Below are 114,507 nucleotides of genomic sequence, written 5' to 3'. Positions count from 1 at the left end.
CTATGGAGCCCGGACTTTCCTCCCCCCGCTTGCGCGAGCGACGATTGCCTGGCCAACTCCGGCGCGCAGTGTACTGCAAAGCAGCAAATGATTCGAGTAACCCTTGGCTTTTTTTATCATTCATCCATTGTTGCGCTAACTAAGCTATCCAGATTTGCGGGAAAATTCGTTTGACTAAGCAACAACTTGCAATATCTGCTAAAGTGCTGTCCTGATGTTGGGTAACTTATCTTAAACCATGAATAAAGCCTTGATAGGTGAAAGTCACTACACCAAAAGCGTGCGCAATCTGATAAAGAAAGTGCATGACCAATCCCCGATCAAGGATTCCCTGTATGAGCAGGCTGCAGACTATTTCGCAATGCAAAGTGGTCTGAGTGAACAACTGCAAGATTTAAAACAACAGGTGGCCAGCACAAAGGATGCCAGTTCAAGCCGGGGGGAAGCCCGCCACAAAGACGCTCAAGGTAAGCTCAAGCGTTTCAATCAGCACAGCGAAGAAGGCCGGTTACAACGTTATAAAGAGCTTCATCAGGTTTGTGAGCAGATCCTAGATTTAACCGACGCGATCTCTGAGGACGAAAGCGCTCGTAACTTTTCCCGTTTGCTCGGCACCATCTTACTCACGACTCAAACGGAGCATCGCAAGGTCGCACTGTTCAATCAAAAGAGTAAACACTTGTACAAGGCGACGTTGTGCCTGCTGTTGCTGGATGCCATGTTGGCAGACAAGCAGATTAGTAACCCCTACGTGCTAAAGCACTTTGAGAAACGGGTAGTCAACGCCAAGAGTAAAGACGAAGCCAATCAATGTCCTTTCCGGCTTTACGTTAAAGTCCCTTTGCTGATGACAGCGCTACTTCAGGATGTGGGACAAAGCCATCCTGACGTACAGGCTATTCTCAAAGGTCCGGATGGTAGCGAAGATGAATTCCGCACCCTGGATAGAGAAGAGCGCCAGGAGATGCTCAAACTTAGCTATCAGCACACCATTAACTATCTAAAAGATGGTATTGGCTGCGGAAGCTATGTGGGCAACTCCAAGCAAGAACGAGAGCTGTTCAACGAGGCGGAAAAAGACAAGCTTAAGTTCGTTATGACGCTAATTAAGTCATCCCTTGACCCGCGCCAGACAATAGGAAATTTACTCAAGATCCCACAGGTTTATACCTCTGTGGTGCTTTCTACTAAGCTTGGACAAGCCTACGATACCCTCCCCAAGGCCACCCTGGTGTTGGAAAAAGCGGCAGAGAAAGACGCCCTTAACGGTAAAGCGGTGCAAAGCTTCATTCGAGTGGTGGGACATTTTCCTCAGGGTTTTGGCATCACCTATATACCCAAAGACTCTGACCGTCGGGACTTAGACAGATATGAATATGCTATCGTGAATGGCTTATATCCCGAAAACCCGTCCGTTCCCATTTGTCGTTCTGCCACTAAAAACCTAGAGTTTACTGGTCTTGGCCACGATCTTTTGATTGGCGTCGACAACAATCTTTATTACCCACAGGCAAGAAAGAAGCTTGAGGTTATGAGCAAGGAACGCTTACTGGAGATCCTCAGCAAGCTGGTGTCCAATTTTGAGGAGCGCAAAGAACTGGCTCTCATCCCCAACTGCTGGCATCCCTATACCTTTTTTTCCTATGCCAAACACCAGAACTTGTGGAATAAGACCAATCGTTTATCAAACTAAGACGACAATTCCAATCCTAATTGATAAAGCTCATTCTTCTTCAGTTGATAGTGTTTAGCCGTCAAGGCTGCAGCCTTTTTCAGGGGCAATTCCTGCATAAGTAGAGTCAACAGCGATACTGCCTCAGGAGGAATATCCAGATTGGATTGTTCCGCCGGACCAACCATCAGAACAAACTCCCCCTTCTGATGCACGGCATCTTCCCTTAACCAATCCAAAACCTGCGTTGCTGTGCCGCTACAAAAGGTCTCAAAGGTTTTAGTCAGCTCTTTGGCCAGTACTACTGCTGTGCTCTCTCCCAGTTCCTCAACGAGCATTGCCAACGTCTCTTCCACTCTTCGAGGTGCTTCATAAAATACTGTTGTCATTTCAGCGCTTTTCAAACAAGCCAGCGCCTCCCTTCTGGCCACCTGTTTTACCGGTAAAAAACCAGCGAAGGTGAACTTATCAGTAGGTAGCCCCGCCGCACACAATGCGGTAATGGCCGCGCAGGGACCAGGCAGGGGTACCACCTGAATTCCAGCATTTCGACACAAATTTACCAAGGCATAGCCAGGATCACTAATTAGCGGTGTGCCCGCATCACTGATCAAGGCCAGATTCATCCCTTGCTCCAGTCTTGACAAAAGCTGTTCCGCGCGTTGCTTTTCGTTGTGATCATGCAGAGCATAAAGGCGGGTATTGATTTGGTAGTGACTCAGCAACTTTTGACTATGACGGGTATCTTCCGCAGCAATCAAGTCCACCTCGGCTAAAACGTGCAAGGCGCGTTGGCTGATATCTTGAAGGTTTCCGATGGGCGTTGCGACTATATAAAGGCAACCTTTTTGGGTGTCAGAGTGTTGCATGTCAGAGGCCAGATAAATGAGCAAAGGCCTATTCTACCTGCTAGAGGGCGTTTGCATACGTGTGATTTGTATTGAAGCTGAGGTAGAATTGCTCACAACCCTATATAAAGAGTGCAGGATCACTGATGTCTCGCATGCGAACGCTTACATACGGAATTGCTATTACTGTCTTATGTGCTTGTAGCTCCGCACCTAAAGTTCATCAACGTGAAACCCCGCAAGTAAAATCTGATGAGAAACAAATACCTGTGGCATTGACTGCGCAGCAGTATCTGCAACAGGCAAGAATATCTCCGCTAGTAAAACAAAAGCGTCTGCTGCTAGATGCGGCAACGGCTTTCATGCAAGAAGGCGATTGCAACAGCAGTCTGAAACTTCTTAAGCCTCTCCTACCGAGGTTAGAAGAATTTGAACAGCAGGATCAGGCACACCTCCTGCAAGCACGATGCCTTGCCAATCTGGGCCACTGGCAACTTGCTGAGCAGAGTCTTCAGGCTGTCAGTCAACATCTGCAGCTGCTACCCAAGCGATTAGCCTTAAGCGCCGAAATAGCTCAGCAGCAGGGCGACACCCTCACAGCTGCCAATAATCTTGCTGAACTGAGCACTTTGCAACCAGATAAACAAAGTGAGCTGCAGGAAAAAATCTGGCATTTGGTACAGCAAACGCCAGATAAAGCAATCTCGTCTCCTGGCAGTTTTCAGGGACCACTATCCCCCTGGCTACAGTTAGCCAGAATCGCCCGTACCAATAGCGGTGAGGCGTTGTCCAGTCAATTACTCGAGTGGCAGACACGCCATAACCTGCCTTTACCTGCGGATCTGCAACCGCTACTACAATCACCTTCAGTGCAGCCACAACGAATCGCTGTCATCCTCCCCCTATCAGGTCGCCTGGCCAATCAGGGTGAAGCATTGAAGGAAGGGATTTTAGCAGCGTATTTTGCTGATCAAAGTGAACATAAAGCCCAGGTAAGTTTTGTTGACACCCTCTCCCTTAATGAACAAACCTTGGCAAATATGGACCAACAATTCGATTTTGTTATTGGTCCACTGCTTAAGGAAAACCTTGATACTTTGCTACCACAGTTGCCGGATAACTTACCTGTATTAGCACTGAACAGGCCGGACCAACCCGTTAAACAAGCCAGCCGTTACTTTTACTCTCTGGCACCGGAAGACGAGGCAGAGCAACTGGCTGAATTGCTCAGTCAAAAGGGCTATAAATCCCCGTTGGTTGTCAATGCCGACCGCGCGGTGTTTCAACGAATGGCGAGCAGCTTTACTGAAAAGTGGCAAAGCACAGGACGTCCCGCTCCCAAGCAGGTGTCATTTACCGACAACAAGTCCATGCGCAACGCCATGGAGGGACTGTTAGATGTCAGCCATAGCAAACAAAGAATCAAACAAGTAGAGAGATTAGCGAAAGAGGAAGTACATACTTTCGCTCGTAATCGCAGGGACGTGGATGCCATTGTCATCTTTGCCAACGCAGCACAAACAGAATTACTCAACCCCATAATCGAATCCAGTATTAGTCCGTTTGCAGAGATGGTGCCAGTTTATGCATCCTCACGGAGCTTCAGCCAAGAGCTTGGAGGGAACAGTCTGCGTGACCTTCGCCATATGACCTTTGTTGACATGCCGTGGATGTTGCCGGGTGGAGATAGCGTTCTAAAGGAACTCAACAAGCAACTTTGGCCTCAACGCAATGATGGACAAAATCGCCTGTTTGCTATGGGTTACGACGCTTACCGTTTGTTGCCAACGCTTGTGCATATGGCGCAAGTACCACAAATGACCATACAAGGGCTTACCGGTACATTGAGAATGGATGAGCATCATCAACTACGCCGCAGCCTGCCGTTAGGAAAGGTAGAGCAGGAAAAGGTTGTCCGCCTTGCAATGGATTAAGCAACAGCTATCAGGAATACTTGGCCGGGACGCCGAGCAGCGGGCCCGCCACTACCTGGAATCCCAAGGGTTAAAATACATACAAGGCAACTATCGCTGCAAAGCCGGTGAAATTGATTTAATTATGCGGGAAAATCAGGAACTGGTGTTCGTTGAAGTTAAATACCGGACTAAACAAACTCATGGCAATGCTGCTGAATATTTCGATATGCATAAAAGAAGAAAGTTTGAAGCAGCCTTGCAGCATTACCTTTGTGCCAACCAACTAAACCCAGCAAGTATCGCCCACCGAATTGATGTGGTAGCAATAGACGGGCAGCAGATTCAGTGGATTAAGTACGTATGATAGAAAGCATTAAAGCCAACTTCACAGAGAGCATTCAAACTAAAATTGCAGCCATCGAGATATTGCCCGACATGATAGAGCGCGCCACTTACATGATGGTTCAGGCGTTGATTGCCGGCAATAAAATACTATGCTGCGGCAATGGTGGTTCTGCCGGAGATGCTCAGCATTTTGCTTCACAACTACTGAATCGTTATGACCGCGACAGACCGAGTTTACCCGCGTTAGCACTAACCTGTGACAGTGCGACCATCACATCCGTTGCCAACGATTACAGTTATGATGAAATATTTTCCAAGCAAGTAAGGGCCCTGGGGCAAAGTGGCGATATTCTGCTGGCCATTTCAACCAGTGGTAATTCGCGCAATGTCATTATGGCCATGGAAGCGGCCCTGAGCCGTGATATGACTATTATTGCTCTGACAGGCAAGGATGGCGGCGAAATGGCAGGACTGCTTGGCCCAAATGATGTGGAAATTCGCGTGCCCTCCAATAAAACCCCCAGGATACAAGAAGTACACTTATTGGTAATCCATGCCTTGTGCTGTGCAATTGATGACTGCCTGTTCCCCGACCATAGTGGAGAATAAAGATGAAAACGACGACAAAAGGATGCCTGATTGCCACCCTGTTACTGGCGACCAGCCAATTAACCGGATGTGCTGTAGCTATTGTCGGCGCCGGTGTGGGTGCCGCTTCTGTTGCACATGACAGACGTACGGTAGGCACGCAGTTGGATGACGCCACTTTGGAATCTCGCATCGCCAGTAAGCTAAGTACCAATGAGCAGTTAAAAGGCCAGGCCCATATTAATGTTGAGGTATTCAACGGCGTCACACTGCTGGTAGGCCAGGTGCCCAACGAGCAATTAAAACGAGAGGCTCAGCAATTAGCCGAGAGTTTGCCTCAAGTTAATCGCCTGCATAATCAACTACGCCTTGGCAGCCCAACGCCGGCATCTGTGCGCGCCCACGATGTATGGTTAGCCACTAAGGTCAAATCAAACCTGGTTGCCGACAAACGTGTAGACGGTTTGCATATCGAGGTCATCGTCGAGGATTCAGAAGTCTTTCTGATGGGACTGGTGAATGAGCAAGAGGCCAACATTGCAGTGGAGATAGTCAGAAATATTAATGGCGTAACAAAAGTTATAAAGGCGTTTGAGTACTTATAAACTTAACTGTGATGATATTAAACAAAGAGCAATACTAACTCTCGCAAAGAGTAAAAAAGCCACCTTCTTTAGAAGGTGGCTTTTATTTATTGGTAACTAATTACCTACTTAAAACTTCGTTGTGAAACCCACATTGAGTGACTGGCCGTAAATCCAGCGACCAATAGTGCTCCCCTTGCCTCAAGACTCCTAGCTATTATTCGCCTATTCGAGAAAGCATCAATCAGCTTCTCTCTACTTAACCACTTTCAACTGTGGTCGGCCTTTGGCAGGCTGTGGTGGAGGAGTTGGTTCCGGAGGTAAATCGTCCATTCCCTCTTCTTGACTAAAGATTGTGCCAGCGCCATTCTCCCTGGCATAGATTGCCAGCACGGCTTGGAGGGGTACCTCCAGGCGACGAGCGACCCCGCCAAAGCGTGCATCAAAGGTTACGTCTGAATTGCCTAGCTGGAGTTTACCGCAGGCGCTTGGAGAGATGTTCAGAACAATCTGACCATCTCTGACATGCTCTTGAGGCACCAATGTTCCTGGCACTGTGGCATCAACGACCAGATGGGGAGTCAGGTCGTTGTCCACTATCCACTCATAGAACGCCCTAAGCAAATAGGGCTTATTGGGGGCCATGGGTATAGTAGCGTCCATACTTACAACGGATTGTGGATTTCACGTTCCTGATCAGTCAGTGACGCCTTGAATGAGCTACGATCGAAGATCCGATTCATATAGGCTTTCACTTCCTTAGCACCAGCGCCGGACAGTTCAATTCCCAACGCAGGTAGACGCCACAACAATGGAGCCAGGTAACAATCAACCAAGCTAAACTCTTCGCTCATAAAGAACGGATTGTCCGCAAACAATGGCGCTAAGGCTAAAATGTTCTCGCGCAGCTCCTGACGCGCAGCTGCAATATCTCCGGTCCCTTTCAGAATGCCTTCGGCAATGCTGTACCAGTCTTGTTCGATACGATGCATCATCAGTCGGCTTTGCCCACGAGATACCGGGTAAACAGGCATCAGTGGCGGGTGAGGAAAACGCTCGTCCAGATATTCCATAATGATATGCGAACGGTACAACACCAATTCACGGTCGACCAAAGTAGGCAGCGTACCGTAGGGGTTCAAATCAATCAGGTCTTCGGGTTGATTTGCTGGATCTACATAGCAAATCTCTACACCGACACCTTTTTCTGCCAATACTATGCGTACCTGATGACTATAGATGTCTAACGTATCCGAGAATAAAGTCATTATCGAACGTTTGTTCGCGGCTAAGGCCATTCACACTCCTCCAAAAACCAAAAATCGAACGCCAATTTTATTAATAAAATCACAACACGCTGATTTAACTAATAAAATTGGCATCTACCAGAACGTTAAAAAAGGGCAGTGCGATTCACCACACTGCCCTTTTGCGATTATACAGGAATTTGTGCCTAATTAGTGCACATCACGCCAATAATCTTTCTTCAATAAATAAACAAAGACGAATAGCACAAGGATAAACACAATTACCCAGCGGCCAATACTCTCGGCTTCCAGTCTGGCGGGTTCGCCCAGGTAAACCAAGTAGTTAACCAGGTCCAATACCGCTTTGTCGTACTCTTCAGGGCTCAGCATGCCCGTGCCATCAGCCTTAATACCAACATAAACAGACTGCATCTGCCCATCTATCATGCGCTCTTCGTGCTGGTCATAAGGTACCCCTTGCAGCTCTTGCAAAACATGAGGCATGCCTACCTCAGGGAAGACCTTATTGTTGACGCCAAATGGACGACTTGGATCAGCATAGAAGCTTCTTAGGTAGGTATACAGCCAGTCTGCACCTCGCACCCTGGCAACCAAGGTTAAGTCTGGAGGAGGGGCACCAAACCACTTAGCAGCAGATTCCTTAGGAATCGCGCTTTTCATGTAATCACCTACTTTGTCACCAGTTATCTGCAGGTTTTCCTGACCCAGGTCTAGTGGCACACCGATATCCTCAAAAGTGCGCTGATAACGCTGGTATTGAGTTTGGTGGCAGCCCAGGCAGTAGTTCATAAATAACTTTGCACCTGTTTGCAGCGATGCCTTATCTGTGCGGTCAATATGTGCTTTGTCCAGATGCACATCACCGCCGCCAGCAGCCAATACAAGAGATGGCACCAACAGGCCGAATAGAACAACAAGTTTCTTCATTAACCTATCCTCTCTGGCAGTGGCTTAGTTTTCTCGTTCTTACTGTACAACCACAGCAGGCCGAAGAAAGCGAAGTACAGGAAAGTACAAATCTGCGAAGCTGTCACTTTCCAAGGCTCTTGCGGTGTTCCGCCTAAATAACCGAGGAAAATAAAAACGATAGCAAATACGATCAGGTTGTACTTATGGATACCACTACGATAGCGCCAGGACTTCACTTTTCCGCGATCAATCCAAGGCAGCAGAGCTAACATGATGATGGCAGCAAACATGGCAATTACGCCGAACAACTTATCTGGTACGGCTTTCAAAATCGCGTAGAAAGGTGTGAAGTACCATACAGGGAAGATGTGTGCAGGGGTCTTCAGTGGGTTGGCAATTTCAAAGTTAGGTGCTTCCAGGAAGTAACCACCCATCTCAGGCTTAAAGAACAGCACGTAGCAGAATGCCAGCAGGAACACACAGAATGCCACCAGGTCTTTCAAAACAATATGTGGGAAGAAAGGTACCACGTCATCAATGATGTCGTACTTATTGGTATAGTACTCATGCATTTTGAACTTAGTTTTTTCTTCTTCCTTCAGTGAGCCTTTTTTACGCTTCACTTCCACGCCATCAGGGTTGTTGGACCCAACTTCGTGTAAGGCAACAATATGCAAGAAGACCAAAATGACAATCACCAAAGGCAAAGCAATAACATGTAAAGCGAAGAAACGGTTCAGGGTCGCACCTGAAATCACGTAGTCACCCTGGATCCAAACAGTCAGGTCTTCACCAATAACCGGAATGGCACCAAACAACGATACGATAACCTGAGCACCCCAGTAAGACATCTGACCCCAAGGCAATACATAACCCATAAAGGCTTCGGCCATCAGTGCCAGATAGATGAACATACCGAATAACCACAGTAATTCACGTGGCTTCTGGTAGGAACCATAGATCATACCGCGGAACATATGCAGATAAACCACGATAAAGAAAGCCGACGCGCCCGTACTGTGCATGTAGCGGATAATGTAACCGTAATCTACTTCACGCATGATGTATTCAACAGAGGCAAAAGCACGCTCTGCTGACGGCTCAAAGCTCATTGTCAACCAGATACCAGTAACAATCTGGTTTACCAGTACGATGGTGGCCAAAAAGCCAAACACGTACCAGAAGTTCATGTTTTTAGGGGCTGGATATTCCATGGCGTGCATTTTTGCCACACGCATCATGGGAATACGATACTCAATCCAGTCTAATAAATTTTGCCACATATTATGCCGCCCCCTCTTGAGTACCAATCAGGATGTTATTGTCGTCAATATACATATAAGGCGGAACAACCAGGTTCAGTGGAGCCGGAACCCCCGAAAATACGCGGCCTGCCATATCGAACTTGGAACCATGGCATGGACAGAAGAAGCCATCCGGCACGCCCTCTACCTGTTCTTCGAAAGCACCGTCTTTCAGATGCTGAGGAGAACAACCCAAATGAGTACAGATACCTACCAGTACCAAATACTCTTCCTTCAAAGAACGATATTGGTTTTTGGCAAATTCTGGCTGTTGAGGTTCTTCAGAAGCCGGATCTTTCAAAAGATCTTCGTGCTTACCCAGCTCTGCGAGCAGCTCTGGAGTACGGCGAACGATCCAAACCGGTTTACTGCGCCATTCGACACGAAGTAACTGACCTGGTTCAACTTTGCTGATATCCACTTCCACGTCAGCTCCGGCAGCCTTGGCTTTGGCGCTGGGATTCCAGGAAGCGATAAATGGCACAGCGGCACCCGCCACCCCAACGCCGCCTACCACTGAGGTGGCAATCGTCAGGAATCGGCGCCTGCTGTTATCTACTGGCGCATTGCTCATCCACTTTTCTCCAAAGGTTGGATTTAGTGTATTTCCTGACCATTTGTCTTCTTGGATCTGCAAATGTTACAGGAAATTTTCGGGGGTTATATTTTAGCGGGAAATGATAAAAGAAAACCCCTTCAAAACACAAGGAAATGATGGGCAAAACAAGGTATTAGTTGGAGCAAAAATGCAGCAGACAGTATAGAAAAAGAAAAACCCGGCAAAAGCCGGGTTTTTTGTATCTCGATGCGTAAATTAACGCTTGGAGAACTGAGGACGTCTGCGAGCTTTGTGCAAACCGACCTTTTTACGCTCAACTTCACGAGCATCACGAGTCACGAAACCAGCTTTACGCAGGGCCGGACGCAGTGCTTCGTCATATTCCATCAGAGCACGAGTAATACCGTGACGGATAGCGCCAGCTTGACCGCTGATACCACCACCAGTAACGGTGATGTATAGGTCAAACTTGTCAGTCATTTCCAACAGTTCAAGAGGCTGACGTACTACCATGCGAGCAGTTTCACGACCGAAGAATTCTTCGATAGTGCGCTTGTTGATAGTGATGTTACCACTGCCTGGGCGAATAAATACGCGAGCAGTGGAGCTTTTACGACGGCCAGTACCGTAATATTGATTATCTGCCATAACTCAATGCTCCTTAAATATCCAGAACCTGTGGCTGCTGAGCTGCATGTGCATGCTCAGAACCAGCGTAGACCTTCATTTTGCGGAACATCGCACGGCCCAAAGGACCTTTAGGCAACATACCTTTAACCGCTCTTTCGATGATCAGCTCAGGCTTGTGGGCTTGCAGCTTTTCGAAAGTGGTTTCCTTCAGACCACCAACGTAGCCTGTGTAGGAATAGTACATCTTGTCCTTGGTCTTATTACCAGTTACGCGTACTTTATCAGCGTTGATAACCACAATGTAGTCACCTGTGTCCACGTGAGGCGTGTACTCAGGCTTGTGCTTACCGCGCAGACGACGAGCGATTTCAGTCGCCAGACGTCCAAGAGTCTTGTCTGTGGCGTCAACCACGAACCAGTCACGTTTTACCGTCTCTGGCTTAGCAACAAAAGTTTTCATTTTAACTTACCCAAAAGATTCAATTAGTTACTCGCGCTTACCAGCAGTAGTGCTGCCAGTAAGCTGCTAAATCGGTGTATTTGCCCCTTCGAGCAAGCCGATTGTCCCGCCTTCCCAAGGCGGCAGTTGTAACTGGGCAGGGCGCGCATTATACAGAAGTTATTGCAAAAGGCGAGGGTAAATTTTAGGCAAAACGTTGGCCAGAGAGCACTACTGTTAAGGTTTACAGTGAAATTTCTCAGACCACTGGCATCTACTTGGTTATCTACCCTTTTATGGTAGATGTTGCAGGGCCAGATACTCATGGGATTGCATCTCTTTCAGGCGACTCAGACAGCGCTTGAATTCGAAGCTAAGACGCCCTTCAGTATATAAATCTTCGAGCGGTACCGCGGCAGACATAATCAGCTTCACATTACGCTCATAAAACTCATCGACCATGGCAATAAAGCGGCGAGCAATATCATCCACCGACTGCCCCATTTGCTCTACATTGGCTAACAGCACTGTGTGATAACAACGACTGAGCTCCATGTAGTCGGCCTGGCTGCGCGGTCCATCACACAATGCACGAAATTCTATCATCAGCACGCCATCCGCTTCGCGCAAACTCTGGATTTGCCGTCCCTCAACTTCGATAGATAAATTCTGGCGACCTTCTTCTGGCGCAAGTTGCCCAAAATAGGTGTTCAGATTATCAATGGCGGCCTTATCCAGCGGGAAATGATAAATCTCTGCCTGTTCTAGCGCACGTAAACGATAGTCAGTGCCACTATCCACATTTATCACCTGGCAATGCTGCTTAATCAGCGCAATGGCAGGTAAAAAACGCGCCCTTTGCAAACCATTTCGGTACAGTTCATCGGGAACGATATTAGAGGTAGCGACTAATACAATGCCATGACTGAATAACTCCTGCATCAAGGTGCCCAGAATCATCGCATCGGTAATATCTGATACAAAAAACTCATCAAAACAGATGACCTTTGCTTCCTGAGCAAAGCGTTTAGCAACGGTTTTCAGCGGATCAGATTGGCCAGCCAGTCCTTTAAGCTCATGATGCACTTTATGCATAAAACGGTGGAAATGGATGCGCATCTTTTTTTCAAAGGGCAAACATTCAAAAAAGGTGTCAACCAAATAGGTCTTACCCCGGCCCACCCCACCCCAAAAATAAAGACCTTGAATGGATTTTTGCTTGCTCTTGCCCAACATACCTGAGAGCTTGCCAGCCAGGCCACGTTTTGGCTTCACCGCTACTAGCTGGTCATATAATACCTGCAGGTGTCTGACAGCATTCTCCTGCGCCGCATCAGCAAAAAAATCCGGTGATTCCAGATCGCTCTGATATTTTTGCCATGGCGTCATAGATAACATGCTACTCAATCCGTCAATGAAGTCGTTCTATAGGCGCAGTGTTTAACCGCCCTGAACGCTTGAAATAAAATAAACTGGCCGCATAGTTTGCGTAGCGGGTATTATTAAGTAAAGAGTGTTGTTGGCAAAATCTGCCTTGCTTGTCGAATTTTTCAGGCAAGTGGCTCGTTCGCTGGCAGCACAAGGCCGGTACAGCATGTACCTGTTACTATCGATTCGTGTTTAGGAGAAGTTATGGACTGGATTGTAGGGTTACTGTTGCTGGTATGTGGCGGCATTATTGGTTTTTTTGCAGCAAAATTCAGTCAGAAGGCATCTTCAGATACGCAATCTGGCCTGGCCATTGAGCAAGACCTTAAGCGCCTGATGTCAGAGCAAGCCGCCATCCATATCAGCGAAAGCCGTCAGTTATTGGCCACCATTGAACAGCAAAGCCAGTTGCTAAAAGAGCAGTTGGAGAATTACGAGTCTTTGCTTACGCAAACAAGCCATGATCCCGAACAGCCGCAAATGAACTATTTCGGCGAGCAGGCTGCAGCCTACCTGCGTAACCAAAGCCAAGTTCAGCGTCCGGTGAATCAAACTACCGATTATCAGCCTCGTGATTATGCTAAAGCCGGAACCGGATTGTTTAAAGGCACAGCAAAAAGCTCATCGTCTACAGGTGAATAACCTTTTTCGTTGAACTTTATGCCCGCCCACTGTGTCTGTTGATTACTTTTGTCCTTGAATTAGCCTGGAGAAATAACAGCGATGAAAACAGCCTTTGGACGAAACTTCACCAAGGTATTTGCCATCAGTGCGCTGGCCCTGGCCAGCACGTCCTTCACAACCTCTGCCGCCATCCCGTTTTTCGGGGACGATGACAAAGTCCCCTCTCTGGCCCCCATGCTGGAGGATGTCAAGCCCGCGGTCGTTAGCATATCCGTGGCGGGCACTCAGGTTTCACGTCAACGTGTTCCGGAAATGTTTCGTTTCTTCTTTGGTCCTAATGCGCCTGACGAGCAGGTTCAGGAAAGGCCTTTTAGGGGATTGGGATCTGGCGTCATTATTGATGCCGAAAAGGGCTATATCATTACCAACAACCACGTGATTGACCAAGCGGACAAGATCACTGTGACTTTGGTTGACGGTCGTGAACTGGAAGCCAAAAAAATCGGCTCTGACGAGCAAAGTGACATTGCATTGCTGCAGGTAAAAGCCGATAACCTCAAGGCAGTGCCTATCGCAGATTCAGACAAGCTTCGCGTTGGTGATTTTGTTGTCGCCATAGGTAACCCATTCGGGCTGACGCAAACGGTAACATCCGGCATTGTTAGCGCTCTGGGACGTAGCGGTTTGAATATAGAAGGTTATGAAGATTTTATTCAGACCGATGCAGCCATCAACCGTGGTAACTCTGGCGGTGCACTGGTTAATTTGCGTGGTGAGTTGGTTGGCATTAACACCGCTATCTACGGTCCTAACGGCGGAAATGTCGGCATAGGTTTCGCCATACCTTCCAACATGATGAAAAACCTGTCAGACCAACTTAAAGAGTTCGGCGAAGTACGTCGCGGGTTACTTGGTATTATTGGTGGTGATTTAGACTCTGAGCTTGCTAAGGCGATGGATTTAAATGTGCACCAGGGTGCATTTGTACGGGAAGTTAATAGTGGCTCGGCAGCCGAAAAAGGGGGAATTGAGCCCGGCGATATTATCCTTTCTATTGATGGCAAAGATATCCGCAGTTTCACCGAGTTACGTGCTAAGGTTGGTACGCTTGGTGCTGGCACCAAGATTAAGCTGGGCTTATTGCGTGAAGGCAAGCGCAAGAACGTAGAAGTCACGCTAGGGGACTATACCAGTGCCAATGTATCAGCGAGTGAGATTCACCCCGTATTAGAAGGAGCAAACCTGTCGGACGGTAAGTCTGAGGATGGGCTCAGCGGTGTATTGGTATCGGATATTGCCAATCGCTCTCCTGCCGAACGCCTTGGTTTGCAAAATGGCGACGTGATAGTCGGTATTAACCGCCAGCGTATCCAGAGCGTCAGCGAATTACGCAATTACCTGCGGGATAACGAAGGGGTTATCGCATTGAATATAAAACGAGGAAAAGCCTCCTTATATTTGGTTATTCGTTAACACCGCTCGCAGCGCCTAAAAGGCTGCCCAATGGCGGCCTTTTTTATGCATAACAAGACGTTGTATTACTTTATAGCGCCTAAACAGACTGTCATCAGGCACACGACAATGCTATCCTCAGGTCAGTTTTGACTGACCTAACACATTTGTGAAACAGACTAGCTGGCTACATTTCCTAATCAAATCCATCCTACTCGGCATTTTTGTAGCTGGCATACTGCTGTTGCTCCTCCCTGAATTGCGTAATTCAACCTCTCTTTCCCTGGGACTTTTCCAGCGGCAGGGTTTTAGCACCGCCCCATTGAGCTTCAGCAGCGCCATAAACAAAGCAGCCCCAGCTGTAGTGAACATTTACAGCACCAGCTACGACAGCCGTCCATTGTTATATCGTCGTCAACCTGTCGAGCGCACCAGCCTCGGCTCCGGTGTATTAATGACGTCAAACGGACATATTCTCACCTGTTATCACGTTATCAAGGGTTCAGAACGCATCACTGTGGTACTTCAGGATGGGCGCGGATTGGAAGCCATGTTAGTCGGCCAGGACCCACATACCGACCTGGCAGTGTTAAAAGTAAACGACCAGAATCTCCCAGTTATTCCGCAAAGCAGTGAATATGAAACGCAAGTGGGTGATTTGGTGTTAGCCATTGGCAATCCCTATAACCTCGGGCAAACCATCACCCAAGGTATCATTAGTGCCACCGGCCGTGGCGGCTTAAGCAATTACGTCAGTAACGCCAACTATGCCGACTTTATTCAAATGGATGCTGTACTCAACGAAGGAAATTCAGGCGGTGCGCTGGTCGACAGCAATGGCACACTAGTAGGTATTAACAACGCTAATTTTAAGACCTTAGATCGTAACCATAGAGTAAAAGATGTCGCAGGGATATTCTTTGCGGTGCCTTATGCACTGGCCAAACGCGTGATGGATGACATTATCGCCCATGGCAGAGTAATTCGCGGATATCTGGGCATCAGCGGTACAGAATTTCTGGGCGAATCGGGCATTCTTGTCAACGGTGTTGATCCATTAGGACCGGCCGCCAGGGCAGGTATAAAAGTGGGTGATACACTGATTACCATCAACGGTAAACCTATCGAAAGTACTTTTAAAACCCTCGACCAAGTCGCAGAAACGCCACCGGGTTCAACTTTAGATTTCGAACTACTGCGAGGCGAAAGCAGACAACGCCTGAATGTTACCGTCACCATATCGGAGCTGACCAGCAGCTAATAAAAAGCCGCTTAATTAGCGGCTTTTTTAGACCCAAGGATTACTGCACCCGTTGAATCTTGGCTCCTAGACCGCCAAGCTTTACTTCAATCTGCTCATACCCACGGTCAAGATGGTAAATTCGGTCAACCAGTGTCTCACCTTGAGCAACTAAACCAGCAATGACCAAGCTTGCGGATGCGCGTAAGTCAGTTGCCATGACCTGAGCACCTTTTAGTTTGGAGCCGCCACGACATACCGCACTGTTTGCTTCTAAGTCGATACTCGCGCCCATGCGCTGTAATTCAGGCACATGCATAAAACGATTTTCAAAGATGGTTTCAGTCACCACACCAGTGCCCGACGCCACGCAATTGAGAGCCACAAACTGCGCCTGCATATCAGTGGGAAAGCCTGGATGTGGTGCCGTTTTGATATTGACACTTTTGGGCTGCTGCCCCTGCATGTCCAGCTCAATCCAGTCATCGCCATAGGTGACTTTGGCGCCCGCTTCTTTAAGCTTGCTAATCACCGCATCCAGAGTGTCCGGTGCTGCATGCTCACAGCGAACTTTCCCTCCCGTCGCCGCAGCTGCAACCAAAAAGGTGCCGGTTTCTATACGGTCAGGCAATACACTATGATGGCAAGCGTTCAGGCTTTCCACGCCTTGGATGACAATCTTGTCTGTGCCGGCACCACTGACCTTAGCCCCCATACTGTTCAGGCAGTTTGCCAAATCCACAATCTCGGGTTCCCTTGCCGCATTTTCCAGAATGGTTGTCCCCTCGGCCAATACGGCAGCCATCATCAGGTTTTCGGTTGCACCAACACTGACCATATCCATAAAGATATTGGCACCTTGTAAGCGACCATCAACATGCGCCGAAATATAGCCAGACTCCACTTCAATCTTGGCGCCCATCAATTCCAAGCCGCTCAGATGTAAGTTCACGGGACGCGCTCCAATTGCACAGCCACCAGGCAAGGACACTTGGGCGCGTCCAAACCTTGCCAGCAAGGGTCCCAGCACCAGGATCGAAGCGCGCATGGTTTTGACCAGATCGTAGGGAGCAATCAGGTTAGTGATCTCACTGGCATCGATGTTGACCTTATCAGCCTCGACACTCACCCTTGCACCTAGCTGCCCCAACAAAGCCAGGGTGGTTCTAACATCTCTCAATGCTGGCACATTGGTAAAAACACAAGGCTTTTCCGTCAGCAAACCTGCCATCAATAATGGCAGTGCAGCATTTTTAGCACCAGAAATCCTCACGGTTCCATTGAGTGGTCCGTTTCCCTTAATCAACAGCTTATCCATTGCTCACTCCGGCATCAGAAACTTGCGCTCACGCTGCCATTCTTCTGGTGTGAACGCTTTGATAGATAGTGCATGTACAGTGCCATCGGCAATCAACGCAGACAAAGGGGCATAGACCATCTGTTGCTTTTTGACCCGGCTGGCTCCGTCGAATTGAGCGGATACGGCAATAACCTGAAAATGGGAGCCTTCTCCCTTGACGTACAGTTCGTTAAGCTCCAGGGCATCCTTGAGCAACTGTTCGATTTGACTGATTGGCATAAGAAACTTCCAGCCTGTGGCACAGGCTGGTTATTCTAACGGTAAAAGCTTGTCTACGTCGCTGATTTTTGCCAACTTGAGTAAAGTATCTGGCGGATTGGTAAAACGCATTGATACGCCGCGCAGTCTGGCCTCACCAACCAACCTAACCAGCCAGGCCAGCCCAGCCATATCGGATTGCTGCAAATCAGCTAAATCAAGGGTCAGTTGTTTATGCTGCCAAAGCGCGCTTTGTTGAGCTTCCAGATCCATAACATAGTCGAGGGTCAACGAACCCACCAGGCGACAAACGCCCGGTGAGTCAGCGAACTCAATATTCAGTGCACTCATGCACTACCTTCGGCAATCTTCTGCAGGGAAATGGGTTGAGCGTTCTTCTCTTTCATCAGTTTGATTACGGCATCAATACCGTCCTGACGAATGATTCCTTCCAATTCGCTCTGCTTGCTGGACAGCATACTGATACCTTCAGCTACCATGTCGTAAGCTTTCCATTGCTCTGTGTTATTACTCTTACGTACCTTGAAGGCAAGCTTGATATCAGGTCTGCCTTCCTCTTTGACTAACGCACGCACGGTAACGACACGCTCTTCTTCTACCTCACCGCGATTGGGTTCAAACTCAACGGTTTGGTTATCATACTGTGCCATTGCCAAGGCATAGGTGGTTACCAGATAGTCGCGAAAAACCTGCACATATTCAGGAATACGTTCTCTGGGCACGGACTTGAAATGCTTACCTAAGACTTTAAGCGCTGCAAACTTGTAATCAATATAAGGCAGCAGCTCTTGCTCCATGATCTCACGTAAAATTTCAGGATTAGCCTTAATTTCACCCCTCTCTGATTTGATGCGGTCAAAGGTCTTGGTAGCCACCGAGGACAACAACTGATAGGGATCATCCTGATCCTGTGCAAATACCTGGCTTGACAAAACCAGTGTTGCTACGGCAAACCAGCTCATCAGCTTCTTAACTAACATATATACTCTCCACGCAAACTAAAAAAATCTGGGGCTTAATCGTTACCTCGGCTAAACAGGAACTGGCCAATTAAGTCCTCCAGTACCAATGCCGATTTGGTATCTTCGATAAACTGCCCGGGTTTGAGGACATCATCCTCTTCCAGCATAAAACCAGGTTGCAGCCCAATATATTGCTCACCCAAAAGCCCAGAGGTAAGAATAGACACCGAACTGGTGGCCGGAAACTTGTCGAACTCTTTACCTATCACCAAGGTCACCACAGGGCTAAAATCATCTTCATCCAGACTAATGCTGCCCACTCGGCCAACGACCACGCCGCCGACCTTAATTGGTGAGCGCACTTTCAAACCACCGATGTTGTCAAACTTGGCCTTCAGCACATAAGTCTCACCATTGCCACTGATGCCCCTGTCTGCCACCTTCAGGGCCAGCATAATAAGGGCGGCAGCGGCAATAGCGACAAATATCCCAACCAATACTTCAACTTTTCTAGAATTCATTGCCCAATCCCCTGTCAATGCGTACCAAACATCAATGCGGTTAAAACGAAATCCACTCCCAGCACAGCCAGAGAGGAATACACAACAGTCTCAGTTGTCGCCTTGCTGATGCCCTCAGAAGTAGGAACAGAGTCATAGCCTTTGAATACCGCAATCCAAGTTACGATAACTGCAAAGACCAGGCTCTTGATAATGCCGTTACCCACATCTTTCTCAAACTCAACAGACGCTTGCATAACAGACCAGTAGCTACCAGCGTCAACACCTAACCAATCGACCCCAACAACCTGACCACCTAATATGCCTACCGCGCTGAAAATTACTGCCAGCATTGGCATAGCGATAATACCAGCCCATAGCCTCGGGGCGATCACCCGGCGTAATGGATCTACTGCCATCATTTCAAGGCTACTCAACTGCTCGGTGGCCTTCATCAAGCCGATCTCAGCCGTCAGCGCAGAGCCAGCACGACCAGCAAACAATAATGCGGTTACCACAGGCCCCAACTCACGCAGCAGGGACAGCGCCACCATAGGACCCAGGCTTTCTTCAGCCCCGTAATCCACTAGTACCGTATAGCCTTGTAAGGCCATCACCATGCCGATGAATGCACCAGAAACAACAATAATCAATAAAGACTGCACCCCAACGAAATAGATCTGTTTGATCGTCAGGGGAATATTCTTCAACTGAGGTCTGGCAACCAGTGCGCCAAATAACACGTAAGCAGCCCGCCCAACGCCAGCCAAAGTCTCTAATGTAGACCTGCCCAGGCGTGCAAACCATTCCATCAACGTTTCTCCAATAATTGCTGTTCCAAACTTTGGGCTGGAAAATGAAAAGGCACGGGACCATCAGCGCGGCCAAGCAGAAACTGTTGCACCAAAGGCGATTCATGAGTTCGAATCTGTTCTGGGGTCCCTTCCCCTATAATCTTTTTGTCTGCCAGGATGTACACATAATCGGCGATGGACATGACCTCAGTCACATCATGCGTTACCACCACGCTGGTCAAATTTAAGGCGTTATTTAATTCCTTAATTAGCTTAACTAAGACCCCCATGGAAATAGGATCCTGTCCAGCAAAGGGTTCGTCATACATGATAAGTTCAGGATCCAAAGCGATAGCACGGGCCAGCGCTGCTCGCCTGGCCATGCCGCCAGATAATTCACTGGGCATCATATCTGCCGCACCGCGTAACCCTACGGCCTGCAGTTTCATCAACACCAGCAGTCGAATTAAATCCTCAGACAACCTGGTGTGCTCTCGCAGGGGGAAGGCAACATTGTCAAATACCGTCATATCGGTAAACAGTGCGCCACTTTGAAACAGCATGCTCATATGACGTCGCACTTCAAACAAGCGCGACCTGCGCATTTTTGGGATAGACTCGCCCTTGAAGAGTATCTCTCCGCTATCGGGGCGCAACTGACCGCCAATCAGTTTCAATAAGGTGGTTTTCCCAATACCACTGGGGCCCATAATGGCCGTGGTTTTTCCTTTGGCGAGACGCAAAGAAATGTCCTGATAAATTAACCGCTTACCGCGAGAAAACGTCAGGTTGTCTACATTTACCAAGTCTTCCATCTACTCATCCATTCACCGGGCTTCAGGTCCGAACAACCAGAACATGGCGCATTGTAATGTTTTTCATGAAACTGCAACAAAGCTAAAAAGTAATAAGTTGTGTTCTAATTGTTCGAAAATCGTAGAACAACTCATTATTCCACGTTGCATTTGAACGGTCAGATGCAAATTGTAAACGCAAGTGTTTACTTAGGCAATCTATGATTCCCCGGATTAGGAAAATCCCTGGCTTTTTGCGACAATCCCATTACGTGTCGACAGGGACGGAGTTGAACAGTCCGTGATCATTGAGTTTTTACTCTTTCTGGGCGCCCTGATAGCCCTGAGTTGGAGTGCTGAACGCTTTATTTGCGGGGCGTCGGCATTGGCAAAGAATTTTGGACTGCCTCCATTACTCATAGGATTAACTATTGTGGCTATGGGTTCTTCCGCGCCTGAAATTATGGTGTCGGTCAGTGCTGCACTGGCAGGTAGCCGCGACACAGCAGTCGGCAACGCCATTGGTTCTAATATAGCGAATATTGGCTTGGTACTGGGTATTGCAGCCTTGCTCCGGCCGCTGCAAATAGCCTCCACAACGCTGCGTCGGGAAATGCCAATTTTACTCTTGGTATCCTTGCTGGCGGCATATTTACTCTGGGATGGTGTGCTGGGGTATCGGGAAGGCCTGTTGTTATTGCTTCTGTTCTTTTTGGTCATTGGTTTGCTAGCTTGGCTTTCTCTGCGAAGTGATAAAGCTGACCCCCTCAACACAGAGGTGGATAAAGAATTACCGCGATTATCCAGCGCAAAAGCAGTGATATGGCTGCTGGCAGGATCACTGTTACTTCCACTTAGTGCCCATATAATGGTAGATTCCGCCACACATATTGCCAGAACTCTAGGCATCAGTGATTTAGTCATTGGGCTAACCATTGTCGCCATAGGTACCAGCTTGCCCGAGTTAGCAACAAGTGTTGCCGGAATACTCAAGAAAGAAGATGATTTAGCCTTAGGAAACATTCTGGGCTCCAACATTTTTAATATACTGGCGGTTTTATCCATGCCAGGAATGTTGGCCCCGGGTTACATAGATCCTCAGGCCATGCAGCGTGATATGCCAGTAATGTTGGTATTAACCCTGCTACTTGTATTGTTTTGCTTCGCCATAAAAGAACGCCGACGTGTAGAACGCTGGCAAGGCGGATTGCTGCTGGCTTGCTACCTAGCGTATCAAACCAGTCTGTTTCAAACTTAAAACACGCAAAAGTACATTGAATGACAAGCCCAGTTTCGACCCTCTATGGCCACATCGACAACAGCCTGTTCGAGCGCTGCAAAGCTATTTGTTTGCTGGTTTGCGATGTAGACGGAATTTTCTCGGATGGACGAATTTATTTGGGTAACGCCGGCGAAGAGTTAAAAGCGTTTCATACCAGAGACGGTTACGGTGTAAAAGCGCTAATGAATATAGACGTGGAAGTTGCCGTGATTACCGGCCGAAAATCCCGCATTGTCGAAGATAGAATGCGCGCCTTAGGCATCAGACATATCATTCAGGGAGAGGAAAACAAAGGCTTCGCCTTGCAAAATCTGATGACGGAACTTGAATTAACCTCTGAGCAGGTCGCCGCTATGGGAGATGACATGCCGGATGTGAGCATGTTTGAGCTATCCGCTTTGAGCATATCGGTGCCCGATGGTCATCCTTTTGTAAAGCAACAAGCTGACTACATTACGCAGTGTACGGGTGGCTTTGGGGCAGTGCGCGAGGTTTGTGACCTACTCCTGCAGGCCCAGGATAAACTAACCATCAGTCACGGCAGCAGCGTATGAACCGCTTAACCTTAAGTATACTTCTGCTGTTCTTGCTGATTGTGGCCACCAACTACAACTGGTGGCAGGACAGCGAACAACCCCAGACAAACAAACCCAAGGAAGATGTATGGCAGCCGAATTATCAGGCGCGCAATATGCAAACCAACCTGTATAACGAGGAAGGGGTTCTCACTCATAGTATCCATGCTACCGTCATGGAACATTATGAAGCTCTGGGTTTTACCTTGTTTCAACAGCCTCAATACAGCGTGTTTGTGAAGGCTGAAGAGCCCCCTTGGGAAATTACCGCCCAGGAAGGCACCTTATATGAAGACAACCGCATCCAATTGGAAACCAATGTTGAGATCCGCAGTCTCAGTGAAGACGGCATTTTACAAACCATCAATACCAGCTTTATTGAAATCGATCTCAACAACAAGATCATGCATTCAGACCAGCCCGTGACTATTTCAGGCGTCAATTACACCATTCGCGGCAATGGTTTTAGTGCTGATATGAATAACAAACAATTTGAATTACTGGATCACGTAGAGACCATCTATGGCAAAGACAACTAAACTGAACCTGCTGCTGACCGCTCTGCTACTCAGCGCCGCTGCCAATGCCATCAATCAGGACTTCAATGAACCCATCCGCGTGGCCTCTAAATTCCAGTCCGGAGATGGCATCAACAAAATATCCATCTTTCGGGAAGATGTAAAAATCACTCAGGGGTCACTCAGCATTGAAGCGGGTGAAGTGGAAGTAAATGCAGAGCAGGGCAAAGGCCGGGAAATTTTTATCGCCCGCGGTAATCCTGCCGAATATCAGCAAACCATGGCAGATGGTAGTCGCATTCGAGCGTTGGCAAACCATATCGAATACCATGTAGAAAAACGCACACTGACACTTAGCGGAAATGCTGAGCTACATCAAAACAGTAGCAGTGTCAGCGGTGATAAAATCGAATTCAACATGGAGAAAGAGCAGTTGGTTGCGCAAGGTTCAGATGACGGAGATGGTCGCGTAGAGACAATATTCCAGCCTGAACCGAAGAAAAAACCCGTGCAGGAGAAGTAACAGCATGCCCACCTTGAAGGCCTCACATCTGGCCAAAAGCTACAAAAACCGCCAGGTGGTACGTGATGTCAGTTTGCAAGTCAGCGCCGGACAGATAGTTGGTCTACTGGGGCCCAATGGTGCGGGTAAGACAACCTCTTTTTATATGATTGTTGGCTTGGTACCCATGGATAAAGGCCAAATTTTTATCGACGACGAAGAACTCAGTCACGAACCTATGCACGTTCGTGCCCGTCGCGGCATAGGTTATTTACCACAGGAATCATCCATTTTTCGTAAGCTGACGGTATATCAAAACCTGATGGCCATTTTGGAAACACGTAAAGAGCTGAATCAGGAACAACGCGAACAAGAAGCCGATGCCCTGCTGGATGAGTTCAATATTAACCATATCCGGCATAGCACCGGCATGAGCTTATCCGGCGGTGAAAGGCGCAGGGTTGAAATTGCCCGAGCCTTGTCTGCCAATCCTCGCTTTATTTTGTTAGACGAGCCTTTTGCCGGTGTAGATCCTATCTCTGTCAGCGATATTAAAAAAATTATCCACCATCTCAAAGACAGAGGAATCGGCGTTCTGATCACCGACCACAATGTTCGTGAAACCCTGGATGTATGTGAGAAAGCCTATATTGTCAGCCATGGTGAATTAATCGCCGAAGGTAGTGCCGAACAGGTGTTGAATGACAAGCAGGTGAGAGATGTATACCTCGGAGAACAATTCAGGCTATAGTTAAGGCGTATGCCGCAGGGTACCTTGACCTTTGCTAAAACGCCCATATCAATATTTTGAAAGGCCATTGGAACATAATAAGAAGTAGATGAAGCCCGCATTACAACTAAAATTCAGCCAGCAGCTCACGATGACGCCGCAACTGCAACAGGCTATCCGCCTGCTTCAGTTGTCTACGCTGGATCTACAGCAGGAAATCCAGGAGGCCCTGGACTCCAACCCATTGTTGGAAGCGGATGACGGACAGGACTTCTCTGTCGGAGACGCGCAGGATTTAAATAGTCCCGATAATGAATCGCTTTCCAATGGCGAGCATAGCGAGAACCTGGAAGCCGGCGACGCATTGGAAAAGCAGGAACTGCCCGATGAGTTACCCGTAGATACCACCTGGGATGAATACTACAGCGCCTCTTCGGCCCCCGCATCGTCTTCTACAGCCAGTGATGATGATGCCATTTACCAGGGGGAAACCTCTGACAATATTCAGGATCACCTGCTTTGGCAGATGCGTCTGACCCCTTTCAGTGAAACCGATGCTGCCATTGCCATCGCCATCATCGATAGTATTGATGAATCCGGATACCTGACAGTCAGCACTGAAGATATCCTGCAAAGCCTGGATATTGAAGACGAAGAGGTGGAACTGGATGAAGTTGAATGTGTACTGAAGCGCATTCAAATGTTTGATCCGGTTGGAGTAGGCTCGCGCTCAGTGCAGGAATGTCTGCTGGTGCAGTTGCGTCAATTTGCACCGGACACGCCTTGGCTGGAAGAAGCCAAAGCATTGATTAATGAATATAGCGATCTGCTGGCTGCCAAAGATTACCGAACTTTGATGCGCAAGGCGCGTCTTAAAGAAGAAGAATTACGCGAAGCACTGCGGTTACTGCAAACGCTCAATCCACGCCCTGGTAGTGCCATTGTCACCAGCGAACCGGAATACGTTATACCGGACGTATCTGTTGCCAAGAAAAATGGGCGCTGGATGGTAGAGCTGAACCCTGACAGCTTACCTAAGCTGAGTATTAACCAGCAGTATGCCGCCATGAGCCGCAATGCGCGAAATTCCAGCGACAGCCAGTTTATTCGCTCCCACATGCAAGAGGCGAAATGGTTTATCAAGAGTCTGGAAAGCCGCAATGACACCTTACTGAAGGTCGCTAACTGTATTGTTCAGCAGCAACAAGGGTTCTTTGAATACGGCCCGGAAGCCATGAAGCCTATGGTATTGAACGATGTGGCAGAAATGGTAGATATGCATGAGTCCACCATTTCCAGAGTAACCACGCAAAAATATATGCATACGCCACGCGGCATTTATGAGCTGAAATATTTCTTCTCCAGCCACGTAGCAACCGAAAGCGGCGGGGAATGTTCATCTACCGCTATTCGGGCTCTGATTAAGAAACTGGTGGCGGCAGAAAAACCTGCCAAACCACTTAGTGATAGCAAAATTGCGCAGTTGTTAGCCGACCAAGGCATTATGGTTGCCCGGCGAACAATCGCCAAGTACCGGGAATCACTATCGATTCCCCCATCTAACCAACGCAAGAGTCTGCTCTAAGACTCGCCAACAAAAGGAAGAGGCACTATGCAAATCAACCTTACTGGTCATCACGTTGAAATCACCGATTCTCTTCGCGACTACGTTGATAGTAAATTTACTAAGTTGGAGAGACACTTCGATCACATTAATAATGTTCATGTCATTCTGAATGTCGAAAAGCTGAACCAGAAAGCGGAGGCTACATTACATTTGAACGGTACCGAAGTCTTTGCTATTTCCGAACATACTGATATGTATGCTGCCATTGATAGTCTTATCGATAAGCTTGATCGCCAGGTGCTCAAGCATAAGGAAAAGATGAAACGCCATTAGGCCCACTGATGCCATAAACAGGCTTAGCCTGTTTATGGCCACACAGACAAAAAACGCAAAATGGAAATCAAAGACATCCTCACTCCAGACCGCACTGTATGTGCAGTACAAGGCTCCAGCAAAAAACGCATTCTGGAATCCATTAGTGATATTGCCGCCCAACACCTTCCGGACATAGGCCAGGATGCTATTCTGACTAGCCTACTTAACCGGGAAAAGATGGGTAGTACAGGCATTGGTTGTGGTATTGCCATTCCTCACGGACGCCTAGCCGGACTGAGTAATGTGACCGCAATATTGGTTACCAGTCAGCCAGGTGTCGCATTTGAAGCGATAGACAACCAACCGGTCGACATATTTTTCGCTATATTGGTCCCCGAGGACCAGGCACAAGGGCATTTGCAAACCCTGGCCACCATTGCCGCCAAATTGAATGACAAGGAAACGGTAAAAAAACTGCGTCATGCCCAATCAAATCAGGAACTATTTGAGGCTATAGTGTGAAACTCATCATCATCAGTGGTCGTTCCGGCTCAGGGAAATCTATTGTACTCAGAGCGCTGGAAGATCTTGGTTATTACTGTGTAGACAATATTCCCGTTAACCTGCTCCCGACCCTCACCCATACGGTGGTAGACGAATATGATCAGGTAGCCGTTAGTATTGACGTGCGCAATCTGCCCAAGGACCCGGAAGAGCTGGTCGAAATTCTCGACTATCTGCCGTCGACCTGGGAGTTAACCATTCTCTATCTTGACGCCAGTGATGATGTACTGATTAAGCGCTTTAGCGAAACCCGTCGTTTGCACCCCTTGTCCAAGCACAGTAAGTCACTGACAGATGCCATTCAGTCTGAGTCGGTGCTGCTCGGCCCGATAATCGAAAGAGCCGATTTGTATATCGATACCGGTGAACTGTCAGTACATCAACTGGCCGAGCTGGTTCGAGAACGTATTCTGGGCAAGAAAAGCTCGCGCCTGGTGCTGGTATTTGAATCCTTTGGTTTTAAGCATGGCATTCCCAAGGATGCTGATTATGTGTTTGATGCGCGTTTCCTGCCAAATCCCCATTGGGAGCCGGAACTGAAGAATCTCACCGGCTTAGATCCACAGGTTGAAGCTTTTCTGGGTTCTCAGGCCATTGTCACCAAGTTTATCTGGCAGATACAGAACCTGATATCCACTTGGTTACCGCATCTGGAGCGGAATAACCGCAGCTATGTGACTATTGCCATTGGTTGTACCGGTGGCCAGCATCGTTCTGTTTTTGTGGCAGAGAGTCTGGCAAAAACCTTTAGGGCCGTGCATCCGGATGTGCAGATCCGTCACAGAGAGTTATCACGCAAATGAAATTAGAAAAGACCCTGCTGATTCAAAACAAGCTGGGCCTGCACGCCAGAGCAGCTACTCAGCTGGCTAAACTGGCGGTGCAATTCGATGCCCAGGTCACCCTGGTACAAGGCGAAAAGTCCGCCTCAGCCACCAGTGTGCTGGGGCTGATGATGCTGGAAAGCAGTATGGGCAAGGAAGTCGTGGTGATCAGCGAAGGTCAGGATGCACAAGCCGCGCTGTCAGCAGTTGAACAACTCATCCAGCAAAAATTCAACGAAGCGGAATAAGGTTGTTCACTCAGGCCGTTTTCTTCGAATGGGTAATAGCCTGGTTAATCTCAGCCATTTCACTATCAGACAGGTCTCGCCACTGGCCTGGTCTTAAATTCCCCAGCTCAACATTCATAATACGCACGCGTTTCAAACTGACCACCTCATAACCGAGGAACTCGCACATACGTCGAATCTGTCTGTTCAGGCCCTGCGTCAGAATGATACGAAATGAAAAACGCCCGGTGGCTTTGACTTTGCAAGGCTTGGTCACCGTACCCAGAATCGGTACCCCCTGACTCATTTGTCGGGTAAATCGCTCACTGACCGGCTGGTTCACCGTCACCACATACTCTTTTTCGTGTTCGTTGCCTGCCCGCAAGATCTTGTTGACGATATCGCCATCGGTGGTCAGAAAAATCAGCCCTTCAGAGTCTTTGTCCAGACGGCCGATGGGAAAGATGCGCTGCCGATGACGAATAGCATCGACAATATTGCCGCGCACACCGCGCTCTGTGGTGCAGATAACACCGACAGGTTTGTTGTAGGCAATATAAGTGCGATCAGACTTATCCATGGCACTAGCACCGACGCCTTTGCCATCCACCGCAACTTGGTCGCCAGGCATCACCTTGGTGCCTAACTCCGGGATCTGACCATTAATAGTCACCCGTTTTTGCTCAATGAGCTTATCCGCCTCACGACGCGAACAATAGCCAGAATCACTGATAAATTTATTAAGCCTGATGGCGCCGTTTTCGCTCATATATCCTCCAGCGCCCTTGCGCCAGGGAATTTTAATCTATGCGGCAGTGCAGATCACGGTAAAACTGGTTAATCAAGCTGGCATAGCTGTTCGCTGGCAGATCAGAGGCAGGAAACTTGCAGGGCTTTAGCGCTCAGCCGGTGGAATCGAAGCTAATTTTTGGCTAAAGGCCTGCATCTCTTCGATGCAATAACGGCTATGCACAGCATTAGTCGAAGCCGGTTGTTGTGTCAAACTCACTCCGGGGCGATAAGCATTTTTGGGGCGTACCGGCCTTGGCATAAAACCACCTCCACAATTCGGGCAAACATTTTGCAAAACACCCTCAACGCAGTCCCGGCAGAAGGTACATTCGTAACTGCAAATCAGTGCCAGTTGCGAATCAGGAGGCAAGTCGCGGTTGCAACATTCACAATTTGGTCGTAGTTGCAGCATCAGATGCTTCCCTGCTTTTCCACCACCAGGATCCTGGCTTCCCCAACGGGAAAAGCACAGTGCTCGGTTCCTTCATTGGCGAAAAAAATGTCGCCGGCATTTAATATGGCTGAACGCTCCCCTTCCACATCGCGATACTTCATCTCCACCTGACCATCCAACACCACAAAGACTTCCTCACCGTCATTGATATGCCAGCGATAGGGCTTATCCGTCCAATGCAGACGAGTGCTAACCCCCTGCATAGAGGCTATATCTAAAGCCCCCCAGGGACGAGATGCGGTGAAGTCTTTGGCTCGGATGATGCTGGTCATAATGCCTATTTACACAAAGGGGGAGCAATATCCCGGGTTAATGCCTTGATACTGAATGGTTCAGTATCCTTGTCACCAATATCAATGCGCAGTGCATCAATCAGGTTGTAATCACCAGCGCCATTTAAACGCCATAAATTTGTGGCAGTTTTGCTACCGTAATTTTTATCCAGACAAAATGGCTCGGTGTCGCCATGAATAAACAGCATAGGCCTGCCAAACTCAGCGGCAACATCTCGCAGTTGCTTACGGTATGCCTGATAAGGGTCACAATCGCTGGTGCGACTGCGAGAGCATGGTGGTTTGCCTTCAAGCTGGGTGATATCAGCATGGGCGGCAACCACCATATGCGTTACATCATGCGCTTTGGCAACGGTTAGCGCTTCCTGTAACCATAGATGATTGGCCTTGTCCCGCGCCTCAACCTGCTCAAGCGCATAGCTGGGATCATCCAGATAAACCTGCTGTCTGCCGTTAACTGTGCCCAGAATATGCAAAGTCACAAACAGGCTGTTATCCACCAGCCAACGGGCGTTTTCAGGAAAAGCGTCTTGACGGGCCAACTGCCACTCCGGCAATCCTTTGGGCGCTGGCTCGTAAAACAATTCTCTTAACCAGCCTAAGGCCTGATACTCGCTGACCGGCTTGGCATTACTTGGTCTATCGCAGTCCGTCCAGTCATTGTCGCCCGGTGTTAAAAATACCCGTTCGGGCTTCAGACTGTACAAATCATCACGAAGCGCCTTAAGCCCAGCGTGACTGCAAACCGCTTTACTGCCCTGCATATCGCCGCCATGGATGACAAAATCCGCATCGGCACTGACAATGGCTGGCCTGACTATGTTCTTATACACATATTCTTGGGTGTCCGTATAAGGCAAGTCCTGCAACACAATAAAAGTGGGGGACGCCAGAACAGGGCTACAGGCAAGACCAACTGCCAAAATCAAATTGCGCAAAGAACTACTCCATGGAATGCATTGTGGGCTTACCCTACATTCTCGCCGATAATTTTTACAGAAGTAAGAAGCCAGCTAGCCAATTAAATGCTTGTTGCAACAGGCTCATACCTTCAATTTCATTAAGGGTAACATTCTGCCAACAATACTGTCTGAGGGTGTCTCGCCAATCTTTGTCGCGCCCATTTTCACATAGAAAGCTTCAGCATAAGGATCACTGGGGATCATCAACTCAGGACATTGCAATCTTTGCATGCTGGTTTTGACCCATGTCATCAGTTGCTTCCCCACCCCTAGTCCCATTACCTCAGGTAACACAAACATCGCGTCTAACACCCATTGCTGTGCTTTACTGGCGTCCACCAGGGCATAACCAACAATACGCAGGTCTTGCACCGCCACCTGACATAACCAGTCCGGGCTTTGTAATTGTGTAGAGGATACCCGCAATTCAGCAGCAACGGCGGCCATAAAATCTGCAGAATAGGCCCAATGCGCCTTGGCGCGCATAGCAATAGAAGACAGGACGTCAGCATCTGAGGGGTTAGCTTGGCGCAATATAAAGGTCATATTCTCACTTTGCTAGTAAGGTTCACATCAAGTGCTGCAACAACCAATACCACATGGGTAAGGTTATAAAGCTCATGATCAGACCCAACCCCACCAGCGCCGCAACTAATCGCGGTGCCAGGGCTGCACCGATCGCCAGGGCGCCTGCGGATACCATAGGCGGCATGGCGGCTTGAAAGACACTAACCTGCAGCAATAAAGGTTGGGGATGTAAAGGCCAGAGTAGTGCCAGCGCAAACAAGGGCATCAACAACAACTTCACCACTAACGCAAACCCCAGAGGCAAAGCCTCTTTGCCATCCAGACGCAAACGAAACTGGAACCCCACCGCCACCATAATCACCGGCACCAAGGTGGCCGCCAGGCTATCCAATAAGGATTGCATAAGCGAGGGATAAGGCCAGCCCTTCAGCCCCATGGCGGCAATTAAGGCGATAAAGGAGGGAAACAACAATACCCTTTTGGCCATATGTGCAACCGAAGGTGTATCTACATTGGGGTTATACCAGGCACAAATGATGGTGGCATAAGTGGCCAGAGCCAGAAAGGACCCAAGCTGATCATAAATAATGGCGTAAGGCATGGCCTGTTCGCCAAAGAACGCCTCCACCATAGGAAAACCCAGAAACGAGGTATTGCCCAGAGGCAACACCACCAGCAACGCTGCCACCAGATTTTTATCCCAGGAAAACAGACGCCCGGCTAACAACACCACACCTACGACCAACAGTAAAATAGCCCAGGGCAAAACCGCAGGCTGCCATAGGTCAGCAGAGAAACTCATCAATGGAATTTTCTGCATCACCAGAGCCGGTAAGGCGACATACAGCACGTACTGGTTAAGCACCATGCCTGTCTCGGCCGGAAATTGCGGCAGGCGCCGAAGCTGAGTACCGATCAGAATATAGATAAGTACCAGAACAAAGTTTTCCATCCGCTCAGTATCGCCCTCGTTACAACGCTATGTATCTGACTTTATCCCCTTAGCCACAAGAGTGCCATGGCACTTTTGTCGTAAAGCTGACCGCTCATCGCTTAAGGCCTTAAATTGGCTGGCTGCCAACTAAATGGCCTCACTGGCGCCGTCTTACATAAGCAATAAGCATGATGTACCATGCCAGCCGGTCAAATATTCGGATGGCGGTCATGGCCTTTCTTGTTGCAATCACTTTGCTATGGGCGTTTTCATTCAGCCTGATCGGCGTTTATCTGGCTGGTCAGGTTGATCCCTGGTTTTCTGTGCTGATAAGGGTTCTGCTTGCCGCGCTGGTGTTCTTACCCTTCTTAAGCTTTCGCGGCGCTTCTGTCACGACCATCACTCGCCTGATGCTGATTGGCGCTATTCAACTAGGGATAATGTATGGTTTCTATTACCACGCATTTCTTTATCTGACTGTGCCAGAGGTGTTGCTGTTCACTGTGATGACACCGCTCTACGTTACCTTGGTCAACGATCTTCTGGATCAGCGTTTTCGAATCAATTTTTTGCTCTGTGCTTTGGTCGCAACAGCGGGTGCCGCCGCGATCCGCTACGACGGCATAGACAGTGGCTTTATTCGCGGCTTTTTCATCGTACAGGCCGCTAATTTATGTTTTGCCACTGGCCAGGTTTTATATAAGAGAATGGCCAGTCAATTCGAGTTACCCCAACATCAGGTGTTCGGTTGGTTCTTTATCGGTGCCAGTCTGGTTGCCTGCGCCAGTTTTGCCCTATTTGGAAACCTTGAGATGCTGCCTGCCACAGCACAGCAGTGGGTTATCCTGATCTATCTCGGCGTGGTGGCGTCCGGTCTGGGATTCTTTGCTTGGAACAAAGGTGCTACGCAAGTAGATGTCGGCACCCTGGCAATCATGAACAATCTGTTGATCCCAGCAGGCATTCTGGTCAACTTACTGATCTGGAACCGTGAAGCGGATCTGCTGCGTCTGACACTAGGGGGCGCAATTATACTGCTGGCGTTACCGCTGAATCATTGGTTGTTACGACGACAAACATGATAATTGCCCAGGTAATGGGAGTCTGTGACTAGCTGAGCAATATTCCTGCTGACCTTACTCACCACTTACTCTAAACTAACAACAGAAAATCAATAAGTTGTACAAGGGCCTGAGCTAAATTGGAACCAGCATTCGAATCGCAATCCTCATACCAGCAGCTACAGGCCATTAACGATGCCCTGTCCAGCGGCATGTATGTGCATGTGCGTAAAATGCTCCACCATATGCCAGCGCCGGATGTAGCGTTTTTGCTGGAGTCCACCCCGGCCAAAAGCCGCGCGGTATTATGGCAACTGATTGACCCTGAATTTCACGGTGATGTGCTCGAAGAACTGTCGGAAGACGTGCGAAACGGCATTATCCGCCAGATGGTGCCGGAAAAACTCGCCGATGCCCTGGAAGACATGGATACCGACGATCTCGCCGAGCTGTTGCGCGGCCTGCCGGACACCATTTTCCAGCAAGTACTGCATTCCATGGACGAACAGGACAGGGTGCGGGCCGAACAGGCATTGTCTTTCGGCGAAGGTACCGCCGGTTCTATTATGAACACCGACACTATCACCTTGCGCCCGGAAGTGACGGTTGACGTGATTTTGCGTTATCTGCGTCTTAAGGGTGAAGTACCGGAAGATACCGACGCCTTCTATGTGGTCAACCGCCACGACAAACTGATTGGGATAGTGCCGGTCATTCGTTTGCTGACTTCCACCTCGGATATGACGGTGGAAGAGCTGATGGACGAAGACGCGGAAACCATTCCGGTAGACATGCCGGAAAGTGAAGTGGCCAAGCTGTTTGAACGCTATAACTGGATTTCCGCCCCGGTGGTGGACAGTGAAGATCGCCTGCTCGGCCGGATCACCATCGACGATGTGGTCGACATTATCCGTGAAGAAGCGGAACACAGCATGATGAGTATGGCCGGTCTGGACGACGAAGAAGATACCTTCGCACCAGTGATGAAAAGTACCGGACGACGCTCCATCTGGCTGGGGGTAAACCTGGTTACGGCGCTACTGGCAGCGATGGTCAGTGATTTATTTGAGGCCACTTTAAGTCAACTGGCTGTGCTCGCCATCCTTAATACCATAGTGCCCAGCATGGGCGGTGTAGCGGGTAATCAGACCCTGACTTTGGTTATTCGTGGTATGGCCCTTGGTCATGTCAGCCCCAGGAACAGTCGCTGGTTAGTCAGCAAAGAGCTGGCCATCGGCGCGCTCAACGGCGTGATCTGGGCCGTGCTGATTGCCGGGGTGGTAGCCATCTGGAAGCAGGATCTGATGCTTGGCGCTATTATTGCCTTCGCGATGATGGTCAATATGCTGGCAGCTGGATTAGCCGGTGCCACCCTACCGCTGTTAATGAAAAGACTGAAAATCGACCCGGCTTTAGCAGGCTCGGTCATTCTCACCACCATCACAGATGTGGTGGGTATTTTTGCTTTCCTGGGCACTGCAACCCTATTGATGATGCCCTGATATTGATGTTCTTGAGCTGTAGCGGAAGCAACTGAAAATCAAACTATTTTCTTGTAAAGCAAAGTGCTTTGCGGTGTTCTTAGTCTATCCTAAAGAAGCGAATCTTCCCGACACATCACAATGAGATAGACGCATGACAAAAGATCTGTTGATAAAGACTAAAGCCAGTTATTTAGGCGCCTGCCTGCTTATTGCAGCCATTGTCGTTATTTACCTGGTTATGCAGACACTGGCTTTACCCATTATTCAACAGGAAGTTGAAAAGCAAGCCTTAGTTAGGGTTTCAGACAGCGCTGCACAGCTGCGCACAGAACTGACCCAAGGTGCTACCCTTACCCAAAATCTCGCCGCGCTGGCACAACACCTCCCTCTGGAAGAACAGCGTTTTGATAGCCTGATGCCCGTACTTATCAACCAGTTTGGTAACGCCAACATTGCCGGGGGCGGTATCTGGCCTGAACCCAATGCCTTTGACAGCAATCAATCGCGCTACTCATTTTTCTGGGCCAGAGATAACAATGGCAGGCTAGTCAAATCCAATGACTACAATGACCCCACTGGCACCGGCTACCATAATGAGAAGTGGTATCAGGCTGGCAAGCAATTAAGTGCAGGTCAATGTGGCTGGTCGGAAGCCTATGAAGACAGCGCTAGTGGTGTAGCCATGGTCACTTGTACCGTGGCAATACAACGTGCAGGTAAATTCTGGGGCGTAGCCACAGTAGATTTGCGTCTGGCCGGTCTGGCCAATTTATTCCGTGAGCAAAACAAAGCATCTGGTGGTTACCTTTTTCTGCTAGGTATGAACAATCAAGTGATCAGTTTTCCAGACATTCGCAGTGAACGCCTGGATATGCTTAGTCTGGATGCCATCACTAACCGAGATACCAGTTTGCGTCCGTTGCTAATGGCGATTGATCAGGGCAAAAACATTACACCATTGCCAGAGGGGGTTGTAGAAGGCGACAGCAGCCTACTGGCCTTACAATCTTTACCCCAAGAGGGTATGAAGCTCGGCTTGGTATTGCCTAGTCAGGTGGTTCAGGAACCAATAAGCCATTTAAGTTATAGCCTGTACGGTTCGCTATTACCTTTGATTGCACTTTTTGTTGGTGTACTGATGTTCTATGCCAACAAAGTGCTTGGTTGGGTAAATGAAACCACAGACCAAATCAAGCGGCTGATCAGCGGTGGCGCATCAGCCACGTTGCAGATTGATACCCAAGATGAAATTGGCCTGCTTAAACAAGCAGTAAACAACTATGGCGAGCACCTCAATGGCTTGTTGCGCCAAATCGCGGCAGAAGCCGCCGAATCCAAGCAGCGTGCTGAAGAGCTCAGTAAAATGGCTCACGCCCTTAAAGACCGGGCCGAACAGCAGCTTGGCGAAAACAATATGCTGGCAGCGGCCATCAATCAAATGGCCAGCAGCGCGGCGGAAGTGGCCAACAACACCCGCAGTACATCAGGCACGGTGGATGACTCTCAAGGGTTGGTAAAAAGGCGCTTGCAGGATGTGATGGCCAATAATCAGGCCAACGAAGAACTATCTGGGGTATTACAGCAAACCGCCAATATCATTAATCAACTCTCAGGTGATGCTCAGCAAATGGGTGCCGTTTTGGATGTCATCAAAGGTATATCCGAGCAAACCAACCTGCTAGCGCTTAATGCAGCCATTGAAGCAGCCCGGGCTGGCGAACAAGGCCGAGGTTTTGCTGTCGTCGCAGATGAAGTCCGTACCCTTGCGGGACGCTCTCAGTCATCGGCCAATGAAATTGAAAACATGATTGCCCAATTACAAAGCTCTGCCAAACAAGGGGTAGACATTATTCTCAGCTCTCAGTCGTTATCGGAGCAGACCGTTGAGCGCTCCAATAAGGTCATCGCTGGCTTCAATGAGATTGTCGAGGCCTTTGGCGGCATCAGTGACAGCACCACAGAAATTGCCACAGCAGCTAGTGAACAGGCCAAAGTGGCCAGTGAAATTCATCGACTGGCCGAAGGTATCCGCGAGAGCAATGAACTGAACTCCAGAGATGCTACTGCGCTTAGCGAATTGAGCCGCTCTTCATCGGCCCTTTCCAACCGGCTATATGAACTCAGCCATCCCTGACCCGGGCCTTCAGGCCCGGCTAACCGCCAGGGTACCCTGGCGGAAGTAAAACAAACTGATCAGAATTGCACTAATGGGCAGCAACGACAAATAAAACGCCGTCTGCCCACTAAAACTGCCAAATACGAAACCGGTAATTAGCGAACCTGTAGTGCCCCCCAGGGCTGAAAATATCACTATTAAGCCAGTCATACCTGAATGCTGTGATGTTGGCAGAGAGGATAGCATAATTGAATTAATCGCCGGGTATATTGGCGCCATAAACAGCCCGATTAGGGGAAAAACAAAGGCGGCCAGCGGCGCACTGGTCCAACTCATATCAGGCTGAGGTTGTGCCAGGTTAGCCAGGGGCATAGAAACCAAAACAAGTAAGGCCATGGCCACCAGGCAAATATTGAGCAACAGATACCAGTTAATTCGCTGCATCAGTACCCCCGCCCCCAATCGACCAATAGCCAGGCAGGCGGCAAAAATGCTGGTAGCTTGCACACTCATATCTGCCGGTAGGTGCAATACCTGATTGTTAAAGGTCGGTAACCAGGTTCCCAACCCTTGTTCGATAAGCACATATAGAAACGCCGACAAGATAAAGACCAGCACAAGAGGCTTATAGGTCAGCCTAAGCATTGCCAGAAATTCATCTGCGGGTTTACCGCCTTGAGCCGGAACGGGATTAGCAAAAGGAGTACGCCACAGCAGCATCGCATTCAATCCGGCCAGCAATGCCAAACACCAGTAGACCTTTAACCAATCGCTGGAAGTGGGATCTTGCCCATCTATAAAGGCACCAAATAACCAATATCCCGACAGTACACCCAGCATAAAAATACCTTCAATGGTATTCATTACCGAGGCATGTTGCTGCTTGTTATCACTAATTAATCCCACTGTTGAATACAAAGAGACCTTGACCAGACCAAAAGCGCTTCCTACACAAAAAAACAATAGTTTGGTCATCCAAAACTCGGGAATAAGAGGCATGAGCAAGCAACTGCCAGTCACAAGCAAAGTCCCCAGTAACATGGCATTGCGATAACCAAATCGCGGCAGGTAAGCAGCAAACATAAAAGACACCAAGGCGATGGGTAAGTCTTTAAATCCTTCCAAAACACTGGCAGCCTCCTTACTGACGCCATAGCTATTGATTACCTGCAATATCACCGTACCCACACTGTTCAGTAATATGGCAAACAGAAAATAAGTCAGCATCAGTGAATATTTCACCTGAGCTCTGTTCGTGATCATCTGACTCTCCGCATACAGACTATTAGGGCATTTGTCTCTTATATCAAGAGAATCGAGTTTACCTAAATTTAACACAATTGCAATCGATTGCAAAAACAGCTAATCTTGCCGTTATTCAGAGCCCATTACAGAGTTTCAGCCTTATGAATGTATTGCCCCAAAATCTGCTTTTTACACCCCAGCCCTGGCAATTAGAGGCGAATAAGCTGACAGCCGGACAAAGCATGTTGGAAGAAACCCTGTTTGCCCTGGCCAATGGCTACCTTGGTACCCGCGGCACTATGGAAGAAGGAGCAGTTGCCGATCATCAAAGCTGTGAAGGTACTTATCTGAATGGCGTATACCATAGTGAAAAAATTACCTATGGCGAAGTGGCATACGGTTATGCCAGCCACAACCAGAAGATGCAGCAGGTTCCCAACGGCAAAGTGCTAAAGCTTAAGCTGGACGACCAGACAATTAATCTGGCCGATGCCATGGAAGCGACCCGATGGCTGGACTTTCGCACTGCTACCTTGCACAGACAGATGCGCTGGCAAAGTGGCTCTGGTCGGCAACTGAGCGTGAATACCAGCAGATTTGCCTCGCTCACTCACCCTAATCTGCTTTGTTTACGCATGGAGATCCTGGCCGAGAACTTCAGTGGAGATATTGAACTTAGCGCATTGTTGGATGCCGGTTACCGCTTTTCTCCGAATAAAGACGACCCCAGAGTCGGTGTTCTCAGCCTGGATGACAGCTTGGCCCTTTATCAGCAGCACGCAGGTGACAGCGACGCCTGGATGCTGCACCAGGTCAAAGACGGCGAATTCAAGATTGCCTCAGTCAGCATCCTTAACAGCACTGTTGCGCCACGCCATATCAGTCAAATTACCCATGAGAAACAAGTGGGTCAGCATTGGCTATTGCCTCTCAAGCAGGGTGAGTCAGTGATAGTGGAAAAATACATCTGTTACCAGCATAGCAAGGAACTGACATTCGAAACTCTGCTGGATGAAGCGCAACAAAAGGTGCAGGAGGCCAAGAGGTCGGGCTGGGATGCGTTGCATAGTCAGCATCAACAGGCCGCAGACGCGTTCTGGCAGAATGCCGATGTGCAGATAGACGGTGACCCTGCGCTGCAGCAAGGCATCCGGTTCAATCTACTGCACCTGTTTATGTCCATTGGCAAAGATGGTCACAGCAATATGGGTGCCAAAGGCCTGACAGGTCATGGTTATGACGGCCACTACTTCTGGGATACCGAAATCTATATCCTGTCGGTGATGACCGCAACAAACCCCGAATTAGCCAAACGTTGCCTGGAATATCGTTACCGGACGCTGGAGGGCGCACGCCAACGGGCACGCCAAATGTCACACTCGCAAGGCGCCTTGTATCCATGGCGTACCATAGGCGGTGATGAATGCTCGGCATTTTTTCCGGCAGGCACCGCGCAGTATCATATCAATGCCGCCATTGCCCATGCTCTGCGCAGCTATTATGCGGCCACAGCAGACTGGCAATTTATGCAAGAGATGGGCGCTGAAATGCTGTTTGAAACTGCCAGGCTATGGCTCAGTCTGGGTCATTTTAATGCCAGACGGGACGGCCAGTTTTGTATCGATGGCGTAACCGGCCCGGATGAATACACTGCAATCGTCAGCAACAACTTCTACACCAATGCGATGGCTAAGGCGCATCTGCAGTTTGCCGTGCAAATGGCAGCAAAGTTTCGCCACCAGGATTTAACCGCCTACGAGCAGTTGTGCGTCAGGTTAAGTCTGACTGAATCGGAGATATCCATTTGGGAGCAGGCCGCTGAGAAGATGTACCTTCCCTTTGATGAAACCCTGAGAATTCACGCTCAGGATGATAGTTTTTTGGACAAGCAACCTTGGGATTTCGCCAATACCCCGCCGGATAAGTATCCACTGCTGCTGCACTTCCATCCGCTGGTAATCTACCGCCATCAGGTGCTGAAGCAGGCCGATGTGGTATTGGCCATGTATTTGCTGGACGACACTTTTGACCAAGCACAAAAGGCCCGTAATCTGGCCTACTATGAGCCCTTGACCACCCACGACTCCACCCTGTCAAGCTGCATACACAGTATAGAATTTGCCGAAACGGGTGATTATCAGCGCGCTTATGAGTTCTTCCACGACACTGTAAGGATGGATATAGACAACCGCCACGGCAACACCGAATACGGCGTCCATACCGCTTGTATGGCCGGTTCCTGGATGAGCATAGTGCATGGCTTTGCCGGTGTGCGAATGCGACCAGATGGCTTAACGGTTAACCCGCACCTGCCGGATCATTGGCAGGGCTATACCTTTAACCTGCAATATCAGGGCCGGCAAATCCAAATAAAAGTGAGTAAAGACAAAGTTAGTTACTTACTCAAAGACGGCGAAAGTCTAAGTCTTCAGCAAGGCACACAACAAGTACACCTGAACAAAGGGCAATGGCTGAATGTATCGTGGGGCAACTTATGAGCATTTGCGCCTTTATCTTTGATCTTGACGGGGTACTAACCGATACCGCCGAATACCATTATCAAGCCTGGGCTGCCCTCGCCAAGGAGCTGGATGTCGCCTTTGACAGGCAGGATAACGAACAACTCAAGGGCGTTGACCGCATGGGCTCGCTGCAGTTTATTCTGGATAAAGGCGGGTTACAGCTTACCGCTAGCCAAAAACATGCCTTTGCCGATAAAAAAAATCGCCATTACCAGCAATTGATAGAACATATGAGCGAAACAGATTTGTTTGATGGTGTGCATGACTTGTTCGCACAACTCAAACAAGCCGGTATTGCCATAGGTCTGGCCTCAGCCAGTAAAAACGCCGGTATGGTTATCAGCCGGCTGGGTATCAGTCAGGACTTTGATTACGTGGCAGACGCGGCAAAAATCAAGCAAGGTAAACCGCATCCGGAAATATTTCTTACTGTCGCACAGGCTTTGGGCGTAGAACCTGCTCAATGTGTGGGCATAGAGGATTCGCTGGCAGGTCTGCAAAGCATCATTGATGCAGGTATGCAGTCAATAGGCATTGGCGATGCAAAGGTACTCGAGCAAGCTCATTGGATCTATCCGCATATCAAGGACTTGCAACTGGCTACCGTACTTAAACAGGCAGCTAATTAGCCGGGGTCGCAAGGGTCCGGCCCTTCCTTGATTTAGTGCGATTTGCGACTGGACTCCCGGACAATTAATTGCACGTCCAGCACTTGCGAGCGCACTGTTTTACCCGCCAGTTTATTCAGCAGTTTGTTAACCAGTAACTTACCGCCTTCCAGTGTTTGCTGACGTATGGTAGTCAGTGAAGGGTGGCAGAACATAGACAGTGCCACATCGTCAAAACCCACCAACGCAATATCATCAGGAATTTGCTTACCCACATCCATCAGTTTCTTCAATGCGCCCAGCGCAATCACATCACTCACGGCAAATATGCTGTCCACGTCTGCGGGCCCTCTCTCAAGTAAAAGTGTGGCACTGCGATAGCCTGACTCGCTGGTAAAGTCTGTTTCAAAGCTTAGCTTGTCGTCTATCTCAAGGCCCGCCTGCTGTAAGGCTAGGCAATAACCTTGCCAGCGCTGTTCCATTTCACTGTGGCTAATGTCACCAAAAAACGCGATTCGCTTACAGCCTTGGTTAAGCAAATGGTTCACCGCCAGATATGCGCCCATCTTGTTGTCACTGCCAACTGTGCAGTAGTGGCTGTCTGGCAATGCAGCTCCCCATACCACAAAGGAACAATCCTGCTGGGCGAGTCGGTCAATACGGGCATCATGTTCGCCCTGTCCTATCACAATCAGACCGTCTGCACGTTTGGAATCAAAGTAGTAATCCCGCCAGTCATCCGATGCGGTACGCGTGTTCGACAACAGCATATCGTAACCATGGCGGGTCAGTTCATCGGCGATGGCCCCGAGCATATCCAGTAACCAGGGATCGGAAATGCCCTGCTCGGTGCGCTCCTTAAACAATACCACCACAGCAATCACCATGGTTTTTTGAGTACGCAGAGCGCGCGCTTTAGCGTTTATCTTAAAATTATGTTCGCGGGCAACGTCCTGAACGCGGCGACGGGTTTTCTCTGCAATCAGCGGATTATCATTCAGGGCGCGGGATACGGTGGACTCGGAAACGCCAAGGAGTTTGGCAATGTCAGCGATGCTTTTGGCGCGAGTCATGAATCTGCTTCTTTGAGTTGTGCTTAGCCCAAGGTTATCAAATTGCTTCCCCCAGAGAAAAGACAAAGGTGGCCAGTGGCCACCTTTAATTTTCCTAGAAATTGTATCCTATGCTGAGTCGCATCGACCTTGGCATAATATAACGACCGTTAGGTGCTGTGGGGTTACGAGGATCCCCCTCGGTAAGCCCTTCTTTATCCGTCAGGTTATCCACTGACAAGCGCAAGTTCAATTGGTCGGTAATTTCCCAGTAGGCGCCCAAATCTATCTTAGTGTAGCCTTTCAACTCTCCCAGGTTGTCATCACTTATCCAGCGGTCGTCTACTGAAGTTAATGTGCCATACAGGGTTACAAAGTTGCCGCCATCCAATTCAATGTCGTAACTTGGCGTCAGACGCATTTGCCAGCCCGGTTGACGCTGCGATTCATTTCCGACCAGGCTCGCATTACTGCTTTTTGTGATCTCGGTATCCTGGATTGTTGCGTTTAGATTCACGTTCAAACCGAAGTCAAAACTATAGTTGCCATCCAACTCAATCCCCTTAGCTTCGGTAACCGACAAGGTGGCTGGCTGCCCTGGTAAAGCCACTGTGCTGCTCTCTACTTCATTGAAGTAGGCCGTGGCATAAAGACTGTAATTGTCCGACGCCAGCTTATAGCCCAGCTCGTACTGCTTGATATCGAAAATCAGGTCATTACCCCCTTCATATTGGGAATAATTGTCACGAAAATCGTCGAAATACGGCATTTTGCTACCGTCATTTACCCTGGCGAAGATACCGGAGTTATCGGTCAGCATATAATTAGCGCCAGCCGTCCAGGATGTCGTATCTTCATCGTACTGCACCGGCTTGTTAGTGCTGCCGTCCAGGCCTTCATCGACGCTGTAGTCGATTTGATGATTCTCGCGGCGAACACCGAGATCCAAGGTCAAATCATCAGTAGCACTGTACTCCAGGGCGGTGTAGAACGCCCGCGTAGAGCCGTCCCCCGTAGAACTGATATCGTAGTTCCAACCGCAGCTATCTAAGTTATCGTTACAATCTATACCAGTCAGGTTTTCCCCACCAGTCGCTACCACATGGTAAGACTGATTGCCTAAAGACCACCAATCTTTAGCCTCAAAGTTGGAAGTATAGAGACCAAAAGTGACTTTCAGTGCATCCAGTTGTTTGGTCAGCGACAAGTCATTGGTAAAAGACTCTATCTCCTTCAGAACCACCCAGCGGCCAATCTGTTGCACCAATGTATTGCCTGAATACGTTTTGCCGGTCACTGCACCTGAGGCACTTTCACCGTTATCCGCCACAGCAGACAAAGCAACAGGCGCACCGTCTGGTACCAAGCCATAAGTATTGGCATCGCCCTTGGTGTAGTTAAAACGATCAGAAAACTGCCAGCCATCGGCGAACTCCAATTGAATTTTACCGCCAGACACCGAGCCGTCCCAGCCCCGGCCATCGCCAAAATCAAAGGCTTGGCTGGTACCATCTGGACCATATTGAATGCTGGCCTGACGGTTTAGTGTACCAATTTGGGTATATTGGTTGTCTACCCCATCCACCAGCGGGGTAGGCAAATACCAGACACCATGGTCATCTGTGACCCTGGTATAGAAATTCATTTTGCCGTTATCCAGTTCCTTGGTGATATTGATAGTGAACTGGTGGCCCTTCTCGGAATTGAATCCGGCATCGCGGATGCCCGGCGAGCTGGAAACATAACCGCCCACCATATAGTAAAGACCGTCCGAGATAGCACCGCTAACCATGGCATCCACGCGTTGCAGGTCATAATCTGAGGTGGTGTATTTAAATACGCCCTCGGTGACCTCCGAGCCTTCCTTGAGCAGGAAGTTAGTCGTCAACCCTGGCTGTCCATTGGAAATAACCGGGTTGGTACCACCACGTAAAGCTTCCATATATGCCACAGTTTCATCCATACGAAATAACGTGGAATTCTCCAGGAAAGACAATGTCGGTGGTTGAAAGAGCGGTGCACCTTCCATCTGCACAGTCAAAAACGGAGCATCACCTGTACCAGGAAACCCGCGCACAAACACATTGGCCCCGGATACACCACCCGAGCTCTCCGACCAAACCCCCGGCACGGCCTTAAATAAATCGGCAGTACTTTTCGGGGCCAGTTTTTTGATGGCTTCAGCGGAAAGATTGGTGATTGCAAAACTTGCGTCCACCTTACGTACCGCCGTACCTGTGGGCGTACCTGTTACCACAATCTGCTCAAAGTCCTTGGCTTGTTCTTTATCATCCGGTGCTTCCTGTGCCCAGGCGCTTTGCATTGCCGCCGATACGGCAATGGCCAGGATAAGTTTGTTGCTTTTCATTGCTGGTCCCCAGTTATCTTTATGATTTTGCTAACTAATCTTTAATTATCGACGATCAATATCTAGAGAAATATTCCGCCGGTTTGCCACTGTGTTGATTAAGACAGGTTAAAAATAGATCTAATTGCAATCGATTGCAATAACATCGAAATAAAATGTTTTGAAAATGTTAAATTCAATTTAAATGGCGTATGTGGAGAATAAGCTGGTTAACAAACGACTATGCGGTAGTGAGTTCAGGCAATAAAAAACAACATCGTTTTGGAAACGATTGCATAAAACACGGGTTGTATGCTGTCTGGCCAGATAAGCAGCCAGACAGCGCAAAGCCATCAGAAATCAGTCATCAATAGTTTGATCAGACAACCAATTATTGAGCGATTGAATGTCCAGCTTAAGGGTATCTTGCAACTCCTCAACCCAGTCATAAACATTTTGCCACCAGGCCGGATGATCGCCCTGCTGAATTTGATTAGCTATCTTCTGCACCCTGGAAAGCCCAACCGACCCCGCTGCGCCTTTAATTTTGTGAGCCTGAGCGCAGACTTCATCCTTGTCCTTGGCACTTAAGTTGGTCAGCAGGATTTCCATGTATTGCGGAATACTCTGATTAAACACATTAACGCTGGTGCTGAGCATTTCAGCGCCTATGGTATCCACCAGCATCTGTAACATGTCCAAGTCCAGTACAGACTCACTCTTAGCCGGTGTACTTGTCTCGGGTAAACAAGGCAGCTCTGAGGCATCGCAGAACAGCTGGTTGAATACTTCCACCACCCGACTTTTCTTAATGGGTTTAGAAATAACGTCATCCATTCCCTGATCCAAATATTCCTGACGGGTTTTGATCACGTTGGCAGTCAATGCCACCACAGGCGTCCCAACAACAAGTTCCTCCTCATGCATACGGCTGACCACTTCAAAGCCGTTCATGTCTGGCAGTTGAATATCCAGCAGGACCAAGTCGTAATGATTAGCTCTGGCCATATCCAGTGCCTGACGCCCTGTCATCGCCACTTCCACCGTCTGCCCCAGTTTTTCGAGCAAGGCTTTAGCCACAATCACATTCAGCTCAATATCTTCCACCAGTAATATCTTCAAACCAGTAATTTTGAGTTCAGCTAATTGTGCCGGGCGGGTGCTGATAGCTAATGGCAATTCAACGGTAAAACAGGTGCCTTTACCCACCTCACTGGTCACCTTGATATCGCCGTCCATCAGCTCCACCATTTTCTTACAAATGGCCAAACCAATCCCGGTACCGGTGGCGCTCTGGTGGTCTGGGTGTTTAACCTGATAGTACATGGCAAAAATCTTAGGTAATTCTTCCTCAGGGATCCCCACTCCGGTATCCGCGACTTTAAACACCACATTACAGATACCGTTTTTGGGCGCCTCCGCCGACAGGCTAAAGCTCACCGAACCTTGCTGAGTAAACTTCACCGCATTGAATAACAAATTCCACAACACCTGGCGCAGCCTGGTGCCATCTGCTTCAACAAAATCAGGCAAAGGCTCAATCATTTGCGTCTGGAAATTGAGGTTTTTGTCTGCCACCAACAGCTGAATGATGCTGGACAGTTCAGAAAAGAAGTCCTTGAGGCTAACGGTCTTAAGCGCCAACTCCAGCTTATCGCGCCCCAATTTGTCGATGTCGATAATGTCGTTAAAAATATTACCCAGGGTGATGGCACTGGCATATATAGTGCTGACCCAGGCATATTGCTCATCGGTCAGCTTAGTGTCTCTGAGCATACGACTTAAGCCCACTATGCCGTTGAGTGGCGTACGCAATTCGTGGCTGATAGTGGCAATAAAAGCGGTTTTATCGCGGCTGGCCTTTTCCAGCGCCACCTGAGAATGTTTACGCTCGGTGATATCACGACCGAAGGCCAGTAAACCTAAGCGGTTACCTTCTTTGTCAAAAAACGGCACCTTACGCATTTCATAGTAGCGCTTGCTGCCATCGGCAAAGCGCAGCCATAACTCATCGGTAATGCCAACATTGTTCTCCAAGACTTCGTGATCACTGGCCACTACCTGATTAGCCAGATCTTCGTCATACACTTCATGGGGCGTCAGTCCCATCAGCTCGGCTTCGGTTTTGCCTGTCATCTGTTCGGCAACCGTATTACAGCCGGCAAAACGCCCTTCTTCGTTGCGAAAATAAATCAGATCCGGGCTGGCATCGATGATGGAACGCAGCAGTGAGGACAGCCTCAACGCATGCTGTTCTTTCTCCGACTTCTCGTATATCTCCTGCTCCAGCTCAGCAAAGACTTTTTCTCTGTCTTCCTGCGCTTTACGCCGCTCTTCTATCTCGATATTTAACTGGCGAATATTATTTTGTAACTCACGATTCAGCAGCACGTCCTCTTCACGCAAGCTTTCCAACTGTGCCACCACGTCCTTGAGGTTATGACGGCTAATCTCCAACTGTCTGACCAGTTCACTGAAGAAATACAGTACCCAGGGCGCACTTAACAATGTCAGCATAATGGCAGAGGCAAAATCCTCCACATGGACTTCACCTGTCATATATAAACGAATGAAATAAGAGCCGGCGATGGTGAATATCAGGGTCAGTATCACAAATAAAATGCTAATACGCAGGGTGCCGAAACGGTCAACAAATTGCGCGAAACGTATGGCCCAGGATTCATTTTGGCTGGAAGGCGAAGGTTGCATAGGGAAGATTTCCACTGACGACAATTGTCGGCATCCTAGCAAGAGCCAACAACAATGCCCAAGCTGATTTTAACTTGTCCCTGCAAGTACTCTGAAATTGCTACAGTTCGCTAACAACAGATAAACATTTATATTCACATTTGATGAATATTAATTCACCCAAAAACAAATCAACCCTGTCTGCTTTTTATACGATTTTAGTCGTATACAGATATCAGCACATTTGGTTATAAGCTAACAACCAAAGCAGCAAAATGCTCAGAAGCCGACCAGTTCGGAATATTTATCCTAATTTTCCATAAAAATAACCAAATACATTTCGAGCTTATTACTCTTGGGTAATTGATTTGTAGAAGCATTGTGGTATTTTCATTAGCCGCTCTTTATGGGTGCATAAAGATTCGTTATTGGTGCAGGCAGGCTTGAGGTCGGCCAATAACTAAATAGGAATGCGGAAATGGCCATTGGCCAAGAGGCGTCGACGTCGGCTAAAACCGACACGATATGAACCAAGGTAGAAGGGAATAAACTGCCTTGTTCAAACAAGAAAGACTGGTAACCCCAAATAAAAATAGAACCTGTCACAGGTCATCCTAACGACACAGGCGCATGAAATAACGGACCACAAAGAGTCCAGCACATGCCACCCCTGAATAAAAACATCACCCTGCCCAGTCGAACGGTTGAAGGAGTCATGAGTAATGAGACTATATAACCCGAACGATTCTCGGGATAACTGTGGTTTTGGCTTGATTGCCCATACACAAGGGCAACCCAGCCACAGTCTGGTAAAAACCGCTATCCATGCGCTGGATCGTATGCAGCACAGGGGCGGAATTGCCGCAGATGGTAAAACAGGCGACGGGTGTGGTTTGCTGCTGCAAAAACCCGATGCTTTCTTCCGCGCTATCGGCGAGGAAAAAGGCTGGAAGCTGGCCAAGAAATACGGCGTCGGCATGGTATTTCTCAGCCAGGATCCGGTACTGGCCCAGCAAGCTCGCGATATCCTTAATGAAGAGTTGCAAAAAGAAACCCTGGACGTACAGGGCTGGCGCGTGGTGCCAACCAATCCGGCGCTGTTGGGTGAACTGGCTTTAACCGGTCTGCCCCAAATTGAGCAGGTGTTTGTCAATGCCCCGCCAGGCTGGCGGAAGAAAGATGTGGAACGCCGTTTGTTTATGGCGCGTCGCCGTGCTGAAAAACGCATGAGCCATGATCCGGACTTTTACATTGCCTGTCTGTCGAACCTGGTAACTATCTACAAGGGCTTGGTCATGCCCAAAGATCTGCCGAATTTCTATTTGGATTTGGCCGATGAACGCATGCAATCGGCTATCTGTGTTTTCCACCAGCGTTTTTCTACTAATACGCTGCCCAGATGGCCGCTGGCCCAGCCATTTAGATTCCTGGCTCACAATGGCGAAATCAACACGATTCGCGGTAACCGCGAGTGGGCTGAAGCCCGTACCTATAAGTTCCGTACGCCGCTGTTGCCCGATTTACATGACGCGGCCCCTTTTGTGAACTTCGAGGGCTCTGATTCCTCGTCACTGGACAATATGCTGGAGCTATTCCTGGCCGGTGGTATGGATTTATTCCGTGCCATGCGCTTACTGGTGCCACCTGCGTATCAGAACAATGACACCATGGACCCGGACCTCAAGGCATTCTACGAGTTTAACTCCATGCACATGGAGCCTTGGGATGGCCCGGCCGGTATCGTGATGACCAACGGCCGCCACGTGGCTTGTAACCTGGACAGAAACGGCCTGCGTCCGGCCCGCTATGTGATCACCAAAGACGGCCTGATTACCCTGGCCTCTGAAATAGGGATTTGGGATTACCAGCCCGAAGACGTAGTAGAAAAAGGCCGTGTCGGTCCCGGTGAAATGCTGGCGGTGGACACTTACACAGGTAAAGTACTGCATTCCAGCGAGATCGATGAAGATCTGAAAAACCGCCATCCTTATCGTGAATGGCTGGACAAACACATCAGCCGTTTGCTGCCTATCCAGAAATGCGATGCAAGCCTGATTGGTGTACGTCTGTTTGACGATGACATGATGAACACCTACTACAAGCAGTTTAATTACAGCTACGAAGAAATTCAGCAGGTGATCAAGGTACTGGCCAAAGATGGCCAGGAAGCGGTTGGCTCAATGGGTGATGACACCCCCATGGCTGTTCTGTCAGGTAAGCATCGCACTATTTACGACTATTTCCGTCAGTTGTTTGCACAGGTGACCAACCCGCCAATCGATCCGCTGCGGGAAAACCACGTAATGTCACTAGCAACTTGTATTGGTCGCGAACAGAACGTATTCAGCGAAACCTCTGGCTATGCCAACCGGGTGCTGTTTGAATCGCCGGTCATGCTGTACACGGATCTCAAACAACTGAGAGAATTTGCCCCTGAGTACTATTACTCCGAAGTCATCGACCTCAACTACACCCCAGAAGAAGGCCTGAAAGCGGCGCTGAAACGTGTCTGTGATGAGGCTGAATACCTGGTCAGACAGAAAAAAGCGGCCTTTGTGATCCTCTCGGATCGCAAAATAAAAGCCAATCGTCTGCCTATCCCGGCGCCAATGGCAGTGGGAGCGGTGCAGCGCCGGTTGGTGGAAAAAGCGTTGCGCTGCGACGCCAACATAGTGGTAGAAACTGCCTCGGCGCGTGACCCGCACCACTTTGCCGTATTGATCGGCCTGGGTGCCACGGCGGTGTACCCCTTCCTGGCCTATGAAGTTATCGAACAGATGGCGGATAAAGGCGAGCTGGACATTCCCGTAATGGAAGCGGTACTGAATTATCGTAAGGGCATCAATAAAGGTCTGTATAAGATCATGTCGAAGATGGGTATCAGCACCGTGGCCAGTTACCGCTGCGCCAAGCTGTTCGAAGCCATAGGTATTCATCAGGATGTGATGAAGCTGTGCTTCCACGGCGTACCCAGCCGTATCCAGGGTGCCAACTTCGACGATTTTGAGCAGGATATTCAAAACCTTAACCGTATTGCCTGGATTAAGCGTAAAACCATCAGTCATGGTGGCTTGCTTAAGTATGTGCACGACGGTGAATACCATGCCTATAACCCGGATGTGGTCAGCACCTTGCAAAAAGCCGTAGTCAGTGGCGAGTACGCCGATTATCAGGAATTTGCGGCGCTGGTTAATGAGCGCCCGGTGGCGCATATCCGTGACTTGCTCAAGCTGAAGTTCAGCGAGCAAGGAATCGACATCAATGAAGTGGAGCCGGTTGAAGCCCTGTATCCGCGCTTTGATACCGCCGCTATGAGTATCGGAGCCCTCAGCCCCGAAGCCCATGAAGCCCTGGCCATTGCCATGAACCGTTTAGGCGGTCAGTCCAACTCAGGGGAAGGCGGTGAAGATCCTGCGCGTTTTGGTACCGAGAAAAACTCGCGTATTAAGCAAATAGCCTCCGGCCGCTTTGGTGTTACCCCACACTATCTGGTCAACGCTGATGTGTTGCAAATCAAGGTAGCACAAGGTGCCAAGCCCGGTGAAGGTGGCCAGTTGCCGGGTGACAAGGTCAATAAATACATCGCTGAGCTGCGCTATTCGGTGCCGGGCGTGACCCTGATTTCACCGCCGCATCACGATATTTATTCTATTGAAGATTTGGCCCAGCTGATTTTCGACCTGAAACAGGTTAACCCTAAGGCACTGATTTCGGTCAAGCTGGTCTCTGAGCCAGGGGTCGGCACTGTCGCCACAGGCGTAGCCAAGGCCTATGCGGATTTGATCACGGTATCCGGCTATGACGGCGGTACCGGTGCCAGCCCGCTTACCTCAGTAAAATATGCCGGTAGCCCCTGGGAACTGGGTTTGGCAGAGAGCCAACAAGCCTTGGTGGAAAACGGCCTGCGCCATAAAGTAAGAGTACAAACCGACGGTGGTCTGAAGACCGGTCTGGACGTGATCAAGGCCGCGATTCTGGGCGCTGAGAGCTTCGGTTTTGGCACTGGCCCTATGGTGGCACTAGGTTGTAAATACCTGCGTATCTGCCATTTAAATAACTGCGCCACTGGTGTTGCCACTCAGGATAAAAACCTGCGTGACAACTACTTTATTGGTTTACCTGACATGGTCATGAACTACTTCAAGTTCATTGCCCGTGAAACACGCGAACTGATGGCCGCTTTAGGCGTACGTAAGCTGGAAGAGCTGATTGGCCGCACCGAGCTGCTCGAAGTTATCGACGGTATCAATGCCCGCCAGCAACGCCTGGATTTGTCACCGATTCTGGCCAAGCCAGAAGCTGCGGCACACACTAAGCTGTTCTGCTCCGAGGTAACCAACGCGCCGCTGGATAAGGGTGAGCTTAACCTGCAGATCCTGCAAGACGTTCAACAAGCCGTAGAGAACAAGAGCGGTGGCAGTTGGCGTTACAGCATTCGTAACACCGACCGTTCTGTGGGTGCCCGCATTTCCGGCTATATTGCCGAGCGCCATGGCAACCAGGGTATGGCCGACTATCCGCTGCGCATTACTTTGACCGGCACAGCCGGACAAAGCTTCGGCGTATGGAATGCCGGCGGTCTGGAACTGCACCTGATTGGTGATGCCAACGATTATGTGGGCAAAGGTATGACGGGCGGCAAGATCACTATTCATCCACCGGCGGGCGTGCATTACGCCACGCACGACAGTGCCATTATGGGTAACACCTGTTTATACGGCGCAACCGGCGGCAAGTTGTTTGCGGCGGGTCGTGCCGGTGAGCGTTTTGCCGTGCGCAACTCCGGGGCTGTGGCTGTCGTGGAAGGCACCGGTGATAACGCCTGTGAGTATATGACGGGCGGTATCGTCGCCATCCTGGGGCAGACCGGCGTTAACTTCGGTGCCGGTATGACAGGAGGTTTTGCCTATGTACTGGACAAGGCCAATGATTTTGATCGCCGCGTTAACGCGGATCTCGTGGAAGTGCTGAGTATCGACGACAAGCCGATTCTGGCCGAGCACCTGCGTGGCTTAATCAACCAGCACTACGAAGAAACTGGCAGTGAACACTCACTGGAGATCCTCAGCCAGTTTAATCAGTACTTAAAGCAGTTCCGCTTGGTCAAACCTAAGACCAGCGATGTGAAGAATCTGCTGGGTCATATCAGCCGTTCCAGCGCCGAGTTGCGCGTTCAGGCCCAGTAAGGAGGAAGAAACACTATGGCAAAAAACGTATATCAGTTTGTCGATGTCGAGCGTATCGATCCTCCCAAAAAGCCAGCGGCCATCCGTCGTAGCGAATTTGCCGAGATCTACCAGCCGATGAGCGATTCTCAGGCTGCCGGTCAGGCTGACCGCTGTCTGGATTGCGGTAACCCCTACTGTGAATGGAAGTGCCCGGTGCACAACTATATTCCGCAGTGGCTGAAGCTGGCCAACGAAGGCCGGATTTTGGAAGCCGCAGAGCTGTCACACAAAACCAACAGCTTACCGGAAGTCTGTGGCCGGGTGTGTCCGCAGGACCGTCTGTGCGAAGGTGCTTGTACCTTAAGTGACGACTTTGGCGCCGTGACTATCGGCTCCATTGAGAAGTTTATTACCGACACGGCATTTAAAATGGGTTGGCGACCGGATATGTCCGGTGTGGTCAAAACCGAAAAACGCGTGGCCATCGTGGGAGCAGGTCCGGCGGGCCTGGCCTGCGCCGATATCTTGGTGCGTAACGGTGTCACACCGGTTGTGTTCGACAAATATCCGGAAATCGGTGGCTTGCTGACCTTTGGTATCCCGGCCTTTAAGCTGGAAAAAGACGTTATTCAGCTACGCCGCGAGATCTTTACCGAAATGGGTGTGGAGTTTGTACTGAATACCGAAATCGGCAAAGACATCCCCTTCCAGCAGTTACTGGATGAATACGATGCAGTATTTCTGGGTATGGGTACCTATCGCTATATGCAAGGTGGCTTCGATAACGAATCTGCACCTGGCGTATATGAAGCCCTACCTTACCTGATTGCCAATACCAACAAGTTGATGGGACTGGAACAAGCAGCCTTTAACTATGTGGATATGAAAGGCAAGAAGGTGGTGGTGCTAGGTGGCGGAGACACCGCTATGGACTGTGTGCGCACTGCCGTGCGCCAGGGCGCGGAAAAGGTTATCTGCGCTTATCGTCGTGATGAGGAAAACATGCCAGGTTCACGTCGGGAAGTACAAAATGCCCGTGAGGAAGGAGTGGACTTCCAGTTTAACCTGCAACCTCTGGATATTGCTGTCGACGAAGCGGGCCGTGCCTGTGGCGTTAAACTGGTGAAAACCCAGTTAGGCGCACCGGATGCCGCTGGTCGTCGCAGCCCCGAAGCTGTGCCCGGTTCCGAGCATGTACTGGAAGCCGATGCGGTGATTATCGCTTTTGGTTTTCAGCCAAGTCCGGCCAACTGGTTTGCTGATTACGGCATTATCCTGGATGAAAAAGGCCGGGTCAGAGCACCAGCTAAAGGCAAGTACCCCTTCCAGACCAGTAACCCCAAGATCTTCTCTGGTGGTGATATGGTTAGAGGCTCAGATTTGGTGGTTACTGCTATCTTTGAAGGACGTCAGGCCGCCGAAGGTATTCTGGACTACCTCAACGTCTGATAAGGCAAACTTTCGAGAAGCCAAAACGCAGCCTAGGCTGCGTTTTTTATGGGTCAGATAATATCGTCCCGGTGCTGCAATGGCTGATGGTAAGCGTCAAATCGCCTGTCACGTTTGGCCTTACCTTGCGATAACAAGCGCAGTATATCGCGCCAACTTAAAATTCCGATGGGCTTGCGGTGTTGATCAATTACCGGCAGGCAGGAAATTTTTTGCTGGTTCATCAGGCTGATGGCATCGTAGATGTCATCGTCTTGTGTCAGCACCCATAGTTGGCGGGTCATAATCTGATGTACTTTCTTATTCAGCGTCGCCGTATCCCGGCGGGTTTCCGAGGCCGTACCCAAATTAGGGCTGAGCGCTTTAAGCAGGTCGCGGTCCGAAACCATACCCACCAATTGGTCGTTTTCCACCACCAGCAAATGATGGAAAAGCTTGGCAGCAAAAATGCGTTGCACCTCGGCAAGACTGGCATCTGCGCCGATAGTTACCACTCGCTTGGTCATCACTTTTTCCAGACTCATCTTATACCTTTGTATCACACCGGCTATTTGTCGCCCCCTGCGGGACATTCTATAGTAACCATACCTCATTAAGAGACTTGCATACCATGGCGATTAAAAAATCCTGTTTGTTGCTGCTGGCGCTCTCTACGTCGAGCCTGGCCGCAACAGACTGTCCGGAAAAGTTCCATCAGCTGCCGCTGGTTGAAAAGGCGGGGTCTTGTCACATATTTGACGACAAGCTACCGGCAACCTTGAGTTATTTCTCATCCCTGACACCGGCACAGACTCTGGCCTTTTATCAAGACCAACTTAGCGATGCGTTACAAAGTCAAAGTAAAGACCGTCAGGTATTAGAAGACAAGCAAGGTCGCTGGGTTGTGGTGATCTCGGCCGATGGCAAGGGTAGCCAGATTGATATGCTGGTAAAAGAATAACCAGAGCCTTCACCCCGGCCAGTTCTGGCACTTAATTTGCAGACTCTCCCATACTTGCGCCAAGTGTCAAAAGCTTGGCTTCTTTTCTTTGGAGACTGCTATGGAACTGACCATTGTTCTGCTAATGATGCTAATTGTGGTGGCTATCGGCGCCATTAAACTGACGGGCGAAAAGCTGGCCTTTCCGTTTAAAAAACGCAGTAACCTGTTTACCCCCGTTGAACGCACTTTCCTTGAGCTGCTCGAAAGCGCCGTTGGCCATCAATACCGGGTGATCTGCCGGGTTAAACTCAGCGATATTCTCAGCCTGCGCCAGGGCACCGACAAAAAAACCGCGCGTAGCGCGTTACAAAAAGCCGCTTCCAGACAACTGGACTTTGTACTGTGTGACAAAACCGATATGAGTCCTGTGGTGGCAGTGGATCTGGTGCATAACGCCGGAAAAGACGGCTACAAAAGTCAGCGCGACTGGTATGTCAGTAGCAGCCTGGATGCCGCCCGCATTCCCCATTTGCGCATTAAGGTGAAGTCGGGTTATTCAGCTCAGGAAATTCGTGACTGCATCGAGGCCAAACTGGCCCCCATGCGTTACAAAGAACCGAAAAAGCCCCTGATACAAGGCACGATTAAAGACGATAAGGCTGGTTTGGGCCGCGCTATAACGGCATAAGTATTCGTGATGGAGCCAGGGAAGGCATTCCTATTTTAGTTGGTTGATTAACGCAGCCCGTGGTCAGCTGGCCACGTTGCTAAGACGACTTTTTAAAGGTTTACTACCTTCAATTTACAAACCGGCACATACCTAAGCCTAGTTCGCTGCCAGTGCGTTCCAGGTAGCCGTAGTCACGATAAAAGCCTTCCTTCCCCTTGGCGGCAAATAAACCTACTGTTGCTCCCGGTCCTGCTGCCAGCTTAAGGAAGTCTTCGACCTTTTCCATCAGCAAGTGGCCAATACCACATCTTTGCCAATCGGGGTGAACAACCACATCCTGAATATAAAAGTACATATACCCATCCCCTACCACTCTGGCCATACCCACCAGTTGGTCGTTGTTACGTAAGGTGACGTGATAAAGCGAGTTTGTCAGGCTGCCAATCATCGATTGTTCGTCCAAATCATTAGACCAGCCCACCAGCGCTCTCAAGTGGCGATATTCAATGGCTGACGGGGCAATTTCATCAACACTTAAACCCTCAAGATGCATTATTAAATCATCCAGTAAAAAACCGTTGATGGCCGAATAGAGAGAGAAATTTTCGCGTCATTGGTAAGTAAAAATGGTTACTTTGTTGACACTAGCTGCGTAGCCAAGCGTTCCAGATTGTCCAGGCAACCTTGCCAGCCTTCATTATGTTTACCGCGCACCTCTTCATTAGGAAATTGATGATGGGTCAGAGTAAGCTCGGTGCGATTGGGCGACAGGGCCTTAAAGTCGAGACTCACCCTGCTGTTTTGCACCAAATGGGAATTCCAGCTAAAGGCAATATGGTGATAACGGTGAATGGCGCTGTACGTACCATAATGGCGGTAATCACCTGACGGCAAATGCATAATCACTTCATACTCACCACCCAAGGTAAAGCTGTTGTTGACAGTACTGGGGGCATTTGGCTGCTGTCCCTTAAAGAACCATTTCATCATTAATGCCGGCTTGGACCAGGCATCAAACAACTGGCGCTTGGCACAGGGAAACACACGCTTAACTATGATGGGATCCATTCACCGCCTCTTGCGTCTTCAAAAAGTGCTCCAGTTCGTCAAAGCGACCAGACCAGAATGCGCTATGCATGCTGATAAAACTCAATACTTCCTGCCAGATAGCCAGTTCCAGCTGACAGTAGGTTTCCTTTCCGCGTTTACTTTTAACTATCAGTTGCCCGGCTTCAAGTAGACTGATGTGCTTGGATGCGGCACTAATTTTCATCCCGACCCGGGCCGCCAGCTCACCTATGGACTGTGGCCCGCCTGCCAACTCGGCTAATAACAAACGCCGCCTTCGGTCAGATAACGCGAAAAACACCGCATCCAGTTTGTCGTCATTTTCCATATTTGGAAACCTTAGTTTTTTTGTCGCTCGAAAATGGAAATATTTTTCTTATTATTCAATTGGATATTAGAGCCCAGCATTTCATTTGCATACTATTTCATTACCCTGGCAAAAGCCTAGCATAGGGTATCGACGCCAAGTAAGCGCGTTCTACTTATAAGGAGACAGGCTATGCCAAATATTTGTTTAACTTTTTCAACCTCACACCCCGCTGAAAAAATTCACCAGGCACTGACCAGACTGGAAGGTCTGAAAGCCTGGTGGACCCATGATGTTCATGGGCATTCCGGTGAAGGACAAATACTGACCTTCACTTTCAGCAACAACGGCAGTTTTGATATGCAGGTGATCAGAAACAATGGCAACCAAGTGTGCTGGAAATGCATCAGAGGGCCAGAGGACTGGCTGGGCACCCATATTGAATTCAACATACAAGAGACGCCCGCACACAACCAATTGATGTTCCGCCATACCGGCTGGGCTGAGGAAAATCCCTTCTTTCATCATTGCTCTACCAAGTGGGCAACCTTCTTGTTAAGCCTCAGAGACTATGTGGAAACCGGGCAGGGGCGGCCTTTTCCCAATGATGTAAAAATTGAAGCCATTGGTATGTAATTTCTCTTGGGTCTGATGGACGTATCCACTCAGACCCCGTTCTTCGTATCACAAACTGCGTATAGAGTTGCCTATCCATTGCGTCCGCCAGCTACATTCTACTGACTGCCCAATTTTTAATTCTTGGACTGACAGTCCCAAGTTATTAAACTAGCGGCCAATTTCCCCTATGAAGTAATGTCATGAAAATAGCCATTCTGGGCGCAATGGATCAGGAAGTTGCGCTGCTTAAAGAGTCTTTGAAGAACATCAACCACACCCGCCATGCGCATCTGGATTTTTATGATGGCACTATGCATGACGTGGAAGTGATTCTGGTCAAATGTGGTATCGGCAAGGTCGCCGCATCCGTCGCCACGACATTGATGATTGACCAGTTTGCCCCGGACTTTGTGATCAATACCGGCTCCGCCGGTGGCTTTGACACTGACTTAGTGGTAGGCGATGTGGTGATTGGCAGCGAAGTCTTACACCATGATGCCGACCTTACCCATTTTGGCTATCAGGCTGGACAAATGGCCGGTATGCCAGCGCGCTATACCTGTGATCCGCGCCTGATTGCGGCGGCAGAACATGCCACCCGCGATGTGCTGCATGTCAATTTTAGAACCGGCCTTATCTGTACCGGCGACGCCTTTATCGGCTGCGATGATGCCGCCGCAGTGCTTCGCGACAAATTCCCGGACATGAAAGCGGTGGAAATGGAAGGCGCAGCCATTGCTCAAACGGCGCATATGCTGGATACGCCGTTTTTGGTAATCCGCTCCCTATCGGATATTGCCGGCACCAGCTCAAAGGTTTCTTTTGAGCAGTATTTGGAAAAAGCGGCCAAAAATTCTGCCAATCTGGTCATGGATATGATCAAGACCTTGTCGCAGTCCCGCTAAGATCATGCTGGCCGAGCTGTTCTTCCATCCCCAATTACAGGCAGTCTGGTTATTGCTTGTGGTGGTTATGGTCGAAAAGCTCTGGCGCTGGCCGGCTAAATACCATCCCTTATCCTTTTTCCGTTTGCTGGCTAGTCGCATGGCTGCCAAGGTTAACCCCAAAGGCCATAGTATTGGTCAGCAGCGTTTGTCAGGCAGCCTGGGCCCTATTGTGGTGCTCGCCCCCATTCTGGTCTGTATTGGGCTGTTTATCTACCTGGCAGAGTTCCCGGCCTTTTTTGATGCCTTCTTGCTGTTTATGGCACTGACCTACCAGCCCGTGCTGGATGCCTTAGGTAAAATTCAACGAGCCCTGGATGCAGGCAAAAAATCCCTGGCCCGAAATCTTGCCCAGCCACTACTGCTACGGGATACCGAACAACTCACCAGCATGGGCTTAAGCAAAGCCGTGATTGAGAGCGGGTTACTGCGTTTTTATCATCAGTATGCCGCTGTGCTGTTCTGGTACATGCTGCTTGGCGGGCTGGGTGCCCTCACTTACCGGCTGCTGTACGAATTCAGTCAGGTATGGAATGTGCGTCAGGCCGAATATCGCTATTTTGGCGCACCTTTGGCCTGGGTATGTCGCTGGCTGCAGTTTTTTCCGTCCCGGCTTAGCATGTTGTTATTGCTGTTGGTACATGCGCCGCAAAAAGGCAGCAAAGCAGGCGTTCAACAAGGCGCCCAACGCACGCCCAGAGTGACCTTGCTGGCTTATTCAGGTGCCGCCTTAGGTATTCAGCTAGGCGGACCGGCTTTTTACAACGGCAACAAAGTCCGCCTGCCCAAATGCGGTGGCGAGCGCCAAGCCGAACCAGCCGATATCCAGACAGCCAAGATCGCCATAGTAAAAACCCAGTGGTTGGTGATTTCACTAAGCTTGCTGTTATCTACCCTGCCCTTGTTTATCAAAGGAATATGATGAAAGGTCTTATTGTTTCCCTATTTTTATTACTGCCCGGCCTGTCAGTGTTTGCCGCTGAGCGCATAGTCAGTCTGGCACCGCATACCACAGAGCTGGTGTATTCTCTGCAAGCCGGCGAGCAGCTAGTGGCAGTGAGTGAGTTTAGCGATTATCCCGAAGCCGCCAAAACGCAGCCACAAGTTGCCAGTTACCAAGGTGTGAATTTCGAAGCCCTGATGCGTTTAAAGCCGGATTTAATTCTGGCCTGGCAAGGAGGTAATAAGCCGCAGGATATTGAACGGCTGCAGTCACTGGGCTTTGAGGTGTTTTTATCCAGCCCCCAAAGGCCGGAAGATATAGCCAGCGAGTTGAAGGCGTTGGGTAAACGTCTGGGTAAGTCTGAACTTGCCGCACAACTGGCGGATGACTATCTGCAAAAGCTGCAAAAGCTGAGAGACACTTACGCTCAGCAAACAGAGGTAAAGGTCTTTTACTATATGTGGCCAACGCCCATGATGAGTATTGGCCCGCATGCCTGGGCCAGTCAGATGCTTACTATCTGTAACGCGCAGAACGTGTTCGCTGATGCCCTGTCCGATTACCCCGAAGTCGCGATGGAGGGGGTGCTGGCGCGTAAACCCACTCAAATTGTCGCAGCCTTTGAACAGCCAAGATCACAGCTATTGGCATTCTGGCAGCCATGGAAAACCGTGCTAGCAATCTCTGACGAAGCCATTCACAGCGTTAACCCAGATACCCTGCATCGTTTCTCCCTGCGCTTGCCAGATGGCATCAGCGAACTCTGTGGGAAACTTCATACTCCTTAATGCCTCTGATTTGAAAGCTTGCTAAATCAATACCATGCTTATTCCATACTCACCTACCCAAATAAGCGAGCAGGAAAGATGGGAGCCGGTTTATCAGGAGATTTTAAGGTAGCCAATCTGGCCCTGGCGGAATGGGGCCGCAAAGAGATACAGATTGCCGAATCAGAGATGCCCGCTTTGATGGCGATTCGGCATAAATACCAGCAACAACAACCCTTAGCCGGTGCCCGTATTCTCGGCTGCATTCATATGACCATTCAAACCGCGGTATTGATTGAAACCCTGACTGCCTTAGGGGCTGAGGTTCGCTGGTCGTCCTGTAATATCTTCTCCACTCAGGATCATGCCGCTGCCGCTATGGCCGCCGCGGGTGTACCCGTTTTTGCCTGGAAAGGTGAGACCGAAGTCGAGTACGAATGGTGTATCGAGCAAACCATTGTTAAAAATGGTACGCCCTGGCAAGCCAATATGGTGCTGGACGATGGTGGCGATCTCACCGCCATGCTGCATGACAGATATCCGCAAGTGCTCGAAAAGGTCCATGGCATTACCGAAGAAACCACCACTGGGGTGCACCGCCTGCAGCTAATGCTCAAGCAAGGCCAGCTTAAGGTACCGGCTATTAACGTCAATGATTCGGTAACCAAGTCCAAAAACGATAACAAATATGGCTGCCGCCACAGCCTTAACGATGCCATCAAACGGGCTACCGACCATTTACTGGCAGGCAAAAAAGCCCTGGTAATTGGTTACGGTGACGTAGGTAAAGGTTCCGCACAATCACTGCGCCAGGAAGGCATGATTGTCAGAGTCTGCGAAATTGATCCCATTTGCGCCATGCAGGCCTGCATGGACGGTTACGAGGTGGTATCTCCCTACCGTATGGGCAACAACAGCGGCAAATTGGAAGATATCGACCAGTTATTGTTGCAAAGCATCGACCTGGTGGTGACCTGCACCGGCAATATCAATGTCTGTGATGCCAATATGCTCAAAAGTCTCAAAGCTGGCGCAGTGGTTTGTAACATCGGCCACTTTGACCATGAAATCGACACCGCCTTTATGCGTAAGCACTGGCATTGGGAAGAAATTAAACCCCAGGTACATAAGATTCATCGCAGCAACGATCCTCATGATGCACTACTGCTTCTTTCGGAAGGGCGGCTGGTAAACCTGGGTAATGCCACAGGCCATCCTTCCCGGGTGATGGATGGGTCTTTTGCCAATCAGGTGCTGGCGCAGATACATCTGTTTGAAAAAGCCTTTGCCAATATGGATAACGCTGAAAAAAGTCAGAACTTGCGGGTGGATGTGCTCCCCAGATATCTGGATGAAGAAGTCGCCAGATACATGGTGGAAGGATTCTGTGGTGTCATTACCCGCCTTACCGCCCAGCAGGCTGATTACATTCAGGTGGGTATAGAAGGCCCCTTTAAACATCCAGATTACCGTTATTAGTAAGTTGGTATTTGCTGACAACAAGGCAAGTATGGCGCTGTACTCAGACTGCCCATTGGGTTTAATATGCTTGAAAAATAGCAAGGCGAGTGATCTATGCGCTTTATCACCCTACTAGTGTTTTTCGTTTCCAGTCTCGTTTTAGCGGCTGAAAGCGGGTTTGCATCCATTTCGGCACAGCAAATGCTGCAAGTAAAACAAGACGTTGTAGTTGTCGACGTAAGAAGTCCTGAAGAATATGCTGAGGGACATGTTCCTGGCGCCATCAACCTGCCACATGATCAAATCAGTGAATTTCTGACCCAGTTGGAAAATGACAAAAGCAGCTCGTTAGTATTGTATTGCCGCTCAGGTCGTCGTGCCAAGCTGGCCGCCAATGAACTCCAGAAGCTGGGATTTGGCAACATTTCCTTGCTGGAGGGCGATATGCTTGGCTGGCAGGAACAGGGTCTTCAGGTTGAGAAATGAGCCAAAACTACGGCAAAAACGACAAATACGGTCGCTACGAGCTAAGCACCGAAGGGCCATTACTGATTGCCAAAGTGACTGGTGTACTGGGCACCGGCCTGAGTAAAAGCTATCTGAAGAACCTGACCGAGTTAGCCGCTCAGTTTCAAGGCAAGCCATGGGTATACATTGCCGATTGCAACGGTTATCAGGCATCGATCCCCGAAGCCGCGGAAAATTTGCGACGAGCTTACACCGAATGCCTGAAACTGGGATGCGTTGGCGACGCCTACTGCATTGATTCAGCGGTTGGCATCAACCAACTGGCGCAAATCCGTAGGCAAAGCCAAATAAATACTGATATTCATGAAAGAATCTTCGCCGATATGGACAAAGCCAAGGCAGCCATGTTGAAATTCCTGCAGGACGCTGTTTTCTGAGCCTAATTTTCCATGAATATCACGCTAACCACTCCAGCCATGTTGTTTCCGGCTATCTCATTGCTGTTACTCGCCTACACCAATAGGTTTGTGACCTTAGCCACCATCATCCGCAATTTTGTCGATAACAGCGACAGCACCCATAAGCAAATAGCCAACCTGCGCAAACGCATTCAACTGATCAAACGCATGCAGGAAGCCGGAGTGGCCAGCTTCTTTTTGTGTGTTTTATCAATGCTGGCTATCTACCTGAATTACCAAGTAGCAGGCAGCTGGATATTCGGTCTTAGTCTGATTCTGTTACTCTGGTCTCTGTGGCTGTCGGTAGCCGAAATTCGTATTTCTGTAGAAGCGCTGGACGTTTATCTGCAAAGTCTGAACATTCAAACCAATAAGAAAAAATGAGCAATATTAAGTACTTCCCCCTACATGAAGACCATTACGAGCGTCTCTTGGCACTAGCCAACGGCGTGCATGGCGACAATTACATGGATTTACCATCACTCAAAAGCTATCACCAGGCTGGCCTGGTTAATGGCATTAATGCCAGTTGGGTAGCACTGGATGGTGAACGTCTGGTCGGCTTTCGTCTGACCTGGGCTGCCGGTAACTGGCAACCGGATAAATGGTGCAGCCCCGAGTTGTGGGGACATCCCCAGGACAAGGTGTGCTACTTCAAATGCAATACCGTTGACAGTACCTACCGTGCGGCAGGTATTGGCTCGCAAATGTTAAAGTTGTCTATTCAGGAAGCCGCGAAACAAGGTGCCAAGGCTGGCCTTGCGCATATTTGGATGCAAAGCCCCGGCAACAGCGCCTTTAAATACTTCTCAAAATGCGGCGGCAAACTGGTCAAGGAACATCCAGGGAAATGGCAGGAGAACTGCGACAATGAAGGCTATGTTTGCCCGATTTGCGGTACGCAATGTGACTGTGTGGCAGCCGAGATGCTGTTAACCTTCGAGGATTTAAACTAACCTCTGCACACCGGGTAGCGCATGTTGTCGAGCTTTTATGATCCACTTTTGGATAGCAACCCCGGCACGGGGCTGCCCTACCCGGAGTCTTACTGGGCACAGGGGATTAGCCCCTGGTCTGCGCCAGCCCTAAGTGGTGAACAACAAACCGAGGTAGCCGTAATTGGTGGTGGTTATACCGGTTTGTCTTGCGCCTGGCATCTGGCCAGCCAGCATGGTATTCAGCCCACAGTGCTTGAAGCCAATCAGATTGGCTGGGGCTGTAGCGGCCGCAATGGCGGTTTTGTTTTAAACGGTACAGGTCGGTTGTCATTCTCCCAGATCGAAAGCAAATGGGGTGAACAAAGCGCACAGGCTGTTTATGCAGAGTATCGCCAGGCCATTGATACCGTGTCAGCGTTAATCGAGGTCGGCAGTATCCCTTGTGAACCTGTTTATGGCGGCTATTTAAAGATTGCCCATAACCGCCAATCTGTTGAAGAGCTTAAACAGCAAGCTACGTTGATGCGGAACAAGTTCGGCGATCCGCTGCGTTTTATAAGTGCCCAGGAGCTGGAGCAGAACTTTTTACACAGCCCCCAAGCCCACGGCGCTCTGCATTATCCCTATAGCTTTGGCCTGCATCCGCTCAAACTGGCACAAGGTTATGCGAATATGGCGCGTCAGGCCGGCGCTAGCATCCACCCCCAGTCGCCGGTGATACAGATAAGACCTGAAGGCAATAAGATTCGCCTGCTGACTCCAAGCGGTTCACTACTGGCAAATAAACTGGTTATCGCCAGTAACGGCTATACACCTAACCAGTTTCATAGTGCCGTGGATAAACGCCATTTCCCAGTGCTATCCAGCATTATCGTGACTTCACCGCTTAGCGCAGCGCAGCTAGAGGCATCTGGCCTCAAGAGCGGTCTGATGGCCATGGATACCCGCACACTGAAATACTATTACCGGCTACTGCCGGATAACCGCCTGTTATTTGGTGGACGAGGCGCTATCCGCGGTAAAGACGCCAACCACCCGGTATACAAAAAACGTTTATTGAAGGTATTGATACAAACTCTGCCAGCGTTGGATGGGATCCAGGCCGAGTATTTCTGGAGTGGCTGGGTGAGCGTATCTTTGGATGATTACCCACGCATTTGCCAGGCCGATGACGAGGGCCGGGTTTTCTATGCAATGGGCTATTGCGGCTCGGGGGTCTCGTTTGCCAGCCAAGCTGGAAAACGGCTGGCCCAGCGCGTAGCCGGAGACCTGAATTTACCGGCATTACCTTTTATGCAGTCGCCTTTGCCCACATTCCCAATAGCACAGTTTCGACGCCTGGGGCTTTGGGCTTTTTATCACCTTGGACGCTTTCGTGACGGCTTGTTGTAAAAAATTACAACATCATAAGAGTAAAGACCCCAACCGCTTAACCTTCACAAAAGTATGTTATAGCTGTGCATAAGTGATCAGTAAATTGCCAAATTAGCAACATGGACAAATAAACATCACAAAGCTATGATGCCGTTCCAAATTTTCATTTAGTTTCAGGATGATAGAAGAATGTCTGAAAGAACCCTAGGTAGTAGGAAACTAATCAAAGCCACTTTAGCACTCACCCTTATGGGTTTACTTGGCGGCTGCGTCAGCACCACCCCAACAATGGGTGGTTCCAGTGGCAACACGGTAACGGGTGCGGCCAGCGGTGCAAACGCCGAAGGTACAAACAGTTCACTTGAGAAATGTGACGCGCCATTGGGCACTATGTCTGTTTTCGAAGATCAAAGTGATGACTGGTGGTATACCTATCGTAACTATTATCCAAACCTGGGTAGCACACTACCGGTGCTGCGTACCATGATTCAGCAATCTAACTGCTTTGTAGTGGTAGAACGTGGTAGAACCATGTCCGCCGTGAATACCGAGCGGGAGCTGATGAATTCAGGTGAGCTGCGTGAAGGCAGTAATTTTGGCAAGGGTCAACTGGTCGCAGCGGATTACACTATGCAACCATCCATTCAGTTTTCAGAGAAGACTGGTGGTATGGGTGGCTTATTAGGTGGCTGGGTTGGCGCTGTTGCCGGTGGTGCAAGAAGCAATGAAGCCGCAACGACCTTGCTGTTGATCGATAACCGTTCTGGCGTGCAGGTGTCTTCTTCTGTCGGCAATGCCAAAAACTGGGATTTCAGTCTTTTTGGCGGCGCATGGTTCGGTTTGTTCGCCGGTGCGGGCGGCTTCTCTGACACCCCGGAAGGCAAAGTAATCACTGCGGCTTTTGCAGACTCCTACAACCATATGGTTAATTCCTTGCGTAATTATAAAGCGCAAAATGTTGAAGGTGGTTTAGGTAAAGGCGGCAAGTTAACGGTTAACTAAGCTTCAAAGCATAAATTGAAAGGCCCGCGTACCGGGCCTTTTTTATTTGCTCAATGGAGAAACTAAATCATCTGTCAGCAAAAATCTGACGCCCTGAGAGCACTAAGGCGCCATTGGCGCCTTAGTCTAAATTACTGCAGGGTAATCCTGGCAAACTTACGCTTGCCCACCTGATAAACGGCTGTTCCAGACTCAGTCAAAATGAGCTTACCGTCTTCCAGTTTTTCACCATCCATTTTTACCGCGCCTTGCTTAATCATGCGCAGCGCCTCAGAGGTAGAACCCACCAATTCAGCCTCTTTGAGCAAATTGGCAATAGGCAGCCCCTCTGCAGGTAAGCTGATAGTCAATTCTGGCATTTCATCCGGCAGCGCATTTTTGGAAAAACGCTGAATAAAATCCTGATGGGCGGCTTCGGCCGCATCCATGTCATGGAAACGCTCAATAATTTCCTTAGCCAGCAGGATCTTCATATCACGGGGATTAGCGCCATCGGCAACCTGTTGTTTCAACGCGGCGATATCTTCCAGTGGTTTGAAGCTAAGCAGATCGTAATAACGCCACATCAAATCATCGGAAATAGACATGACTTTACCAAACATGTCCGTAGGGCTGTCGGTAATACCAATATAGTTCCCCAGCGACTTGGACATTTTCTGCACGCCGTCCAAACCTTCCAACAGAGGCATCATCAGCACGGTCTGTGGGCGCATGCCCTCGTCTTTTTGCAGCTCCCGGCCCATCAGCAGGTTGAAGCGCTGGTCGGTACCACCTAATTCCATGTCACTTTCCAGCGCCACGGAATCCCAGCCTTGTACCAGCGGGTAGAGGAATTCGTGAATAGCGATAGGCTGTCCACCAGCGTAGCGCTTTTTAAAATCGTCCCTTTCCAGCATGCGCGCTACAGTCTGACGCGCCGCCAATTTAATCATGCCATCCGCTCCCAACTGGCTCATCCATTCGGAGTTGAACCGCACTTTGGTTTTGGCCGGGTCGAGAATCTTGAAAACCTGCTCTTTATAGGTCTCGGCATTCGCCAGTACATCTTCCCGGGAAAGTGGCTTACGGGTTACGTTTTTGCCGGTGGGGTCACCAATCATGCCGGTGAAGTCACCAATCAGAAAGGTTATCTCATGACCCAACTGCTGCAAGGTACGCAACTTATTGATCAGCACAGTATGGCCCAGATGCAGATCGGGGGCCGTGGGATCAAAGCCGGCCTTGATCTTCAGAGGCTTGCCCTCTTTTAGCTTCTCGATCAATTCCTCTTCCAGCAGGATATCTTCGCTGCCTCGCTTAATCTCCGCAAAGGCGGTTTGCCAATCTGTCATCAACTTGCTTCTCATTCGGTCCGGGACATAAAAATAGCTGGCCATTCTAGCCTTGCCCTTGGGGTAATAAAAGGCACGGGAGTAGAAATTCTCGCCAGAAGCATATATTCTGCGCTGAAGCGCCCGATCTGTGGAACCCTTTTTCATGCCACAGGTCTGAATGCCGTTGTTATGAATTTTGAGTAAGAGGTTGTAGTAGGTGGTAAAGCAAACCTTAAAACAACTACCCAAACCACATAAGTGGATGATTGCAGGTTTAGGCCTTATGGCTTTTTTGGCATTTGTCTTGCCGTCTGAGCCCGCCACTGCGTCACGTCAGACTGAAGAGCTGGAACTGGGTAAACGCTATCCGTTGCAGTTAACCGTGGATGAGCTTCCATCTCTGCATGTTAGTGAAAATCGTTTTCAATGGAAAAAGTTCAACGTTGAGCGTGGAGATAACCTCGCCAAGATTTTTTCCCGTGCCGGATTGAGCCCTCAAGATACCTATAAAGTGTCCAACGCAGGGAAAGACGCCAAGACCCTGTTAAAAATGATGCCGGGCGACACCTTGAGACTGGCTATTGACGAACAAGGACAGTTCCAAGCGCTAAGCTACAACATTTCAGCTACCGAAACCTTATTCATACAACCAGATGATCAAGGGCTCTTAACCAGTAGCATAGAAAACAAAGACGTGGATGTACGCCTCGGTTATGCCAGCGGCACCATCAAGAGCAGTTTCTGGAACGCCGGTATCGCTGCCGGTATGTCTGAAGCCCAAATCATGAGCCTGGCCAATATCTTTGGTTGGGATATCGACTTTGCGCTGGAATTGCGTGAAGGCGACAATTTTAATCTGGTATTTGAAGAAGAGTTTATCGACGGCGAGTTTATTGGCTACGGCAAAATTCTGGCAGCAGAATTTACCAACCAAGGCGAAGTGTATCAGGCCATTCGTTACGAAGATGGCAATTACTACACCCCAGAAGGACGCAGTATGCGTAAGAGCTTCCTGCGGGCGCCGGTAAACTTTAAATACATCAGTTCCAACTTCAATCCCAAGCGTTTTCACCCTATCCAAAAACGGGTGAAACCACACAATGGCATTGACTATAGAGCCAACACTGGTACACCGGTGGTCGCCGCGGGTGACGGTAAGGTTATCGCGTCGGCTTACAACAAATACAATGGCAACTATGTGTTTGTTCAGCACGGTGAAAAATACATGACCAAGTACCTGCACTTCTCCAAACGTGCGGTGAAAAAAGGCCAGACCGTTAAACAAGGTCAGGTGATTGGTTATGTCGGCTCCACTGGTATGTCACAAGCGCCGCACTTGCACTATGAATTCTTAGTTGATGGCGTACACCGCAATCCTCGTACCGTCACACTGCCCAAAGCCGAGCCGATTGCCAAACAGGACAAGACCAAATTCCTGGCCCTGGCCGAACAGTATATGGCTCATTTGGAAAACAACCGCCGCATTATGCTGGCCATGCGTTGAGGCCACCGGCACCTATTATGCGCCCCCTAGACAATACGGATTTGCAGATTTTAGCGCTGTTATACAAGGACGCGCGACTGACAAACAAGGAACTGGCCAGTCGCGTTGGGTTAGCCCCCTCATCTTGTTTGGAGCGTGTTAAACGCTTGCAGGCTGAACAGGTTATTCAGGGCTCGAGCTTGACGCTAAATATGAGTGCACTAGGCGGTCATATACAAGCGATGATTGCAGTAAGACTATCAAACCATAACCGTGAAACCGTAGATGCCTTTATGGCTGACTTGTTACCTATGCCGGAAGTCATGCGACTTTATCATATGGGGGGTGAAAACGATTTTCTGGTACATGTCACGGTATCGGATACCCACCATCTGCGTGACTTTGTGTTTAATGCGGTTACCGCCAGGGCCGAGGTCAACCACGTGGAAACGGCACTGGTCTACGATTACTGCCAGAGCCAGAGCCTGCCAGAGTTTTAACTTAGGCAGGTGATGCCAGCCAATCGCTTTTACAATGTCAGCAGAGACAATTTTTCCAGGCAACCTATCCAACCTGCCTGATGGTCGTCAGCCATCGCTTGATCGGTAAAGCCACTGTGAGTAAGAGTTAGCTCAGAGGTGTGCTGGTTGATACTGGCAAAATCCAGACTCACTTCAGTAACCAGCTCACTACCCTGCCACTGCCAACTGAATACCAGTTTCTCGTTGTCCTTAATTTGCAAGTACTCTCCCATCACGATGTGCTGATTAAAATCCGTATCCTGCATCACCAGACGAAACTTTCCTCCTTCCTGAAAGCTGGACATAAGCTGAGCCACTAACATGTCGCCCGGCGCCCACCATTGCTGCATTAATTCTGGCTTGTGCCAGGCATCAAACAAACGAGACAGAGGCGCATCAAACTTAACATTCAGGGTGAATTGATACATAGGTTGTCCATAAGCAAACTGCAATGCCCTATCATCGGCAGACAGGGCATTATCTGCAATCTTTTTATCCGGCACTCATTCCAATAACACCGCCATACTGGGGCCAGACGTATAGTGCTGCTCGGCACTGGTAATAGCCACACGCTGATACAAGGCATCGATGTCGGCTGGCGACATGAATTTTTCACTGAAGCCTGGTCTTAACGGATCAATATGCAATCTGGCACTTTGGATAAACTGGGCAATTAACTCCTTAACGTTGTCGGTACCCATCGCCACCCGCATGGTGGTAAGAAAGATACCGGCAGCATGTTGGTCAGCTTCGGCCAGTTCAGAATGAGACGTCAGGGCCGGGCATAAAATAATAGTGTTGTTCTGACCAATAGATACCTGATGACTAAAAGCCGGCTCCAGGGAGTCAAAAAAACGCACGAAGGTCTGTCTATCCAGACTGGCACCTTCCATATCCACGGTAAACAGCGAACAGGGCCAGCCATGACGCATCAGCTTGCGACGCAGCTCGGCATTAGGGTGCCCTTCTACCACGTGGCTATTCACCCTAAAATCTGGGTGAGAAGCCAAAAAGCGGCAAAAGACCTGGGTGTTAATCACCTTGGATAACATGCGCTGCTCCAGGGTTTTCATGCCGTTAAGCACATCAAAGGCTTTCTCGGAGTCCAGAAACGCGCCTTTTATGTAAAACACATCCCAGAACATGGTTTGTGACCAATCCACCCCATTAACCTTATCGCCCTTGGCCTGGAACATGCGGTGATTCTCGCCTATCACCACCCCGGCTGTGGTGGCACCGCTTCCACAAATATCTTTGGTGTAGCTGTGTACCAGATAATCCGGTCGCTCAGCCTTGTCAGCACATTGCAGTGGCTGACTAAGTACCGGGGTGGCCAGGGTGGCATCCAGCATAACCAGATGATTTCCCTGATGAGCAAGACGGCAGATACCCGGCACGTCCAACACATAGCCGTGGGGGTTACAAGGCGATTCCAAATAAACGTGTAACTTCTTGCCCTGCGCCAGACGGTCAGCGTGTCTAGCTTTAACCCCCGCTAAAAAATCGGCAAATTCATCGGCCTGATAACCGTCAAACCACTCAAGCTGAATCGCCAGGCGGTCTGCTCTGGCAAAGTAGTCATGCAGTAACTGAAACACGCCGCCATAAATATTACGCGACACCACTAACACATCACCATGTCGCAGAACGTTGGACAGCATGCCGTCTATCGCCGCCATCCCGGAATTAAAATTCCAGGCCAGATACTCAGCCGCATAAGGCCCGGCCTCCAAGTCAACAATGGCATTAGCCAACGAAATAGCGGTCGGATTTAACAGGCGAGAATAAATCTGGTGGGTCGCTTCTTTGCCCTGAAAAGCATCATCCACCCATTCGGTGCAGGCATAAACATAGGTTGCAGTGCGCACCACTACCGGCGTTGCTGAAAACAGCGCCGTGACATTGTCAAACAGCGGATAGTGATTGCGAGCCAGCTGCGAGCCTTGCTGACGGTGCAAACTTTGATGTACTGCCCGAAAGGGATTTTGCAGGGTATCTAATACCTTAGCTATTTGGAATGACAGAAATTTTTTGGCATTAAAACGGGCAATCTTATCCTCCCGGCTAAGTCCTTCCAGGGTGTTCTGGGTGACCTGCCAGAGGCGGGCAACATCCCCCTGGGTCTGGTATAGATGCAACGCCGCCTGATAGAGCGCCTGACCATAGTCCGACGTAGCATCAATACCAAAGTGCTGTAATTGTTCCTGTGCCAACTCCTGCACTGTTTCTGCGTGTGAGCTATTGCGCCGTGGAGAGAGTTGCTTTGCTTGCTGAATATTATCTGACATAAATCTGCCTAATTGGTACGAATTGCAACCAGCCTAAACAGAATTATATTTTAAATAAACAAATTTTTAACAAACAAAAAATGGATTAATTCAAATTAACCCAAACAATAAACAAATGAAAACTATTTAAAGTGAATCAAGTCAGCAACAATAAGCGAAGCAGGCAGCCCCGTCGTGCGGGGCTATTTAAGAAGGGGAAACAGGCTACTCGCGTGGATCGGTTGCCAGAGATTCTGCTTTAGTCGCATGTTTGGCATGAAAAGCCATTAGTGAAGGATAAGTCTGCACATCATGCAATTCACGGAACAATACCCAGTCCAATAAGCAATACAAACAAATCGCTGGATAATCCCATTGGTCGAATTCTCCATCTGCCGCAAGTTTTTCCAATTCAGCAAACACGGTTTCAATGCGCTCTTGCTGCAGGCGGAAAATAAGTTTGGCTGAGTCGGCCACAACATCAGAACGCTTCATTAGCAGCGCCTGTACCAGGGCATCATTGACCGAATCAATCAAGGTCAGGGTATTTTCCTGCGCCCAGCTCAACCTGGTCAGCCCCAACTTCTCACTCAGGTAACGAAAAATCACCCGAGAATCAAAAATCACCTCACCATCATCGTCCAGCATGGGGATTTTCAAGGTCGGGTTTAATGATCGCAGCAATTCTCTATCTGCACCTTCGAAAATCTGCATATTGATAAACTCATGGTCGTGATCGACCAACAGCAGGCGTAAACGGCGCACAAAAGGTGATGTGGTTGAGCCGTATAGCTTAAGCATGGCAATGCTCCATTTGATGTTTAAGGGGATTTTGTTAGACGAGCCTGTTGATAGCTCGCCTGGTCAGGAAAGTAACCAGCTGCTGCGCCAGATGCAACCAATTGCCGGAAACTCTGCTCAAAAATTTTCCTTAGTAAATGACCACGACTGGTATTTTGAAATACCACGAACAAAGGTAAGGCTTCTTTAATCTCACGCTGCACATAGATAGCCTTTTCCTCATCACTTAAGTTGTAGCTAAAATCCACCAGCAGATCCACACGCTGGCTTTGCAGTAGCTTGACGCAGTCCAGCAGGTTGCTGGCCTCATAAATCTCAAGATTGGCGGGTAGCCAACTGGCGAACTCATAGCCCAGCACATGGCAGGCCTTACCTGGTTTCCCCCCGTCTAGCATGGCCGTCAGGCGCGAAGCATCCGCCGCCACAGCCACCACGGGATACTCATAGTCAATATGCACATTGGAACGAAGGGCATCCGCAGGGACTTCAATGGCATAGGCCCCTACCAGCATGTCAAAGCGGCCTTCCATAAACTCTTGTTTTGCCCGCTTCCAGTTTGATTGCCGCGTTTCCAGCTCCACGGCCTGATCAGCAAAAACCCCGGCTAAAATGCGCCAGTATGTCGATTGTGGAGTGTCCGTGTAGCCCTGCCAATTGCCCGATATCGCAGACACTTTGCTACTTGGCCCTAGGGAGGGGGCGATATGTATTGGTGGGATCCCATACTTCTGACGTAGCCGCCACACTTCACCGGTCAACTCCATCTCTTCCAGTTTGCTTGCCAGCTTTCTGGCCAGCGAAGCATGCTTTGCGTGTAAGTAATGAAATATGGAAGCATTATCCAGTGGGTATTGGATCCAATGTGCTGAGCTTTGATAAAAGCTCGCCGGCACAATCAATTCGGTCATGACTGCCGCATCCACCCGCTTTAACCTCAGCATGTCCAATACCGCGTTGGTATCACCTAGTTTCAGGATTTGCGGATGCACCGGCTGACGATTGAAATAGTCTTCCTGAAACTGAAATCCCCTTAATGTCACCAGACTATTAAGGTCGCCCAGTTCACATAGTCCGCAGCGACGCCGGTCAGCCAGCAACACCAAATTGAAATCGTAGAGCGGGAAAGGCACTTGAATCAGATTTGGGTACACGCCTCCTATGCTCTGCCCCCTGTCTCGCAAGCCATCCAAGCGCCCTTCGTCAGCCTCAATAAAGCTGCGCCCAAGGGGCATGGACTCAAGCTCGAGACGATAACCAAGAGAAGCATAAGCATTCCCCAGCAGTTCCCCAACAAACTGACTGTAAGGACTATCCGGCTGAATGGGGCTGTCCATTTTTAGCGGTTTTAGCTCCTCGTCTGCCAACAGCGGTCTGCTAATGGCGATAAGGAGTAACCCGGCCCAACACATCAAACGGGCTCGGTAATATCTATTCAAATGGAACAAACTCACAAGCTAAGTAAGAATTAATACCATACTAGAGCGTGTTAAATATTTGTATATGAATTTTGTTTTTGGCAGGAAAGTTTGGCCTAAGCCAGAGAATTGCTGGCCCGCAACCTATTACGGGCCAAATTGGTCAGATGCTGAAGCTTGAACCACATCCACAGGTGGTGGTGGCATTGGGGTTATTAACCAGAAAACGGCTACCATCAAGCCCTTCGCTATAGTCAACCGTGCCGCCTACCAGATACTGCAAACTCATAGGGTCAACCACTAATGTCACACTGTCTTTATCAATGGTGGTATCACCATCGTTAACCTTTTCATCAAAGGTAAAGCCATATTGAAAGCCCGAGCAACCACCGCCAGTAACAAACACCCGTAACTTGAGGTTCGGGTTTTCTTCTTCTTCAATCAACGCTTTGACCTTGCGGGCCGCCGCATCGGAGAATTCAACAGGATAGGCTGATTCGACAGACATCTTTAACCTCAATCAGGACCGAAAAAACCGGGTGCACCGGTTGTATGCAAACGCCGCTATTATCTTATACCTGACTATTTCAATCAACTATTCAGTTCGGCCGTTTCCGACACCGACAACAACCACTCAAAGCTGCGTTTTAGCTCACCCTTTTTAGGCTTCGTCAGGCTGCAATCCACTTCGAGGCGCTGAGGAATAAAGCCTTCTGGCAGTTGGAACACCCCTTCCAGCACCTCAAAATAGCGGAATCGAAAGCCTAGGGGCTTGCTGTCATCGCCCATTAAGTCAGTAAGTACCAACTGCGACGGCGTGCCATCCTTACTACCATGAATCACTACCTGTGCTTGGCCTTGCACCAGATCTTTACGCTTATCTTTTTGCATCATCACCAATGCAAAACGAAAATAGCCCGGGCTGTTGGTCGCTTCGATATCCAAGGAATCGACCACCACCCCCTGCTCTTGCATCTCTGGGGCCATGACTTTCTGGTAGAAGGACAATTCCCGACGAATCTCCGCCTGCTTTTGCATACTCTGGGTAAGACTACCCTGCATCTGTTGGCTGGCTAAACGCTCAACCTCCAGTTCCACGCCCAGGATATTCAGGCTTTTGGTCAGCTTATTATTTTCCGCCGTGACGTTCGCCAAACTTTGCTCGAGGGCCTCAATCTGACGCGCTTGGTATTCATACTGATGGTTACCCCAACGAATTCCCAGGTAACCAACCAATACCAGCAGGGCGATCATCAGCCAATAAAAGCGCATGGCGCCCAACTTCGTTTTCAATGCTTTAGGAGACAGCAACATCCATTTCCTCTTTGACCAAAGTGTCTGTCATATCAGGGTTTTCTTCTGCTGAGTTGTGATAGACTTGCGATAAATCGCCTTGCCAACCACACCATGAATTTACAGGGACTGCGCCAGGAACTCGCTCATCCACGCACCTCAGTGCAACTTTGCCTGCTCGGCATAGTCGGCGGTGTTTGTGCCGCTGTGGTGATAATTCTGTTTCGCCTGACCATCGAGCTATTGCAGGGATTGTACCTGCAACAGGGCGACAATTTTACCACTATGGATGCAGTTGACCGATTTATTCTGCCCATCATCGGCGCCGCCCTGATCCTGCTGTTTGCCTTTGTCACCGGCTTTAAGCATTACCGTATGGGCATTCCCTACGTGATCCACCGGGTTAAACATCGTTATGGCCACATTCCACTGCGTACCAGCATAAACCAGTTTTTTGGTGGCGTCGTTGCCCTGGCCAGCGGATTTTCAGTTGGGCGTGAAGGCCCTAGTGTGCATTTAGGGGCGGCGGGCAGTAGCTTCTTAGGTCAGTGGTTAAAACTCCCCTATAACAGTATTCGAATTCTGGCAGGGTGCGGCATTGCTGCGGGCATTTCCGCTTCCTTTAACACCCCCTTTGCGGCGGTCATTTTTGTTATGGAAGTGGTGCTGCGTGAATACAAAATCCATATTTTCATTCCCGTCATGCTGGCTGCTGCCTGTGGCTCGGTGCTAACCCGCCTGGTATTTGGCGAGGGCAGCGAACTGGCGCTACTTAACTTCGGCCAGTTTAATAACTGGTTCTATTTGTACCTGATCCCGGTAGGTGTGTTACTGGGTGCCATGGCCACCTTATTTAATAATCAGTTAATGAATATGATTCGCTGGTTTCGCCCCTTGAATATGGCCAGCCGATTATTACTCGCCGGGTTATTAACAGGTATGGTTGGCTATTTGCTGCCGCAGGCGATGGGCTCGGGCATGAGCTCCATCCAGTTTGTAGTAAGTTCACCGGATAATCTCGTATTGCTATTTGCCATTCTGGCCGCCAAGTTCCTTCTGACCTTGATAGCCTTGGGCCTGGGTGTACCCGGCGGGGTAATAGGTCCGGTTATCGGTATGGGGGTATTAACCGGCGCCATTATGCTGCTGCCCTTGGGGCTGTTTATGGATGATACCTCCGCCTATACCGGCACCTTTGCCTTGTTAGGTATGGCTGGATTACTCAGCGCCGTGTTACATGCGCCGTTGGCGGCCTTATCTGCGGCCATGGAACTGTCGTTGTCTCCACAAATTATCTTGCCAGCCATGCTGGTGATTGTGCCAGCCTATGTCACGTCGACTCAGTTATTTAAAAACCGCTCCATTTTTATTCGCCAACTGGATTACCAGAAACTTAGCTACACCACGTCGTCGATTCGTGAGCACCTGCAAAAAACTGGGGTTATGGCCGAAGCCAACAAAGACTTTAAGTTGTTTCAGGATAGCCCAGAGCAGCTTATGCTCAACCACTTGCAGCAACAGCCCACGGATTTAATAGTACTGGCGCAAGATTTTGAAATTGGCATGCAATATTCTCTTGTACAGTTTGATGTAAGCCTGAGTCCGGACCAGAGTAACCCGCTTAAATATGTGGTGATGGAAGGTGTACCTGCCCAGGCAACCCTCGCCGAGGTATACGAAATTCTGCAAGCCAGTCGTGACGGTGCCGTTTATATCTATGAAGACACCCCCAGCGACATTGTCGGAGTAATCACCTGGAACGGCTTGCGTGCCCAATTAATGAAGGAGCAGTACTGATGATTTTGTGGCTCAAGGCCTTACACGTTTTCTTTATGGTGGCTTGGATGGCCGGGATTTTTTATCTGCCCCGCCTGTTCGTTTACCATGCTCAAACTGACAACCAGGCGGTCAAAGACCAGTTTAAAGTCATGGAGCGCCGCTTGTGGTGGTTTGTTACCCCCTTTGCTGTGCTGACCCTGGTATTCGGCCTGGCGCTGATCTTTACCTACGGCCGCGATTGGTTTCGCGCTTCCATGTGGCTGCATTACAAACTAGTTGGCGTGATTGCCATTTACGCCTATCACTTCTACCTCTATCGGCTGCTTAAACAATTTGCCAAAGATGAAAATCATCATTCACCGCGCTTCTATCGTTTTTTGAACGAAGCGCCAGTATTAATACTGCTGGCGATAGTTTGTCTGGCGGTGGTTAAACCCTTACTCTAAAGAGAGAGTTGGCAGAGGCTGAATAGGTCTGCCAAGACAAGCAAAACTGTTTTGATTGAGTAAAAAAGAGGTGCATTTTGGCTGGTATGGGAACGCTGTTCTTTTTTTGCGGAAAGATGGGGGCCGGTAAGTCTACCTGGTCGCAGAAAGTGGCATCTGAAAACAACGCGGTGTGCATTTCAGAAGATGACTGGCTTTCTGCGCACTATCCCAATCAAATCGAAACATTCGAAGACTACCTCAAGCTCGCAAGCACCATCAGACCCTTTGTTAAACGGCATGTGCAGCAGATCCTGGCGACCGGTACCAATGTGGTTATGGATTTTCCAGCTAACACAGTACGGCAACGAGCTTGGTTTGTGACCTTGTGCAGTGAACTGGGTGCGAAGCATCAGATGATTTTTCTGGAGCTGACTGACGAGCAGTGCCTGGCACAGATTGCAAAACGCCGTATCCAACAGCCGGAGCGCGCCCACTTTGACACCGAGGCGGTATTCAGACATGTCACTGAATTCTTTGAATTCCCCGGTGATGACGAAAAGCTGAATATGGTGAGTCGCACAGGTATCGACCTCTAGCCTAGTCCCCCAAGCTGTTTACCGGCCTTGGGGGTAGTTTGCCCTTAGTCAAAGAAAGCTGAGATAAAACGCCAGGCAACCCAGTACCGGGATAGTCTTCACCGCTCGGTCTTGCTAAAATCCACCCACTCCCAACTAAGCCGATATCCCCATGAACCAGTTCAAAGGTCAGCACATTCTTTCTGTCAATCAATTCAATCGCGACAACATTCAGCAAGTGTTTCAGGTAGCAGACAGAATGCGCCCTTACGCGCACCGACAGAAGCGCACCAAGGTGTTGGATGGCGCTATTTTGGGTAACCTGTTTTTTGAAGCCAGCACCCGTACCAGGGTCAGTTTTGGAACGGCGTTTAACCTGCTGGGGGGAGAAGTCAGAGAAACCGCGGGTATGGCCACTTCAGCACTGTCTAAAGGCGAGTCGTTGTTTGATACGGCCAGGGTACTGTCCAGCTATTCAGACATTGTCGCTATGCGTCACCCGGATGCAGGCTCAGTGGCCGAATTTGCCGAAGGCAGCCGGGTGCCGGTAATTAACGGCGGTGACGGGCCCAACGAGCACCCCACTCAGGCCTTGTTGGATCTCTATACCATCAGCAAGGAGCTGCAATTCCACGGCGACAGCATCGAAGGTATGCATATCGCCATGATAGGCGACCTGAAACATGGACGCACTGTGCATTCATTATCCAAACTGCTGTGTCTGTACAAGAACATTCGCTTTACCCTGATTTCCCCGCAGGAACTGGCTATGCCGCAATACATCATGGATGAAATTGACAATGCCGGTCACAGTTTTAAGGTTACCGATCAGTTGGAAGGCAGTGTAGATGCTGATATCTGCTACCAGACTCGCGTTCAGGAAGAGCGCTTTACCAGTAAAGATGAAGCCAACAAATATCGGGGTAAGTTCCGCCTTAATCAGGATATTTATACCCGTCATTTCCAGTCCAAAACCGTGATTATGCACCCGCTGCCACGCGACTCCCGCGCCGATGCCAATGAACTGGATAATGATTTAAACCTCAACCCCAATCTGGCTATCTTCCGCCAGGTAGATAATGGGGTATTGATCCGTATGGCACTGTTCGCCTTAACACTTGGTGTAGAAGATATTGTTGAGAAGTACGATTGCGACGTGCAGTGGTACAGCAACAAACAAAACATCTAGCGCCTCTCTCTTTTAACTTATTCAGGCTGATAACATGCAAAAATCCATTCAGTTGTTCGAACGCGCCCAACAGCACATTCCCGGTGGCGTTAATTCTCCGGTTCGCGCCTTTAAAGCCGTTGGTGGCACGCCGTTGTTTATTGAGCGGGCCGATGGGCCTTACCTGTTCGACGCCGATGGAAAGCGTTATATCGATTACGTGCAGTCGTGGGGCCCTATGATCCTGGGGCACAATCATCCTGCTATTCGCCAGGCGGTACTGGACGCGGTGGAAAAAGGCTTAAGCTTCGGCGCCCCCACCGAAATCGAGGTACAGATGGCCGAACTGGTTAGCCAGCTTGTCCCCTCCATGGAAATGGTGCGCATGGTTAACTCAGGCACCGAAGCCACCATGAGCGCCATTCGCTTGGCACGCGGCTATACTGGCCGCGACAAAATCCTGAAATTTGAGGGTTGCTACCATGGTCATGCAGACGCGCTACTGGTAAAAGCCGGTTCTGGCGCCCTGACCCTTGGCGTACCCAGCTCCCCGGGCATTCCTGCCGATTTTGCTCAGCACACTCTGACAGTGGAATACAATAATCTGGACAGTGTTCGTCAGGCATTTGCCGAGGTGGGCGATCAGATTGCCTGTATTATCGTTGAACCTGTTGCCGGTAATATGAACTGTATTCCACCGGTTGAAGGCTTCCTGCAAGGCTTGCGCGCCATTTGTGATGAATATGGCGCGGTATTGATAATCGACGAGGTCATGACAGGTTTTCGTGTCGCACTGGGCGGCGCGCAAGCGCACTATGGTGTGACTCCGGATCTGACTTGCCTGGGTAAAGTACTGGGCGGCGGCATGCCGGTGGGAGCCTTCGGTGGTAAAGCCGAGATTATGCGCCATATCGCGCCCACCGGGCCTGTCTATCAGGCTGGTACCTTATCCGGTAACCCTGTTGCGATGGCCGCCGGTATTGCGTCTCTCACCGCTATTCAGCAACCCGGCCTGTATGAGCAGTTAAGCCAAACCACCAAGCAATTGGCTGAAGGCTTTAAAGCCTTGGCGGATAAACATGGCATCCCTATGAGCATCAACTATGCAGGTAGCATGTTTGGCTTGTTCTTTACCGATGTTGAGCGAGTGACGAATTATCAACAAGCCATCAACTGCAACCAAGCGCAATTTAATCGCTTCTATCATGCCATGCTGGCTGAAGGCGTGTATCTGGCCCCAGCCTCCTATGAAGCGGGCTTTGTATCCGCCTGTCACGACCAGGCTATTATCGAGCAAACCCTGGCAGCCGCAGATCGCGTGCTAGCGACTCTGTAAAGTCTTAAGATGGGCGGCTGATAACACAATTTCGGCCGCTATTCTTTGCCTGATAAAGTCCATCGTCGGCCCGTTTCATTAAGCTTTCTATCTTATCTTCGCTATGTAGCGTACTGACGCCAGCACTGATGGAAATGGAATAAGACTCACCGAGTTCCTGTTTAAAATCATAGCCAGCAACAGTCTTGCGTAGCCGCTCTGCAAGCTGAACAGCATCAACCAAGTTAGTATTGGGCAACAGTACCGCAAATTCTTCGCCACCATGTCGGCATAGCAGATCCTGCTGGCGGAGCTGCTTTTGGCACAAGTTAGTGATAGTGAGCAGCACCTTGTCACCGGCAATATGGCCAAACTTGTCATTGACGCCTTTAAAACGGTCCAAATCGAAGATAATCAGAGATAAGGGATGGTGGTAACGTTGATATTCCGCGAAGCGCTCTTCCAAGGCTTCCATCAGCTTGCGCCGATTGAAAGCGCCGGTAAGTTCATCCTGCTCGGATAAAATCTTAAGTTGCATCTGCATCTTGTAACGTTCAGTGATGTTTCTGGCCACCCACACCACGGCACGCTCACCTTTCACGGGTTTTCGCAGCGGCTGAATACGCCCTTCGAACCAGATCTCCTCATCAGGTCCTTCGGCTAATTCCAATCCCTTTACATCTCTGGCCCCCAAAGCATACTCAACCGTTCGAAGGCGTCCTTCGCTGATAGTTTGCTGGATTTCCTGCAAAAACCAATCAGCCCGCTCTTTGGGCAAAACATCATGCAGGCTGAAATTTACCAAATGCGAGCCATCGTGGTAATACCGGGCGTCATGACCACCTATCAAGGCGACATACTTGCCTGACTCAGAGAGAACAAAGACAGGATCCGGCAAAGCCGCCAACATCTCCATCAGCAGTTCAAGATTTTGCTTCAATCAGGTTGAACCTCAACAACGTAACAACAAACGCCTTATTCAAAACCGAAAGACAGGGCAAATTTTTGGTCTGCCTGGACGGGAATCAATACGGCCCAACAAATGTAACACTCCAGTTAATTTTATATTAGCATGAGTCAAAATGTTTGATAGACCAAGCAGGTGGGTAATAGTGTTATGCCCGCTGTTTGTTTCAGACCACGCCATGGAATGGCAGGACGCCCTGCATGCTTGAGGCCAAGCATTAGAAATAGCCCCAAAACACAATGACACTGTGAGTTAGCCTCATCATTTTACAATATTGGTGAAATGCATCGTGATATGGGTGACCAGGAAACTGCATTAACCTATTTTCAGGATGCGTTACGCTTGGATATTGATTCTGGTCAGCCAAAGAACATGGCCGACAGCCACACAAAAGTCGCCAACGTACTAAAAGACTTAGGCAGAATTGATTGGCCCGTCAGCAAATCACACGGGCACAGTGCCGGGGATTTGATGCCACAACAATTTGCCGCGTCACTCCAACAGGTATTTCGCAGCTCTGACTATCTGGGGCGCTGGAGTGGTGAGGAATTCGTAGTTGTCTCTCGTTTTACCAACCGCAGGCGAGCAGCAGAGCTGGCACAGCCTTTACTCGATAGAATACCCACAACAGGTAAACGGGCATCAGGCTCTGGAAGCCGCTGATGCTTGTCTTTATGCGGCTAAGTCTTCGGGCAAGCGTTGCTGGATTGCTATAGAAGGAGTCCAACCTGGCTATTTACCTTCCCCCCACCGACCAATAGGCTGCACTAGCCAGTCAAGATAAACTGATTACCAAGGTTTCTACAGACTAAGTATTGTGGCCATCGAACCCGGATTAATCACCGAATAAGCGCTCCCAGAAGCTCGGTTTTTTCGGTGCTTGCTTGGGTTCCCTTTTGCCTTCGCAGTGCTGCGCAGCGGCAAGTGCATCGAGTACCGCTGGCACACTAACACTCTGTGGGCAACCAGGCTGCAGATGCTGGCCGGTCACACTATCAAAATGTGCAATACCCAATCCTTGTGGGAAAGGTCTCACCAGGGATTTAGGATGCTGGCGCTTCAAATAATCAATATACAGAGGCAGTGCGCCAGTAGCGCCAGCCAGGCCTGTGGCTTCGTTGTTGTCTTTACCCAGCCAGATAGTCACCAGATTATTGCGGTCAAACCCGGCATACCAAGCATCACGGTAGTCATCCGTGGTGCCGGTTTTGCCGGCCAGATGCAAGCTCGGGAAGCTTTGCTTAAGCACTTTGGCGGTGCCATCCCGGGTCACTTTATTCAGGGCATAGTTGAGCAAGTACACTGCCTTACGATCTGCGCGGCGCTCACCAGTCAGCTTTTGCTGCCAAATCAGACGTCCGTCTGAATCAGTAACGGTGTCGATAGTATGCAAAGGAATATACAGCCCTTCATTTGCCAGTGTCTGGTACATCTGATTGACTTCAAGAGGTGTAAAAGCCGCTGCGCCTAAGGTTAATGCCGGATAAAGACTCACGTCTTCCTCCACGCCCAGGCGTTTCAGGGTATAAGCAATTTCACTTAAGCCAACCTCCATTCCCAGGCTGACCGTGGGCACATTAAGGGAATGGCTCAAGGCCGTCAGTAATGATACTTCGCCTCTGAATTGACGGTCGGCATTTTGCGGCGACCACAGCTGCCCTTGGCTGCTTTTCAGTTTAATAGGCTCATCTTTTAACGGGGTTGCCAGATTGTAATAAGCCGGTTGTTCCAGTGCGGTCAGGTATACCGCGGGTTTAATAATAGAACCTATCTGCCGCCGTGCATCCAAGGCCCGGTTAAAGCCCTGATAATCGGTATTGCGGCTGCCCACCAAGGCGCGAATTTCACCGGTAGCAATGTCACTAACCACCATAGCGGCTTCCAGCTCGCTGATCTTGCGCCGCTTTTCCAGCCCATCCAAACTCTGACTGACTGATTGCTCAGCCTTGCGCTGGGCCAGTGGATCCAAGGTGGTAAAAATTTTAATCCCAGCCTGATGCAAAGAGGGATCAGGCAAGGCAACATTGAGCTCACGGCGCACCTGATCCATAAAGGCCGGGTGTTTTCCCTTTGCCAGCTTCGAACCTTGCGCCAATCCAAGCGGGGTTTTTAACCAGGCCGCATACTGCTGAGCGGTAGCTTGCTGATCATCAAAATACAAACGCAGTACCAGGTTGCGTCGTTCCAGTACCCGCTCTTCATGGCGACGCGGATTGAAGAATGAAGGACCTTTGATGATGCCCACCAGCATCGCCATTTCCGGGATGCTAAGCTCATCCAATGGGCGGTCGAAGTAAAAATAGCTGGCCAACCCGAAACCATGCACGGCGTTGGCACCGTTCTGCCCGAGGAACACTTCGTTAAGGTACGCCTCGAGAATCTCATCCTTGCTGTAACGCAGCTCAATTAACAGCGACATCAAGGCTTCATTTAGCTTTCTACTCAGGGATTTCTCCTGACTGAGGAAGAAGTTTTTCACCAACTGCTGAGTTAGCGTACTGCCCCCTTGCACGGCCCGACCAGCACTAACATTCGCCACCAGGGCGCGCAGAATGGCCAAAGGAGCCACACCAAAATGCTGGTAAAAATCCCGGTCCTCCACCAGCAACAACATTTGTACCAGTTCAGGCGGCACATCAGCGAGCTCAACCAGCATACGGTCTTCCTGACTGTTGTTGGCAAACCGGGTTACCAGCCAAGGTTCAAGGCGTAGGCTGTTCTGGGCGCGCCCACCATCCAGTTGGATGCCGGCAAGCTCTCCATTGGCAAAAGTTAGTGTTACCCGAGCTTCGTCCTCAAAGCCTCCGGCAAATTCAAAGGCGCGACGATGGAAGATCAGCTGATTACCCTGTCGATTGAACTGACCGCTGCCTTTCACCGAAGGTACCCTGCGGTAGGCCAACCATTCGAGCTCTTCGACGACTTCGTCCATCGCCAATTCCTGGCCAACCTGAAGCAACATCGGCCTGGCATAAATTTGGGCAGGTACCTGCCATTTACTACCACTGAACTTGTCTTTTATTTGCGCATCCAGATACAAGCAGTAGGCTGTCAGACACACCAACCCGACCAGAACAATCTTGAGACTGTGGCGCCATAACCACTTAAATGGATTGCGGGATGGTTGTGCTGCTTTGCGTTTTGTCATTACATCGCCTTCTTGGTTCGCGTGGTCGCCTGGGCAGAGGCCGGATTGTCCGGCCAAAAATGTTTGGGGTAGCGCCCTTTCATTTCCTTCTGCACATCCTTGTAAGTTCCTGCCCAAAACCCGGCCAGGTCTCGGGTCTTTTGTAATGGACGCCTGGCCGGAGACAAGAGTTCAATAATTGGGATGATACGCCCCTCTGCAATAGTCGGTGTGTCGGCCTGACCATACATTTCCTGCATGCGTACCGACAAGGTAACCTGACCATCTTCGCTGTATTCCAGTGCACAGCGACTGCCGCTTGGCACGACGAAATGGGTGGGCAAGGCTTTATCCAGCCAGCTTTGCATATTCCAGTCCAGACGATTGCGCAGCAATGCGGCAAAATCCAGAGCTTGTAACTGTTTTAAGGTACGTACCTCAGCCAAGTAAGGTATCAGCCAGTCGGCAAGACTGTCCAGCAGGGCGGCGTCTGTCCAGGCCGAGAGTTCAGGCTGGCCAAGGGTTTTAGCGGCCAGATGAATACGGTTTAACAGCTGCTTGGCATTGTCTGCCAATGGCAACCAGGTCAGGCCTTTTTCACGGATAAGAGAGGCCCAGATCTGCTCGAGTTGGGCCTTATCCGGGTTGGCCATCACTTCATTACGTACCACAATGCTGCCCAGTTTCAACAGCTTACGAGCGCGGATCTGCCCAACGTCATCATGCCAGTCACAGCTAACGCTGGATGTCAGCCAATGGCCCGCTTCCGCTTCCAGTACCGGCCAATCAAGTCTGGCCGTCAATCCCGCCCGGATATCGCCACCGGCACCGGTCTGAATAAGATCCGCCACCAGCAGGTAATCGTGATCACAGAGTGGATCTTGCTCATCCAGCTTGATGCCAATACCTCTGGCAAGCAGATAGCGACCTGCGCCACGAGACTTAGCTATCCGGTCTGGAAATGCGTGAATAAGCAAGCGTGCCGCATCACGACTATCAACCTTGTCGACAAACTCGCGCTGCAAACGCCGCATCCAGTTTACCGCCAGTTGCATAATGGGATCCTGACGATGGCGCAGCAGCCAGTCGATACGTTCACTGATACACAAGGTATGCGAGGCTTTCAGCGGATCTTTACTTTCCAGCAAGGCGGCCAGCATACAAGCTAATGCCAGTGCCGCCGAGCCCAATTGCTTCGCGTGCAACATCATATTGGCTAGGCGGGGGTGACACCCCAACTGGCATAACGCTTTACCGTGACGGGTAATTCGGCCGTCACTATCCAATGCGTCCAGCTGCACCAATAATTCCCGAGCTTGAGAAAGCTGGGCTTGCGTCGGATAATCCAATAGCGGCAATGCCGTCAATTCCGTCCCCCAGGCAGCCGCCTCCAACATCAGCGGCGCTATGTCAGCAAGCAAGATTTGCGGCTGACTTTGACTGGCCATGCGACACAACTGATCCTGTCCCCACAACCGGTAGCAACGACCGGGGCCGACCCGCCCTGCCCGCCCTGCCCGCTGCGTGGCAGATGCCTGAGAAATGCGCTGGCTGGTCAGGTGAGTCACGCCCTGATTCAGTTCAAAGCGAGCCACCTTTTCCAGGCCACAATCAATCACCTGGCTAATATCTTCAATGGTAAGACTGGTTTCTGCTATGTTGGTAGCAAGCACTAACTTTTTCATCCCAACAGGCAATGGCTCCACGGCGGCCATTTGCGCTTGTTTACCCAGTTCCCCATACAAACAATGCAACTGCACCTTGCTATCCAACTGCTCAGACAAAAGCCCAGCCAACTTTCGGATCTCGCCCGCGCCAGGCAAAAACGCCAGCACCCCGCCATCTTGCGTCAATGCCTGTCGAATAACAGTGGCCATAAAAGGCAGCCATTGCTGCTGAGATGGCGGAACGTGGTAAGAGTAGTCAATAGGGAAACTTCGCCCCTCACATTGCAGCCATGCGGCATCCGGCAATAAACGCTCCAGGCCCAGCTCATCGAGGGTGGCCGACATGAGCAACAAGCGCAGATCCTCACGCAAGGCACTTTGGCTTTCCAGACACAAGGCCAGGGCAAAATCGCTATGCAGATTACGCTCATGAAACTCGTCAAAGATAACTACAGCGGTATCTGCGAGCTCAGGGTCCTGCTGCAACTTGCGCGTGAGCAGACCTTCGGTCAGAATTTCCAGACGGGTGTTCTGACCGGTTTTATTCTCCCCACGCACACGATATCCCACGGTCTGTCCGACCTGCTCCCCTAACTGAGACGCCAGATAACCGGCAATAGTCCTCACTGCAACCCGTCGGGGTTGCAACATCAGGATCTTCTTGTCTTTAAATGATGGGTTTGCCAACAGCCATAAGGGAATGGCTGTCGACTTACCGGCTCCAGGTGGAGCACTTAAAATAACGTTGCGACGACCAATCTCTTCTAGTAACTGGGATTTAATACTGACAACAGGCAGAGACATGCTCGGGAACTCACCTTAGCTATAGGGTGGCTGATTCAGTGCCTGACAAACTAAGTAGGTGCAAGATCTTATCAGCACAAAACAACAATTTGCGTTTAGCTCGCAACCACAAGATGGCAGATTGTATCATGCCATGCACCAAGCAGAAGAGGCCACTCGCTCTTAACATTCCCCTCCTGGTCCATTCATAGTAAGGTCACAGCTCAATCACGGGCTTTACTGGCGCGCACCCAGTACTCCTCTAAATAAAATGATAAGAGATCCTCGATGCGACTTTTCTTTGGTCTTGATTTTACTGGCCCAGACAAACTGGCCATAGATCAATGGCGTAATAAAATGCTGCCATCGCTGGCCCATCCCGTAGCACCCGGCAATTTTCACATTACCTTGGCATTTTTAGGGGAAACAGCAGACAACGCGCTGGAAAGGGTGTATCACGCCGCGCATCAAGTCTCAGGAGACAGCTTCAGTTTGCACATAGATCAAACTGGTTACTGGTCCAAACCTAAAGTCTATTGGATTGGCCCTACGCAGATACCATCCGCACTTGATGCTTTGGTGACACAATTACGAGACAAGCTGAACCAGCAGAGGATATCGACAGATAACCGCCCTTATCAGCCGCATATCAGTTTGTTTCGTAAACTACGTGAAAATCCCCCCGCGCCACTTTGTGCCCCAGACATGTATTTCGACGTTAAAGCATTTTGTTTATTTGAGTCACAATCTACCACCTCCGGTGTCCGTTACAGGGTAATGGAACACTGGCCACTGACAGAGCCTGGCTCAATCCGCGAACAGTTAGCCCGTGGGCACTTCCAGTAATGGTTTGCACTAAAGCCAAGAGGTTTTGCTTATCCTGGTAGGGCTTACTGAGTTTTTGAGTATAATTTTGTTCAAATCAAGCCTCTTCTGGTGACAACATCCTAAAAATGCCGCTTTTACCCCGCCCTGCCAACTGGTATAACGTTGCCCAAGCAAACTGAAGGACGCTGCCATGCAACAAACTTTTCGCCTCGTTATCGATTGTCCGGACCAAGTAGGCCTGGTTGCCGCTGTCAGCCAGTTCTTAGCCGGTCACAATGCAACCATAGTGGAGGCTAGCCACCATACGGACCTGCAAACCGGCAGATTTTTCATGCGCCATGAAATTCGCGCTGATTCTCTGCCTCTTAGCCTGGAAGCCTTTCGCTCGATATTCAAACCCTTAGCTGAGCAGTATCAAATGAACTGGCGTTTAGCTGACTCGCATCAAAAGCAGAGAGTGGCACTACTCGCCAGTCACGAATCGCACTGTCTGATTGATTTACTGCATCGCTGGCATACCAACGAATTGTATTGTGATATTCCTTGCATTATTGCCAACCACCCGCATATGCAGCAGTTTGCTGACTGGTATAACGTTCCTTTTCACTGGGTAGACTTTCAGGCACTTGGCAAGGAAAAGGCCTTTGCAGAAATTCATAGTCTGCTCAATCACTATCAGGCTGACCTCACTGTGTTAGCCAGATTTATGCAAATTCTTCCCAATCAGCTTTGCGAAGCTTTGGCTGGAAAAGCCATTAATATTCACCATAGCTTTTTACCTTCTTTTGCAGGAGCCAAGCCTTATCAGCAAGCCTACGATAGGGGCGTTAAACTGATTGGGGCCACCTGCCACTATGTCACCTCAGATCTGGATGAGGGCCCAATTATCGAACAGGAGGTCATGCGTATCAGTCATAGCGACTCTGCAGCCGATATGGTGCGCAAAGGCAAAAACTGTGAAAAACAAGCGCTGGCTAATGGCGTTCGTTATCACCTGGAAGACAGGGTGATTATTCACCAGCATAAAACCGTTGTTTTTGCTTAAATAAAACACTGTAGGTTGGGCATCATCCCATGCCAAACCTACTAACAACTTTATTCCTTCTGAATTTTTCGACACATCAAGATTCACCATCCTCTTGCATCTAATGTCACTTTGATTGTTCACAACAATCAAATCTAAACACATGATATTTAAAAACAAAATTAACTAGCCGAAATTTCCAAACTGTTCATATACTAGGCTATTTTGGCATCCTTCCGAAATTCAACAGGCGCCAAATTATAGCTACCTATTCGAATAATAACCTGGAGCACGCTATGCACATGTCAGGCAAACACGGACTTTGTAAAACATCTCTTCATCTGGCAGTCCTGATGGCACTAACGGCTTATCCCCAAGCCTATGCCCAAGCACAACAGGAGGTAGAAGCCGATACTGAAGTGGAAAAGGTGGTGGTCACGTCACGCCGCAAGGAAGAAACTCTCGTCGAAATTCCAATGTCAGTGTCCAGTATTTCCGCTATGGACATTGTTGACAGGAATTACACAAGCGCCACAGACATCTACCGTACCCTGGCTGGCGCAGCCATGCCAAGAGGACAGTTAATACTGCGAGGTCTGAGCGGCGGTAATACGACGGTGCCCAATACAACGGCTACCTTTGTGGATGACATACCTTTTGTATTCACCAATCTTTCAGACGTTGAACGCGTGGAAGTATTGCGTGGCCCACAGGGTACCTTATACGGTTCTAACGCTATCGGTGGCACGGTTCGTATTATCACTAACAAACCCAAGCTGGACGAGTTTGAATTATTTGGGTCAATGCAAGTTAGTGCAGAAAAGGATGTTGACGGTTATGACAACAACCTCACCCTAGGTATCAATGTGCCGCTTGTTGACGGTAAGCTGGCACTGCGGGTTAACGGCAACAAAGACTATGACCAACTGCCATTTGTCAACATGAATACCGGTCTGCAATCTGACAAAGAAAACAGATTCTTACGTTCACAATTACTCTGGCAGGTATCTGACCAGATGGATGTTACCTTGGGATTTAGCCGGGTCGAGAATCACGAACGGGGAGAAAACCTAGGTGACCGCTCAAAACCCGGCTACTACTATGATTTTATTGCTACCGCCAATCCCGACGCCCCTTATGGCTATGATATTGAAGACATTGTTGTTGAATGCGATCCCACACTGGAGCGCCCGGCCTGCCGCGGCGGCAGTGCACCTAAAGTTGCACAGAATGTTGCACAGAAGTATCAGGTCTGGGAACGCCTGGACCCCTGGTATAAGAACAGTTCTAACCTTTACACCCTGAACATCAACCATGACAACCTGTTTGATGTTGCCACTCTCAACTATGCTGGTTCCTACCGCAAATACAGCATGAGTTCACTTGATAGCTGGACCAGGCTGGACGCAGATGATTTATTTCTGACCTGGATTATCAATGACGATTACGACGATTATCAGGAAAGAACCACCCACGAGCTACGTTTCCAGAACCTGAATCCAGGCCCCCTGAGCTGGACTGTCGGTATGTTCTACGACAAAAAGCTCACCGAAGACTCCTTTAACAATCAGAACCAATATCATGAACAAGGCGATCTGGTGTCTGCACTGGCCCTGTATTGGTGGGGGGTGGACGTTACCGAGCTAGGTAAGGAAAATTTCGGCAATCCACAAAATAACTGGCGTTACTCACTGATTAAAGACTATTACCGTGAGCTGGCCTTTTTTGCTGACGTGGCTTACACCTTTAATTTGGGTGATATGGGAGAGCTAGAGTTAAACGCCGGTGTTCGCCGTTTTGATCTCAAAGACGACTTTCATGATGTTGCAAGCGGAATTTGGTCGAATGAAACCACCTTGTCCGGTGGCAGTGAATCAGGAAATCGTTATAAGTTCAGTGCATCCTGGCGCCCTTCCAGAGATATGTCTGTTTATGCATTATATTCCGAAGGCTATCGACCAGGTGGCAATAACGGTCCATTGGCAGGCTCCTGTCAAGACGACCCCAATGCGTCACAGCGACAAAACCGATATACGTCCGATGCTATCGAGAATTATGAGTTAGGGATCAAAGCGAGCACATTTGGTGGACGCTTTGACTTTGCCGCGGCAGTCTATCAAATAGATTGGACGGATATACGTACTAGCATCTATATGCCGACTTGTGGGTTTAGCTTTACCGCCAATGCTGGCGAAGCGCGTTCTCAAGGGTTTGAATTCGAATCTACTGCCAGACTGGCTGATGAGTTGGAACTGACTTTCAATACTTCTTATACCAATTCAGAAATCACCAAAGACAACGATGCAATTGAAGCGAAAAAAGGCGACAGCATGACCATGGTGCCGGATTGGAACGCTTACCTGGCTTTGGATCAGGGCTTTGAATTATTTGGTAAACAAGCCTATGCCCGGGTGGATTACACCTATTATGGAGAGTACAAAACCCATTTTAATGTTCGGGATGAAGACGTTGTTCCTGCCTACAGCTACTTTAATCTTTCAGGACGTATAGATGTCAGCAACGATGTCAAACTGAGCCTACATCTAAACAACCTGTTTGATAAAGAAGCAGTGCAATATCGCTATGCCAGAAGCAGAGATAAGGATAACACTACCGCTCAGCAATACATCGAGTACCTCGCGGGCAGAACCTTAACCCTCAGAATAGATTACACTTTCTATTAATCCAATTGAGCGCCCTCGTTGAGGGCGCTTATCTCAACTTGCCGACATGTTACGAACTGCTAGGTTCCTAGCTGTCAAATAATCCAGCTTTAACTGTTTAATCAACCCGGTAATCATCGCCAGTTCCTGCTCCAGCAAAGGTAGTTTGTCGAGATCATAGGCTGAAACATTTATGTCAGCGGTATCCAGCAGGTCGCCAAAGTAAGAAATCATCAGCAGTACCTGATTGCCCTTAAACTCACAGCTTAGCCCCGAGCCTTTAGCTCGCGCCCGAAACAGGTCATCTAACGCCAGTAAACGCTCCATCATCGCCGGTGAAAGCAAATAACGGGAATACTGCTGGTCTGTACTACTGACCTCGAAGCGTTTTTCAAACCCGGGATTTTCCAGTGCCACTTTGCGCCTGGCCATAGAGGCGGCAAACATATTACCAAGCTTGCCGTAGTCCATCCCCACTACAGTATGACCATGCAGCTGAAACGGCACATTAAGCACCACAGCCCCACCGCGAAACACTGTTGTTGATGACTTGTGCCCCTTACGTTCAAGCTTAAGTTCACAGAACTCAAACTCGATATCTTCAATTTTCCCAGCAATATGATCCTCATGGGATTTGCTGGAAAAAGACGGCATAGTGTCCAGAGCCTTGACCGCCTCGATATCTATACAGCCATTCTCTCTATAGCGAAAATCACCAAACGCCTTTAGCAATACCGGCATTAACATCTGCTTGTAATGTTTGCGATACTGCATCTCAGGATAAATAATCCAAATGCCCATGCCTGCTGCGACAAAGAGCACACTGATATGCAGGTCACCACTAGCCAGATACAACAAGTCCCAAATCAAAGCGGGTAACCAGAGTATCCAGCCAAGCCACAACACCCATTTCTTGTTACGCTTTTTGGTCGCAAGCTTCTCTAGGCGAAAAGCTTCCAGCGGCTCAAGTAAGGGTTTAACGTCGGACTCAATCAATGCCTTAAATTCATCCGACAAGGGAATATTGGTATCAACATGACGTTTAAAGGCCGAACCATCCACCAGTTGGCGGATGGCAACACCAGCCTGTTGAAAAGTATGCAGAAAATTACTCATGATTGCAGGAAGCTATCGGCATCGATAGGTTTACGCTCAGTGTCAGCCACCGCAAAAAAAGGCATAGGTTTTAAACTCAGGATGGCAGCGATAAGATTACCAGGGAAGATCTGAATAGCGTCACGGTAACGCTTACCTGCCGCATTATAACTGCGTCTGGCAGCAGAGATATGCTCTTCCACATCGGCATATACTCGCTGTGCTTCCAGCATATTCTGTTGAGACTTGAGCTCAGGATAATTTTCTACAGCCACCAGCAAGCTGCCCATTTTCTGCGACAAGTCAGCCTCCAGTGCAAAGCGCTCCGTTTGAGCGGCTTGCCCGGAGGCTTTTAAAACTTCTGTTCGCAAGCGGGTAATGTCTTCCAATAGGGATTTCTCGTGCTGCATAAAACTGGCGGCAATTTTCAGAATATTGGGAATTAAATCGGTGCGTTTTTTTAGCTGCACATCAATTCCGGCAAATGCTTCTTCCGTCGCATTGCGTCGGGAAATGATGGAAACATACCAGATGTACAAAAGAATCAGGGGGATGGCCAAGATGGCAAGGGTCGTCCAAGTCACTACTACACTCCGTTGATTTGGTTAGCACGGAAGATTATTTGTTCTCTCACTTGTGGGTCAAGATTTTCCTGCCAAATAAAAAAGAGGCCGTAGCCCCTTTTAACAGAAATCTGCATCACAACGCCTTAAAGATGGCCTCAACTGAGGCTTTAGCGTCGCCAAACAACATGGCGGCATTATCCTTAAAGAACAGCGGATTCTGCACGCCAGCGTAGCCAGTATTCATGGAACGCTTAAACACTATCACCTTACGCGCTTTCCAAACCTCCAATACCGGCATACCGGCTATGGGGCTGGATGGGTCTTCGGCAGCCGCAGGATTGACCGTGTCATTCGCACCTATAACCAACACCACATCTGTCGAGGCGAAATCCTCATTGATTTCATCCATCTCCAATACGATGTCATAAGGCACTTTAGCTTCGGCCAGTAACACATTCATATGCCCGGGCAAACGCCCTGCGACCGGGTGAATACCAAAACGCACCTCAACACCCAGGCTGCGCAGCTTCTCAGTAATTTCATACACTGGGTATTGTGCCTGGGCTACCGCCATACCGTAGCCAGGGGTGATAATCACTGAACTGGCGTCTTTTAACAGCTCCGCCACCTCTTCAGCATGTACTTCCCGATACTCCCCCATCTCTTCGCCACCCGAAGACACCCCATCCGTGCCAAATCCACCGGCGATCACGCTGATAAATGAACGATTCATCGCCTTACACATAATGTACGACAGAATCGCGCCAGAACTTCCCACTAAGGCACCGGTGACAATCAGCAGATCATTGGACAGCATAAAACCGGCCGCCGCAGCCGCCCAGCCTGAGTAGGAGTTAAGCATCGATACCACCACTGGCATATCCGCACCACCAATGGAAGCAACCAGGTGCCAGCCAAACGCCAGAGCGATTAAGGTCACTAATAACAGCGCTAACGCTGAGCCCTGAGCACTAACAAAATGCGAAAGCAGTAAAACTGATACCACCACAGCGGCTAAATTCAGCTTGTGACGGTGGGGAAGCATCATAGGCTTAGAAGAGAAAATTCCCTTTAGCTTGCCAAAAGCTACGATGGAGCCAGTAAAGGTTACCGCGCCGATAAATACACCGAGAAAGATCTCTACCAGATGAATACTTAGCATGGCCCCATACAAAGGAGGATGATCTATAAAAGTGTTGTACCCAACCAGTACCGCAGCCAACCCGACAAAACTGTGCAGTATGGCCACCAATTCCGGCATCTGGGTCATTTCCACTTTACGCGCCAGATGCATACCGATTGCCGCACCAATAACCATGGCCAATGCAATCCAGCCCAATCCGGCTGATGTCGGGCTAAAAATGGTCGCCAATAAGGCAATAGCCATACCTGCCATGCCAAAATAATTGCCGGCTTTAGCACTTTCCTGTTTAGACAGCCCCGCCAGACTTAATATAAATAGCAAGGCGGCAATGATATAAGCAGCTTGAACTAATCCTGCAGACATCTACTTGTCCCCCCTGCGAAACATCTCCAGCATTCGCTTAGTCACGGTAAAGCCGCCAAAGATATTGATACTGGCGATCAGCACAGCGATAAAGGACAAAAAGGTCACGAAACCGTCTCCCTGCCCTATCTGCAACAATGCTCCCACCACAATAATCCCCGAAATCGCATTGGTCACTGACATCAAGGGGGTATGTAAGGCGTGCGTCACGTTCCACACCACGTAGTAGCCCACCACACATGCCAGCACAAATACCGTAAAGTGGGACAAGAACTCTGGCGGTGCACTGCTCGCCAGCCAGCCAAATAAAAAGGCTGCAATCGTCATCAACAGGTACTTTCGTTTAGGATCCATTGGCGTTTCGGGCGCCTTGGCTTTTTGTAGCTGTGGTTTGGCTTTAGGTTGCGCAGACACTTTGATAGGAGGAGCGGGCCAGGTAATCTCACCGTCTTTGACTATCGTAACGCCCCTGATCACCACATCTTCAAAATCCAGTTCGATTTGGCCGTCTTTGTTTTTACATAGCAGCTTGGCCAAGTTAACCAGATTGGTGGCGTACAACTGCGATGACTGAGTGGGCAACCTGCCTGTCATATCGGTATAGCCAATGACTTTCACCCCACCGGGTGTGGTGACCAGTTTATCCGCTTTGGTGTAAGCACAATTACCACCATTGGCTGCGGCCAGGTCTACCACCACACTACCGGGTTTCATACTGTCGATCATTTCCTGACTTATCAGCTTAGGCGCCGGTTTACCCGGTATCAGTGCGGTTGTAATAATAATATCCACATCTTTAGCTTGCTCGGCATATAAGCGCTCTGCGGCCTGATTAAACTCAGCAGAGGCCTCTTTGGCGTAGCCATCACTGCTCTGCTCCATGCCTTTCACGTCAACTTCAAGGAATTCAGCACCCATGCTTTGAACCTGTTCCTTGACCTCAGGACGCACATCGAAGGCGCGCACTATCGCCCCCAAACTGCCCGCCGCCCCAATTGCCGCAAGTCCAGCAACACCGGCTCCAGCCACCAGCACTTTTGCCGGTGGTACCTTACCTGCAGCGGTTATCTGCCCGGTAAAAAAACGGCCAAACTCATGTGCGGCTTCCACTACGGCACGATAACCGGCAATGTTGGCCATGGAACTCAAAGCATCCAACGACTGAGCGCGTGAAATTCTCGGTACTGCATCCATGGCAAGCACACTGACTTGCTTCTCCGCCAGCGTGCTGATTAACTCCGGATGTTGCGCAGGCCAGATGAAGCTGGCGATAGTGCTACCGGCTTTCATTAATGCAAATTCATCTATCTTTTTGCGGCCATTTTTCATCGGCGCATTGACCTTAAAGATGATGTCGGCCTGCCACACCTCTTCCCTGCTGGCTAACCTTGCGCCTGCATCCACATACGCCTTGTCAGTAAAACTGGCGAGCTCCCCTGCACCGGCTTCGATCACTACGTCAAAGCCAAGTTTCAGCAGTTGCTCGACTGTCTTTGGGGTCGCAGCCACACGGGTTTCGTGGGTAAGGATTTCTTTGGGTACACCAATGAGCATAGGCAGGTCCTTGTTGGCTTTACTGGTCATTTAACCACCAGTTCTACCGAATGACGCAAACCTAATCAATCTTTTTTATAAAAGAGGACAACAAACAAAAGCGAGAAAATAGCACGCCCGGAAAGACAGACTGCCCTAGGATCATGGCAATCAGAAGATCACAGAATAAGACAATTGCAGCTGAGTTTCTCTGAAGCTCTGACCGTCCTGACGGCCGGAATTAAAGCGGTTTTGATAAGCCACATTATTCAGTGTCATCCTCAAACTTTGCTGCTCGGCCAACGCCAGTTTTGCATTAAGCAACCACCCCTGACGACTGCCAAGCAACATAGTCCGCGATTGGTTTAGCGATAGCTCTCCGGCGTGGGTCAGCTGCCAGCCAAAACCGACGGATAAATCTTCGGCAAATCTGAATTGCGGCACCAATGAAAATTCTAATTCAGAAATACGGTGGCTGTTCGGACAGGCAGAAAGTGTCTTGTCTTTCTTGCTCACTTGAAAAGAGAATTGCACATCTTCATTCACCGGATGCAGACTCCCAGCGCTGATAGCGTACAGCCCTTTCAGATTGCGACTGGTCTTCAAAGATAACACCTGCCTCTGAAGGCCCGGCAACGACTTTGCAAGTCAGTAAGCTGAGCAATAACCACTTGTACTTGCGCATAACCGCCATGCCTTGTCACTCTGATATGAGACTCAAGCATAGCGCGCTTCCTGACTCGGATAAGTAACGCTAGTCATACCTGATTATCTTTTAAGCAGCCTATCCGTTGGTTAACTTAAGATTCAGGTATAAAAAAAGCGCCCGAAGGCGCTTTTTATAAAATCCAGAAAGGCTTACACCTCAGTGGACTTCTCTACAACGGTAACCAGAGTGAAGGTCTTTGTCTTAGACAAAGGACGGCACTCTCTTACAGTGACGATATCGCCAATGTTGCACTCGTTGTTTTCATCATGTGCATGCAGTTTAGTAGTACGCTTGATGAATTTACCGTAGATCGGGTGCTTCACCTTGCGCTCGATAGCCACAACAATGGACTTGTCCATCTTGTTGCTTACGACACGGCCCTGCAGTGTACGTGTATTTTTTTCAGTCATTAGGCACCTGCCTTCTGAGTCAGAATGGTCTTAACACGCGCAATACTGCGACGCACTGTTTTCAACTGGTGAGATTTTTCCAGCTGACCTGTGCTGTGTTGCATGCGCAGGTTGAACTGTTCGCGCAGCAGGTTCAGCAGCTCTGCGTTCAGCTCTTCTACGCTCTTGTCTTTCAGTTCAGTAGCTTTCATTACATCACCGTCCGAGTTACAAAGGTTGTCTTGAAGGGCAACTTAGCAGCAGCCAGTGAGAACGCTTCACGAGCCAGCTCTTCAGAAACGCCTTCGATTTCGTAAAGTACACGACCAGGCTGGATCTGGCATACCCAGTATTCAACGTTACCCTTACCTTTACCCTGACGAACCTCAAGAGGCTTCTCAGTGATTGGCTTATCGGGGAACACTCGGATCCAGATTTTACCTTGACGCTTAACGTGACGAGTCAGGGCACGACGAGCAGCTTCGATTTGACGAGCAGTCATGCGACCACGGCCAGTGGCTTTTAAGCCGAAAGTACCGAAGCTTACCTTACCGCCTGCAATTGCCAGACCGCGGTTACGACCTTTGTGCTGCTTACGGAATTTCGTACGTTTTGGTTGTAACATCTCTTAGCCCCCTTGCTTAGCGCTGCGGCCTTTCTTCTTAGGTGCTGGAGCTGGAGCTTGCTCTACAGCGTTAGCTGCTGGCAGACCGCCCAGAACTTCACCTTTGAAGATCCACACTTTAACGCCGATGATACCGTAGGTAGTGCTGGCTTCAGAGGTAGCGTAATCGATGTCGGCACGGAAAGTGTGCAATGGCACACGGCCTTCACGATACCACTCAGAGCGAGCGATTTCAGCGCCGCCAAGACGACCGCTTACTTCAACCTTGATACCTTTGGCACCAATGCGCATAGCGTTTTGAACCGCACGCTTCATAGCACGACGGAACATTACACGGCGCTCCAGCTGGCTGGAGATGCTGTCGGCAACCAATTGAGCATCTAGCTCAGGCTTGCGAACTTCCGCAATGTTGATCTGTGCAGGAACGCCGGCCAGGTTAGAAACGTGCTTACGCAGTTTTTCTACGTCTTCACCTTTCTTACCGATAACCACGCCAGGACGCGCAGTGTGAATAGTCACACGGATGCTCTTGGCTGGACGCTCGATTACGATCTTAGAAACTGACGCATTCTTCAGTTCTTTGGTCAGGAACTGACGTACCTGATGGTCATTGAACAAGTTGTCTGCGTATTCTTTAGTATTAGCGTACCAGGTAGAAGTCCATGGTTTGCTGATACCCAGGCGTATACCTGTAGGATGTACCTTCTGTCCCATTATCTACTCCTAGTTATCAGCCACAACAACAGTGATGTGACTGCTACGCTTGAAAATACGGTCCGCACGGCCTTTAGCACGAGGCTTAATACGCTTCATGGTCGGGCCTTCGTCGACGAAGATCTTCGCTACTTTCAGCTCGTCGATATCTGCACCTTCGTTATGCTCAGCATTGGCGATGGCAGACTCAAGAACCTTCTTTACCAGACCAGCCGCTTTCTTAGGGCTGTAAGTCAGAAGTTCCAGAGCTTTCTCAACGTGCATTCCGCGAATTTGATCCGCAACCAGGCGCGCTTTCTGAGCCGACGTACGGGCAAAACGGTGTTTAGCTAATGCTTCCATTATCCTACCCCTTAACGTTTAGCTTTCTTATCCGCGACGTGGCCGCGGTAAGTACGCGTTGGCGCAAATTCGCCCAACTTGTGGCCGACCATTTCGTCAGTAACCAGTACTGGAACATGTTGGCGACCGTTATGGACTGCAATGGTCAACCCAATCATATTTGGGATGATCATGGAACGACGTGACCAAGTTTTGATTGGACGACGATCATTCTTTTCCACCGCAGTCTCTACCTTCTTCAACAAGTGCAGGTCAATAAATGGACCTTTCTTGAGAGAACGTGGCATGGTGAATCCTCGCTATTACTTATTACGACGGCGTACGATGAGCTTATCGGTACGCTTGTTATTACGGGTCTTCTTACCCTTGGTAGGTTTACCCCAAGGAGAAACTGGGTGACGACCACCAGAGGTACGGCCTTCACCACCACCGTGAGGAAGATCAACCGGGTTCATGACAACACCACGAACGGTTGGACGAACACCTCTCCAGCGAGTAGCACCCGCTTTACCCAATTGACGCAGCATGTGCTCAGCGTTGCCTACTTCACCAATGGTGGCGCGACAATCAGCCAGAACTTTACGCACTTCACCACTGCGCAAACGCAGAGTGATGTAACCGCCGTCACGGGCCAGAATCTGAGCATAAGCACCAGCAGAACGTGCCATTTGGGCACCTTTACCAGGCTTCATCTCGATGGCGTGTACTGTTGTACCAACAGGCATATTGCGCATTGGCATAGCATTACCAGCTTTGATTGGTGCAGCAGCACCAGACAGCAACTGATCGCCAGCACTGATTCCTTTAGGAGCCAGGATGTAACGACGCTCACCATCTGCATACAGAACCAAGGCAATGTTAGCAGAACGGTTAGGATCGTATTCCAGACGCTCAACTACAGCAGGAATACCGTCTTTGTTACGTTTGAAGTCGACAATACGGTAGTGTTGCTTATGACCGCCACCAATGTGACGAACAGTGATGCTACCGCCGTTATTACGACCACCGGTCTTGCTTTTCTTTTCCAACAAAGGTGCATAAGGGGCGCCTTTGTGCAGATCAGGGTTGACGACCTGAACAACGTGACGACGACCGGCTGAAGTTGGATTCGCTTTCAATAATGGCATGGTTAAATCCCCTATTACTCAGCGCCACCGACGAAGTCGATGTCCTGACCTTCTTTCAGCTGTACGTAAGCTTTTTTCCAGTCGCTGCGCTTGCCAATACGCATACCGGTACGCTTGGTTTTACCCTTTACGTTTACGGTGCGAACAGCATTGACTTCAACTTCAAACAGTTTCTCAACCGCTTGCTTGATTTCAGCTTTGGTCGCGTCTCTCAACACTTTGAAAACTACAGTGTTGTTGCCTTCGGCAGCCATAGTAGATTTTTCAGAGATGTGTGGCGCCAAAACCACTTTCAGTAGACGTTCTTCGTTAATCATGCCAACGCCTCCTCAAGTTGCTTCACTGCGTCAGCAGTGATCAACACTTTTTCAAACGCGATCAGGCTAACAGGATCGATACCGGCTACGTCACGTACGTCAACCTTGTACAGGTTGCGAGCAGACAGGAACAGGTTCTCGTCAACTTCTGCAGTCACGATCAACACGTCTTTCAGATCCAGGGCTTTCAGCTTAGCCAAAAGTTCCTTGGTCTTAGGTGCTTCAACACCGAACTTCTCAACAACAATCAGACGCTCCTGGCGAACCAGTTCAGACAGGATGCTTTTGATAGCACCACGGTACATCTTCTTGTTTACTTTCTGATCGAAGTCACGAGGCTTAGCAGCGAACGCACGGCCACCACCAACCCAAATTGGGCTGCGAATAGTACCAGCACGTGCACGGCCAGTACCTTTTTGGCGCCATGGCTTCTTACCACCACCGCTGACTTCAGAACGCGTTTTTTGCGCTTTGGTGCCCTGGCGAGCGCCAGCACCGTAAGCTACTACTACCTGGTGTACCAGAGCTTCGTTAAACTCACGTCCAAAGGTAGCTTCGGATACTTCAAGAGCGCTGTTCGCGTCTTTCAATACTAATTCCATCACTATTCTCCCAGACGTTACGCTTTAACTGCAGGCTTGACGATCAGATCGCCGCCTGTAGCACCGGGTACTGCACCACGAACCAACAACAGGTTGTTGGCAGCGTCAACACGTACAACTTCCAAAGACTGAACAGTAACTTGCTCATCACCTAAGTGACCAGCCATCTTCTTGCCTTTGAAAACCTTACCAGGTGACTGGTTCTGACCGATAGAACCAGGGGCACGGTGAGACAAAGAGTTACCGTGCGTGTTGCGCTGGTGACGGAAGTTCCAACGCTTAATAGCACCGGCGAAACCTTTACCTTTAGAGGTACCGATTACGTCAACCTTGGCATTCTCAGCAAAGATTTCAACAGTGATTTCACTGCCAACTTCAATGCCTTCGCCTTCATTTTCATTCAGGCGGAATTCCCACAGACCACGGCCCGCATCAACACCAGCTTTAGCAAAGTGACCTGCTTCAGCCTTGGTTACGCGGTTAGCTTTCTTGGTACCTGCAGTGACTTGCAGCGCGCGATAACCGTCTTTCTCTTCAGTACGCAACTGAGTGACGCGGTTAGGCGTTGCTTCGATAACAGTCACAGGGATGGACACGCCATCTTCAGTGAAGATGCGGGTCATACCTACTTTACGACCGACTATACCAATCGCCATTGTTAAAACCCTCTCTTGTTAGCCCAGGCTGATTTGAACATCAACGCCGGCAGCCAAGTCCAACCTCATCAGCGCGTCTACTGTTTTATCAGTAGGCTCGATGATGTCCACCAGACGCTTATGGGTACGGATTTCATATTGGTCACGTGCATCTTTATTTACGTGAGGAGAAATCAGAACCGTGTAGCGTTCTTTGCGGGTAGGCAGAGGAATAGGACCGCTAACCTGAGCACCAGTGCGTTTGGCAGTTTCAACGATTTCAGCCGTAGACTGATCGATCAACTTATGATCAAACGCTTTCAAACGAATACGAATTCTTTGATTTGGCATCGACCAAGCTCCAATCAAAAGAACAAAAAAAATTCACCCTCACCAACCTGAAAAACCAGGGGGAGGATGGGTGTAAACCGCCGACCCAAAATTAGGGTCTTGTGTTCGCTTTTGGTTTGATTGCTCATTCCAAAAACGTCTGCCTTTTTGGCAGTGGGCGCGAATTATACCTACGTCGGTTTTTTATGCAACCTAAATCCAACAAATAATCTGAGATTTCGATGTCCGCCCATGAGTCGGCAATCGTAGCTTTAAAAGCTGGCGGGGATAGCACAAAATAGTCCTTAGCTATATCCTCCACACGGGTGGTCGGCTATAGTAGCCCTAACATAGTAAGTACATGATAACTTTGTAAAACATGATCACGAGCAAATCTGACCGCCAGCTAACTCAAATTCGTCAGCTATTAGACGATTACAGCGGCTTGATGGATGCTTATGAAAAGCTGGAAAGCATTGTGCTGGGCATGTTCAATGCCGAGCGCATGAGTATATTCCAACGCAGACGCCAGCATCAGGATTTAGTAGCCCGCTTTAAAACCGGCCGTGAAGTACGTGAAATCAAAGTTCAGATTACTCCTCAGTCTATCGCCGGTTATGTGGCACTCAGCCAACTGCCACTGCTTATCTCCGATCCATATAATGCAGAAGAGTTAGCCGGTATTCACCCAAGGCTCAGATTCGCTGACAGATTCGATAAGTCTTCATCTTTTGTTACCCGCAATATTATTTGCGTGCCGGTGATGAATGCCGGCGTGTTACTTGGGGTAATGCAAATCATCAACAAGCGCCAGGGAGATTTCAATTCAGATGATTTAGAACTGGCGAATCAACTTGGTGCCATGATTGGTGAAAAATTTCGCTTTGAATTGGGAGGCACCAATAAGCCGTTTCAGTACTTAGTACACAAAGAACTGATATCGGAAGCCAACCTGGACAACTTGCTAGAAAACTACAAAGACCCTAAACAGCTGATACAAAGGCTTGTCAGCGAATATCGGATAGCCGAAAACGAATTAGGGCACGCTCTGTCGGTGCATTATCAGGTGCCATTCCTGGCTTATTTGCCGGACAAATATCATATCTACCAGGGCAACAGTAAGCTCAACCTGTCATATCTGAAGCGCAATTATGTGGCCGTTGTTGCCGACGTTTCCGAAAATCCCATTATTTTAATGGCAGAGCCCAATAACGCTGCCCTGCTGATGGAAATTGAAAGCGCGCTGGGTATAGAAAGTTACGATATTCACGTTTCGCTCCCCAGCCACGTGTTGCAGTATTTAGGAGAGAGCGCCGGTGGTGCCGTGGCACCTGGTGAAATGGATGAGATACTGGATGAGATCGGTGGCGGTGGCGAAGACCTCGAAGAACAGCAAGACGACCTGTCCGATGATGCCCCAGCCGTAGTGAGGCTGGTGAGCCGCATATTGCATGACGCCAAACGGCTGAATGCCTCAGATATTCACGTTGACGCAGAAAAAAACGGCCCCACAAGGGTAAGAATGCGTGTAGACGGTGTATGTCGGGATATCACCCAGATCCCAGCCTCCCACCATAACGCCGTTGTGGCCCGTATTAAAATTCTGGCTAATCTGAATATCGCCGAAAAGCGCGTTCCGCAGGACGGTAAACTGGCAGTGAAAATGTCGGGGCAATTAGTGGAAGTGCGGGTAGCCACTATCCCCACTGTCGCTGGCGAAGGTGTGGTAATGCGGATCTTGGCATCCGGTGGTGCAATGCCTATGGACAAGCTCAACCTTGCTCCTAGCAATGCTAATCGCCTTAAAGAGATGATCAAAAAGCCCCACGGCATTATCTTGGTAGTAGGTCCAACCGGCTCAGGAAAGACTACTACGTTGCACGCCGTGTTAGGCGACCTGAATACGCCGGAGAAAAAAATCTGGACTGCGGAAGACCCAGTGGAAATTACTCAGGCTGGCCTTCAGCAAGTGCAGGTAAGTCCCAAAATCGGCTTCACCTTTGCCAATGCCCTTCGCGCCTTTTTGCGTGCCGACCCAGATATTATCCTTATCGGTGAAATGCGGGATAAAGAAACCGCTCACGCAGGCATTGAGGCCTCCTTAACGGGCCACTTGGTGCTTTCTACCCTACATACCAACTCAGCCCCAGAAACCATCACTCGTCTTCTGGACTTAGGGTTGGACCCAGTTAACTTCTCAGACGCTTGTGTGGGAATTTTGGCCCAACGCTTGATTCGAACCCTCTGCCCTAACTGCAAAGAGGAATACCAGGCAAGCGATGCCGACATTGGCTTCATTCATCGTCAGTATGGTGAAGAATATATCGATGAGTTGAATCTGCCTGAACCTTTGATGTTATACCGTGCTAAAGGCTGTGAGGCTTGTGGCGACATTGGTTATAAAGGAAGAACTGGCGTACATGAATTGCTGGCGATGACGCCAGAACTCAGAGCGCTGGTATATAAGGAAGCCGCCGTGTCGGCCATGAAAGAGCAGGCAATGAAGGATGGCATGCGCACCCTAACCCAGGATGGCATATATAAGGTGCTTAAAGGGGACACAGACATTGCCCAAGTGCAAATTATCAGCGGCGCAGAGTGATGGCAGGCAAATGACTCGCAGGCCCTTTGCTACACTCTGTTTATCTACGCTGCTCAACTGAGTGAACGTCATGGCAGATGAATTAGAACAATCATTTCAGACCCTTAAGCAAACTATTCCGTTACTGCTTAAGCATCAAATTTCTGCCATTCCGACCAATTATGCACTTTGGTATACCTATGCCAGCAATCAGTCAGCCCCCCTAAATGCCGAGCTAGACAAGCTGACACTAAATGACCAGCCAATATCCACTGCCAAACTTCAGGAGCTCTACCAACAGCATGTGGCCGGTGGATTGGAAGTCGGTGCTTGGCAGCTACGACAGTCTTTGGAAGCTATGCTGACTGAGCTGTCTCAATCGCTGCTGGATACCCGAAGTGATACACAGAACTTCAAACAAAGTATCGATAACCGACTGTCGGATCTGGATAAAGTCGAAAAAGAGGGCTGGTCCGTTGAAGAGGTGATGCAACTCGTTCGCTCACTGGTTAAAGAAACCCAGCACATTAAACGCAGCACCCTGGATTTTGCAGCGGCCCTGGCTACCGCAGAAAAGGAAATAACCGAGCTACGCGCTCAGTTGAAGGACAGTCAGCAGCATGCTTTGTTCGATGCACTAACCGGTCTGCATAATCGCCGTTACCTGGATGAAGAATTAAAGGTGATGAAACCAGACATGGGAACCTGTCTGATTATGGTAGACATAGATCACTTTAAATCTATCAACGACCAATTTGGTCACCAAATGGGTGACAGGGTGCTCAAAGCCGTGGGCAAAAAACTCAAAGACTGCTGCCGAGAAAATGCCATGGCATTCCGCTTTGGCGGCGAAGAGTTTGCCGTCCTACTAAAAGCCAGCAAGTTAACCCAAGCCATTCATCAGGCAGATGTAATGCGCCGTGCCATAGAAAAAGTCAGTGTAATTGACAGACGCACCGGCAAAACCCTGGATGGCATCAGCGCCTCATTTGGCGTTGCCGAATTCACCGGCACCATGCGTAACAGCGATTTACTCGAACAGGCGGATAAACAACTTTATCAGGCCAAAACCTTGGGTCGTAACCGTGTCATGCCATTGAACAAATAGCGCGGCCAAATTATGGCATACGAATCGGCTTAACTGACTTTCACGGAAACGCCTGGTGCTCAGGCAAGGATGTATGCAACTCATACCAGCAGGCCTTGTCTGACAACCAGATATGCATCGCTTCCTGGCTGCAGGGGTCATCATCCAGCGACCCCAGTCTCAATATAATGTGTGAGGTATTTTCCCGTTTCGCATAAATTTGTGTGCCACATTGTCGACAAAAATATCGATGTTTACCCGGCGAAGATTCAAATTGGTTTAACTGCTCCGCGCCTTCAAGCTGGAAGTCAGCATCTGCTACTGCAGCCACACTGGAAAATGCCGCACCATGCGCCTTGCGACAAGTGCCACAATGACAATGCACGATATCGCCAACTTTACCGGCTATTCGATAACTAACCTGACCGCATAAACAGCTGCCTTTTATCACAATTCTATCCTTATTAACGGCATGGCATATTCACCACAGAGTGAAGACCGACATAAGGAGCCCCTTATTACATAATATGCTACTGATTGAAAGCCCACAGAGCCTTGCGATACAGGTTTACAAAGAGCTTTCCCCGAAGCTATCCATACATAGACAAGAACTTATCATGCAGTTGTTCCTGGCTTTCCGGGTGCGCGGGGTCGGGCTCGATGCAATCAACAGGACAGCAGGCCACGCATTGTGGCTCATCATAATGCCCCACACACTCAGTACACTTATTAGTGTCTATTACATAGATCTCTGCTCCCATGCTAATTGCCTCGTTGGGGCATTCCATAGGGCAGACATCACAGTTGATACATTCTTCAGTAATATAAAGTGCCATAAGCTTAACTCCCGACCTGATAGAAAGGTTGTCTGGTGGTACTTTGCAGTGGTAGGTTGCGCATCAGGATACCCATGTCAGCTCTGACGTTATCAGGTCCCTTGACCCACACTTTATAGCCCGCGCCCGGCGCTACTTGCATGGGCAACCCAGACTCGGTATGCATTTGTGTCAAGGTAAAATCATAGTTCCCGCCTGGCGTCATTAGCTCGAGGCTACACCCCTGCATAAACTTATTTTTGACCTCCACCAGCAAGCTACCGTCAGCACGTTGCTCTAACACCTCACCAACCAGTTGCTGACTGTCACTGACAGAACTGCCATCCTCGTAGTTCTGATACTCATCATGAGTATGCCGACGTAAAAATCCTTCGGTATAACCTCGGTTGGCAAGCTTCTCTAACTCTGCTAGTAACTGTACGTTAAAAGGCTTGCCCGATACGGCATCATCAATCGCTCGCCGATAAGCCTGAGCGGTGCGGGCACAATAGTAGAACGACTTGGTTCTTCCCTCGATTTTTAGAGAGTCAACCCCTATCTCGATGAGCCGCTGTACATGTTGCACGGCTCTGAGATCTTTGGAGTTCATAATGTAAGTGCCGTGCTCATCTTCAAATACCGGCATCAACTCATCGGGACGCAAAGCCTCTTGCAAAAACGCTTGCGGCTTAGCAGTCTCTTGTTCTTGAGCCCCTCCACATTGACTCCCTTGCATACCATGCACCTGATATTGCCATCGGCAAGCGTTAGTACAGGTTCCTTGGTTAGGGTCGCGCTTGTTCATATAACCGGATAGTAAACAGCGGCCTGAATAGGCCATGCACAATGCCCCGTGCACAAAGACTTCAAGTTCAATATCCGGGCAGCGCTGACGGATCTCCTCGATCTCTTCCAACGCCAACTCCCTGGATAATATTACCCGCTTAATACCTTCCTGCTGCCAAAAGCGCACAGTCGCCCAGTTCACGGCGTTAGCTTGTACCGATAGATGGATATCCAGATTGGGAAACGCATCTCTGGCTAACATTATTAAGCCAGGATCTGACATGATCAGGGCATCCGGATTCATCTCCACCACCGGGCGCAAATCCTGTAGAAAGGTTTTAAGCTTACTATTATGTGGCGCTATGTTATTCACGACATAAAGCTTCTTTCCTTGCGCGTGTACTTCATCTATAGCTTCAGCCAACCTGGCATGATTGAACTCGTTATTCCTAACCCTCAGTGAATAGCGAGGCTGGCCGGCATAAACGGCATCGGCTCCATAAGCCAAGGCATAGCGCATGTTCTTTAGGCTACCGGCCGGACTTAGTAATTCCGGTTTGCCCTTGGTGGTGGACATAAAATAACTCCGCGAAGAATAAGGGATACTGGCATACTACGCAGAATTTCGATGGCAGGTGTTAATCAGGATCAATAAACTTAGGTTAAACTGTACAGGTTATTCGGTGAGCCGTTACACCGTGAATAAAGGGGCAACCATGGGTTTTGTCTGCCCTTACTGACGGCTGTAAGAACTTTTGCACAAATATTTAGCAGAAAACGGGTTTTTAACTGTGTTTTCCTGTATACTTGCGCGCGATTTTTTTTCCCTTAAACTTTGTGAAGGAAACCATGGCAGATTTATCCCTCTACAGAAATATTGGTATTTTCGCCCACGTTGACGCGGGTAAAACTACCACTACAGAACGCATCCTGAAGCTCACTGGTAAGATCCACAGACTGGGTGAAGTGCACGATGGTGAATCCACCATGGACTTCATGGAGCAGGAAGCCGAGCGCGGTATTACTATCCAATCAGCAGCAACAACCTGCTTCTGGAAAGGCCACCGTTTTAACGTTATCGACACTCCCGGACACGTTGACTTTACGGTTGAAGTATACCGTTCACTGAAAGTTCTGGACGGTGGTATCGGTGTATTCTGTGGTTCTGGCGGTGTTGAACCTCAGTCAGAAACCAACTGGCGCTATGCTAACGATTCTGAAGTTGCTCGTCTGATCTTCGTCAACAAGCTTGACCGTATGGGTGCAGACTTCTACCGCGTTGTTAAGCAAATCAAAAACGTACTGGGCGCAAACCCACTGGTGATGACCCTGCCTATCGGCCGTGAAGACGAGTTCGTTGGCGTGGTTGACGTATTGAACAAACAAGCGCTTGTTTGGGACGATAGCGGACTGCCAGAGAATTTCGAAGTTAGAGAAATCCCTGAAGACATGGTTGATCTGGTAAATGAGTACCATGAGCAACTGGTCGAGACTGCCGTTGAGCAAGACGATGATCTGATGATGGCCTACATGGATGGTGAAATCCCATCAATTGAAGACCTGAAGCGTTGTATCCGTAAAGGTACTATCAATCTGTCTTTCTTCCCCACCTTCTGTGGTTCAGCCTTTAAGAACAAAGGTATGCAGCTGGTATTGGACGGCGTTATTGATTACCTGCCAAGCCCAACAGAAGTTCAGCCTCAGGATCTGACCAACGAAGAAACCGGCGAGCCTACTGGTGAAGTGGCTACTGTTTCTGTTGATGAGCCTTTCCGCGCTCTGGCATTTAAGATCATGGATGACCGTTTCGGTGCCCTGACCTTTATCCGTGTTTACTCTGGTAAGCTGAACAAGGGTGATACCATCCTGAACTCTGCTACCGGTAAAACCGAGCGTATCGGCCGTATGGTAGAGATGCACGCTAACGACCGTAACGAGCTGACTGGTTGCCAAGCCGGTGACATTCTGGCGTTCGTAGGTATGAAGAACGTGAAGACTGGTCACACTCTGTGTGATCCTAATCACCCTTGTACTCTGGAACCTATGATCTTCCCTGAGCCGGTAATCTCTATTGCCGTTGCACCAAAAGACAAAGGTGCTTCAGAGAAGCTGGGTAACGCATTGTCTAAGATGATCGCGGAAGACCCAACTTTCATCGTTGAAACCGACGAAGACTCTGGCGAAACCATCCTGAAAGGTATGGGTGAGCTGCACCTGGATATCAAAGTAGACATCCTGAAGCGTACTTTCGGTGTTGAACTGGTTGTAGGTAAACCTCAGGTTGCTTACCGTGAAACTATCACTAAGCCAGTTGAAGATTCATACACCCACAAGAAGCAGTCTGGTGGTTCCGGTCAGTTCGGTAAGATTGATTACCGCATCCGTCCTGGTGAGCCAGGTACAGGCTACAAGTTCAGCTCTACTGTTGTAGGTGGTAACGTTCCTAAGGAATTCTGGCCTGCCATCGATAAAGGCTTCAAGAGCATGCTGGACGAAGGTACCCTGGCTGGTTACCCGGTTCTGGATCTGGAAGTAGAGCTGTTTGACGGTTCATTCCACGCGGTTGACTCATCAGCCATCGCGTTCGAAATTGCCGCTAAAGGCGCCTTCCGTCAGTCTATTCCAAAAGCTGCACCACAGCTGCTGGAGCCGATCATGAAGGTTGACGTGTTCACTCCTGAAGATCACGTAGGTGACGTTATCGGTGACCTGAACCGTCGTCGTGGCATGATCAAAGATCAGGAAGCTGGTGTAACTGGCGTGCGCATCAAGGCAGATGTACCTCTGTCTGAAATGTTTGGCTACATCGGTTCACTGCGCACTATGACCTCTGGTCGTGGTCAGTTCTCTATGGAATTCTCACACTACCTGCCTTGCCCGGCCAACGTGTCTGAGAAAGTCATCGAAGAAGCGAAAGCGCGTAAAGCTGCTGCTAAGAAGTAATAGCTTCAAAGCCTAAAGAAAAGCCGACCTTATGGTCGGCTTTTTTATGTCTGAAATTAATTCCATCACTGCCCCGCATATCCTTGTTTGCATCCGAAAGCAAAGCATCCTTGAGTATTTTTCAACCAGTCGGGTTAAGTTGTTTGTTCAACAGGGTATGGAAGTACTGCGTGGCCAAACAAAATTGGTATGATAGGCTCAACGATTTCTATTGGCGCTTCAGAGGGGACCCATGTCCAAGACAGATGATATGCCCAGCATCCAGCTGGAACCGGAAGATAGAGACGCCTATCTGAATAAACGCAGCAAGCAACCAAAGACAGACAAAGCTGCCGTTGAAGAACCCACTACTGCTGCACCTAAAGGCGGGGCAGGCAAGGGTTTGGTCTTTTTCGTTATGCTGCTGGCCCTGGGTGGTCTTGGGGCAAATGGCTGGCTTTACCAGCAACTGGAGCTGGAAAAACAGAATCTGCAAGCGGCCAAAAATCGTATCGAGGATCTCGAGGGTAAACTGTCGGCAACCGGTGAGGAGATGGGCGAGTCCACCGTGGCGTTGCAAGCCAAGCTCAAGGCGGTCACAGAGAAAACCGACGAGCTTTGGGAGCAGATGGATAAGCTGTGGGCCTCAGCCTGGCGCAAAAACCAGTCGGAAATTAAAGAGCTGTCTACCTCTTTGGGTAATCTGCAGAAACAGCAACAATCCGTAGCTGAAAAAGCTCGCTTGTTGGAAACTGACATCTCCATGAGTACGACTCGGGTCAGTGCCATTGAAGAGCAGTTTACCAAGCTACAAAATGGCCAGGATACCCTGCATACCAGTTTGATGAAGATCAGCTCCGCGCAGCCGCAGCTAAACAGTCAGTTGGATGAGCTTAAGGGTAAACTGCGTGACAGCCTACAGAATATCCAGGATCTGGGGTTGCGTATCACCCAGCTGGAAAACATCATCCAGGCACCGACCGCATCTACATCCGCACCGGCCTCAAACACCGGCGAGTAAGTATTTAAAAAGCCCCGATTAAGGGGCTTTTTTGTTCAAACTATGATTAGAAGGCCACGGGAAAGCGCTGATGAACAGCGGCTATTGCAGCTAACTGGGTATCACTTAATCTATGCTCAAAAGCCCCGATATCCTCTTTTAGCTGTACCATACTGGTTGCGCCTATAATGGTTGAAGTCACCCCATCAACCTGGTTGACCCAAGCCAAAGCGAGCTGGCATGGGGTCATAGACAGTGACGCCGCTAAATCGACATATTCCTTCACAGCCGCCTGAGACATTGGCGTGTCCCGGAATAAACCATTGCGCTGAGTCAGTGTCCAGCGGCTACCTTCAGGTCTCTGACCATTTAGATACTTACCACTTAGCATACCACCTGCCAAAGGAGACCAGGGAAGATAGGCAACATCAGAGTGCACACATTGTTCCACCAGATAAGGCCAGTCCTTGGTATGCAGTAAATTAAATTCATTTTGAATCGATACCATACGAGGCAGACTGTATTTCTCACTCAAACGCAAATATTCTGCAATTCCCCAAGTGGTATCGTCAGACAAACCACAATAACGGATTTTGCCGGCCTTCACGCAAGTATCCAGCGCCTGTAAGATTTCCAGCATCTGATTACTGTGTTTTAATGTATCGACATCGGTAAAGCTTACCTGGCCAGGCCAATGCTTACCAAAATGCGGAGTAGTTCGGTTCGGCCAGTGCAACTGGTAAAGATCGATGTAGTCGGTTTGCAGTCGTTGTAACGAGGCATCTACCGACTGAATCACCGCCTCTGCGGTAATATCCCCTCCGCCACGAATATAAGAAATACCGGGGCCGGCAATTTTACTGGCAACAATCAACTCTTTGCGTTTACTGGCATTTTTTGCCAGCCAGTTCCCCAGTATTGTTTCGGTCTTGCCGTAGGTGTCGGCGCTCGGAGGTACCGCGTACATTTCAGCTGTGTCTATAAAGTTAATCCCCTGATTAAGGGAATATTCCAACTGTGCGTCAGCGTCTGCCTGGTCATTCTGCTTACCCCAGGTCATGGTACCCAGACACACTCTTGATACCTGTAAATCGCTGCTGCCTAATCTGCTGTATTGCATGGTTTACCTCTTTATTCGGCGTAATTTTGTTTTATTGGGGCAGAGCCTGGCAAGCTCAACCCTTGCTTCAGCATTACCTTTCTGCCAGGCGATATACAGAGCGACCAACAGCAGGTACCATACTTGCTTCTTTTAGCTATTTCACTCGCCTTAGCCGTTATTCCTATGTCATCCGACTACGATGCGCAAAAACCTATTGGTGTATTTGATTCAGGACTTGGCGGACTCAGTGTACTTCGCGAGATTTATCGCCAATTTCCAGACGAAAGACTTATCTATGTGGCAGACTCGGCCCACGCCCCCTATGGAACTAAAACAGCAGATTTCATCACTTGGCGCTGCGAACAGATAGTCGCTTTTCTCGAGGAACAACAGTGTAAAGCAGTAGTGGTAGCCTGCAACTCTGCCACGGCAATCTGCATTGAGCACCTGCGAGCAAACTCAAATTTGCCGATCATTGGCATTGAGCCCGCGATTAAGCCGGCAGCAGCATCCAGCCATAGCCGACGAATTGGACTTTTAGCCACTAAGGCAACGCTGAATAGCAAGAGACTCATGACACTGCAGCAATCCTGGGCGCAGCAATGTGAGGTAATCTGCGTACCCTGCCCTGGCTTTGTGGAATGTGTTGAGAGAGGTGATATATGCGGTCCTCATGTAAGAGCATTGGCTTCCCCCATATTGGAACATCTAACTCAGATGGGCGTTGACACATTAATCCTCGGCTGCACCCACTATCCTTTCCTGCTTCCCCTGTTCAACGAACTGGTAAAAAATGAGATGCGCATTATTGACCCGGCGCCTGCAGTTGCCAAACAACTAGGTCTGCGTCTTAGTCAACAGGGTTTGCTGGCAAGGGGGAATAACACGGAAGTAATAGGTTTTTATTCAAGTGCTCCCGAACTTATCAACCAACAAATAATTCAGCAACTGTGGGGAACATCACTGCGCGTCCAATCACTTCCGGCATGATATTTTATTGATTATCAGAATTGGGATTTAACTTCGCCAACTCCCTTTTCGCGGCCTTGAGTTCCTGCTCAACTGCCAGCCTGGCTTCCACCATCTCATTGGCGACGGCAGCCAGCGAACGAAACTCGGCAAAACCCAACTTACGCTCATCCAGACGCTGGTATTGACGTTTACAGCGATAGAAAAACTGGATAAAGGCGGAGAAGGCTCGCTGAAATGTCACCAGGCTTTGTATTAGTACCAACATCAGCGTTGCCAGTGTGAACAACATAATAAGCAGCCCCGTGCGTTCCACTCGCTGTTGCTCTGCATTAAGCAGTGGTTTCAACACCTCATCCAATTGGTGCAGACGCATTTCCATATCCTGCGCAATACTACGAAACTCACCTTTTAAACCGTCATCCTGCCTCAAGCCGATTTGTTGGTAGGAATGCACCAGTTGTTCAAACCCAGCCTGATAACCAGATAACAGGCCTTGTAATACGTCCTTTTGCGGAGCATCATCAATCGCCGACTGGAATTGTAAAAGAAGCTGGTGTTGGCGCTCGACATACTCCAGGCGCTTACGCAGCATAAAGTCTTTTTCACTGCGGCGAATTTGTAAAAGCAGCACTTGCCACTCGGCTTGCCCACTTTGCCGCAATTGGGTTTCTAAAGCATGTACGGCTTCACGAAACTGCCCCTGCTGCCCTTTCGTTTCGTCAAAACCTATACGTGACTGTAAGGTTACTAATTGGGCAAACTTATCCTGATAAGCGCTGACGGCACTGCTTAGTTCATTCAACGATGCAGGGATAATCTCGAGTCTCTCTAAGTGTCTTGCGAGTTGGTTCAGATTGGTGATCAGCGCTGCCGCTTGTTCGTTTAACATTTCCACATAGCGCAGATCGGCTCGTAACAGAAAGTCTTTCTCATGTCGGCGTAATTGCAACAGCTGATTGTGCAACAACACCAATTGCATACGCTGCTGACTGAGGTCGATGAGGCGATCTGTGGAGTATAGTTGGGTCCCAACCAACAGAGCCATACCAAACAAGCAGACAAGAATAATCAGTAATAGTCGATACTTAATGGAGTCTAGTTTCATCTGCTGCTCCTTGGGTAACCTTAGGAGCATAACAAGGGATTGTGACGTTTCCGTGGCGGCTAAAGGGGCGTCAACAGGTCATATGACGTATATATTAAAGCTGACGGAAACCCGCATTGCATCACTGCGATTAGGCATCACAGCATGGGGCACATGTGAGCGAAACAGCATTAGTCTATTTTCTACCGGGGCATAACAGGTTTCATAGTTTTCAATGCTCCCCTGTGGGTTTGGTATCGCCGTCTGCATATTCGGATGATAAAACTTGATATCCCCGCACCCCACAGGAGCCGATAAATAAAACACACCGCTCAGGAATGAGGGATGGATAGCATGCAGATGGTTATGCACCTCCTGGCTATCTCCGGGTGCGTAGAAGTTAAACCAACTCTCTCTTACCTCTATACCCTGAGCATCAGGATAGAGTTTACTCAGAAAGGCGCCAGCGTGACGAATGAGGAAGTCATGAAACGCTGTTAGGTCATACTTTTGAATAATCTGTCGATGCGCCGACAAGCGTGACTGAATATAAGAACGACTGTTGGCATCACTGCGAGTCAGAATTTCATCCAGTTCCTGTTGGACCACTGATTGCAGTTCGGCTCTTACTCCGGCAATCTCACTCTCGCTGGCATCATGATGATAAATAGCAGTGGGAAACCAAAGCTCAATTTTCATAACAATATTATCCGATACAACTCTCGAGTCGAGGGTAACGTATCACTGCGTCAAGCTCCACTGTCAATGTTAACTATCTCTAATGTTGGCGACCTATCAATGTCTGGATGTTGGGCAATAAAAAAGGCTCCCTAGGGAGCCTTTTCAATCACTTAAGCAATTAAAATCACTCAAGGATCTTAGATACTACGCCTGCACCTACGGTACGGCCACCTTCACGGATAGCGAAGCGCAAGCCTTCGTCCATCGCGATTGGGCAAATCAGGTCTACAACAAACTTCAGGTTGTCGCCTGGCATTACCATTTCTACACCTTCTGGCAACTGTACTGAACCAGTTACGTCAGTGGTACGGAAATAGAACTGTGGAC

At 49.4% G+C, this 114,507-nt stretch carries 117 protein-coding genes; 54 read left to right on the top strand and 63 right to left on the bottom strand.

Annotated elements, in window-relative coordinates:
• Positions 1-238 precede the first annotated feature (238 nt).
• Positions 239-1,693: a hypothetical protein gene (locus J0A65_RS14570; RefSeq protein ID WP_206595041.1), complete on the top strand. Its 1,455-nt coding sequence runs from the start codon at positions 239-241 to the stop codon at positions 1,691-1,693.
• Here the strand turns inward: J0A65_RS14570 and rsmI are convergent.
• Positions 1,690-2,541, bottom strand: coding sequence for a 16S rRNA (cytidine(1402)-2'-O)-methyltransferase (gene rsmI, locus J0A65_RS14565; RefSeq protein WP_206595040.1), 852 nt, complete (start codon positions 2,539-2,541; stop codon positions 1,690-1,692). The two genes, J0A65_RS14570 and rsmI, sit on opposite strands and share 4 nt — an antisense overlap.
• 125 nt (positions 2,542-2,666) lie before the next feature.
• Between rsmI and J0A65_RS14560 the strand changes: the two genes are divergently transcribed.
• The 4 genes from J0A65_RS14560 to J0A65_RS14545 are packed head-to-tail and all read left to right on the top strand — an operon-like array spanning position 2,667 to position 5,974.
• A complete protein-coding gene (locus tag J0A65_RS14560; RefSeq protein ID WP_206595039.1) occupies positions 2,667-4,454 on the top strand; it encodes a penicillin-binding protein activator in 1,788 nt (595 codons plus the stop codon).
• Entirely contained in the window at positions 4,441-4,800 is a 360-nt protein-coding gene (locus J0A65_RS14555) for a YraN family protein (protein WP_206595038.1), read from the top strand. Before J0A65_RS14560 ends, J0A65_RS14555 begins: the two co-directional genes overlap by 14 nt.
• Positions 4,797-5,390 (top strand): phosphoheptose isomerase, encoded by a 594-nt coding sequence (locus tag J0A65_RS14550; protein ID WP_206595037.1) that lies wholly within the window; start codon positions 4,797-4,799, stop codon positions 5,388-5,390. The genes J0A65_RS14555 and J0A65_RS14550 overlap by 4 nt, the downstream gene beginning before the upstream one ends.
• Before the next feature lie 2 nt (positions 5,391-5,392).
• Positions 5,393-5,974, top strand: a complete 582-nt coding sequence (locus tag J0A65_RS14545; protein ID WP_206595036.1) for a BON domain-containing protein — start codon at positions 5,393-5,395, stop codon at positions 5,972-5,974.
• Between the two features lie 234 nt (positions 5,975-6,208).
• Here J0A65_RS14545 and J0A65_RS14540 read toward each other — a convergent pair whose 3' ends face one another.
• The 8 genes from J0A65_RS14540 to zapE form a co-directional block, all read right to left on the bottom strand.
• On the bottom strand, positions 6,209-6,598 hold the full coding sequence (locus J0A65_RS14540) for a ClpXP protease specificity-enhancing factor (protein WP_206595035.1): 390 nt from the start codon (positions 6,596-6,598) through the stop codon (positions 6,209-6,211).
• Positions 6,599-6,618: 20 nt separating this feature from the next.
• The gene (sspA, locus tag J0A65_RS14535; protein WP_206595034.1) at positions 6,619-7,251 is read right to left on the bottom strand and encodes a stringent starvation protein SspA; all 633 of its coding nucleotides are present in this window, start codon (positions 7,249-7,251) and stop codon (positions 6,619-6,621) included.
• Between the two features lie 159 nt (positions 7,252-7,410).
• On the bottom strand, positions 7,411-8,148 hold the full coding sequence (locus tag J0A65_RS14530) for a cytochrome c1 (protein WP_206595033.1): 738 nt from the start codon (positions 8,146-8,148) through the stop codon (positions 7,411-7,413).
• A complete protein-coding gene (locus J0A65_RS14525; protein ID WP_206595032.1) occupies positions 8,148-9,413 on the bottom strand; it encodes a cytochrome b in 1,266 nt (421 codons plus the stop codon). The genes J0A65_RS14530 and J0A65_RS14525 overlap by 1 nt, the downstream gene beginning before the upstream one ends.
• 1 nt (position 9,414) lies before the next feature.
• Positions 9,415-10,008, bottom strand: a complete 594-nt coding sequence (petA, locus tag J0A65_RS14520; RefSeq protein WP_206595031.1) for a ubiquinol-cytochrome c reductase iron-sulfur subunit — start codon at positions 10,006-10,008, stop codon at positions 9,415-9,417.
• A gap of 240 nt (positions 10,009-10,248) precedes the next feature.
• Entirely contained in the window at positions 10,249-10,641 is a 393-nt protein-coding gene (rpsI, locus tag J0A65_RS14515; RefSeq protein WP_206595029.1) for a 30S ribosomal protein S9, read from the bottom strand.
• Positions 10,642-10,654: 13 nt separating this feature from the next.
• The gene (gene rplM / locus J0A65_RS14510) at positions 10,655-11,083 is read right to left on the bottom strand and encodes a 50S ribosomal protein L13 (RefSeq protein WP_188693734.1); all 429 of its coding nucleotides are present in this window, start codon (positions 11,081-11,083) and stop codon (positions 10,655-10,657) included.
• Positions 11,084-11,356: 273 nt separating this feature from the next.
• A complete protein-coding gene (zapE, locus tag J0A65_RS14505) occupies positions 11,357-12,460 on the bottom strand; it encodes a cell division protein ZapE (protein WP_269814672.1) in 1,104 nt (367 codons plus the stop codon).
• 234 nt (positions 12,461-12,694) lie between these two features.
• Between zapE and J0A65_RS14500 the strand changes: the two genes are divergently transcribed.
• The 3 genes from J0A65_RS14500 to J0A65_RS14490 all read left to right on the top strand — a co-directional run bounded on the left by J0A65_RS14500 (position 12,695) and on the right by J0A65_RS14490 (position 15,827).
• The gene (locus J0A65_RS14500; protein WP_206595021.1) at positions 12,695-13,132 is read left to right on the top strand and encodes a ZapG family protein; all 438 of its coding nucleotides are present in this window, start codon (positions 12,695-12,697) and stop codon (positions 13,130-13,132) included.
• 81 nt (positions 13,133-13,213) lie between these two features.
• Positions 13,214-14,587, top strand: a complete 1,374-nt coding sequence (locus tag J0A65_RS14495; RefSeq protein ID WP_206595019.1) for a DegQ family serine endoprotease — start codon at positions 13,214-13,216, stop codon at positions 14,585-14,587.
• A 148-nt stretch (positions 14,588-14,735) separates the two neighbouring features.
• Complete coding sequence (locus J0A65_RS14490; protein WP_206595017.1) at positions 14,736-15,827, top strand: trypsin-like peptidase domain-containing protein; 1,092 nt, start codon at positions 14,736-14,738, stop codon at positions 15,825-15,827.
• A 40-nt stretch (positions 15,828-15,867) separates the two neighbouring features.
• Here J0A65_RS14490 and murA read toward each other — a convergent pair whose 3' ends face one another.
• The 7 genes from murA to mlaF are packed head-to-tail and all read right to left on the bottom strand — an operon-like array spanning position 15,868 to position 20,456.
• Entirely contained in the window at positions 15,868-17,124 is a 1,257-nt protein-coding gene (murA, locus tag J0A65_RS14485; protein ID WP_206595016.1) for a UDP-N-acetylglucosamine 1-carboxyvinyltransferase, read from the bottom strand.
• Between the two features lie 3 nt (positions 17,125-17,127).
• Positions 17,128-17,385 (bottom strand): BolA family protein, encoded by a 258-nt coding sequence (locus J0A65_RS14480; protein ID WP_206595014.1) that lies wholly within the window; start codon positions 17,383-17,385, stop codon positions 17,128-17,130.
• A 30-nt stretch (positions 17,386-17,415) separates the two neighbouring features.
• Positions 17,416-17,715 (bottom strand): STAS domain-containing protein, encoded by a 300-nt coding sequence (locus J0A65_RS14475; RefSeq protein ID WP_206595012.1) that lies wholly within the window; start codon positions 17,713-17,715, stop codon positions 17,416-17,418.
• Complete coding sequence (locus J0A65_RS14470) at positions 17,712-18,365, bottom strand: ABC transporter substrate-binding protein (protein ID WP_206595010.1); 654 nt, start codon at positions 18,363-18,365, stop codon at positions 17,712-17,714. Before J0A65_RS14470 ends, J0A65_RS14475 begins: the two co-directional genes overlap by 4 nt.
• Before the next feature lie 35 nt (positions 18,366-18,400).
• Positions 18,401-18,868: an outer membrane lipid asymmetry maintenance protein MlaD gene (mlaD, locus tag J0A65_RS14465; protein WP_206595003.1), complete on the bottom strand. Its 468-nt coding sequence runs from the start codon at positions 18,866-18,868 to the stop codon at positions 18,401-18,403.
• A 14-nt stretch (positions 18,869-18,882) separates the two neighbouring features.
• Positions 18,883-19,659: a lipid asymmetry maintenance ABC transporter permease subunit MlaE gene (gene mlaE, locus J0A65_RS14460; RefSeq protein ID WP_206595001.1), complete on the bottom strand. Its 777-nt coding sequence runs from the start codon at positions 19,657-19,659 to the stop codon at positions 18,883-18,885.
• Positions 19,659-20,456, bottom strand: a complete 798-nt coding sequence (gene mlaF, locus J0A65_RS14455) for a phospholipid ABC transporter ATP-binding protein MlaF (protein ID WP_206594999.1) — start codon at positions 20,454-20,456, stop codon at positions 19,659-19,661. Before mlaF ends, mlaE begins: the two co-directional genes overlap by 1 nt.
• Positions 20,457-20,736: 280 nt before the next feature.
• On the opposite strand from mlaF, the gene J0A65_RS14450 reads away from it, so the two are divergent.
• The 10 genes from J0A65_RS14450 to J0A65_RS14405 all read left to right on the top strand — a co-directional run bounded on the left by J0A65_RS14450 (position 20,737) and on the right by J0A65_RS14405 (position 27,560).
• On the top strand, positions 20,737-21,693 hold the full coding sequence (locus tag J0A65_RS14450; protein ID WP_206594997.1) for a calcium/sodium antiporter: 957 nt from the start codon (positions 20,737-20,739) through the stop codon (positions 21,691-21,693).
• A 20-nt stretch (positions 21,694-21,713) separates the two neighbouring features.
• Positions 21,714-22,271 carry a 3-deoxy-manno-octulosonate-8-phosphatase KdsC gene (kdsC, locus tag J0A65_RS14445; RefSeq protein WP_206594990.1) on the top strand — a complete coding sequence of 186 codons (558 nt, stop codon included), beginning with the start codon at positions 21,714-21,716 and terminating at the stop codon, positions 22,269-22,271.
• On the top strand, positions 22,268-22,831 hold the full coding sequence (gene lptC, locus J0A65_RS14440) for an LPS export ABC transporter periplasmic protein LptC (protein ID WP_206594988.1): 564 nt from the start codon (positions 22,268-22,270) through the stop codon (positions 22,829-22,831). Before kdsC ends, lptC begins: the two co-directional genes overlap by 4 nt.
• On the top strand, positions 22,815-23,333 hold the full coding sequence (gene lptA, locus J0A65_RS14435; protein ID WP_206594986.1) for a lipopolysaccharide transport periplasmic protein LptA: 519 nt from the start codon (positions 22,815-22,817) through the stop codon (positions 23,331-23,333). Before lptC ends, lptA begins: the two co-directional genes overlap by 17 nt.
• 4 nt (positions 23,334-23,337) lie before the next feature.
• Positions 23,338-24,063 (top strand): LPS export ABC transporter ATP-binding protein, encoded by a 726-nt coding sequence (gene lptB / locus J0A65_RS14430; RefSeq protein WP_206594979.1) that lies wholly within the window; start codon positions 23,338-23,340, stop codon positions 24,061-24,063.
• 88 nt (positions 24,064-24,151) lie between these two features.
• Entirely contained in the window at positions 24,152-25,627 is a 1,476-nt protein-coding gene (locus J0A65_RS14425) for an RNA polymerase factor sigma-54 (RefSeq protein WP_206594978.1), read from the top strand.
• Between the two features lie 27 nt (positions 25,628-25,654).
• Positions 25,655-25,942, top strand: coding sequence for a ribosome hibernation promoting factor (gene hpf, locus J0A65_RS14420; protein WP_206594976.1), 288 nt, complete (start codon positions 25,655-25,657; stop codon positions 25,940-25,942).
• Between the two features lie 60 nt (positions 25,943-26,002).
• Complete coding sequence (ptsN, locus tag J0A65_RS14415; protein WP_206594974.1) at positions 26,003-26,446, top strand: PTS IIA-like nitrogen regulatory protein PtsN; 444 nt, start codon at positions 26,003-26,005, stop codon at positions 26,444-26,446.
• Positions 26,443-27,291: an RNase adapter RapZ gene (rapZ, locus tag J0A65_RS14410; RefSeq protein WP_206594971.1), complete on the top strand. Its 849-nt coding sequence runs from the start codon at positions 26,443-26,445 to the stop codon at positions 27,289-27,291. Before ptsN ends, rapZ begins: the two co-directional genes overlap by 4 nt.
• Positions 27,288-27,560: an HPr family phosphocarrier protein gene (locus J0A65_RS14405; RefSeq protein ID WP_206594968.1), complete on the top strand. Its 273-nt coding sequence runs from the start codon at positions 27,288-27,290 to the stop codon at positions 27,558-27,560. Before rapZ ends, J0A65_RS14405 begins: the two co-directional genes overlap by 4 nt.
• A gap of 10 nt (positions 27,561-27,570) precedes the next feature.
• Here J0A65_RS14405 and rluF read toward each other — a convergent pair whose 3' ends face one another.
• From rluF to J0A65_RS14375, 6 genes are all read right to left on the bottom strand, one after another.
• The gene (rluF, locus tag J0A65_RS14400; protein ID WP_206594966.1) at positions 27,571-28,308 is read right to left on the bottom strand and encodes a 23S rRNA pseudouridine(2604) synthase RluF; all 738 of its coding nucleotides are present in this window, start codon (positions 28,306-28,308) and stop codon (positions 27,571-27,573) included.
• A gap of 126 nt (positions 28,309-28,434) precedes the next feature.
• Positions 28,435-28,743 (bottom strand): DUF1272 domain-containing protein, encoded by a 309-nt coding sequence (locus J0A65_RS14395; protein ID WP_206594965.1) that lies wholly within the window; start codon positions 28,741-28,743, stop codon positions 28,435-28,437.
• Entirely contained in the window at positions 28,743-29,057 is a 315-nt protein-coding gene (locus J0A65_RS14390) for a cupin domain-containing protein (RefSeq protein WP_232849966.1), read from the bottom strand. The genes J0A65_RS14395 and J0A65_RS14390 overlap by 1 nt, the downstream gene beginning before the upstream one ends.
• Before the next feature lie 5 nt (positions 29,058-29,062).
• Entirely contained in the window at positions 29,063-30,016 is a 954-nt protein-coding gene (locus J0A65_RS14385; RefSeq protein WP_206594964.1) for a hypothetical protein, read from the bottom strand.
• 105 nt (positions 30,017-30,121) lie between these two features.
• Positions 30,122-30,586 (bottom strand): GNAT family N-acetyltransferase, encoded by a 465-nt coding sequence (locus J0A65_RS14380; RefSeq protein ID WP_206594963.1) that lies wholly within the window; start codon positions 30,584-30,586, stop codon positions 30,122-30,124.
• A gap of 22 nt (positions 30,587-30,608) precedes the next feature.
• Complete coding sequence (locus J0A65_RS14375; protein WP_206594961.1) at positions 30,609-31,520, bottom strand: AEC family transporter; 912 nt, start codon at positions 31,518-31,520, stop codon at positions 30,609-30,611.
• Positions 31,521-31,732: 212 nt separating this feature from the next.
• On the opposite strand from J0A65_RS14375, the gene J0A65_RS14370 reads away from it, so the two are divergent.
• From J0A65_RS14370 to J0A65_RS14360, 3 genes are all read left to right on the top strand, one after another.
• Complete coding sequence (locus J0A65_RS14370) at positions 31,733-32,584, top strand: carboxylate/amino acid/amine transporter (protein WP_206594959.1); 852 nt, start codon at positions 31,733-31,735, stop codon at positions 32,582-32,584.
• Between the two features lie 119 nt (positions 32,585-32,703).
• The gene (gene mgtE / locus J0A65_RS14365) at positions 32,704-34,065 is read left to right on the top strand and encodes a magnesium transporter (RefSeq protein WP_232849965.1); all 1,362 of its coding nucleotides are present in this window, start codon (positions 32,704-32,706) and stop codon (positions 34,063-34,065) included.
• Between the two features lie 133 nt (positions 34,066-34,198).
• Positions 34,199-36,181, top strand: a complete 1,983-nt coding sequence (locus tag J0A65_RS14360) for a methyl-accepting chemotaxis protein (protein WP_206594957.1) — start codon at positions 34,199-34,201, stop codon at positions 36,179-36,181.
• A gap of 9 nt (positions 36,182-36,190) precedes the next feature.
• Here the strand turns inward: J0A65_RS14360 and J0A65_RS14355 are convergent, their stop codons facing one another.
• Positions 36,191-37,426, bottom strand: coding sequence for an MFS transporter (locus tag J0A65_RS14355; RefSeq protein ID WP_206594955.1), 1,236 nt, complete (start codon positions 37,424-37,426; stop codon positions 36,191-36,193).
• A gap of 143 nt (positions 37,427-37,569) precedes the next feature.
• Here J0A65_RS14355 and J0A65_RS14350 point away from each other — a divergent pair, with 143 nt between their 5' ends.
• On the top strand, positions 37,570-39,906 hold the full coding sequence (locus J0A65_RS14350) for a glycoside hydrolase family 65 protein (RefSeq protein ID WP_269814671.1): 2,337 nt from the start codon (positions 37,570-37,572) through the stop codon (positions 39,904-39,906).
• A complete protein-coding gene (gene pgmB, locus J0A65_RS14345) occupies positions 39,903-40,559 on the top strand; it encodes a beta-phosphoglucomutase (protein WP_206594951.1) in 657 nt (218 codons plus the stop codon). The genes J0A65_RS14350 and pgmB overlap by 4 nt, the downstream gene beginning before the upstream one ends.
• Positions 40,560-40,591: 32 nt before the next feature.
• On the opposite strand, the gene J0A65_RS14340 is transcribed toward pgmB, so the two are convergent.
• The 3 genes from J0A65_RS14340 to arcB all read right to left on the bottom strand — a co-directional run bounded on the left by J0A65_RS14340 (position 40,592) and on the right by arcB (position 46,646).
• Positions 40,592-41,611, bottom strand: a complete 1,020-nt coding sequence (locus J0A65_RS14340) for a LacI family DNA-binding transcriptional regulator (RefSeq protein ID WP_206594949.1) — start codon at positions 41,609-41,611, stop codon at positions 40,592-40,594.
• Between the two features lie 94 nt (positions 41,612-41,705).
• Positions 41,706-43,958, bottom strand: a complete 2,253-nt coding sequence (locus J0A65_RS14335) for a TonB-dependent receptor (RefSeq protein WP_206594947.1) — start codon at positions 43,956-43,958, stop codon at positions 41,706-41,708.
• A 339-nt stretch (positions 43,959-44,297) separates the two neighbouring features.
• Positions 44,298-46,646: an aerobic respiration two-component sensor histidine kinase ArcB gene (gene arcB / locus J0A65_RS14330; protein ID WP_206595046.1), complete on the bottom strand. Its 2,349-nt coding sequence runs from the start codon at positions 46,644-46,646 to the stop codon at positions 44,298-44,300.
• A gap of 701 nt (positions 46,647-47,347) precedes the next feature.
• Here arcB and gltB point away from each other — a divergent pair.
• Both gltB and J0A65_RS14320 read left to right on the top strand, forming a co-directional pair.
• A complete protein-coding gene (gltB, locus tag J0A65_RS14325; RefSeq protein ID WP_206594945.1) occupies positions 47,348-51,811 on the top strand; it encodes a glutamate synthase large subunit in 4,464 nt (1,487 codons plus the stop codon).
• Positions 51,812-51,826: 15 nt separating this feature from the next.
• A complete protein-coding gene (locus J0A65_RS14320) occupies positions 51,827-53,242 on the top strand; it encodes an FAD-dependent oxidoreductase (RefSeq protein WP_206594943.1) in 1,416 nt (471 codons plus the stop codon).
• A 53-nt stretch (positions 53,243-53,295) separates the two neighbouring features.
• On the opposite strand, the gene J0A65_RS14315 is transcribed toward J0A65_RS14320, so the two are convergent.
• Positions 53,296-53,766 carry a CBS domain-containing protein gene (locus J0A65_RS14315; protein WP_206594941.1) on the bottom strand — a complete coding sequence of 157 codons (471 nt, stop codon included), beginning with the start codon at positions 53,764-53,766 and terminating at the stop codon, positions 53,296-53,298.
• An 86-nt stretch (positions 53,767-53,852) separates the two neighbouring features.
• Here J0A65_RS14315 and J0A65_RS14310 point away from each other — a divergent pair, with 86 nt between their 5' ends.
• Together J0A65_RS14310 and J0A65_RS14305 are read left to right on the top strand one after the other, a co-directional pair.
• Positions 53,853-54,182 carry a hypothetical protein gene (locus J0A65_RS14310; protein ID WP_206594939.1) on the top strand — a complete coding sequence of 110 codons (330 nt, stop codon included), beginning with the start codon at positions 53,853-53,855 and terminating at the stop codon, positions 54,180-54,182.
• Positions 54,183-54,282: 100 nt separating this feature from the next.
• A complete protein-coding gene (locus J0A65_RS14305) occupies positions 54,283-54,852 on the top strand; it encodes a DUF2726 domain-containing protein (RefSeq protein WP_206594937.1) in 570 nt (189 codons plus the stop codon).
• A gap of 109 nt (positions 54,853-54,961) precedes the next feature.
• Here the strand turns inward: J0A65_RS14305 and J0A65_RS14300 are convergent, their stop codons facing one another.
• From J0A65_RS14300 to J0A65_RS14290, 3 genes are all read right to left on the bottom strand, one after another.
• Complete coding sequence (locus J0A65_RS14300) at positions 54,962-55,387, bottom strand: GNAT family N-acetyltransferase (protein WP_206594935.1); 426 nt, start codon at positions 55,385-55,387, stop codon at positions 54,962-54,964.
• A 77-nt stretch (positions 55,388-55,464) separates the two neighbouring features.
• Positions 55,465-55,902, bottom strand: coding sequence for an SRPBCC family protein (locus tag J0A65_RS14295; protein WP_206594933.1), 438 nt, complete (start codon positions 55,900-55,902; stop codon positions 55,465-55,467).
• Entirely contained in the window at positions 55,883-56,230 is a 348-nt protein-coding gene (locus J0A65_RS14290) for an ArsR/SmtB family transcription factor (RefSeq protein ID WP_206594931.1), read from the bottom strand. Before J0A65_RS14290 ends, J0A65_RS14295 begins: the two co-directional genes overlap by 20 nt.
• A gap of 171 nt (positions 56,231-56,401) precedes the next feature.
• On the opposite strand from J0A65_RS14290, the gene J0A65_RS14285 reads away from it, so the two are divergent.
• From J0A65_RS14285 to J0A65_RS14235, 11 genes are all read left to right on the top strand, one after another.
• Positions 56,402-56,845 carry an SRPBCC family protein gene (locus J0A65_RS14285; protein WP_206594929.1) on the top strand — a complete coding sequence of 148 codons (444 nt, stop codon included), beginning with the start codon at positions 56,402-56,404 and terminating at the stop codon, positions 56,843-56,845.
• Between the two features lie 182 nt (positions 56,846-57,027).
• Positions 57,028-57,732 (top strand): 5'-methylthioadenosine/adenosylhomocysteine nucleosidase, encoded by a 705-nt coding sequence (locus J0A65_RS14280; protein ID WP_206594927.1) that lies wholly within the window; start codon positions 57,028-57,030, stop codon positions 57,730-57,732.
• Between the two features lie 4 nt (positions 57,733-57,736).
• Entirely contained in the window at positions 57,737-58,693 is a 957-nt protein-coding gene (locus J0A65_RS14275; RefSeq protein ID WP_206594925.1) for a cobalamin biosynthesis protein CobD/CbiB, read from the top strand.
• Positions 58,693-59,502, top strand: a complete 810-nt coding sequence (locus tag J0A65_RS14270) for a cobalamin-binding protein (RefSeq protein WP_206594923.1) — start codon at positions 58,693-58,695, stop codon at positions 59,500-59,502. The genes J0A65_RS14275 and J0A65_RS14270 overlap by 1 nt, the downstream gene beginning before the upstream one ends.
• A gap of 78 nt (positions 59,503-59,580) precedes the next feature.
• Positions 59,581-60,960 carry an adenosylhomocysteinase gene (gene ahcY / locus J0A65_RS14265; protein WP_206594921.1) on the top strand — a complete coding sequence of 460 codons (1,380 nt, stop codon included), beginning with the start codon at positions 59,581-59,583 and terminating at the stop codon, positions 60,958-60,960.
• A 96-nt stretch (positions 60,961-61,056) separates the two neighbouring features.
• Positions 61,057-61,428, top strand: a complete 372-nt coding sequence (locus J0A65_RS14260; protein WP_206594918.1) for a rhodanese-like domain-containing protein — start codon at positions 61,057-61,059, stop codon at positions 61,426-61,428.
• A complete protein-coding gene (locus tag J0A65_RS14255) occupies positions 61,425-61,847 on the top strand; it encodes a hypothetical protein (RefSeq protein WP_206594916.1) in 423 nt (140 codons plus the stop codon). The genes J0A65_RS14260 and J0A65_RS14255 overlap by 4 nt, the downstream gene beginning before the upstream one ends.
• 12 nt (positions 61,848-61,859) lie before the next feature.
• Positions 61,860-62,252 carry a DUF2721 domain-containing protein gene (locus J0A65_RS14250; protein ID WP_206594914.1) on the top strand — a complete coding sequence of 131 codons (393 nt, stop codon included), beginning with the start codon at positions 61,860-61,862 and terminating at the stop codon, positions 62,250-62,252.
• Positions 62,249-62,824, top strand: a complete 576-nt coding sequence (locus J0A65_RS14245) for a GNAT family N-acetyltransferase (protein WP_206594906.1) — start codon at positions 62,249-62,251, stop codon at positions 62,822-62,824. The genes J0A65_RS14250 and J0A65_RS14245 overlap by 4 nt, the downstream gene beginning before the upstream one ends.
• A gap of 21 nt (positions 62,825-62,845) precedes the next feature.
• Positions 62,846-64,198, top strand: coding sequence for an NAD(P)/FAD-dependent oxidoreductase (locus tag J0A65_RS14240; RefSeq protein WP_206594904.1), 1,353 nt, complete (start codon positions 62,846-62,848; stop codon positions 64,196-64,198).
• A 171-nt stretch (positions 64,199-64,369) separates the two neighbouring features.
• Positions 64,370-65,182, top strand: a complete 813-nt coding sequence (locus J0A65_RS14235; protein ID WP_206594902.1) for a CsgG/HfaB family protein — start codon at positions 64,370-64,372, stop codon at positions 65,180-65,182.
• 131 nt (positions 65,183-65,313) lie between these two features.
• Here J0A65_RS14235 and tyrS read toward each other — a convergent pair whose 3' ends face one another.
• Positions 65,314-66,513 carry a tyrosine--tRNA ligase gene (gene tyrS / locus J0A65_RS14230; protein WP_206594900.1) on the bottom strand — a complete coding sequence of 400 codons (1,200 nt, stop codon included), beginning with the start codon at positions 66,511-66,513 and terminating at the stop codon, positions 65,314-65,316.
• A 199-nt stretch (positions 66,514-66,712) separates the two neighbouring features.
• On the opposite strand from tyrS, the gene J0A65_RS14225 reads away from it, so the two are divergent.
• Together J0A65_RS14225 and J0A65_RS14220 are read left to right on the top strand one after the other, a co-directional pair.
• Complete coding sequence (locus J0A65_RS14225; RefSeq protein ID WP_206594898.1) at positions 66,713-67,999, top strand: peptidoglycan DD-metalloendopeptidase family protein; 1,287 nt, start codon at positions 66,713-66,715, stop codon at positions 67,997-67,999.
• A gap of 17 nt (positions 68,000-68,016) precedes the next feature.
• Entirely contained in the window at positions 68,017-68,478 is a 462-nt protein-coding gene (locus tag J0A65_RS14220; RefSeq protein WP_206594896.1) for an Lrp/AsnC family transcriptional regulator, read from the top strand.
• Between the two features lie 29 nt (positions 68,479-68,507).
• Here J0A65_RS14220 and J0A65_RS14215 read toward each other — a convergent pair whose 3' ends face one another.
• The 6 genes from J0A65_RS14215 to J0A65_RS14190 all read right to left on the bottom strand — a co-directional run bounded on the left by J0A65_RS14215 (position 68,508) and on the right by J0A65_RS14190 (position 74,296).
• Entirely contained in the window at positions 68,508-69,002 is a 495-nt protein-coding gene (locus tag J0A65_RS14215) for an SRPBCC family protein (RefSeq protein ID WP_206594894.1), read from the bottom strand.
• A complete protein-coding gene (locus tag J0A65_RS14210; protein ID WP_206594893.1) occupies positions 69,003-70,787 on the bottom strand; it encodes a trans-sulfuration enzyme family protein in 1,785 nt (594 codons plus the stop codon).
• A gap of 204 nt (positions 70,788-70,991) precedes the next feature.
• A complete protein-coding gene (locus tag J0A65_RS14205; RefSeq protein WP_206594891.1) occupies positions 70,992-71,567 on the bottom strand; it encodes a glutathione S-transferase family protein in 576 nt (191 codons plus the stop codon).
• A 20-nt stretch (positions 71,568-71,587) separates the two neighbouring features.
• A complete protein-coding gene (locus J0A65_RS14200; protein ID WP_206594889.1) occupies positions 71,588-72,931 on the bottom strand; it encodes a hypothetical protein in 1,344 nt (447 codons plus the stop codon).
• 214 nt (positions 72,932-73,145) lie between these two features.
• Positions 73,146-73,490, bottom strand: a complete 345-nt coding sequence (erpA, locus tag J0A65_RS14195) for an iron-sulfur cluster insertion protein ErpA (RefSeq protein WP_206594887.1) — start codon at positions 73,488-73,490, stop codon at positions 73,146-73,148.
• An 83-nt stretch (positions 73,491-73,573) separates the two neighbouring features.
• Positions 73,574-74,296: a DUF6776 family protein gene (locus tag J0A65_RS14190; RefSeq protein WP_206594885.1), complete on the bottom strand. Its 723-nt coding sequence runs from the start codon at positions 74,294-74,296 to the stop codon at positions 73,574-73,576.
• Between the two features lie 93 nt (positions 74,297-74,389).
• Here J0A65_RS14190 and J0A65_RS14185 point away from each other — a divergent pair, with 93 nt between their 5' ends.
• From J0A65_RS14185 to hemL, 5 genes are all read left to right on the top strand, one after another.
• Positions 74,390-76,072, top strand: a complete 1,683-nt coding sequence (locus J0A65_RS14185; protein ID WP_206594883.1) for a chloride channel protein — start codon at positions 74,390-74,392, stop codon at positions 76,070-76,072.
• A complete protein-coding gene (locus J0A65_RS14180; protein WP_206595045.1) occupies positions 76,069-76,500 on the top strand; it encodes a CopD family protein in 432 nt (143 codons plus the stop codon). The genes J0A65_RS14185 and J0A65_RS14180 overlap by 4 nt, the downstream gene beginning before the upstream one ends.
• Positions 76,501-76,586: 86 nt before the next feature.
• The gene (locus J0A65_RS14175; RefSeq protein ID WP_206595044.1) at positions 76,587-77,078 is read left to right on the top strand and encodes a P-loop nucleotide/nucleoside kinase family protein; all 492 of its coding nucleotides are present in this window, start codon (positions 76,587-76,589) and stop codon (positions 77,076-77,078) included.
• A 151-nt stretch (positions 77,079-77,229) separates the two neighbouring features.
• Complete coding sequence (locus tag J0A65_RS14170; protein ID WP_206594881.1) at positions 77,230-78,246, top strand: aspartate carbamoyltransferase; 1,017 nt, start codon at positions 77,230-77,232, stop codon at positions 78,244-78,246.
• Between the two features lie 34 nt (positions 78,247-78,280).
• Positions 78,281-79,561 carry a glutamate-1-semialdehyde 2,1-aminomutase gene (gene hemL, locus J0A65_RS14165; protein ID WP_206594879.1) on the top strand — a complete coding sequence of 427 codons (1,281 nt, stop codon included), beginning with the start codon at positions 78,281-78,283 and terminating at the stop codon, positions 79,559-79,561.
• 4 nt (positions 79,562-79,565) lie between these two features.
• Here hemL and J0A65_RS14160 read toward each other — a convergent pair whose 3' ends face one another.
• Complete coding sequence (locus tag J0A65_RS14160) at positions 79,566-80,480, bottom strand: GGDEF domain-containing protein (RefSeq protein ID WP_206594877.1); 915 nt, start codon at positions 80,478-80,480, stop codon at positions 79,566-79,568.
• Positions 80,481-80,801: 321 nt separating this feature from the next.
• On the opposite strand from J0A65_RS14160, the gene J0A65_RS14155 reads away from it, so the two are divergent.
• Positions 80,802-81,170: a diguanylate cyclase domain-containing protein gene (locus tag J0A65_RS14155; protein ID WP_206594869.1), complete on the top strand. Its 369-nt coding sequence runs from the start codon at positions 80,802-80,804 to the stop codon at positions 81,168-81,170.
• A gap of 172 nt (positions 81,171-81,342) precedes the next feature.
• Here J0A65_RS14155 and mrcB read toward each other — a convergent pair whose 3' ends face one another.
• Positions 81,343-83,655, bottom strand: coding sequence for a penicillin-binding protein 1B (gene mrcB, locus J0A65_RS14150; protein WP_206594863.1), 2,313 nt, complete (start codon positions 83,653-83,655; stop codon positions 81,343-81,345).
• Positions 83,655-86,105 carry an ATP-dependent helicase HrpB gene (gene hrpB / locus J0A65_RS14145; protein WP_206594861.1) on the bottom strand — a complete coding sequence of 817 codons (2,451 nt, stop codon included), beginning with the start codon at positions 86,103-86,105 and terminating at the stop codon, positions 83,655-83,657. Before hrpB ends, mrcB begins: the two co-directional genes overlap by 1 nt.
• A gap of 267 nt (positions 86,106-86,372) precedes the next feature.
• On the opposite strand from hrpB, the gene thpR reads away from it, so the two are divergent.
• The 3 genes from thpR to J0A65_RS14130 all read left to right on the top strand — a co-directional run bounded on the left by thpR (position 86,373) and on the right by J0A65_RS14130 (position 90,620).
• Positions 86,373-86,930 carry an RNA 2',3'-cyclic phosphodiesterase gene (thpR, locus tag J0A65_RS14140; RefSeq protein ID WP_206594855.1) on the top strand — a complete coding sequence of 186 codons (558 nt, stop codon included), beginning with the start codon at positions 86,373-86,375 and terminating at the stop codon, positions 86,928-86,930.
• 172 nt (positions 86,931-87,102) lie between these two features.
• Entirely contained in the window at positions 87,103-87,957 is an 855-nt protein-coding gene (gene purU, locus J0A65_RS14135) for a formyltetrahydrofolate deformylase (protein ID WP_206594846.1), read from the top strand.
• Positions 87,958-88,289: 332 nt separating this feature from the next.
• On the top strand, positions 88,290-90,620 hold the full coding sequence (locus tag J0A65_RS14130; protein WP_232849964.1) for a TonB-dependent receptor: 2,331 nt from the start codon (positions 88,290-88,292) through the stop codon (positions 90,618-90,620).
• A 33-nt stretch (positions 90,621-90,653) separates the two neighbouring features.
• On the opposite strand, the gene J0A65_RS14125 is transcribed toward J0A65_RS14130, so the two are convergent.
• The 16 genes from J0A65_RS14125 to rpsJ form a co-directional block, all read right to left on the bottom strand.
• On the bottom strand, positions 90,654-91,715 hold the full coding sequence (locus tag J0A65_RS14125; RefSeq protein WP_206594836.1) for a DUF3137 domain-containing protein: 1,062 nt from the start codon (positions 91,713-91,715) through the stop codon (positions 90,654-90,656).
• Positions 91,712-92,278 (bottom strand): LemA family protein, encoded by a 567-nt coding sequence (locus J0A65_RS14120; protein ID WP_206594834.1) that lies wholly within the window; start codon positions 92,276-92,278, stop codon positions 91,712-91,714. The genes J0A65_RS14125 and J0A65_RS14120 overlap by 4 nt, the downstream gene beginning before the upstream one ends.
• Before the next feature lie 115 nt (positions 92,279-92,393).
• Positions 92,394-93,767 (bottom strand): Re/Si-specific NAD(P)(+) transhydrogenase subunit beta, encoded by a 1,374-nt coding sequence (gene pntB, locus J0A65_RS14115; RefSeq protein ID WP_206594832.1) that lies wholly within the window; start codon positions 93,765-93,767, stop codon positions 92,394-92,396.
• Positions 93,768-95,321, bottom strand: a complete 1,554-nt coding sequence (locus tag J0A65_RS14110) for a Re/Si-specific NAD(P)(+) transhydrogenase subunit alpha (RefSeq protein ID WP_206595043.1) — start codon at positions 95,319-95,321, stop codon at positions 93,768-93,770.
• Between the two features lie 150 nt (positions 95,322-95,471).
• Positions 95,472-95,906 carry a hypothetical protein gene (locus J0A65_RS14105; RefSeq protein WP_206594825.1) on the bottom strand — a complete coding sequence of 145 codons (435 nt, stop codon included), beginning with the start codon at positions 95,904-95,906 and terminating at the stop codon, positions 95,472-95,474.
• Between the two features lie 252 nt (positions 95,907-96,158).
• Entirely contained in the window at positions 96,159-96,419 is a 261-nt protein-coding gene (gene rpsQ / locus J0A65_RS14100; protein WP_206594823.1) for a 30S ribosomal protein S17, read from the bottom strand.
• Positions 96,419-96,610 (bottom strand): 50S ribosomal protein L29, encoded by a 192-nt coding sequence (gene rpmC, locus J0A65_RS14095; protein WP_206594821.1) that lies wholly within the window; start codon positions 96,608-96,610, stop codon positions 96,419-96,421. The genes rpsQ and rpmC overlap by 1 nt, the downstream gene beginning before the upstream one ends.
• Entirely contained in the window at positions 96,610-97,023 is a 414-nt protein-coding gene (gene rplP / locus J0A65_RS14090; RefSeq protein WP_188693952.1) for a 50S ribosomal protein L16, read from the bottom strand. The genes rpmC and rplP overlap by 1 nt, the downstream gene beginning before the upstream one ends.
• 3 nt (positions 97,024-97,026) lie before the next feature.
• Positions 97,027-97,737, bottom strand: coding sequence for a 30S ribosomal protein S3 (gene rpsC, locus J0A65_RS14085; protein ID WP_206594819.1), 711 nt, complete (start codon positions 97,735-97,737; stop codon positions 97,027-97,029).
• A gap of 9 nt (positions 97,738-97,746) precedes the next feature.
• Positions 97,747-98,079 carry a 50S ribosomal protein L22 gene (gene rplV / locus J0A65_RS14080; protein ID WP_102794230.1) on the bottom strand — a complete coding sequence of 111 codons (333 nt, stop codon included), beginning with the start codon at positions 98,077-98,079 and terminating at the stop codon, positions 97,747-97,749.
• An 11-nt stretch (positions 98,080-98,090) separates the two neighbouring features.
• A complete protein-coding gene (gene rpsS, locus J0A65_RS14075; RefSeq protein WP_206594817.1) occupies positions 98,091-98,366 on the bottom strand; it encodes a 30S ribosomal protein S19 in 276 nt (91 codons plus the stop codon).
• Positions 98,367-98,381: 15 nt separating this feature from the next.
• On the bottom strand, positions 98,382-99,206 hold the full coding sequence (gene rplB, locus J0A65_RS14070; RefSeq protein WP_206594816.1) for a 50S ribosomal protein L2: 825 nt from the start codon (positions 99,204-99,206) through the stop codon (positions 98,382-98,384).
• A 14-nt stretch (positions 99,207-99,220) separates the two neighbouring features.
• Positions 99,221-99,523: a 50S ribosomal protein L23 gene (gene rplW / locus J0A65_RS14065; protein WP_188693968.1), complete on the bottom strand. Its 303-nt coding sequence runs from the start codon at positions 99,521-99,523 to the stop codon at positions 99,221-99,223.
• Positions 99,520-100,125 carry a 50S ribosomal protein L4 gene (gene rplD / locus J0A65_RS14060; RefSeq protein WP_188693972.1) on the bottom strand — a complete coding sequence of 202 codons (606 nt, stop codon included), beginning with the start codon at positions 100,123-100,125 and terminating at the stop codon, positions 99,520-99,522. The genes rplW and rplD overlap by 4 nt, the downstream gene beginning before the upstream one ends.
• Positions 100,126-100,142: 17 nt before the next feature.
• Complete coding sequence (gene rplC / locus J0A65_RS14055) at positions 100,143-100,781, bottom strand: 50S ribosomal protein L3 (protein ID WP_206594815.1); 639 nt, start codon at positions 100,779-100,781, stop codon at positions 100,143-100,145.
• Between the two features lie 18 nt (positions 100,782-100,799).
• Entirely contained in the window at positions 100,800-101,111 is a 312-nt protein-coding gene (rpsJ, locus tag J0A65_RS14050; RefSeq protein ID WP_010179497.1) for a 30S ribosomal protein S10, read from the bottom strand.
• A gap of 358 nt (positions 101,112-101,469) precedes the next feature.
• Between rpsJ and J0A65_RS14045 the strand changes: the two genes are divergently transcribed.
• Both J0A65_RS14045 and J0A65_RS14040 read left to right on the top strand, forming a co-directional pair.
• Positions 101,470-103,692: a GspE/PulE family protein gene (locus tag J0A65_RS14045; protein WP_232849963.1), complete on the top strand. Its 2,223-nt coding sequence runs from the start codon at positions 101,470-101,472 to the stop codon at positions 103,690-103,692.
• Between the two features lie 70 nt (positions 103,693-103,762).
• The gene (locus J0A65_RS14040) at positions 103,763-104,779 is read left to right on the top strand and encodes a GGDEF domain-containing protein (RefSeq protein WP_206594814.1); all 1,017 of its coding nucleotides are present in this window, start codon (positions 103,763-103,765) and stop codon (positions 104,777-104,779) included.
• A 40-nt stretch (positions 104,780-104,819) separates the two neighbouring features.
• On the opposite strand, the gene J0A65_RS14035 is transcribed toward J0A65_RS14040, so the two are convergent.
• The 3 genes from J0A65_RS14035 to trhP all read right to left on the bottom strand — a co-directional run bounded on the left by J0A65_RS14035 (position 104,820) and on the right by trhP (position 106,936).
• A complete protein-coding gene (locus tag J0A65_RS14035; RefSeq protein WP_206594813.1) occupies positions 104,820-105,209 on the bottom strand; it encodes a GFA family protein in 390 nt (129 codons plus the stop codon).
• A gap of 139 nt (positions 105,210-105,348) precedes the next feature.
• The gene (locus J0A65_RS14030) at positions 105,349-105,594 is read right to left on the bottom strand and encodes a YfhL family 4Fe-4S dicluster ferredoxin (RefSeq protein WP_206594812.1); all 246 of its coding nucleotides are present in this window, start codon (positions 105,592-105,594) and stop codon (positions 105,349-105,351) included.
• 4 nt (positions 105,595-105,598) lie between these two features.
• Complete coding sequence (gene trhP, locus J0A65_RS14025) at positions 105,599-106,936, bottom strand: prephenate-dependent tRNA uridine(34) hydroxylase TrhP (protein WP_206594811.1); 1,338 nt, start codon at positions 106,934-106,936, stop codon at positions 105,599-105,601.
• Positions 106,937-107,208: 272 nt separating this feature from the next.
• Between trhP and fusA the strand changes: the two genes are divergently transcribed.
• Positions 107,209-109,302, top strand: a complete 2,094-nt coding sequence (fusA, locus tag J0A65_RS14020; RefSeq protein ID WP_206594810.1) for an elongation factor G — start codon at positions 107,209-107,211, stop codon at positions 109,300-109,302.
• Positions 109,303-109,534: 232 nt separating this feature from the next.
• Positions 109,535-110,302 carry a hypothetical protein gene (locus J0A65_RS14015; protein WP_206594809.1) on the top strand — a complete coding sequence of 256 codons (768 nt, stop codon included), beginning with the start codon at positions 109,535-109,537 and terminating at the stop codon, positions 110,300-110,302.
• Between the two features lie 46 nt (positions 110,303-110,348).
• Here the strand turns inward: J0A65_RS14015 and J0A65_RS14010 are convergent, their stop codons facing one another.
• Positions 110,349-111,401: an aldo/keto reductase gene (locus tag J0A65_RS14010; protein WP_206594808.1), complete on the bottom strand. Its 1,053-nt coding sequence runs from the start codon at positions 111,399-111,401 to the stop codon at positions 110,349-110,351.
• 123 nt (positions 111,402-111,524) lie between these two features.
• Here J0A65_RS14010 and murI point away from each other — a divergent pair, with 123 nt between their 5' ends.
• Complete coding sequence (gene murI / locus J0A65_RS14005) at positions 111,525-112,373, top strand: glutamate racemase (protein WP_206594807.1); 849 nt, start codon at positions 111,525-111,527, stop codon at positions 112,371-112,373.
• Between the two features lie 4 nt (positions 112,374-112,377).
• Here murI and J0A65_RS14000 read toward each other — a convergent pair whose 3' ends face one another.
• The 3 genes from J0A65_RS14000 to J0A65_RS13990 form a co-directional block, all read right to left on the bottom strand.
• Positions 112,378-113,460, bottom strand: coding sequence for a hypothetical protein (locus tag J0A65_RS14000; protein WP_206594806.1), 1,083 nt, complete (start codon positions 113,458-113,460; stop codon positions 112,378-112,380).
• A gap of 78 nt (positions 113,461-113,538) precedes the next feature.
• The gene (locus J0A65_RS13995; protein WP_206594805.1) at positions 113,539-114,138 is read right to left on the bottom strand and encodes a TIGR02466 family protein; all 600 of its coding nucleotides are present in this window, start codon (positions 114,136-114,138) and stop codon (positions 113,539-113,541) included.
• A 166-nt stretch (positions 114,139-114,304) separates the two neighbouring features.
• The coding region (locus tag J0A65_RS13990; protein WP_463451663.1) for an EF-Tu C-terminal domain-related protein at positions 114,305-114,507 on the bottom strand (203 nt) is incomplete at its 5' end.

The organism is Bowmanella yangjiangensis (genome assembly GCF_017255015.1).
Lineage (GTDB): Bacteria > Pseudomonadota > Gammaproteobacteria > Enterobacterales > Alteromonadaceae > Bowmanella > Bowmanella yangjiangensis.
The sequence above is the reverse complement of the archived record's forward strand: the minus strand, read 5'-3'. Positions and strand labels throughout refer to the sequence as shown.

Coding starts and splice junctions, on each gene's coding strand:
- murA (WP_206595016.1), bottom strand. CDS start 17,124: ATGGATAAGCTGTTGATTAAGGGAAACGGACCACTCAATGGAACCGTG.
- mlaF (WP_206594999.1), bottom strand. CDS start 20,456: ATGGAAGACTTGGTAAATGTAGACAACCTGACGTTTTCTCGCGGTAAG.
- sspA (WP_206595034.1), bottom strand. CDS start 7,251: ATGGCCTTAGCCGCGAACAAACGTTCGATAATGACTTTATTCTCGGAT.
- J0A65_RS14380 (WP_206594963.1), bottom strand. CDS start 30,586: ATGACCTTTATATTGCGCCAAGCTAACCCCTCAGATGCTGACGTCCTG.
- J0A65_RS14560 (WP_206595039.1), top strand. CDS start 2,667: ATGTCTCGCATGCGAACGCTTACATACGGAATTGCTATTACTGTCTTA.
- J0A65_RS14245 (WP_206594906.1), top strand. CDS start 62,249: ATGAGCAATATTAAGTACTTCCCCCTACATGAAGACCATTACGAGCGT.
- rplV (WP_102794230.1), bottom strand. CDS start 98,079: ATGGAAGCATTAGCTAAACACCGTTTTGCCCGTACGTCGGCTCAGAAA.
- J0A65_RS14210 (WP_206594893.1), bottom strand. CDS start 70,787: ATGTCAGATAATATTCAGCAAGCAAAGCAACTCTCTCCACGGCGCAAT.
- J0A65_RS14350 (WP_269814671.1), top strand. CDS start 37,570: ATGAATGTATTGCCCCAAAATCTGCTTTTTACACCCCAGCCCTGGCAA.
- fusA (WP_206594810.1), top strand. CDS start 107,209: ATGGCAGATTTATCCCTCTACAGAAATATTGGTATTTTCGCCCACGTT.
- mlaD (WP_206595003.1), bottom strand. CDS start 18,868: ATGAATTCTAGAAAAGTTGAAGTATTGGTTGGGATATTTGTCGCTATT.
- J0A65_RS14475 (WP_206595012.1), bottom strand. CDS start 17,715: ATGAGTGCACTGAATATTGAGTTCGCTGACTCACCGGGCGTTTGTCGC.
- J0A65_RS14495 (WP_206595019.1), top strand. CDS start 13,214: ATGAAAACAGCCTTTGGACGAAACTTCACCAAGGTATTTGCCATCAGT.
- J0A65_RS14285 (WP_206594929.1), top strand. CDS start 56,402: ATGCCAAATATTTGTTTAACTTTTTCAACCTCACACCCCGCTGAAAAA.
- rplC (WP_206594815.1), bottom strand. CDS start 100,781: ATGGCGATTGGTATAGTCGGTCGTAAAGTAGGTATGACCCGCATCTTC.
- rpsS (WP_206594817.1), bottom strand. CDS start 98,366: ATGCCACGTTCTCTCAAGAAAGGTCCATTTATTGACCTGCACTTGTTG.
- J0A65_RS14250 (WP_206594914.1), top strand. CDS start 61,860: ATGAATATCACGCTAACCACTCCAGCCATGTTGTTTCCGGCTATCTCA.
- rluF (WP_206594966.1), bottom strand. CDS start 28,308: ATGAGCGAAAACGGCGCCATCAGGCTTAATAAATTTATCAGTGATTCT.
- petA (WP_206595031.1), bottom strand. CDS start 10,008: ATGAGCAATGCGCCAGTAGATAACAGCAGGCGCCGATTCCTGACGATT.
- arcB (WP_206595046.1), bottom strand. CDS start 46,646: ATGCAACCTTCGCCTTCCAGCCAAAATGAATCCTGGGCCATACGTTTC.
- J0A65_RS14220 (WP_206594896.1), top strand. CDS start 68,017: ATGCGCCCCCTAGACAATACGGATTTGCAGATTTTAGCGCTGTTATAC.
- J0A65_RS14405 (WP_206594968.1), top strand. CDS start 27,288: ATGAAATTAGAAAAGACCCTGCTGATTCAAAACAAGCTGGGCCTGCAC.
- rsmI (WP_206595040.1), bottom strand. CDS start 2,541: ATGCAACACTCTGACACCCAAAAAGGTTGCCTTTATATAGTCGCAACG.
- lptB (WP_206594979.1), top strand. CDS start 23,338: ATGCCCACCTTGAAGGCCTCACATCTGGCCAAAAGCTACAAAAACCGC.
- J0A65_RS14540 (WP_206595035.1), bottom strand. CDS start 6,598: ATGGCCCCCAATAAGCCCTATTTGCTTAGGGCGTTCTATGAGTGGATA.
- hpf (WP_206594976.1), top strand. CDS start 25,655: ATGCAAATCAACCTTACTGGTCATCACGTTGAAATCACCGATTCTCTT.
- rplB (WP_206594816.1), bottom strand. CDS start 99,206: ATGCCATTATTGAAAGCGAATCCAACTTCAGCCGGTCGTCGTCACGTT.
- J0A65_RS14045 (WP_232849963.1), top strand. CDS start 101,470: ATGATCACGAGCAAATCTGACCGCCAGCTAACTCAAATTCGTCAGCTA.
- trhP (WP_206594811.1), bottom strand. CDS start 106,936: ATGTCCACCACCAAGGGCAAACCGGAATTACTAAGTCCGGCCGGTAGC.
- J0A65_RS14310 (WP_206594939.1), top strand. CDS start 53,853: ATGGCGATTAAAAAATCCTGTTTGTTGCTGCTGGCGCTCTCTACGTCG.
- J0A65_RS14190 (WP_206594885.1), bottom strand. CDS start 74,296: ATGTTGCTGTCTCCTAAAGCATTGAAAACGAAGTTGGGCGCCATGCGC.
- J0A65_RS14470 (WP_206595010.1), bottom strand. CDS start 18,365: ATGTTAGTTAAGAAGCTGATGAGCTGGTTTGCCGTAGCAACACTGGTT.
- hrpB (WP_206594861.1), bottom strand. CDS start 86,105: ATGTCTCTGCCTGTTGTCAGTATTAAATCCCAGTTACTAGAAGAGATT.
- J0A65_RS14300 (WP_206594935.1), bottom strand. CDS start 55,387: ATGCATCTTGAGGGTTTAAGTGTTGATGAAATTGCCCCGTCAGCCATT.
- rpsQ (WP_206594823.1), bottom strand. CDS start 96,419: ATGACTGAAAAAAATACACGTACACTGCAGGGCCGTGTCGTAAGCAAC.
- J0A65_RS14240 (WP_206594904.1), top strand. CDS start 62,846: ATGTTGTCGAGCTTTTATGATCCACTTTTGGATAGCAACCCCGGCACG.
- J0A65_RS14320 (WP_206594943.1), top strand. CDS start 51,827: ATGGCAAAAAACGTATATCAGTTTGTCGATGTCGAGCGTATCGATCCT.
- rplM (WP_188693734.1), bottom strand. CDS start 11,083: ATGAAAACTTTTGTTGCTAAGCCAGAGACGGTAAAACGTGACTGGTTC.
- J0A65_RS14110 (WP_206595043.1), bottom strand. CDS start 95,321: ATGCTCATTGGTGTACCCAAAGAAATCCTTACCCACGAAACCCGTGTG.
- J0A65_RS14340 (WP_206594949.1), bottom strand. CDS start 41,611: ATGACTCGCGCCAAAAGCATCGCTGACATTGCCAAACTCCTTGGCGTT.
- J0A65_RS14570 (WP_206595041.1), top strand. CDS start 239: ATGAATAAAGCCTTGATAGGTGAAAGTCACTACACCAAAAGCGTGCGC.
- J0A65_RS14125 (WP_206594836.1), bottom strand. CDS start 91,715: ATGAGTAATTTTCTGCATACTTTTCAACAGGCTGGTGTTGCCATCCGC.
- J0A65_RS14545 (WP_206595036.1), top strand. CDS start 5,393: ATGAAAACGACGACAAAAGGATGCCTGATTGCCACCCTGTTACTGGCG.
- J0A65_RS14040 (WP_206594814.1), top strand. CDS start 103,763: ATGGCAGATGAATTAGAACAATCATTTCAGACCCTTAAGCAAACTATT.
- pgmB (WP_206594951.1), top strand. CDS start 39,903: ATGAGCATTTGCGCCTTTATCTTTGATCTTGACGGGGTACTAACCGAT.
- J0A65_RS13995 (WP_206594805.1), bottom strand. CDS start 114,138: ATGAAAATTGAGCTTTGGTTTCCCACTGCTATTTATCATCATGATGCC.
- erpA (WP_206594887.1), bottom strand. CDS start 73,490: ATGTCTGTCGAATCAGCCTATCCTGTTGAATTCTCCGATGCGGCGGCC.
- J0A65_RS14010 (WP_206594808.1), bottom strand. CDS start 111,401: ATGCAATACAGCAGATTAGGCAGCAGCGATTTACAGGTATCAAGAGTG.
- J0A65_RS14525 (WP_206595032.1), bottom strand. CDS start 9,413: ATGTGGCAAAATTTATTAGACTGGATTGAGTATCGTATTCCCATGATG.
- lptC (WP_206594988.1), top strand. CDS start 22,268: ATGAACCGCTTAACCTTAAGTATACTTCTGCTGTTCTTGCTGATTGTG.
- J0A65_RS14170 (WP_206594881.1), top strand. CDS start 77,230: ATGAACCAGTTCAAAGGTCAGCACATTCTTTCTGTCAATCAATTCAAT.
- ahcY (WP_206594921.1), top strand. CDS start 59,581: ATGGGAGCCGGTTTATCAGGAGATTTTAAGGTAGCCAATCTGGCCCTG.
- J0A65_RS14015 (WP_206594809.1), top strand. CDS start 109,535: ATGTCCAAGACAGATGATATGCCCAGCATCCAGCTGGAACCGGAAGAT.
- J0A65_RS14355 (WP_206594955.1), bottom strand. CDS start 37,426: ATGATCACGAACAGAGCTCAGGTGAAATATTCACTGATGCTGACTTAT.
- J0A65_RS14335 (WP_206594947.1), bottom strand. CDS start 43,958: ATGAAAAGCAACAAACTTATCCTGGCCATTGCCGTATCGGCGGCAATG.
- J0A65_RS14185 (WP_206594883.1), top strand. CDS start 74,390: ATGAATTTACAGGGACTGCGCCAGGAACTCGCTCATCCACGCACCTCA.
- mrcB (WP_206594863.1), bottom strand. CDS start 83,655: ATGACAAAACGCAAAGCAGCACAACCATCCCGCAATCCATTTAAGTGG.
- J0A65_RS14205 (WP_206594891.1), bottom strand. CDS start 71,567: ATGCTTAAGCTATACGGCTCAACCACATCACCTTTTGTGCGCCGTTTA.
- thpR (WP_206594855.1), top strand. CDS start 86,373: ATGCGACTTTTCTTTGGTCTTGATTTTACTGGCCCAGACAAACTGGCC.
- rplD (WP_188693972.1), bottom strand. CDS start 100,125: ATGGAATTAGTATTGAAAGACGCGAACAGCGCTCTTGAAGTATCCGAA.
- J0A65_RS14305 (WP_206594937.1), top strand. CDS start 54,283: ATGGAACTGACCATTGTTCTGCTAATGATGCTAATTGTGGTGGCTATC.
- J0A65_RS14360 (WP_206594957.1), top strand. CDS start 34,199: ATGACAAAAGATCTGTTGATAAAGACTAAAGCCAGTTATTTAGGCGCC.
- lptA (WP_206594986.1), top strand. CDS start 22,815: ATGGCAAAGACAACTAAACTGAACCTGCTGCTGACCGCTCTGCTACTC.
- J0A65_RS14390 (WP_232849966.1), bottom strand. CDS start 29,057: ATGACCAGCATCATCCGAGCCAAAGACTTCACCGCATCTCGTCCCTGG.
- rpsI (WP_206595029.1), bottom strand. CDS start 10,641: ATGGCAGATAATCAATATTACGGTACTGGCCGTCGTAAAAGCTCCACT.
- J0A65_RS14370 (WP_206594959.1), top strand. CDS start 31,733: ATGGCCTTTCTTGTTGCAATCACTTTGCTATGGGCGTTTTCATTCAGC.
- J0A65_RS14270 (WP_206594923.1), top strand. CDS start 58,693: ATGAAAGGTCTTATTGTTTCCCTATTTTTATTACTGCCCGGCCTGTCA.
- J0A65_RS14155 (WP_206594869.1), top strand. CDS start 80,802: ATGGGTGACCAGGAAACTGCATTAACCTATTTTCAGGATGCGTTACGC.
- J0A65_RS14500 (WP_206595021.1), top strand. CDS start 12,695: ATGGACTGGATTGTAGGGTTACTGTTGCTGGTATGTGGCGGCATTATT.
- pntB (WP_206594832.1), bottom strand. CDS start 93,767: ATGTCTGCAGGATTAGTTCAAGCTGCTTATATCATTGCCGCCTTGCTA.
- kdsC (WP_206594990.1), top strand. CDS start 21,714: ATGACAAGCCCAGTTTCGACCCTCTATGGCCACATCGACAACAGCCTG.
- rpsJ (WP_010179497.1), bottom strand. CDS start 101,111: ATGCCAAATCAAAGAATTCGTATTCGTTTGAAAGCGTTTGATCATAAG.
- J0A65_RS14000 (WP_206594806.1), bottom strand. CDS start 113,460: ATGAAACTAGACTCCATTAAGTATCGACTATTACTGATTATTCTTGTC.
- J0A65_RS14235 (WP_206594902.1), top strand. CDS start 64,370: ATGTCTGAAAGAACCCTAGGTAGTAGGAAACTAATCAAAGCCACTTTA.
- J0A65_RS14275 (WP_206594925.1), top strand. CDS start 57,737: ATGCTGGCCGAGCTGTTCTTCCATCCCCAATTACAGGCAGTCTGGTTA.
- J0A65_RS14395 (WP_206594965.1), bottom strand. CDS start 28,743: ATGCTGCAACTACGACCAAATTGTGAATGTTGCAACCGCGACTTGCCT.
- J0A65_RS14130 (WP_232849964.1), top strand. CDS start 88,290: ATGGCACTAACGGCTTATCCCCAAGCCTATGCCCAAGCACAACAGGAG.
- J0A65_RS14175 (WP_206595044.1), top strand. CDS start 76,587: ATGGGAACGCTGTTCTTTTTTTGCGGAAAGATGGGGGCCGGTAAGTCT.
- rplW (WP_188693968.1), bottom strand. CDS start 99,523: ATGATTAACGAAGAACGTCTACTGAAAGTGGTTTTGGCGCCACACATC.
- mlaE (WP_206595001.1), bottom strand. CDS start 19,659: ATGGAATGGTTTGCACGCCTGGGCAGGTCTACATTAGAGACTTTGGCT.
- J0A65_RS14290 (WP_206594931.1), bottom strand. CDS start 56,230: ATGGAAAATGACGACAAACTGGATGCGGTGTTTTTCGCGTTATCTGAC.
- J0A65_RS14030 (WP_206594812.1), bottom strand. CDS start 105,594: ATGGCACTTTATATTACTGAAGAATGTATCAACTGTGATGTCTGCCCT.
- rpmC (WP_206594821.1), bottom strand. CDS start 96,610: ATGAAAGCTACTGAACTGAAAGACAAGAGCGTAGAAGAGCTGAACGCA.
- J0A65_RS14255 (WP_206594916.1), top strand. CDS start 61,425: ATGAGCCAAAACTACGGCAAAAACGACAAATACGGTCGCTACGAGCTA.
- purU (WP_206594846.1), top strand. CDS start 87,103: ATGCAACAAACTTTTCGCCTCGTTATCGATTGTCCGGACCAAGTAGGC.
- hemL (WP_206594879.1), top strand. CDS start 78,281: ATGCAAAAATCCATTCAGTTGTTCGAACGCGCCCAACAGCACATTCCC.
- zapE (WP_269814672.1), bottom strand. CDS start 12,460: ATGTTATCTATGACGCCATGGCAAAAATATCAGAGCGATCTGGAATCA.
- J0A65_RS14295 (WP_206594933.1), bottom strand. CDS start 55,902: ATGGATCCCATCATAGTTAAGCGTGTGTTTCCCTGTGCCAAGCGCCAG.
- J0A65_RS14550 (WP_206595037.1), top strand. CDS start 4,797: ATGATAGAAAGCATTAAAGCCAACTTCACAGAGAGCATTCAAACTAAA.
- J0A65_RS14530 (WP_206595033.1), bottom strand. CDS start 8,148: ATGAAGAAACTTGTTGTTCTATTCGGCCTGTTGGTGCCATCTCTTGTA.
- J0A65_RS14375 (WP_206594961.1), bottom strand. CDS start 31,520: ATGGAAAACTTTGTTCTGGTACTTATCTATATTCTGATCGGTACTCAG.
- tyrS (WP_206594900.1), bottom strand. CDS start 66,513: ATGACAGATTGGCAAACCGCCTTTGCGGAGATTAAGCGAGGCAGCGAA.
- J0A65_RS14280 (WP_206594927.1), top strand. CDS start 57,028: ATGAAAATAGCCATTCTGGGCGCAATGGATCAGGAAGTTGCGCTGCTT.
- gltB (WP_206594945.1), top strand. CDS start 47,348: ATGAGACTATATAACCCGAACGATTCTCGGGATAACTGTGGTTTTGGC.
- J0A65_RS14260 (WP_206594918.1), top strand. CDS start 61,057: ATGCGCTTTATCACCCTACTAGTGTTTTTCGTTTCCAGTCTCGTTTTA.
- rplP (WP_188693952.1), bottom strand. CDS start 97,023: ATGTTACAACCAAAACGTACGAAATTCCGTAAGCAGCACAAAGGTCGT.
- J0A65_RS14315 (WP_206594941.1), bottom strand. CDS start 53,766: ATGAGTCTGGAAAAAGTGATGACCAAGCGAGTGGTAACTATCGGCGCA.
- J0A65_RS14480 (WP_206595014.1), bottom strand. CDS start 17,385: ATGCCAATCAGTCAAATCGAACAGTTGCTCAAGGATGCCCTGGAGCTT.
- rpsC (WP_206594819.1), bottom strand. CDS start 97,737: ATGGGACAGAAGGTACATCCTACAGGTATACGCCTGGGTATCAGCAAA.
- ptsN (WP_206594974.1), top strand. CDS start 26,003: ATGGAAATCAAAGACATCCTCACTCCAGACCGCACTGTATGTGCAGTA.
- J0A65_RS14425 (WP_206594978.1), top strand. CDS start 24,152: ATGAAGCCCGCATTACAACTAAAATTCAGCCAGCAGCTCACGATGACG.